The 114,112-nt window shown below is 70.4% G+C and carries 103 protein-coding genes, 3 tRNA genes and 1 riboswitch (1 of these 107 cut by a window edge); of the genes, 65 read left to right on the top strand and 41 right to left on the bottom strand.

Going from position 1 to position 114,112, the window contains the following annotated elements; all coding sequences use genetic code 11:
* Window positions 1-7: 7 nt before the first annotated feature.
* A complete protein-coding gene (locus BN1197_RS10845) occupies window positions 8-730 on the top strand; it encodes a histidine phosphatase family protein (protein ID WP_052466523.1) in 723 nt (240 codons plus the stop codon).
* 381 nt (window positions 731-1,111) lie between these two features.
* The gene (locus tag BN1197_RS10850; RefSeq protein ID WP_141397269.1) at window positions 1,112-1,444 is read left to right on the top strand and encodes a hypothetical protein; all 333 of its coding nucleotides are present in this window, start codon (window positions 1,112-1,114) and stop codon (window positions 1,442-1,444) included.
* A 179-nt stretch (window positions 1,445-1,623) separates the two neighbouring features.
* Here BN1197_RS10850 and BN1197_RS10855 read toward each other — a convergent pair.
* Window positions 1,624-1,699 (bottom strand) — tRNA-Lys (locus BN1197_RS10855).
* Window positions 1,700-1,835: 136 nt separating this feature from the next.
* The gene (locus tag BN1197_RS10860; protein WP_040159398.1) at window positions 1,836-2,312 is read right to left on the bottom strand and encodes a nucleoside deaminase; all 477 of its coding nucleotides are present in this window, start codon (window positions 2,310-2,312) and stop codon (window positions 1,836-1,838) included.
* Window positions 2,313-2,429: 117 nt separating this feature from the next.
* On the opposite strand from BN1197_RS10860, the gene BN1197_RS10865 reads away from it, so the two are divergent.
* The 13 genes from BN1197_RS10865 (at window position 2,430) to pstB (ending at window position 18,538) form a co-directional block, all read left to right on the top strand.
* Window positions 2,430-2,840, top strand: a complete 411-nt coding sequence (locus BN1197_RS10865; protein ID WP_245851892.1) for a GntR family transcriptional regulator — start codon at window positions 2,430-2,432, stop codon at window positions 2,838-2,840.
* Window positions 2,833-3,534, top strand: coding sequence for an ABC transporter ATP-binding protein (locus tag BN1197_RS10870; RefSeq protein WP_040159400.1), 702 nt, complete (start codon window positions 2,833-2,835; stop codon window positions 3,532-3,534). Before BN1197_RS10865 ends, BN1197_RS10870 begins: the two co-directional genes overlap by 8 nt.
* Window positions 3,531-4,349 (top strand): hypothetical protein, encoded by an 819-nt coding sequence (locus tag BN1197_RS10875; protein WP_040159402.1) that lies wholly within the window; start codon window positions 3,531-3,533, stop codon window positions 4,347-4,349. Before BN1197_RS10870 ends, BN1197_RS10875 begins: the two co-directional genes overlap by 4 nt.
* A 148-nt stretch (window positions 4,350-4,497) precedes the next feature.
* Window positions 4,498-5,757, top strand: coding sequence for a threonine ammonia-lyase IlvA (ilvA, locus tag BN1197_RS10880; RefSeq protein ID WP_095999899.1), 1,260 nt, complete (start codon window positions 4,498-4,500; stop codon window positions 5,755-5,757).
* Between the two features lie 225 nt (window positions 5,758-5,982).
* The gene (locus BN1197_RS10885) at window positions 5,983-8,601 is read left to right on the top strand and encodes a DEAD/DEAH box helicase (RefSeq protein WP_040159406.1); all 2,619 of its coding nucleotides are present in this window, start codon (window positions 5,983-5,985) and stop codon (window positions 8,599-8,601) included.
* A gap of 89 nt (window positions 8,602-8,690) precedes the next feature.
* Window positions 8,691-9,410 (top strand): GNAT family N-acetyltransferase, encoded by a 720-nt coding sequence (locus BN1197_RS10890; protein WP_141397270.1) that lies wholly within the window; start codon window positions 8,691-8,693, stop codon window positions 9,408-9,410.
* A complete protein-coding gene (gene treY, locus BN1197_RS10895; protein ID WP_040159410.1) occupies window positions 9,407-11,878 on the top strand; it encodes a malto-oligosyltrehalose synthase in 2,472 nt (823 codons plus the stop codon). Before BN1197_RS10890 ends, treY begins: the two co-directional genes overlap by 4 nt.
* A gap of 94 nt (window positions 11,879-11,972) precedes the next feature.
* Entirely contained in the window at window positions 11,973-13,772 is a 1,800-nt protein-coding gene (treZ, locus tag BN1197_RS10900) for a malto-oligosyltrehalose trehalohydrolase (protein WP_052466526.1), read from the top strand.
* Window positions 13,769-14,398 carry a hypothetical protein gene (locus tag BN1197_RS10905; protein WP_390622712.1) on the top strand — a complete coding sequence of 210 codons (630 nt, stop codon included), beginning with the start codon at window positions 13,769-13,771 and terminating at the stop codon, window positions 14,396-14,398. The genes treZ and BN1197_RS10905 overlap by 4 nt, the downstream gene beginning before the upstream one ends.
* A 177-nt stretch (window positions 14,399-14,575) precedes the next feature.
* On the top strand, window positions 14,576-15,712 hold the full coding sequence (gene pstS / locus BN1197_RS10910) for a phosphate ABC transporter substrate-binding protein PstS (RefSeq protein ID WP_040159414.1): 1,137 nt from the start codon (window positions 14,576-14,578) through the stop codon (window positions 15,710-15,712).
* Window positions 15,713-15,799: 87 nt separating this feature from the next.
* Window positions 15,800-16,810 (top strand): phosphate ABC transporter permease subunit PstC, encoded by a 1,011-nt coding sequence (pstC, locus tag BN1197_RS10915; RefSeq protein WP_040159416.1) that lies wholly within the window; start codon window positions 15,800-15,802, stop codon window positions 16,808-16,810.
* Window positions 16,807-17,727, top strand: coding sequence for a phosphate ABC transporter permease PstA (pstA, locus tag BN1197_RS10920; protein ID WP_040159418.1), 921 nt, complete (start codon window positions 16,807-16,809; stop codon window positions 17,725-17,727). Before pstC ends, pstA begins: the two co-directional genes overlap by 4 nt.
* 34 nt (window positions 17,728-17,761) lie before the next feature.
* The gene (gene pstB / locus BN1197_RS10925; RefSeq protein ID WP_040159420.1) at window positions 17,762-18,538 is read left to right on the top strand and encodes a phosphate ABC transporter ATP-binding protein PstB; all 777 of its coding nucleotides are present in this window, start codon (window positions 17,762-17,764) and stop codon (window positions 18,536-18,538) included.
* 908 nt (window positions 18,539-19,446) lie between these two features.
* Here the strand turns inward: pstB and BN1197_RS10930 are convergent.
* The 4 genes from BN1197_RS10930 to BN1197_RS10945 form a co-directional block, all read right to left on the bottom strand.
* Window positions 19,447-20,394: an NUDIX hydrolase gene (locus tag BN1197_RS10930; RefSeq protein ID WP_082043808.1), complete on the bottom strand. Its 948-nt coding sequence runs from the start codon at window positions 20,392-20,394 to the stop codon at window positions 19,447-19,449.
* A gap of 5 nt (window positions 20,395-20,399) precedes the next feature.
* Window positions 20,400-22,646 carry an RNA degradosome polyphosphate kinase gene (locus BN1197_RS10935; protein WP_040159422.1) on the bottom strand — a complete coding sequence of 749 codons (2,247 nt, stop codon included), beginning with the start codon at window positions 22,644-22,646 and terminating at the stop codon, window positions 20,400-20,402.
* A 205-nt stretch (window positions 22,647-22,851) separates the two neighbouring features.
* Window positions 22,852-23,781 carry a mycothiol synthase gene (mshD, locus tag BN1197_RS10940; RefSeq protein ID WP_040159424.1) on the bottom strand — a complete coding sequence of 310 codons (930 nt, stop codon included), beginning with the start codon at window positions 23,779-23,781 and terminating at the stop codon, window positions 22,852-22,854.
* 8 nt (window positions 23,782-23,789) lie between these two features.
* Complete coding sequence (locus BN1197_RS10945) at window positions 23,790-24,464, bottom strand: winged helix-turn-helix transcriptional regulator (RefSeq protein ID WP_040159426.1); 675 nt, start codon at window positions 24,462-24,464, stop codon at window positions 23,790-23,792.
* A gap of 145 nt (window positions 24,465-24,609) precedes the next feature.
* Between BN1197_RS10945 and BN1197_RS10950 the strand changes: the two genes are divergently transcribed.
* The 10 genes from BN1197_RS10950 (at window position 24,610) to BN1197_RS10995 (ending at window position 31,480) form a co-directional block, all read left to right on the top strand.
* Window positions 24,610-24,846: a MoaD/ThiS family protein gene (locus tag BN1197_RS10950; RefSeq protein ID WP_040159428.1), complete on the top strand. Its 237-nt coding sequence runs from the start codon at window positions 24,610-24,612 to the stop codon at window positions 24,844-24,846.
* A 12-nt stretch (window positions 24,847-24,858) separates the two neighbouring features.
* Entirely contained in the window at window positions 24,859-25,683 is an 825-nt protein-coding gene (locus BN1197_RS10955) for a hypothetical protein (protein WP_040159430.1), read from the top strand.
* Between the two features lie 28 nt (window positions 25,684-25,711).
* The gene (locus BN1197_RS10960; protein WP_040159432.1) at window positions 25,712-26,215 is read left to right on the top strand and encodes a heme-binding beta-barrel domain-containing protein; all 504 of its coding nucleotides are present in this window, start codon (window positions 25,712-25,714) and stop codon (window positions 26,213-26,215) included.
* A gap of 102 nt (window positions 26,216-26,317) precedes the next feature.
* Window positions 26,318-27,361, top strand: a complete 1,044-nt coding sequence (gene ygfZ, locus BN1197_RS10965; protein ID WP_040159434.1) for a CAF17-like 4Fe-4S cluster assembly/insertion protein YgfZ — start codon at window positions 26,318-26,320, stop codon at window positions 27,359-27,361.
* A gap of 199 nt (window positions 27,362-27,560) precedes the next feature.
* On the top strand, window positions 27,561-28,175 hold the full coding sequence (locus BN1197_RS10970) for a helix-turn-helix domain-containing protein (protein ID WP_082043810.1): 615 nt from the start codon (window positions 27,561-27,563) through the stop codon (window positions 28,173-28,175).
* 2 nt (window positions 28,176-28,177) lie between these two features.
* Entirely contained in the window at window positions 28,178-29,266 is a 1,089-nt protein-coding gene (locus BN1197_RS10975) for a hypothetical protein (RefSeq protein WP_052466528.1), read from the top strand.
* On the top strand, window positions 29,266-29,691 hold the full coding sequence (gene dtd / locus BN1197_RS10980) for a D-aminoacyl-tRNA deacylase (RefSeq protein ID WP_040159437.1): 426 nt from the start codon (window positions 29,266-29,268) through the stop codon (window positions 29,689-29,691). Before BN1197_RS10975 ends, dtd begins: the two co-directional genes overlap by 1 nt.
* 147 nt (window positions 29,692-29,838) lie before the next feature.
* A complete protein-coding gene (locus BN1197_RS10985; RefSeq protein ID WP_040159779.1) occupies window positions 29,839-30,174 on the top strand; it encodes a DUF2516 family protein in 336 nt (111 codons plus the stop codon).
* The gene (locus BN1197_RS10990; protein WP_245851894.1) at window positions 30,171-31,016 is read left to right on the top strand and encodes an alpha/beta fold hydrolase; all 846 of its coding nucleotides are present in this window, start codon (window positions 30,171-30,173) and stop codon (window positions 31,014-31,016) included. The genes BN1197_RS10985 and BN1197_RS10990 overlap by 4 nt, the downstream gene beginning before the upstream one ends.
* A 92-nt stretch (window positions 31,017-31,108) precedes the next feature.
* Window positions 31,109-31,480, top strand: a complete 372-nt coding sequence (locus BN1197_RS10995) for a phosphomannose isomerase type II C-terminal cupin domain (RefSeq protein WP_040159439.1) — start codon at window positions 31,109-31,111, stop codon at window positions 31,478-31,480.
* A 565-nt stretch (window positions 31,481-32,045) separates the two neighbouring features.
* Here the strand turns inward: BN1197_RS10995 and BN1197_RS11000 are convergent.
* Window positions 32,046-32,978 (bottom strand): class I SAM-dependent methyltransferase, encoded by a 933-nt coding sequence (locus BN1197_RS11000; protein WP_217991191.1) that lies wholly within the window; start codon window positions 32,976-32,978, stop codon window positions 32,046-32,048.
* Window positions 32,979-33,202: 224 nt separating this feature from the next.
* On the opposite strand from BN1197_RS11000, the gene mshA reads away from it, so the two are divergent.
* Genes mshA through BN1197_RS11015 form a run of 3 tightly spaced genes read left to right on the top strand, consistent with a single transcriptional unit; the run spans window position 33,203 to window position 35,920 of the window.
* Window positions 33,203-34,453 carry a D-inositol-3-phosphate glycosyltransferase gene (gene mshA, locus BN1197_RS11005; protein WP_040159442.1) on the top strand — a complete coding sequence of 417 codons (1,251 nt, stop codon included), beginning with the start codon at window positions 33,203-33,205 and terminating at the stop codon, window positions 34,451-34,453.
* Window positions 34,454-34,500: 47 nt separating this feature from the next.
* On the top strand, window positions 34,501-35,133 hold the full coding sequence (locus BN1197_RS11010; RefSeq protein WP_082043811.1) for a type III secretion system chaperone family protein: 633 nt from the start codon (window positions 34,501-34,503) through the stop codon (window positions 35,131-35,133).
* A gap of 43 nt (window positions 35,134-35,176) precedes the next feature.
* Window positions 35,177-35,920, top strand: coding sequence for a phosphoglyceromutase (locus BN1197_RS11015; protein ID WP_040159444.1), 744 nt, complete (start codon window positions 35,177-35,179; stop codon window positions 35,918-35,920).
* Window positions 35,921-36,016: 96 nt separating this feature from the next.
* Here the strand turns inward: BN1197_RS11015 and phoU are convergent, their stop codons facing one another.
* Entirely contained in the window at window positions 36,017-36,685 is a 669-nt protein-coding gene (gene phoU, locus BN1197_RS11020; protein ID WP_040159445.1) for a phosphate signaling complex protein PhoU, read from the bottom strand.
* A gap of 236 nt (window positions 36,686-36,921) precedes the next feature.
* On the opposite strand from phoU, the gene BN1197_RS11025 reads away from it, so the two are divergent.
* Entirely contained in the window at window positions 36,922-38,112 is a 1,191-nt protein-coding gene (locus tag BN1197_RS11025) for a sensor histidine kinase (protein ID WP_052466530.1), read from the top strand.
* The gene (locus BN1197_RS11030) at window positions 38,109-38,792 is read left to right on the top strand and encodes a response regulator transcription factor (protein ID WP_040159448.1); all 684 of its coding nucleotides are present in this window, start codon (window positions 38,109-38,111) and stop codon (window positions 38,790-38,792) included. The genes BN1197_RS11025 and BN1197_RS11030 overlap by 4 nt, the downstream gene beginning before the upstream one ends.
* A 108-nt stretch (window positions 38,793-38,900) precedes the next feature.
* Here the strand turns inward: BN1197_RS11030 and BN1197_RS11035 are convergent, their stop codons facing one another.
* On the bottom strand, window positions 38,901-39,452 hold the full coding sequence (locus tag BN1197_RS11035; protein ID WP_141397271.1) for a hypothetical protein: 552 nt from the start codon (window positions 39,450-39,452) through the stop codon (window positions 38,901-38,903).
* Between the two features lie 335 nt (window positions 39,453-39,787).
* Between BN1197_RS11035 and BN1197_RS11040 the strand changes: the two genes are divergently transcribed.
* The 5 genes from BN1197_RS11040 to rlmB all read left to right on the top strand — a co-directional run bounded on the left by BN1197_RS11040 (window position 39,788) and on the right by rlmB (window position 44,134).
* Window positions 39,788-40,270, top strand: coding sequence for a CarD family transcriptional regulator (locus BN1197_RS11040; RefSeq protein ID WP_040159452.1), 483 nt, complete (start codon window positions 39,788-39,790; stop codon window positions 40,268-40,270).
* 14 nt (window positions 40,271-40,284) lie between these two features.
* Window positions 40,285-40,992, top strand: coding sequence for a 2-C-methyl-D-erythritol 4-phosphate cytidylyltransferase (gene ispD / locus BN1197_RS17815; RefSeq protein WP_245851925.1), 708 nt, complete (start codon window positions 40,285-40,287; stop codon window positions 40,990-40,992).
* Between the two features lie 35 nt (window positions 40,993-41,027).
* Window positions 41,028-41,555 carry a 2-C-methyl-D-erythritol 2,4-cyclodiphosphate synthase gene (ispF, locus tag BN1197_RS17820; RefSeq protein ID WP_052466623.1) on the top strand — a complete coding sequence of 176 codons (528 nt, stop codon included), beginning with the start codon at window positions 41,028-41,030 and terminating at the stop codon, window positions 41,553-41,555.
* A 118-nt stretch (window positions 41,556-41,673) separates the two neighbouring features.
* The gene (cysS, locus tag BN1197_RS11055; protein ID WP_040159457.1) at window positions 41,674-43,128 is read left to right on the top strand and encodes a cysteine--tRNA ligase; all 1,455 of its coding nucleotides are present in this window, start codon (window positions 41,674-41,676) and stop codon (window positions 43,126-43,128) included.
* Between the two features lies 1 nt (window position 43,129).
* On the top strand, window positions 43,130-44,134 hold the full coding sequence (gene rlmB, locus BN1197_RS11060) for a 23S rRNA (guanosine(2251)-2'-O)-methyltransferase RlmB (RefSeq protein ID WP_040159460.1): 1,005 nt from the start codon (window positions 43,130-43,132) through the stop codon (window positions 44,132-44,134).
* A 31-nt stretch (window positions 44,135-44,165) separates the two neighbouring features.
* Here rlmB and BN1197_RS11065 read toward each other — a convergent pair whose 3' ends face one another.
* From BN1197_RS11065 to BN1197_RS11080, 4 genes are all read right to left on the bottom strand, one after another.
* Entirely contained in the window at window positions 44,166-45,422 is a 1,257-nt protein-coding gene (locus BN1197_RS11065; protein WP_040159462.1) for a DUF4032 domain-containing protein, read from the bottom strand.
* Between the two features lie 427 nt (window positions 45,423-45,849).
* On the bottom strand, window positions 45,850-46,929 hold the full coding sequence (locus tag BN1197_RS11070; RefSeq protein WP_040159463.1) for an ABC transporter ATP-binding protein: 1,080 nt from the start codon (window positions 46,927-46,929) through the stop codon (window positions 45,850-45,852).
* Window positions 46,930-47,201: 272 nt separating this feature from the next.
* Window positions 47,202-47,996 carry a trehalose-phosphatase gene (gene otsB, locus BN1197_RS11075; protein ID WP_040159467.1) on the bottom strand — a complete coding sequence of 265 codons (795 nt, stop codon included), beginning with the start codon at window positions 47,994-47,996 and terminating at the stop codon, window positions 47,202-47,204.
* Window positions 47,993-49,420 (bottom strand): alpha,alpha-trehalose-phosphate synthase (UDP-forming), encoded by a 1,428-nt coding sequence (locus BN1197_RS11080; protein WP_040159469.1) that lies wholly within the window; start codon window positions 49,418-49,420, stop codon window positions 47,993-47,995. The genes otsB and BN1197_RS11080 overlap by 4 nt, the downstream gene beginning before the upstream one ends.
* A gap of 359 nt (window positions 49,421-49,779) precedes the next feature.
* Between BN1197_RS11080 and BN1197_RS11085 the strand changes: the two genes are divergently transcribed.
* Entirely contained in the window at window positions 49,780-51,735 is a 1,956-nt protein-coding gene (locus tag BN1197_RS11085; RefSeq protein ID WP_052466532.1) for a serine/threonine-protein kinase, read from the top strand.
* A 301-nt stretch (window positions 51,736-52,036) separates the two neighbouring features.
* A riboswitch (cyclic di-AMP (ydaO/yuaA leader) is annotated at window positions 52,037-52,195 on the top strand.
* A 10-nt stretch (window positions 52,196-52,205) separates the two neighbouring features.
* Window positions 52,206-52,841: a transglycosylase family protein gene (locus BN1197_RS17970; RefSeq protein WP_040159471.1), complete on the top strand. Its 636-nt coding sequence runs from the start codon at window positions 52,206-52,208 to the stop codon at window positions 52,839-52,841.
* Between the two features lie 123 nt (window positions 52,842-52,964).
* On the opposite strand, the gene BN1197_RS17350 is transcribed toward BN1197_RS17970, so the two are convergent.
* On the bottom strand, window positions 52,965-53,108 hold the full coding sequence (locus tag BN1197_RS17350) for a hypothetical protein (RefSeq protein ID WP_176489743.1): 144 nt from the start codon (window positions 53,106-53,108) through the stop codon (window positions 52,965-52,967).
* Between the two features lie 259 nt (window positions 53,109-53,367).
* On the opposite strand from BN1197_RS17350, the gene BN1197_RS11095 reads away from it, so the two are divergent.
* Window positions 53,368-53,440 (top strand) — tRNA-Thr (locus tag BN1197_RS11095).
* A 71-nt stretch (window positions 53,441-53,511) separates the two neighbouring features.
* On the opposite strand, the gene BN1197_RS11100 is transcribed toward BN1197_RS11095, so the two are convergent.
* Complete coding sequence (locus BN1197_RS11100) at window positions 53,512-54,633, bottom strand: tyrosine-type recombinase/integrase (protein ID WP_040159473.1); 1,122 nt, start codon at window positions 54,631-54,633, stop codon at window positions 53,512-53,514.
* Window positions 54,626-55,099 carry a helix-turn-helix domain-containing protein gene (locus BN1197_RS11105; RefSeq protein WP_052466534.1) on the bottom strand — a complete coding sequence of 158 codons (474 nt, stop codon included), beginning with the start codon at window positions 55,097-55,099 and terminating at the stop codon, window positions 54,626-54,628. Before BN1197_RS11105 ends, BN1197_RS11100 begins: the two co-directional genes overlap by 8 nt.
* Window positions 55,100-55,207: 108 nt before the next feature.
* On the opposite strand from BN1197_RS11105, the gene BN1197_RS11110 reads away from it, so the two are divergent.
* The 7 genes from BN1197_RS11110 to BN1197_RS11140 are packed head-to-tail and all read left to right on the top strand — an operon-like array spanning window position 55,208 to window position 59,547.
* Window positions 55,208-55,402: a helix-turn-helix transcriptional regulator gene (locus tag BN1197_RS11110; RefSeq protein WP_040159475.1), complete on the top strand. Its 195-nt coding sequence runs from the start codon at window positions 55,208-55,210 to the stop codon at window positions 55,400-55,402.
* A gap of 56 nt (window positions 55,403-55,458) precedes the next feature.
* Window positions 55,459-55,794, top strand: a complete 336-nt coding sequence (locus BN1197_RS11115) for a hypothetical protein (RefSeq protein WP_040159477.1) — start codon at window positions 55,459-55,461, stop codon at window positions 55,792-55,794.
* Window positions 55,791-57,275 (top strand): YfjI family protein, encoded by a 1,485-nt coding sequence (locus BN1197_RS11120; protein WP_052466536.1) that lies wholly within the window; start codon window positions 55,791-55,793, stop codon window positions 57,273-57,275. The genes BN1197_RS11115 and BN1197_RS11120 overlap by 4 nt, the downstream gene beginning before the upstream one ends.
* A 50-nt stretch (window positions 57,276-57,325) precedes the next feature.
* Window positions 57,326-57,628: a WhiB family transcriptional regulator gene (locus BN1197_RS11125; RefSeq protein ID WP_040159479.1), complete on the top strand. Its 303-nt coding sequence runs from the start codon at window positions 57,326-57,328 to the stop codon at window positions 57,626-57,628.
* Window positions 57,625-58,053: a hypothetical protein gene (locus tag BN1197_RS11130; RefSeq protein WP_040159481.1), complete on the top strand. Its 429-nt coding sequence runs from the start codon at window positions 57,625-57,627 to the stop codon at window positions 58,051-58,053. Before BN1197_RS11125 ends, BN1197_RS11130 begins: the two co-directional genes overlap by 4 nt.
* The gene (locus BN1197_RS11135; RefSeq protein WP_052466539.1) at window positions 58,046-58,534 is read left to right on the top strand and encodes a hypothetical protein; all 489 of its coding nucleotides are present in this window, start codon (window positions 58,046-58,048) and stop codon (window positions 58,532-58,534) included. Before BN1197_RS11130 ends, BN1197_RS11135 begins: the two co-directional genes overlap by 8 nt.
* A 29-nt stretch (window positions 58,535-58,563) precedes the next feature.
* Window positions 58,564-59,547 (top strand): phage major capsid protein, encoded by a 984-nt coding sequence (locus BN1197_RS11140; protein WP_052466541.1) that lies wholly within the window; start codon window positions 58,564-58,566, stop codon window positions 59,545-59,547.
* Window positions 59,548-59,939: 392 nt separating this feature from the next.
* Here BN1197_RS11140 and BN1197_RS11145 read toward each other — a convergent pair whose 3' ends face one another.
* From BN1197_RS11145 to BN1197_RS11155, 3 genes are all read right to left on the bottom strand, one after another.
* Window positions 59,940-60,251, bottom strand: a complete 312-nt coding sequence (locus BN1197_RS11145; RefSeq protein ID WP_040159483.1) for a hypothetical protein — start codon at window positions 60,249-60,251, stop codon at window positions 59,940-59,942.
* 175 nt (window positions 60,252-60,426) lie between these two features.
* Complete coding sequence (locus BN1197_RS11150) at window positions 60,427-62,448, bottom strand: FtsK/SpoIIIE domain-containing protein (RefSeq protein ID WP_095999901.1); 2,022 nt, start codon at window positions 62,446-62,448, stop codon at window positions 60,427-60,429.
* Window positions 62,445-62,666 carry a hypothetical protein gene (locus BN1197_RS11155; protein WP_141397272.1) on the bottom strand — a complete coding sequence of 74 codons (222 nt, stop codon included), beginning with the start codon at window positions 62,664-62,666 and terminating at the stop codon, window positions 62,445-62,447. Before BN1197_RS11155 ends, BN1197_RS11150 begins: the two co-directional genes overlap by 4 nt.
* Window positions 62,667-63,320: 654 nt before the next feature.
* On the opposite strand from BN1197_RS11155, the gene BN1197_RS11160 reads away from it, so the two are divergent.
* Both BN1197_RS11160 and BN1197_RS11165 read left to right on the top strand, forming a co-directional pair.
* The gene (locus BN1197_RS11160; protein WP_052466544.1) at window positions 63,321-63,905 is read left to right on the top strand and encodes a GIY-YIG nuclease family protein; all 585 of its coding nucleotides are present in this window, start codon (window positions 63,321-63,323) and stop codon (window positions 63,903-63,905) included.
* A gap of 148 nt (window positions 63,906-64,053) precedes the next feature.
* The gene (locus tag BN1197_RS11165; RefSeq protein ID WP_261795948.1) at window positions 64,054-64,569 is read left to right on the top strand and encodes a DUF6308 family protein; all 516 of its coding nucleotides are present in this window, start codon (window positions 64,054-64,056) and stop codon (window positions 64,567-64,569) included.
* A 309-nt stretch (window positions 64,570-64,878) separates the two neighbouring features.
* Here BN1197_RS11165 and BN1197_RS11170 read toward each other — a convergent pair whose 3' ends face one another.
* Window positions 64,879-66,336, bottom strand: coding sequence for an NAD-dependent succinate-semialdehyde dehydrogenase (locus tag BN1197_RS11170; protein WP_040159491.1), 1,458 nt, complete (start codon window positions 66,334-66,336; stop codon window positions 64,879-64,881).
* Window positions 66,337-66,613: 277 nt separating this feature from the next.
* Here BN1197_RS11170 and BN1197_RS11175 point away from each other — a divergent pair, with 277 nt between their 5' ends.
* On the top strand, window positions 66,614-67,543 hold the full coding sequence (locus BN1197_RS11175; RefSeq protein ID WP_040159808.1) for an oxygenase MpaB family protein: 930 nt from the start codon (window positions 66,614-66,616) through the stop codon (window positions 67,541-67,543).
* Between the two features lie 14 nt (window positions 67,544-67,557).
* Here the strand turns inward: BN1197_RS11175 and BN1197_RS11180 are convergent, their stop codons facing one another.
* Window positions 67,558-69,720: a beta-glucosidase family protein gene (locus BN1197_RS11180; protein WP_040159493.1), complete on the bottom strand. Its 2,163-nt coding sequence runs from the start codon at window positions 69,718-69,720 to the stop codon at window positions 67,558-67,560.
* A gap of 133 nt (window positions 69,721-69,853) precedes the next feature.
* Here BN1197_RS11180 and BN1197_RS11185 point away from each other — a divergent pair, with 133 nt between their 5' ends.
* From BN1197_RS11185 to BN1197_RS17355, 4 genes are all read left to right on the top strand, one after another.
* The gene (locus BN1197_RS11185; protein ID WP_040159495.1) at window positions 69,854-70,714 is read left to right on the top strand and encodes a fructosamine kinase family protein; all 861 of its coding nucleotides are present in this window, start codon (window positions 69,854-69,856) and stop codon (window positions 70,712-70,714) included.
* A 176-nt stretch (window positions 70,715-70,890) separates the two neighbouring features.
* On the top strand, window positions 70,891-71,529 hold the full coding sequence (locus tag BN1197_RS11190) for a maleylpyruvate isomerase N-terminal domain-containing protein (RefSeq protein WP_040159497.1): 639 nt from the start codon (window positions 70,891-70,893) through the stop codon (window positions 71,527-71,529).
* Between the two features lie 22 nt (window positions 71,530-71,551).
* On the top strand, window positions 71,552-72,004 hold the full coding sequence (locus BN1197_RS11195; RefSeq protein WP_040159499.1) for a GatB/YqeY domain-containing protein: 453 nt from the start codon (window positions 71,552-71,554) through the stop codon (window positions 72,002-72,004).
* Between the two features lie 172 nt (window positions 72,005-72,176).
* The gene (locus BN1197_RS17355) at window positions 72,177-72,878 is read left to right on the top strand and encodes a hypothetical protein (RefSeq protein ID WP_040159501.1); all 702 of its coding nucleotides are present in this window, start codon (window positions 72,177-72,179) and stop codon (window positions 72,876-72,878) included.
* 93 nt (window positions 72,879-72,971) lie between these two features.
* On the opposite strand, the gene BN1197_RS11205 is transcribed toward BN1197_RS17355, so the two are convergent.
* Window positions 72,972-74,114 (bottom strand): acyl-CoA dehydrogenase family protein, encoded by a 1,143-nt coding sequence (locus BN1197_RS11205; protein WP_040159503.1) that lies wholly within the window; start codon window positions 74,112-74,114, stop codon window positions 72,972-72,974.
* A gap of 210 nt (window positions 74,115-74,324) precedes the next feature.
* On the opposite strand from BN1197_RS11205, the gene BN1197_RS11210 reads away from it, so the two are divergent.
* The 4 genes from BN1197_RS11210 to BN1197_RS11225 are packed head-to-tail and all read left to right on the top strand — an operon-like array spanning window position 74,325 to window position 77,564.
* Window positions 74,325-74,747, top strand: coding sequence for a TOBE domain-containing protein (locus BN1197_RS11210; RefSeq protein WP_052466546.1), 423 nt, complete (start codon window positions 74,325-74,327; stop codon window positions 74,745-74,747).
* Window positions 74,744-75,583: a molybdate ABC transporter substrate-binding protein gene (gene modA / locus BN1197_RS11215; RefSeq protein ID WP_245851895.1), complete on the top strand. Its 840-nt coding sequence runs from the start codon at window positions 74,744-74,746 to the stop codon at window positions 75,581-75,583. Before BN1197_RS11210 ends, modA begins: the two co-directional genes overlap by 4 nt.
* Entirely contained in the window at window positions 75,583-76,416 is an 834-nt protein-coding gene (locus BN1197_RS11220; RefSeq protein ID WP_052466548.1) for an ABC transporter permease, read from the top strand. The genes modA and BN1197_RS11220 overlap by 1 nt, the downstream gene beginning before the upstream one ends.
* The gene (locus BN1197_RS11225) at window positions 76,413-77,564 is read left to right on the top strand and encodes a sulfate/molybdate ABC transporter ATP-binding protein (RefSeq protein ID WP_245851897.1); all 1,152 of its coding nucleotides are present in this window, start codon (window positions 76,413-76,415) and stop codon (window positions 77,562-77,564) included. The genes BN1197_RS11220 and BN1197_RS11225 overlap by 4 nt, the downstream gene beginning before the upstream one ends.
* A gap of 304 nt (window positions 77,565-77,868) precedes the next feature.
* On the opposite strand, the gene selB is transcribed toward BN1197_RS11225, so the two are convergent.
* Window positions 77,869-79,791 carry a selenocysteine-specific translation elongation factor gene (gene selB, locus BN1197_RS11230; protein WP_082043817.1) on the bottom strand — a complete coding sequence of 641 codons (1,923 nt, stop codon included), beginning with the start codon at window positions 79,789-79,791 and terminating at the stop codon, window positions 77,869-77,871.
* Window positions 79,788-81,230 carry an L-seryl-tRNA(Sec) selenium transferase gene (gene selA, locus BN1197_RS11235; RefSeq protein WP_082043818.1) on the bottom strand — a complete coding sequence of 481 codons (1,443 nt, stop codon included), beginning with the start codon at window positions 81,228-81,230 and terminating at the stop codon, window positions 79,788-79,790. The genes selB and selA overlap by 4 nt, the downstream gene beginning before the upstream one ends.
* Window positions 81,231-81,367: 137 nt before the next feature.
* Between selA and BN1197_RS11240 the strand changes: the two genes are divergently transcribed.
* Window positions 81,368-82,888, top strand: coding sequence for a ribonuclease FAU-1 family protein (locus tag BN1197_RS11240; RefSeq protein ID WP_052466550.1), 1,521 nt, complete (start codon window positions 81,368-81,370; stop codon window positions 82,886-82,888).
* 22 nt (window positions 82,889-82,910) lie between these two features.
* On the opposite strand, the gene galK is transcribed toward BN1197_RS11240, so the two are convergent.
* Complete coding sequence (gene galK, locus BN1197_RS11245; protein WP_095999906.1) at window positions 82,911-84,110, bottom strand: galactokinase; 1,200 nt, start codon at window positions 84,108-84,110, stop codon at window positions 82,911-82,913.
* A gap of 181 nt (window positions 84,111-84,291) precedes the next feature.
* Window positions 84,292-84,384 (bottom strand) — tRNA-Sec (locus BN1197_RS11250).
* A gap of 158 nt (window positions 84,385-84,542) precedes the next feature.
* On the opposite strand from BN1197_RS11250, the gene selD reads away from it, so the two are divergent.
* The gene (gene selD, locus BN1197_RS11255; protein ID WP_040159510.1) at window positions 84,543-85,553 is read left to right on the top strand and encodes a selenide, water dikinase SelD; all 1,011 of its coding nucleotides are present in this window, start codon (window positions 84,543-84,545) and stop codon (window positions 85,551-85,553) included.
* A 32-nt stretch (window positions 85,554-85,585) separates the two neighbouring features.
* Here the strand turns inward: selD and BN1197_RS11260 are convergent, their stop codons facing one another.
* From BN1197_RS11260 to fdh, 5 genes are all read right to left on the bottom strand, one after another.
* A complete protein-coding gene (locus BN1197_RS11260) occupies window positions 85,586-86,038 on the bottom strand; it encodes a rhodanese-like domain-containing protein (RefSeq protein ID WP_052466553.1) in 453 nt (150 codons plus the stop codon).
* A 284-nt stretch (window positions 86,039-86,322) separates the two neighbouring features.
* Window positions 86,323-87,603 (bottom strand): L-lactate MFS transporter, encoded by a 1,281-nt coding sequence (locus BN1197_RS11265; protein ID WP_052466555.1) that lies wholly within the window; start codon window positions 87,601-87,603, stop codon window positions 86,323-86,325.
* A 148-nt stretch (window positions 87,604-87,751) separates the two neighbouring features.
* A complete protein-coding gene (gene nrfD, locus BN1197_RS11270; protein WP_082043820.1) occupies window positions 87,752-89,005 on the bottom strand; it encodes an NrfD/PsrC family molybdoenzyme membrane anchor subunit in 1,254 nt (417 codons plus the stop codon).
* A complete protein-coding gene (locus BN1197_RS11275; protein ID WP_040159512.1) occupies window positions 89,002-90,114 on the bottom strand; it encodes a 4Fe-4S dicluster domain-containing protein in 1,113 nt (370 codons plus the stop codon). Before BN1197_RS11275 ends, nrfD begins: the two co-directional genes overlap by 4 nt.
* Window positions 90,115-90,118: 4 nt before the next feature.
* Window positions 90,119-93,496, bottom strand: a complete 3,378-nt coding sequence (fdh, locus tag BN1197_RS11280; RefSeq protein ID WP_176489744.1) for a formate dehydrogenase — start codon at window positions 93,494-93,496, stop codon at window positions 90,119-90,121.
* 333 nt (window positions 93,497-93,829) lie between these two features.
* Here fdh and BN1197_RS11290 point away from each other — a divergent pair, with 333 nt between their 5' ends.
* From BN1197_RS11290 to BN1197_RS11305, 4 genes are all read left to right on the top strand, one after another.
* Window positions 93,830-95,989 (top strand): DUF6421 family protein, encoded by a 2,160-nt coding sequence (locus tag BN1197_RS11290; protein WP_040159518.1) that lies wholly within the window; start codon window positions 93,830-93,832, stop codon window positions 95,987-95,989.
* Window positions 95,986-96,801, top strand: a complete 816-nt coding sequence (locus tag BN1197_RS11295) for an SDR family NAD(P)-dependent oxidoreductase (RefSeq protein ID WP_245851899.1) — start codon at window positions 95,986-95,988, stop codon at window positions 96,799-96,801. The genes BN1197_RS11290 and BN1197_RS11295 overlap by 4 nt, the downstream gene beginning before the upstream one ends.
* Complete coding sequence (locus BN1197_RS11300) at window positions 96,798-97,856, top strand: threonine aldolase family protein (RefSeq protein WP_040159521.1); 1,059 nt, start codon at window positions 96,798-96,800, stop codon at window positions 97,854-97,856. Before BN1197_RS11295 ends, BN1197_RS11300 begins: the two co-directional genes overlap by 4 nt.
* Window positions 97,857-98,735: 879 nt before the next feature.
* Window positions 98,736-100,286: a DUF2339 domain-containing protein gene (locus BN1197_RS11305; RefSeq protein ID WP_176489745.1), complete on the top strand. Its 1,551-nt coding sequence runs from the start codon at window positions 98,736-98,738 to the stop codon at window positions 100,284-100,286.
* Window positions 100,287-100,334: 48 nt separating this feature from the next.
* On the opposite strand, the gene BN1197_RS11310 is transcribed toward BN1197_RS11305, so the two are convergent.
* From BN1197_RS11310 to BN1197_RS11320, 3 genes are all read right to left on the bottom strand, one after another.
* Window positions 100,335-100,787: an SRPBCC family protein gene (locus BN1197_RS11310; protein ID WP_040159524.1), complete on the bottom strand. Its 453-nt coding sequence runs from the start codon at window positions 100,785-100,787 to the stop codon at window positions 100,335-100,337.
* Between the two features lie 375 nt (window positions 100,788-101,162).
* Entirely contained in the window at window positions 101,163-101,966 is an 804-nt protein-coding gene (locus BN1197_RS11315; protein ID WP_040159526.1) for an SGNH/GDSL hydrolase family protein, read from the bottom strand.
* Complete coding sequence (locus tag BN1197_RS11320; RefSeq protein ID WP_040159528.1) at window positions 101,966-102,649, bottom strand: uracil-DNA glycosylase; 684 nt, start codon at window positions 102,647-102,649, stop codon at window positions 101,966-101,968. The genes BN1197_RS11315 and BN1197_RS11320 overlap by 1 nt, the downstream gene beginning before the upstream one ends.
* 282 nt (window positions 102,650-102,931) lie before the next feature.
* Here BN1197_RS11320 and BN1197_RS11325 point away from each other — a divergent pair, with 282 nt between their 5' ends.
* Both BN1197_RS11325 and groL read left to right on the top strand, forming a co-directional pair.
* On the top strand, window positions 102,932-103,234 hold the full coding sequence (locus BN1197_RS11325; RefSeq protein ID WP_040159530.1) for a DUF3263 domain-containing protein: 303 nt from the start codon (window positions 102,932-102,934) through the stop codon (window positions 103,232-103,234).
* A 421-nt stretch (window positions 103,235-103,655) separates the two neighbouring features.
* Window positions 103,656-105,290, top strand: coding sequence for a chaperonin GroEL (gene groL, locus BN1197_RS11330; protein ID WP_040159532.1), 1,635 nt, complete (start codon window positions 103,656-103,658; stop codon window positions 105,288-105,290).
* Between the two features lie 82 nt (window positions 105,291-105,372).
* Here the strand turns inward: groL and BN1197_RS11335 are convergent, their stop codons facing one another.
* Entirely contained in the window at window positions 105,373-108,006 is a 2,634-nt protein-coding gene (locus BN1197_RS11335) for a bifunctional YncE family protein/alkaline phosphatase family protein (RefSeq protein WP_176489746.1), read from the bottom strand.
* Between the two features lie 207 nt (window positions 108,007-108,213).
* Here BN1197_RS11335 and BN1197_RS17360 point away from each other — a divergent pair, with 207 nt between their 5' ends.
* Window positions 108,214-108,981 (top strand): DUF4031 domain-containing protein, encoded by a 768-nt coding sequence (locus tag BN1197_RS17360; RefSeq protein ID WP_176489747.1) that lies wholly within the window; start codon window positions 108,214-108,216, stop codon window positions 108,979-108,981.
* A gap of 96 nt (window positions 108,982-109,077) precedes the next feature.
* Here BN1197_RS17360 and BN1197_RS11345 read toward each other — a convergent pair whose 3' ends face one another.
* The 6 genes from BN1197_RS11345 to BN1197_RS17830 all read right to left on the bottom strand — a co-directional run.
* On the bottom strand, window positions 109,078-109,713 hold the full coding sequence (locus BN1197_RS11345; protein ID WP_052466556.1) for an HD domain-containing protein: 636 nt from the start codon (window positions 109,711-109,713) through the stop codon (window positions 109,078-109,080).
* The gene (locus BN1197_RS11350) at window positions 109,710-110,015 is read right to left on the bottom strand and encodes a DUF3349 domain-containing protein (RefSeq protein ID WP_040159534.1); all 306 of its coding nucleotides are present in this window, start codon (window positions 110,013-110,015) and stop codon (window positions 109,710-109,712) included. Before BN1197_RS11350 ends, BN1197_RS11345 begins: the two co-directional genes overlap by 4 nt.
* A gap of 110 nt (window positions 110,016-110,125) precedes the next feature.
* Window positions 110,126-110,497, bottom strand: coding sequence for a DUF3349 domain-containing protein (locus tag BN1197_RS11355; protein WP_082043821.1), 372 nt, complete (start codon window positions 110,495-110,497; stop codon window positions 110,126-110,128).
* Between the two features lie 8 nt (window positions 110,498-110,505).
* Complete coding sequence (locus tag BN1197_RS11360; RefSeq protein ID WP_040159536.1) at window positions 110,506-110,799, bottom strand: hypothetical protein; 294 nt, start codon at window positions 110,797-110,799, stop codon at window positions 110,506-110,508.
* A 14-nt stretch (window positions 110,800-110,813) separates the two neighbouring features.
* The gene (locus BN1197_RS11365; RefSeq protein ID WP_082043842.1) at window positions 110,814-112,076 is read right to left on the bottom strand and encodes an inorganic phosphate transporter; all 1,263 of its coding nucleotides are present in this window, start codon (window positions 112,074-112,076) and stop codon (window positions 110,814-110,816) included.
* A 202-nt stretch (window positions 112,077-112,278) separates the two neighbouring features.
* Window positions 112,279-114,112, bottom strand: the 3' portion of a protein-coding gene (locus BN1197_RS17830; protein WP_082043822.1) for a trypsin-like peptidase domain-containing protein. 932 nt of this gene lie beyond the right edge of the window; only the last 1,834 of its 2,766 coding nucleotides appear in the window; its start codon lies off the right edge, out of view — the gene reads right to left on this strand; its stop codon occupies window positions 112,279-112,281.

A 114,112-nucleotide genomic window follows, 5' to 3' on the forward strand; every position in this document is an offset into this window, starting at 1 on the left:
TGGAGGCATGCGACTCCTTCTCATCCGCCACGGCCAGACGATGTCCAACATCGGACACCACCTCGACACCGCGGCACCGGGAGCCGACCTGTCGGATCTCGGCCGCGCGCAGGCCGCGGCCGTCCCCGAGGCCCTCGCCGATGAGCAGATCGACCTCATCGTCGTCTCCAACCTCGTGCGCACCCAGCAGACCGCCGCGCCGCTCGCGAAGGAGCGCGGCCTGGAGCCGTGGATGCGGCCGGGGATCCGCGAGATCGCGGCCGGCGACCTCGAGATGCGTAACGACGGGGCCGCCATCGAGGCGTACATCGAGTGCGTCTTCGGGTGGGGATCCGATCTCGACCGGCGGCTTCCGGGTGGGGAGACCGGGCGCGAGGTGCTCGAGCGGTTCGACGAGGTCGTCGCCGAGGTGGAGGAGCACGTCGGTGACGGGACCGCCGTGTTCTTCTCCCACGGCGCCGTGCTGCGCTACTGGGCCGGATCCCGCGCCGACGGCATGGACCTCGACGACGCCGCGGCCCACTGGCTGTCCAACACCGCGATGATCGTCGTCGAGGGCGACGCGTCGGGACGTCGCATCATCAGCTGGCTCGAGGAGCCCCTCGGCGGCGCCGCGCTTGGCACCCGCGAGAGCGGCGGCCCCGGTGGCGAGACCGAGGAGTCGGTCGACACCGACGGTGTCCGCGGTGGCGTCGACGAGGTGCGGGACGTGGCGGCGCGGGGACGGTGACGTCGAGCGCGGGTGTCGGTGTCGCGGCGGGTCGCTGGAGCCGGTGGCGGCGGCCATGCACGGGTTCGGTCGTCCAGACACGCCGTACCGCGCGTGCATCGAGTGCGGGAGACGTGCACGGATGACGTGAGGCGCGCGTGGGCGCCTCTCATCGCGTGGAGTGCGCGGACTGCCCGGGGTGCGTCCACCACACGGTTTGCATCGGGGCGGCCAGTCGTCGCACGGTGAACAGTGCGGGTCGACACGCGCAGGATCCACGGATTCGGTGTCGCGTCGGCCACACTGGACACCGTCCGGCGCACCGCGAGGGCTCCGGACGACGGAGTGCTCGCCAACGGGGTCGTCGCTTCACCTCATCGCACGAGCCGAGGAGATCAGGCCATGTCCGACACCACGACCCCTCGTCCGAACGGCACGATCACCGTCGCCACGTGGGAAGAAGCCACCGACGGACGCCGCGACACCAACCCCTTCGACTTCATCGAGGGCCAACTCATGCCCCACGGCACGCGCGTCGGCGTGTACGACGTCGTGCGTCGCTACTCCGACGAGGTCGCCGACTGCCTGCCCGACCACATCGACTTCGTCGACAACCGATTCGTCCGCCCCGCCGACGCCTCGACCGACCACCACGCCGACCGCCAGGCCGTCGTCGCCGCGATCTCCGAGGCCGACGCCCGCCACCGCCGCCTGGTCGAGGACTGGGTGCGCTGACACCACCGCGCAGAAGCAAGCGAAAGCGCCTGTCTGGGCCGTGAAAGGACGGTCGGACAGGCGCTTTCGTACCGTCCCCGGGTTGAAACCGCCTGTTTGAGCGTCGGGGTCAGGCGGACGACGCTCGGACAGGCACTTTCGTCGCACGAAACCGGGTGAAACCGCCTGTGCGAGCGGTGTGGTGGGCCCCGTCGGGCTCGAACCGACGACCAGCGGATTAAAAGTCCGGTGCTCTACCAACTGAGCTAGAGGCCCGGGATTCGGCCACCGGAGTTCCGGTGCTCACGCGCGCGTGAAGAATCCTCAGGGAAGTATGCCGCACGCGGCTGCCTCGGCAGGGTTCGGGGCCGTTCACGTGCCCGCTGCGCGCGGTGTTCCTCCGGGAGCCCTGTCAGCCGCGGGCGCGTCGATGGAGGGCGATGACCTCGGGGGTGAGTTCGGGGTCGGGGCCGTCGACGACGAGGCCGGGGGCGACGGTCTGGATCGGCAGCGGCGCGACCGGTGAGGCCGGCAGGCCCTCCTCGGCCGCCCACTCGGCCAGTCGAGCTCCCGACATCGCGTAGACGATGCGCCCCAGGCCCACCCACGCGTGGGCGGCCGCGCACATCGGGCAGTGCTCGCCCGAGGTGTAGACGACGCACCGCGCGCGGTCCTCGGGGGAGACGTGCTCGGCGGCCCAGCGCGCGATCGCGAACTCCGGATGCTGCGTCGCGTCCCCGCCGGCGACGTGGTTGTGGTCCTCGAACAACACGTCCCCGCCGCCGGAGACGAGCACGGAGCCGAACGGTTCGTCGCCCGACCGCAGCGCCTGCGCGGCGAGGTCGACGGCGCGGCGGAGAAAGCGGCGGTCGGTGTCGCTGATCGTCATGGACGGACCCTAACCACCTCCGTCGACAGCACGGGTGACTCGACCCTTGACGCACACCACCCGCCGTCTTACTGTATTAAGTACCTAATACAGCAATACGCGAGAGGAGGTGCAGGGATGGCGATGGACTTCGACGAGTCTCGACCGATCTGGCACCAGCTCGTCCACGAGTTCTCGCGCCGCATCGTCACCGGCGAATGGCCGCCGGGGGCCCGCATCGGCGGGGTCCGCGAACTGGCCGGCGACCTCGGCGTGAATCCCAACACCGTCCAGCGCGCACTCTCCGAACTCGATCGAGACGGACTGTGCCGCTCCGAACGCACGGCAGGCCGCTTCGTCACCGACGACGAGGCCCGCATCAACAGCCTTCGACAGTCGCTCGCCGCGGGCGCTGCCGACGACTTCATCACGCAGGCGAAGGGATTCGGCATCCCGCTCGCCGACGCATCCGCACTCCTCGCGAAGAGGTGGAACCACCATGACGACCCTCACCGCCCCGCCGACGAAACCGAGGCCGACGATGACTGACCAGGCCGCGATCGACATACGCGGACTCACCAAGAGCTACGGGCGCAACCGGGCGCTCGACGACCTCCACCTCACGCTGCGGCCCGGCCGGCTCGTCGGCCTGCTCGGTGAGAACGGATGCGGCAAGACCACCCTGCTCAAGATCCTCGCGGGGGTCATGCACGACTACGACGGCGACGTGATCATCGCCGGGCACCGACCCGGGCCGCAGTCCAAGGCGCGGGTCAGCTTCCTGCCCGACACGAGCTTCCTGCCCGACGGTGCGCGCATCGAGCGCTGCCTGCGTCTCTACCGCGACTTCTTCGCCGACTTCGACGAGGCGAAGGCGCGCGAGCTCATCGCCTCGTTCGGGTTCGAGACGTCGATGCGACTCAAGGACGCCTCCAAGGGCATGCGCGAGAAGGTGCAGGTCGCGCTCGCGATGTCGCGGCGCGCGCAGGTCTACCTGCTCGACGAGCCGATCTCGGGCGTCGACCCGGCCGCCCGCGACACCCTCCTTCGGGCCATCCTCTGCGATCCGCCCGAGGACAGCCTCGTGCTCATCTCGACCCACCTCGTGCACGATCTCGAGCCCGTGCTCGACTCCGTCGTCATGATGCGGCACGGCCGCATCATCCTCTCCGGCGACATCGACGACCTCCGCGCCGAACACGGCGTCGGACTGGACCAGCTCTTCAGGGAGACGTACCGATGACCACCACGCTGCTTCGCCACGAGTTCCTTCGCACCAAGGGGATGCTCGGTGTCATCACCGGCATCGTCGCTCTTCTCGTCGTCGTCGGGTCGCTGCTCGCGCTCACGCCGTTCGGGGCGGCCCAGGCCCTGGGCATGGTGATCGCCGTCGTCTCGCTCGGCGCCTACATCCCCGTCCTGCTCATCGCCATGGCGGTGGACTACTGGCGCAGTGCCTACGGCCGAACGGGCTACTTCGTCCACAGCATCCCGCTGACCGGAGGCCGCATCTACGCCGCCCGGTTGTTGTACGGCGCGGGAGTCGTCGTCGCCGGGTACGTCGTCGCGGGTCTCCTCGCCCTGCTGCCCGCGCTGGTCGCGGCGAGCCACCAGCGACCTGCCGGCACGGAAGCGTTCACCTATCTCGCGACGGCCGTCCGAGACGTGTTGCAGACCGTGACGCCGATGACGTGGGTCGCGCTCGCCGTCGCCGTGCTGCTGCTCACCTGGAGCTACCTGGTGCAGTACTACTTCGCCGCCTCGATCGGCAGCGGCCCGCGGTGGTCGTCGCTCGGCGCCTTCGGCCCCGTGGTCGTCTGGATCGCGCTGTACCTGGTCATGCAGGCCGTGATGATCGCCTCGGTCTTCGCCCTGCCGCTGGGGATCTCGGTCGACGGGGGAGCGCTGCACCTCGTCGGCGTCGACTATCTCGCAGCCGCCATGAGTGGCGCCGAGCCGAACGCGCTGCCCGGCGGGATGATCGTCGCGGTGCTGCTCGCGACCGTGATCTTCACCGTCTGGACGGCACGCTCCTGGAACCGCGTCAGCCTGCGGTGACGAACCGCACGCGCCATCGTCACGTCGCGACGCCGGAACCGCTGCGGTTCCGGCGTCGTGGCATGTCCGGGCACGCCGCCCCGGCTCAGGGCGACCGCGATGCGGACCCCGCGTCCCACGCCTCGGGCAGCGGGTGCACGATGGAACGGTGACCGTCACCGACACTCCCATCACTGCCCTCGACGTCGAAGCCGCCTTCGTCAGGCTGCGTTCGGTGATTCGGGAGACGCCGCTGATTCCGAGTGCACGGTTGTCGGAGGCCACCGGGGCGAACGTGTGGGTCAAGCGGGAGGATCTGCAGCCGGTGCGCTCGTACAAGGTGCGTGGCGCGTACAACCTCATCGCGCAGCTCACCTCCGAGCAGCGGGAGAAGGGTGTCGTCACCGCCAGCGCCGGCAACCACGCGCAGGGATTCGCGTTCGCGTGTGCGCAGCTCGGCCTCGACGGTCGTATCTACGTGCCGAGCACGACGCCACGACAGAAGCGAGAACGCATCGCGGTGCTCGGTCGTGGCCGCGTCGACCTCATCGTCGACGGCGAGACCTACGACGACGCAGCGGCCGCCGCGCTCGCCGACTGCGAGCGCACCGGCGCCGTCATGGTTCCCGCGTTCGATCACCCCGACACCGTCGCCGGCCAGGGCACGATGGCGATCGAGATCGCCGAGCAGCTCGGCCACGCCCCCGACGTCATCGTCATCCCCGTCGGTGGTGCGGGCATGCTCGCGGGCTGCGCCACGTGGCTCGCCTCGCGGCACCCCGGCACCCGCATCGTCGGAGCCGAGCCCAGCGGCGCCGCGTGCCTCGCCGCGGCGGTCGAGGCCGGCGAGCCCGTGACCCTGCCGCACATCGAGACCTTCGTCGACGGCGCCGCGGTGCGCCGGGCCGGCACGCTCACCCACCACATCGTCTCTCAGTACGACGTCGAGCTCGTCACCGTCGACGAGGGCCGCATCTGCACCGAGATGCTCGACCTCTACCAGGTCGACGGCATCATCGCCGAGCCCGCCGGCGCGCTGTCGTCTGCTGCGCTGCTCGACAAGGTCGACGTCCGGCCGGGTGAGGACGTCGTCGTCATCCTCTCCGGCGGCAACAACGACGTGTCGCGGTACGCCGAGATCGTCGAGCGCTCGCTCGTCGACCTCGGCCGCAAGCACTACTTCCTCGTCACGTTCCCCCAGGAACCCGGGGCGCTGCGCCGGTTCGTCGAGGAGATCCTCGGCCCTGACGACGACATCGCGCTGTTCGAGTACGTCAAGCGCAGCAACCGCGAATCCGGCCCGGCGCTCGTCGGCATCGAGCTCGCCCGCCCGGAGGATCTCGAGGGGTTGCTGCAGCGCATGGGCGAGAGCCCGATGACGATCGAACGCATCCCCGCCGACAGCCCGTTCTACCGCTTCCTCGTCTGACGTCGAGGAGCCCTCGTCGCGCTCCCGCCGGTGGTGGCGGAACCGTCTGTGCACGCCTCCCGTCGTCCGTGCACGCTTCGGGCCTACCGCGCACGCCGTACGAGAGCTGCTCGGAGAGCCCAACACGTGCACACGTTCCCCGATCGGCGGCGTGAGCATCGAGACGTCCGCGCACTGCGGCGCCGGGCGGGGCGCTCGGGCACGGTCTGGGAGGATGGAGACCTCATGACGACGACCCCCGCCCCCACGCTCACCGACGTGCTCTCCGGCCTCCGCTCAAACGACGCCAAGGCCCCCGTCGCGCCCGGCGACACCTCGGCTCCCGATCCCGACGACCTGTTCGCCGCGTTCGTCGACTGGGTGGTGCAGGCGCGCGGGGTCGAGCCGTATCCGCACCAGGAGGAGGCGCTGCTCGAACTCGTCGTCGGCAGCAACGTCATCCTCGCGACACCGACGGGATCGGGAAAGTCGCTGGTCGCGATGGGGGCACACTTCTTCGCGCTCGCCGACTTCGCGCGCACCGGGCGCCGCACCTACTACACGGCGCCGATCAAGGCCCTCGTCAGCGAGAAGTTCTTCGACCTTTGCGCGACGTTCGGAGCGCAGAACGTCGGGATGCTCACCGGCGACGCCGCGGTGAACTCGCAGGCGCCGATCATCTGCTGCACGGCAGAGGTGTTGGCCAACATCGCGCTGCGTGAAGGAGCGGGCGCGCCCATCGGCCAGGTCGTCATGGACGAGTTCCACTTCTACTCCGAGCCGGATCGTGGGTGGGCGTGGCAGGTGCCGATCCTCGAGCTCCCGCAGGCGCAGTTCCTCCTCATGAGCGCGACCCTGGGGGAGGTGTCGATGTTCGCCGACGACCTCACCCGCCGCACCGGCCGCGAGACCGCCGTGGTCACCGGCGCCGAGCGCCCGGTGCCCCTGACGTTCACGTACGCGATGACGCCGCTGCACGAGACGCTCGAAGAGCTTCTCACGACCCACCAGGCGCCGGTCTACGTCGTCCACTTCACGCAGGCCGCCGCGCTCGAACGCGCCCAGTCGCTCATGAGCATCATCGTGACGACCAAGGAGGAGAAGGCACAGATCCTCGAGGAGCTGCGGGGATTCCGGTTCGCCAAGGGCTTCGGCCAGACCCTCCAACGCCTGGTCAAGCACGGCATCGGGGTCCATCACGCCGGCATGCTGCCCAAGTACCGCCGCCTCGTCGAGACGCTCGCGCAGAAGGGCCTGCTCAAGGTCATCTGCGGCACCGACACGCTCGGGGTCGGGATCAACGTGCCCATCCGCACCGTCGTACTCACGGGGTTGACGAAGTTCGACGGCACCAAGCAGCGGCTGCTCAAGTCGCGTGAGTTCCACCAGATCGCCGGGCGGGCCGGACGAGCGGGGTTCGACACGAGCGGCGCCGTCGTCGTCCAGGCCCCCGACCACGTCATCGAGAACCACAAGGCCCTGCTCAAGGCCGGCGACGACGAGAAGAAGCGCCGCAAGGTGCAGCGCAAGAAGGCGCCCGAGGGGTTCGTCAACTGGAGCGAGGACACCTTCGACCGCATCCGCGACGCGGAGCCCGAGGCGATGGTCAGCCGCATGCGGGTGAGTCACGCGACGATCCTCAACATGATCCAGCGCGAGGGCGACGCGGTCACGGCGGTACGCAAACTGCTCACCGACAACCACGAGCCACCGGCCCGGCAGGCGCGGCTGCAACGCCAGGCCATCGAGATCCTGCGCACCCTGCTCGACACGGGCGTCGTCGAGAAGCTCGACGAGCCCGACGAGACCGGCCGCACCCTGCGCGTCATCGAGGACCTCCAACGCGGCTTCGCCCTCAACCAGCCCCTCAGCCCCTTCGCGCTCGCGGCGCTCGACCTGCTCGACCGCGACGACCCGCTCTACGCGCTCGACGTGCTCAGCCTCATCGAGGCGACGCTCGACGATCCCCGCCCGATCCTGCGCGCCCAGGAGTTCAAGGCGCGCGGCGAGGCCGTCGCCGAGATGAAGGCCGACGGCATCGAGTACGAGGAACGCATGGAGCTGCTCGAGGACGTCACCTGGCCCAAACCCCTCGAGGAGCTGCTCACCGCGGCCTACGAGACCTACCGCCAGACCCACCCGTGGCTCGACCCCGACGCGCTGTCGCCCAAATCCGTCGTCCGGGATCTCTACGAGCGGGCGATGACGTTCGGCGAGTACGTCGCGTTCTACGAGCTCGCGCGCGCCGAGGGCATCGTGTTGCGCTACCTCTCCGACGCGTACAAGGCGCTGAGGCAGACGGTGCCCGACTCGGCCAAGACCGAGGAGCTCGACGACCTCATCGAGTGGCTCGGCGAGGTGGTTCGGCAGACCGACTCCTCGCTGCTGGACGAATGGGAGGTGCTCACCGATCCCGAGCTCGCGACCCGCGGCATCGAGGAGGTGCGCGCCAAGGCCGCCGAGACGCGCCCGCTCACCGGCAACCCGCGCGCCCTGCGGGTGTTGGTGCGCAACGCCCTCTGGCAGCGCGTCGAGCTCGCGGCGCGGCGGCGCGTGGACGAACTCGGGGTACTCGATGCGCCGGCGACCCCCGGCGCGCCGGGCATGGACGCCGACGACTGGGACGCGGCGCTCGAGGAGTACTACGAGGAGCACGACTCGATCGGGACCGACCCCGACGCTCGGGGTCCCTCGATGCTCGTCCTCGACACCGAGAGCGAGCCCGGATACTGGATCGTTCAACAGATCCTCGATGATCCTGCGGGGGACCGGGACTGGCGCATCTGGGCCGAGGTCGATCTCGAAGCCTCGGACGCGGCAGGCGAACTCGTGTTCCGGGTCGTCGACGTGGGTCGTCTGGACTGACGGCGCCCGGCTCGGACTGAACGACATGGTGATGGTTCATTAACTTCGGTCCCCATGTGACTGAATGCAGTCGGACGTATGTTTCCAGCGTGCTTCCTTCTTCCTGCCGGATGGACACCCCGACCCCCAGGGACTGGCCCGTTCTTCGTGACCTGGTCGTCCGCGCCGACGCGACCCGTCAGTGCGCCGACCTGGCGATGGCCGTCGCCGAGGCACCCCGACCCGCCGAGGCCTGGCGGGAACGCATGGCCGGCATGTGCGGCGCCGGTCGCCTCATGCTCATCGCCCGCGATTCCCACGACCGGCCCTACGCGTTCGTCGCCGCCTACTCCGACGGCGAGCACGCGGATCGCGTCGTCATCGTTCGTCACCTGCTCGTGCTGCCGACCCCTGCGGCCGCCGACGCGACGACCCGGCTCCTGCTCGATCGCGTGCAGGAGTGGGCCGAGCAGCAGCGCGCACATGAGGTTCTTCTCGAGGTGGCCGCCGGCGACGCCGAGATGGCCGGCATCCTGCGCGAGCAGGGATACGAGACCACCGGTCGGCCTCTGCCGGCGGTCGACGCGCTGAACGAGGTGGCGGGGGAGGGCTCGTGGGCCAGTCCGCTGCGCAGACGCTCGAATGGCGCCGGGCCGTCGTCTGTCGGCCTGGCCAGGCGTTGTTCGCGGTCGCCTCCTGACGCGCCGAGCGCCAAGGTGGGCCGACTCGGCGCGCTGATCGAACGGCTGGACCAGTACCGTGGGGCGGGCGTGCGCCGCTCGGCGCGCGCTGTCGCGTCCGAGCTCGCCACGAGGAGCCCCCTGCCATGAACGTCACCGGTACCTACCGACTGCAGTTGCACGAGGGTTTCGGATTCGACGACGCACGGCAGCTCGTGCCGTACCTGTCCTCGCTCGGGGTCTCGCACCTGTACCTCTCGCCGATCCTCCAGGCGGCGAAGGGGTCGATGCACGGGTACGACGTCGTCGACCACACGAGGATCTCCGCCGAACTCGGCGGTCGTGAGGGCTTCGAGCTCCTCGCCGAGCGGGCCCGCGAGTTCGGTCTGGGCGTGATCGTCGACATCGTGCCCAACCACATGGCCTTCGTGGCCCCCGAGTACGTGAACCGCCCCCTCTGGGAGCTGCTCAAGGACGGTCGGGACGCCTCGACCGCCGAGTGGTTCGACATCGACTGGAAGGCCGGCGGTGGACGCATCGGCCTGCCGATCCTGGGTGCCGACCTCGACGAGGTGCTCGAGAACGACGAGATCACGCTCGACGAGATGGAGATCGACGGTCTCGTGCAGCCGGTCGTGCGCTACTACGAACACGTGCTGCCCGTTGCCCTGGGCACCGAGGGCGACGCGGACACGCCCGTGCGCGAGGTGCTCGAACGCCAGCACTACCGGCTCACGTCGTGGCGCGACAAGGCGACGGTGCTCAACTACCGTCGCTTCTTCGAGGTCGACCAGCTCATCGCCGTGCGGGTCGAGATCCCCGAGGTCTTCGAGGCCACCCACGCGTTGCTCCTCGAGCTGCACAAGCAGGGGCTCATCGACGGCTTCCGCATCGACCACCCCGACGGCCTCGCCGACCCGGCCGGGTACCTCGACCAGCTCCACCGGGCCACGCGCCGCGGCACGCCGGTGTGGGTGGAGAAGATCCTCGAGGGCACCGAGGAGCTGCCGACGTCGTGGAAGTGCGCCGGTACGACCGGTTACGACGGCATGCGCGCCATCACCGCGGCCCTCGTCGACACCGACCCCTCGGTGGCGGGGGTGATCACGCGCACGTGGGACGAGGCCGGCGGCGCGCACACCGTCGGCGAGGCCGTCGACGCCGCCAAGCGCCAGGTCGTCGCGCAGTCGCTCGGCCCGGAGGTCGAGCGGCTCACCCGCCGCGCCCGTGAGGTGCTCCCGGAGTTCGAACCCGAGCGCCTGCGCGAGGCCGTCGTCGAACTGCTCGTGGCCGGCGAGGTGTACCGCGCGTACGTGCGTCCCGACGAGCGGCTCAGCCCGCAGGCCCGGGAGCGGCTCACCGAGGCGTTCGCCGCGGCCCTCGAGGCTCGCCCCGATCTCGAACCGGAGCTTCGCGAGCTCGCGACCCTCGCCGTCGCGGAGGACGACGCGAACGCCGCGGCCGTCGACTTCGCGATCCGGCTGCAGCAGACGTGGGGTCCGGTCATGGCCAAGGGCATCGAGGACACGACGTTCTACCGCCACCACCGCCTCGTCGCGCTCAACGAGGTCGGCGGCGACCCCGAGCTGCTCGATCACGGCTCGCCCGCCGACCTGCGCGCCTGGGCCGAACGGCAGCAGCGGCACTGGCCCATCGGCATGGTCGCGCTCTCGACGCACGACACCAAGCGCAGCGAGGACGTGCGCGCCCGGCTGCTGGCCGTCGCCGGCGATCCCCAGGCGTGGGAGTCGTGTTCGGCCATCAGTCGTGAGCAGGCGCAGGAGTTCGGCATCGACACCCCCACGGCGCACCTCGTGTGGCAGACCCTGCTCGGCGTGGGGGCGATCAGCGACGAACGCCTCGAGGAGTATCTGCTCAAGGCGTTGCGCGAGGCCAAGGAGCACACCGCCTGGGTCGACGGCGATCCCGACTACGAGGCGCGGGTCGTGGAGTTCGCCAAGAAGCTCATCCGCGACGGGCGCCTGCACGACGTCGTCGACGCGACGCTCGCCACGCAGGCCGAGGCCGTGCGGGCGACCGTTCTCGCGCAGAAGGTGCTTCAGCTCACCTTGCCAGGTGTGCCCGACACCTACCAGGGCTGCGAGATCGTCGACCTCTCGCTCGTCGACCCGGACAACCGTCGGCCGGTCGACTACGAGCTCCGGGCCGCGCTGCTCGCCGCCGTCGACGAGACGGGGGTCGAGACAGAGTTGCCGAAGGTCGACGGCACCACCCCTCTCGACGTGGAGAAGTTGCTCGTCACCACCACGCTGCTGCGCCTGCGGCGGGAGTCGCCCGAACTGTTCGAGAGCGCCACCTACGCCCCCGTCGAGTCGGCACAGCCTCGGGTTCGCGACCACCTCGTCGGGTTCGTGCGCAATCACACCGGCAACTTCCTCGCCGGCGCCCTCGGTCTCGCGAGGACCGGCAAGGTGACGACGTTCGTCACCCGCGCCCCCGCCCGCCTCGCCGCCGACGGCGGCTGGGGGGATGCCACCGTCGTCCTCGAGGAGGGGGAGTGGAACGACGTCCTCACGGGTAAGACGATCGGCGGCGGGGAGCAGCGCCTCGCAGAGGTGCTCGACCGCCGCCCGGTCGCCGTCCTCGTCCAGCGATGACCCGACAGAACCACCGGCACAGCCGCCGGCGCAGCGCCGCCCCGGGACCTCGTACGACCCGCACGCCCGCCACCACCACCCCGCAGGAAGCCCGATGACGCAACTGCCCTCGATCGCCGCAGCCGGAGTCCGTCGCGACCACCAGCGTGAGTTCACGGTGTGGGCGCCGTACGCGAAGGAGCGCGTCGAGCTCGAGCTCGACGGCGCCCGCCACGAGATGGAACCCCTGCCCGACGGGTGGTGGACGCTGCGGCTGCCGGCCGAGGCCGGCGCCCGGTACGGCTACTCCCTCGACGGGGGCCCGGTGCTGCCGGACCCGGCGGCGCGGCGTCTGCCCGACGGCCCCCACGGACGAGCGCAGGTCGTCGACCTCGACACGTTCGAGTGGTCCGACGACGACTGGGCGGGGGTGGAGCTCGCCGGCTCGACGATCTACGAGCTGCACGTGGGGACGTTCACTCCCGGTGGCACGCTGGACTCCGCGATCGAACGGCTCGACCACCTCGTCGAACTCGGGGTCGACATCGTCGAGATCATGCCGGTCGCCTCGTTCCCGGGTGTCCACGGCTGGGGTTACGACGGGGTCGCGCCGTACTCGGTGCACGAGCCCTACGGCGGGCCGGTGGCGCTGCAGCGCTTCGTCGACGCCGCGCACGACCGGGGTCTGGCCGTCGCGCTCGACGTCGTCCACAACCATCTCGGTCCGGACGGCAACTACCTGCTCTCCTACGGCCCGTACTTCACCGAGCGTCACCACACGCCCTGGGGTGCGGCGATCAACCTCGACGGGCCCGACAGCGACACGGTGCGCGCCTATCTCATCGAGAACGTCGTGTCGTGGCTGCGTGACTACCATCTCGACGCGCTGCGCCTCGACGCCGTGCACGAACTGCACGACGACCGGGCCATTCACGTGCTCGAGGAGTTCTCCACGGCGGTCGACGACCTCGCCGAGGAGAGCGGACGGTCGCTGTACCTCATCGCCGAGAGCGACCGCAACGACCCGCGCACCGTCACCTCGCGAGAACGCGGTGGCCTCGGCCTGCACGCCCAGTGGGCCGACGACGTCCACCACGGGCTGCACGTCGCACTCACCGGCGAGATCCAGGGCTACTACGCCGACTTCGCCGCACCGCACGCCCTGGAGTCGGTGCTCACCTCGCCGTTTCTCCACGCCGACTCCTTCTCGACGTTCCGCGGCCGCACCCACGGCCGGTCGGTGGACCCCGAGGTCGTCGACGGCTCGGCGTTCGTCGTGTCGCTGCAGACCCACGACCAGGTGGGCAACCGCCGCAGCGGCGACCGGCTCAGCGAGACCGTGCCGTTCCGGCGGCTCGCGACCGGAGCCGCGCTGCTGCTGACCAGCCCGTACACCCCGATGCTCTTCATGGGGGAGGAGTGGGCCGCCTCGACGCCGTGGCAGTACTTCACCGACCACACCGACGACGCACTCGCCCAGGCGGTGCGCGACGGCCGCCGTCGCGAGTTCGCGACCCACGGCTGGACCGAGGACGACGTGCCCGACCCGCAGTCGATCGAGACCGTCAAGGCCTCGACGCTCGACTGGAGCGAGGTCCACACCGGCGTGCACGAGCGGATGTACGCCTGGTACCGCGCCCTGCTCGCGCTGCGCCGTTCCCGGCCCGACCTCTCCTCGGGTGACCTCGCCTCGGTGCGCGTCGAACCCGGGCCCGTCGACGGCTCGCTCGTCGTCGTTCGAGGCGATCACCGCATCGCGGTCAACCTCGCAGAAGAGCCCGTCGATCTCGACCTCGTCTCCCCGCCCGGCAACTCCGTCGTCCTCCTCGCGCTCGACGCGACGACGACGATCGACGAAGAGGCGGTGCATCTGCCGCCGGACTCCGTGGTCGTCGTGGGACCGGCGTCTCGGTGAGTACCCCGCGGCCGCGGCGTCCGGTCATGCTCGACCCGGCCTCGCTGGACTCCTTCGCCCAGGACCGGCTCGACCCGGCGGTCATCACGCAGATCGCGCACGAGACGGCCGCGGTCGTCGTGCGCACGGGGCGCGCTCGGCAGGATCCCGAGGTGACCCGCCGGCTCGTCGAGCTCGTCGACGACATCGGGCTGTCGACCGTCGCCGAGCTGTGGGCCGCTCGGCCCGCGCGCAGCCTGCCCGGGGCGTTGTGGCGCCTCTACGCCCTGCGTGAGTGGGTGCGCCGCGATGGCGCCGGAGCCAGTACGGATTACCGGGACGGCCTCGCCTTCGCCCAGGTCTCGGGCGCGATCGCCGGGGTCGCGACGCCGCCGGGGCCCGAGGAGATGCGTCGTCTCGCCGACGCCGTGCTCACCGGGGTGTTCACCGGCGACCTCGCCGGCGCGCTCGAACGAGCCGGGGCGTTCTGCCGTGTCGTCGCCGCCGGGCGCGCCTCCCGCGACGACGTGCGACCCATCGAGTCCCTCGCGGTGCGCGGCCTCGCGAGCGGCGCAGCCCAGATCGCCACGATGGCAGAGGATCTGGAGGCATCGGCCAAGTTGTGGCGACGCGAGGCCCTCGACTGAGTGATCCGACGGTCTCGGGCAAGGTGTCGGGCGCCACATGTTGAACGACTGTTCGGAGTGTGCTGTTCGCCCCTCGTTCACCCGCCTCGCCCGAGCATGTCACCGACCCTCCCTACGGTCGGCCTCGGTGGGCAAACCTCGCCTGCCCTCTGACGTGCAGTGGAAGGTACATCGAACGTGAAGAACCAGCGCATGGCGGCCGTGTCCAGCCTCGCCCTCGTGGGCATGCTCGCGCTCGCGGGCTGCGGCGCCCAGAAGCAGGACGGCGGATCGAACGGTGGCGGAGGGGGCGGCGGCTCCACCGCGGGAAGCGGCGCCCAGGGTGACTGCGTCGACGGCACCAACCTGAGCGCGCAGGGCTCCTCCGCTCAGAAGAACGCGATTCAGGAGGCCATCGCCTCCTACCAGGAGAAGTGCCAGGACGCGAAGATCGACTACAACCCGACCGGCTCGGGTGCGGGCATCAAGGCCCTCATCGCCGGCCAGGCCGACTGGGCGGGCTCGGACTCCGCCCTCAAGAAGGAGGCCAAGGACGGCAAGGTCGAGGTCGAGGAGGCCACCAAGGCCTGCGGTTCCGAGGCCTGGAACATCCCCATGGTGACCGGCCCCATCGCCGTCGCCTTCAACGTCCAGGGTGTCGACAAGCTCACCCTCACGCCCGAGGTCATCGCCGACATCTTCAACGGCAAGATCAAGACGTGGAACGACCCGGCCATCGCCAAGATCAACTCCGGCGTCACCCTGCCGGCCACGCCGATCAAGCCGTTCTTCCGGTCCGACGAGTCGGGCACCACCGAGAACTTCACCAAGTACCTCAAGGCCGCCGCGCCCAAGGCGTGGACCGCCGAGCCGGCCAAGTCGTGGACCGGCAAGGGTGAGGGCAAGACCAAGTCCGACGGTGTCGCGCAGGCCGTCAAGGCCACCGCGGGCGGCATCACCTACGTCGAGTGGTCCTACGCCAAGGACAACCAGCTCGGCATGGCGCAGATCGACAACGGCTCGGGCGCCGTCGAGCTCACCGGTGAGGCCGTGGGTAAGGCCGTCGAGGCCGCCAAGCCCGACGGTGAGGGCAACGACCTCCGCCTCAAGCTCGACTACGCCACCAAGGAGGCCGGTGCCTACCCGATCCTCCTCGTGACGTACGAGATCGTCTGCTCCAAGAACAAGGACGCCAACAAGGGCGCGCAGATCAAGAGCTTCCTCAAGCACTTCGCCTCTGCCGACACGCAGCAGGGTCTCGAAGAGCTCGGCTACGCACCGCTCCCGGAGTCGGTGCGCACCAAGGTCGACACCGCGATCGACGCCCTGCAGTGATCAATCGGTACCCGTGACCCCGGCGCCGTGCCGGGGTCACGGGTACCGCTGTCCGCACACCGTTACGACAGGGATGACACACCTCTGATGACCTCGATCACCGGCGTCTCTGCCGCCGACAACCTGCCTGATCCCGAGAGCGGCAAGCCCCTCGAAGGCGACCGCGCCTCGACCGGAGGAATGGGTGACCTGCTCTTCGGTGGCGCGGCCAAGGCGGCCGGCGCCATCGTCGTCGCCCTCGTCATCCTCGTCGGGGTCTTCCTCCTCAGCCAGGCCGTTCCCTCGCTGATGAAGAACGAGGCCAACTTCCTCACCTCGACCGACTGGGTCACCTCCGGGGAACACCCCCGGTTCGGTATCGCGCGCCTGCTGTGGGTCACGGTGGCCTCCTCCGTGATCGCGATGGCCGTGGCCGTGCCGATCGGCGTCGGGGTCGCGCTCTTCATCACCCAGTACAGCCCCAAGTGGCTGGCCCGCCCGGCCGCGCAGCTCATCGACCTCCTCGCCGCGATCCCCTCGATCGTCTACGGCATCTGGGGTGCGTACGTCGCCGGGCCGTACTTCCTGCCGTTCCAGAAATGGTTGGGTGAGACTCTCGGCTGGATCCCCCTGTTCAAGCCCACGAACATCAGCGGCTCCTCGACGATTCTCTTCGTCGGGTTCGTCCTGTCGATCATGGTGCTGCCCATCGTCACGGCTCTGACCCGCGAGGTGTTCGACCAGACGCCCAACGCCCACAAGGAGGGCGCGCTCGCGCTCGGAGCGACCAAGTGGGAGATGATCCGCACCGCGGTCCTGCCCTTCGGCAAGCCCGGCGTCATCTCCGCCTCGATGTTGGGCCTCGGTCGGGCCCTCGGCGAGACCCTCGCCGTCATGATCATCGTGTCGGCCCTCAACGACGACGCGCCGTGGAGTTGGTCGCTCCTCAACGGCGGTGAGACGTTCGCCTCCAAGATCGCGAACAACGCGGGCGAGTTCGACACCCCGCAGAAGACGGGTGCCTACATCGCAGCCGGCCTCGTCCTCTTCGTCCTCACCTTCGTCGTCAACGCCATCGCCCGGATCGTCATCGAGCGTCGGAAGGCCTTCACCGAATGAGTACCTCAGTCAACGCCGAGACCAGCCCTGCCGCGACCGGCACCGCCAAGCCGCACATCGGTGGCAACGAGAAAAGCCGCGCGGTCAAGGACACCGTCGCGCGCCTCGTCATGTACCTGGCCTTCGGCATCGCCCTGGTTCCCCTCGTGTGGATTCTCGGGACAGTGCTCGCCAAGGGCACGACAACGGTTCTCGATCCGCAGTGGTGGTACGACTCGCAGATCGGCATCACGGCCCGCCGCGTCGGTGGCGGCGCGGCGCACGCCATCCTCGGCACCCTGCTGCAGGCCGCCGTCACCGCGCTCATCGCCGTGCCGATCGGCATCTTCACCGCGATCTACCTGGTCGAGTACGGCCGGGGCCATTTCGCTCGCGCGGTGAGCTTCATGGTCGACATCCTCACCGGTATCCCCTCGATCGTCGCCGCCCTCTTCATCTACGCGATCTGGGTCGGCGTGTTCGGGTTCCGCACCGCAGGCATCGCCGTGTGTTTCGCGCTCGTCATCCTCATGATCCCGACGGTCGTTCGCTCGACCGAGGAGATGCTCAAGCTCGTCCCCAACGAGTTGCGTGAGGCGTCCTACGCACTCGGTGTGCCCAAGTGGAAGACGATCTTCAAGATCGTGCTGCCCACGGCCTTCGGTGGCATCGTCACCGGTGTGCTGCTCGGTCTCGCCCGCGTCATGGGTGAGACGGCGCCGCTCATCATCCTGGGCCCCTACACCAAGGGATTCCACTTCAACCTCATGTCCGGCAACATGGCGACGCTGCCGACCATGATCAACGAGGACCGGGTCGAGGCGCTCCAGCCGGCCGTCGACCGCGTGTGGGCGGCCTCGCTCACCCTGATCGGCCTCATCCTCATCCTCAACCTGCTCGGCCGGGTCATCGCCCGGTACAGCAAAGTCCGCAACTGAAGCCCTCGGCTCGAGAAAGCGACGAGTAACCCCAATGGCCAAGAGCATCGACGTCCAGGACCTCAGCATCTTCTACGGCAACTTCAAGGCCGTCGAAGACGTGTCCATGAACATCGAACCCCGCTCCGTCACCGCCTTCATCGGCCCCTCCGGTTGCGGCAAGTCCACCGTGCTCCGCACGCTCAACCGCATGCACGAGGTCATCCCCGGTGCGCACGTGGAGGGCAAGGTCCTCCTCGACGGGCAGGACCTGTACGCCAAGAGCATGGACCCGGTCACCGTGCGGCGGACCATCGGCATGGTGTTCCAGCGGCCCAACCCGTTCCCGACCATGTCGATCTTCGACAACGTCGCGGCCGGCCTCCGTCTCAACGGCGTCAAGAGCAAGAAGACCCTCACCGAGACCGTCGAGAAGTCGCTGCGGGGCGCGAACCTCTGGAACGAGGTGAAGGACCGCCTCGACAAGCCGGGCGCCGGCCTCTCCGGCGGTCAGCAGCAGCGTCTGTGCATCGCCCGCGCGATCGCGGTCTCGCCCGAGGTGCTGCTCATGGACGAGCCGTGCTCCGCGCTCGACCCGATCTCCACGCTCGCGGTCGAGGATCTCATCAACGAGATCAAGGAGAAGTACACGATCGTCATCGTCACCCACAACATGCAGCAGGCCGCCCGCGTCTCCGACCGCACCGCGTTCTTCAACCTCGCGGCCACCGGCAAGCCCGGCAAGCTCATCGAGATCGACGACACGAAGAAGATCTTCAGCAGCCCCAGCGAGAAGGCCACCGAGGACTACATCTCCGGCCGATTCGGCTGAGCCGCACCTCAACCGGCGACATGTCCGGGGTCCCAGACCCTCGTTGTCGCAGCACGACGCCGATTCCGCGCACGCACGGAATCGGCGTCGTTGTATGTGAGAGGCTTGAGATTGGTCGGCCGTCCAGGATGGTCGCCGACTAGCCTGAGGTCGCGTCGAGAGAGAGGCGTTGGTCGTGTTCCGGCTGTTCCGTCGTCACCCTGTTCTGGTACCCGTCGCGGTGCCTGTCGTCCACACCGTCGAGGTGGGGTCGTTCGCTCACGGAGCGTGCGGCGACTGCGAGTGGCGGGGTCCTGCCCGCCGAGCCCGTTCCAGCGCGGAGGGCGATGCTCGCAAGCACGCCTCGACCTGCCAGGCCTCCACCCCCGTCCCCGTCCCGGCCTGACGTCCCGACGAACGGGAGACCCGGACGAACCAGGTACGGAAACGCCGAGACAGCCGGCGTTTCCGGCCTGTCTCATCCCTAGTTCGCTCGCCCCGGCCGTTCGGCCGGAAACGACGGCTGTCTCGGCGGGTGGGGTGGGTGGTCTGCGGAGAGTGGGTGTGCCGGACCGGGAGCGCCTCTCGGCGCGAGGCCGCTCGTAGCGGCGAATGTTGGGGCCTGGTGGTGGCGTTGCCTGCCGCGTCCGTTGGTGCCGGGCCGCCCCTCTTGGGGGTGGTCTGACGAGGAGTGGGTGTGCCGGACCGGGAGCGCCTCTCGGCGCGAGGCCGCTCGTAGCGGCGAATGTTGGAGCCCGGGGCTGCCGCGGCCCGGCACACGATGCACAACGTAGCAGAGGTGCCCGAATGTTCCCGAGCCGGCGGATTCGTTTTCGGGGCTCGTAGAACGCCTGCTTCGTGGCCCCAGCGAGGACCTTTCGGATCGGGTTCTCATCTCGCCCAGAGGACGACTCTGGGGCGGTCGAGAGTCAGGGCAGGTGGCGTTCGACGGCGATGAGGGCGGGTTCGGGGCCGGTGCCGACGTGGAGGACGAGAGCCTCGCCCTTGGCGAGGTTGTCGTCGTTGACGTCGTCGAGGATGCGGGCCACCTCGGGTGCGGATCTGCCGTAGCGACGGACGATCTCGGCGATGAGGGGTCGGAGGACGGGGCCGTGGCTGCAGAGGAGCACGGGTTCGGAGCCGCCGAGAGCGCCGGTGACGGTCGGGGCGACGGCGGCCGGGTCCTCCTCGTATCCCTCCTCGGAGAGTTCGGGGCGCCAGGAGGTCTCGATCTCGTAGCCGGCGGCCTCGGCGAGGGCGAGGTAGGGGGCCACCGTGTCGACGCATCGGGTCGAGGGCGAGCAGACGACGCGCGGGAAGGCGTAGGCGGCGAGGATGTCGACGAGGGCCGAGGCCCGTTGTTCGCCGGCCTCGTCCAGCGGTCGCAAGCGGTCGTCGTCGCCCTTCCACCGCTTGCGGGCGACCGCGTGCGCGTGCCGCACGACGGCGATGGCGCGGGTGGGCAGCGGTCCGTCGACGAGAGCGTCGAGTTGCTCGAGGTCGCGAGGGTAGGTCGCGAGACGCCGGGCCTCCTCGGCCGTGACCCAGCGCACCTCGTCGATCTCGTTCTCGAGGCGTCCGGCGCCCCCGATGACCTGAGCGGCCCAGTACCGCACCTCCTTGTGTCGGCGTCCGTCACCTTCGAGTCGGTAGGTGCTCGTGGGCAGCGGGCGACCGAGCCGCACCCGAAGGCCGGTCTCTTCCTGAGTCTCGCGGACGGCCGCGACCGGCCACTCCTCGTCGGGCTCGAGCTTGCCCTTGGGCCAGGCCCAGTCGTCGTGGCGGGGGCGGTGGACGAGGGCGACCTCGAGTTCTCCGGCGCGTCGACGCCAGGGCAGGGTGCCCGCGGCGAGCACGACCGATCGTTCGTCGGACACGTCGCTCAGCCGCGCCGTCCGCGGCGGCGGGCCGCATGCTCGTCGATGAGGACACTCTGGAGGTCGAGCAGGGGTGTGCCGTCCTCGGCGCGGTGATGCCGAGTCCACCGCCCGTCGCCGGCGAGGTGCCAGCTCGAGTAGTCGTCGCTCATGCCACGCTGCAGGATGCCGACGAGGTCCGCGACGTGGCGGGCGTCGGTGATGCGCACGAGGGCCTCGACCCGGCGGTCGAGGTTGCGGTGCATCATGTCGGCGCTGCCGAGGTACACCGCGTCGCGACCGTCCGGCCCGAACACGAACACCCGGGAGTGCTCGAGGAACCGGCCGAGGATCGACCGGACCCGGATGTTCTCGGAGAGGCCCTCGACGCCCGGCCGCAGCGCGCAGATGCCGCGGACGAGGACGTCGACCTGCACCCCAGCGCGGGAGGCGCGGTAGAGACTGTCGATGATCTGCTCGTCGACGATGGAGTTGACCTTGATGCCGACGTAGGCGTCCTCGCCCTTCTCGGCGTGGGCGATCTGCTCCTCGATGCGGTCGACGAGGCCCGACCGCATCGAGGCCGGCGCGACGAGCAGCCGGGAGAACTTGCTGCGCGGCGCCCAGCCGGAGAGCTGGTTGAAGAGCTTCGTGAGGTCCTCGCCGACACGCGGGTCGCAGGTGAAGAGGCCGAAGTCCTCGTACAGTCGCGCGGTCTTGGGGTGGTAATTGCCGGTGCCGACGTGGCAGTACCGACGCAGGCCAACCGACTCCTGACGGATGACGAGCGACAGCTTGCAGTGGGTCTTGAGTCCGACCACGCCGTAGACCACGTGGACACCGGCCTGCTCGAGCTTTCTCGCCCACTCGATGTTGTTCTGCTCGTCGAAGCGGGCCTTGATCTCGACCACCGCGAGCACCTGCTTGCCGGCCTCGGCCGCCGCGATGAGGGCGTCGATGATCGGGGAGTCGCCGCTCGTGCGGTAGAGCGTCTGCTTGATGGCGACGACGCGTGGGTCGGCGGCGGCCTGGTCGATGAACGCCTGCACCGAGGTGGAGAACGAGTCGTAGGGGTGCTGGACGAGCACGTCCTTGATGCGGATCGCCGAGAACATGTCGGGCGACTTGGCGCTCTCGACCCGTTTGAGGTCGCGGTGGGTCATGGGCACGAACGGCGGGTACTTGAGCTCGGTGCGGTCGAGATCGGCGATGGTGCCGAGGCAACGCAGGTCGAGCGGGGTGGGGCAGCGGAAGACCTCGCGCGGCGTGACTCCCAGCTCGCGGACGAGCAGTTCGAGCACGTGATCGCCCATGCCGTCCTCGATCTCAAGGCGAACGGCAGGGCCGAACCGGCGTCGTGTGAGCTCCTTCTCCAGGGCGGCCAGCAGGTTCTCGGCGTCGTCCTCCTCGACCTCGAGATCCTCGTTGCGGGTGACGCGGAACGTGAAGTGCTCGCGCACGTTCATGCCCGGGAAGAGCGCGTCGAGGTGGGCCGCGATGATCTCCTCCACCGGCACGAACCGTGCCGAGTAGAGGTCCTCGCCCTCGGGCTCGGTGATGCGCACGAGCCGGGGCAGCAGCGGCGGCACCTTGAGGCGGGCGAAGTGCTCGGAGCCGGTCTTGCGGTTGTCGAGGACGACGGCGAGGTTGAGGGAGAGCCCCGAGATGTAGGGAAACGGGTGCGCCGGGTCGACCGCCAGCGGCGTGAGCACGGGAAAGACCTGCTCGTCGAACCACTCGTCGAGGCGGGCGCGCTCGTCGTCGGAGAGGTCGCTCCAGCCGACGATCTGGATGTCCTCCTCGGCCAACGCGGGGCGTACCTGCTCGTCGAAGATGCGGGCGTGCGTGCTCATGAGGTTCTGCGCGGTCGAGAGGATGCGGTCGAGCAGCTCACGCGGTTCGAGGCCGGATGCCGAGCGCACGGCGAGACCGGTGGCGATGCGCCGCTTGAGGCCGGCCACGCGCACCATGACGAACTCGTCGAGGTTGCTCGCGAAGATCGAGAGGAACCGGGCCCGCTCCAACAGGTACATGTCGGGGTCGGCCGCGAGCTGCAGCACCCGCTCGTTGAACTGGAGCCACGAGATCTCGCGGTCGAGGAACCGATCGGGCGGCAGCTCGTCGCCGGACTTGTCGGCGGGGAGGAACCGGCCGTTGGCGGCTCGGGGGCGAACGCCCGTGGCCGAGGAGGTCTCACCGGTGACCGCGGTCACCGATCCCTGCTCGTTACGGGCCGCATCCGAGGCGGGTGCGCTGTCACTCGTGGCCGTCATGGGTCACATGGTGTCACGGGGATCGAGGTGCGTCGTCCCCTTCCCACCCGGGCCCGGGAGGGCGATGAAGGTGCGTGGCTCGTGCTCGAGCCGTGCGCGAAATCGTGCGTGGGATCGCGCGAGGGAGACACCGGCGGAATCGCGCCCGAGCCGCCCGGAAAGGCGGGGCTGCACCCAGGTGCGCGCACGCGCGCATCCGGCACGTTCACGCGTACATGACGTCGAGTGAGATCTGCTCGAACCCGAGGCGGCGGTAGGTGGCGAGGGCGGCCGTGTTGTTGCCGTCGACGTAGAGCGTGACGCGTGCCAGGCCCCGATCGGCGAGGTGGCGAAGACCGAGCAGCGTCGCGGCCTTGCCGAGCCCCAGGCCCTGGCGGTCGGGATCGACGCCGACGACGTAGACCTCGCCCTCGCCGTCCTCCGTCTTGGTCCAGTGGAAGGCCGCGAGGTCGCGGGAGGCCCCGTCGTCGGGGGCCGCCGGTGCCTCGACGAGGAAGAACCCGTCGGCGTCGAACCAGGGCTCGCGCATGCGGGCCCGCAGGTCGTCGGCGCTGACCCGGCCCTGTTCGGGATGGTCGGCAAACGCCCGGGCGTTGAGCGCCACCCAGGCGTCGACGTCGTCGGGGGTGAACGTGCGGGCGGAATAGCCCTCGGGCAGCGTGACCTCGGCGTCGCGCAGCCCGTCGAGGGGGCGCGCCATCCGGATGAGCTCTCGCACGACCTCGAGGCCCAGGTGCCGGGCGAAGGCTCGCGCGGGCGGCAGGTCGCCGTGGGCCCAGACCCGGGCGTCGGGAACGAGCGCCCGCACCTCGCGCCAGCCCCGCGTCCCGACGCCGTGACGGCGATGCCCCGGGGCGACGACGATCTCGGTACCTGCCTCGGCTTCGGTGTGGTCGAGGTGGGCGTAGCCGAGGAGCGGGTCGTCGTTGTCTTCCTCGGCACCCGAGGCGCCGTGATCGCCACGCTCGAGGAGGACGTGGCGGTGTTCGCCGGCGGGGGCGTCGAGGTGAAGGATCGTCTGCTCGGAGAGGGCGTCGACTCCGTCGGCCTCGGCGGCCTGGCGGGCGAGCCGACGCACGCGCGTCGCCTCCGCCGTCGACAGCGTGGTCGTGACGCGTGCGATCACCGGGTCCATGGCTCTCCTCACGAGGTGGCGTAGCGGTAGCCGACACCGCGCACCGTGCCGATGAGCCCTTCGTGCTCCGGGCCGAGCTTGGCGCGCAGACGCCGGATGTGAACGTCCACGGTACGGGTGCCGCCGTAGTAGTCGTACCCCCACACCTCCTCGAGGATGCGGTCGCGCGTGAACACCCGGCCGGGGGAGGAGACGAGGTATTTGAGGAGCTCGAACTCGCGGTACGTCAGGTCCAGCGGTACGCCCCTGAGCCGCGCCGAGTACCCCGACTCGTCGATGACGAGCAGCGAGGTCGCGGGCTCCTCGGACTCCGCTTGCGAGGGGTGGGCGGCGTCGGCCGAGCGCGTGCCGGCGAGACGCACCCGTGCCTCGACCTCGGCGGGGCCCGCGCCGGTGAGGACGACGTCGGCGATTCGCCAGTCGGCGGTGACCGCCGCCAAGGCGCCCTCGGTGACGACCGCGATCAGCGGCAGGTCTGGCATCACCGCCGCCAGACGGCGGCACCACGCGCGTGCCGCCACGAGATCGGTGAGGGCGTCGACGAGGACGACGACGCCGGGATCGACCTCGGCGAACGAGGCGAGGTCGGCGAGTTCGCGAACGTCGTGGGGCAGCAGGGACAGCGCAGGCAGCACCGTCTCGACCGGACGGCCGGTCTCCGACGACAAGACCACCTGAGCCATGTGTTCACGATACGACCAGGCCCGAGTCGCTCCGGCGAAGGCGAAGGCAGCAGGAGCGCCCGGCATCGCGAGGATGCGCACGGCGTGACCGCCGCGTCGCGTTCTCGGTTGGCACGGTGTCGGTGGAAGCTGAGAAGGTGGGCAGGTGACCGTCACCCTGCGCTACTGGGCCGCCGCCGCGGCCGCGACCGGCGTGGATTCCGAGGAACACTCCTGCGGAACCGTCGGTGAGATCCTCGACGCCGCGACCACCCGGCACCCCGACCTTGCCCGCGTGCGGCAGGTCGCCTCCGTCATCGTCGACGGCGTCCCCGCCCGCGACGACGTGGAGGTCCCCGCCGGTGCGACGGTCGAGATCCTGCCCCCGTTCGCCGGTGGCTGACAGGATGACGCGGTGAGCGAGATCCGATCGAGCACTCTCGGGGAGGCGCGGGGCCGGCCACGCCCACCGCGCCGCCCGTGGCGACCGACGGTCTCGGTCATCGCGCTGCTCGTCGCCCTGGTGCTCGGGGTCGTCGCCCACCTCGGTTCCACCGTCTGGATCGTGCCGGCACTCGCGCTCTCCATGGTGCTGCTCGCCATCGGATGGGTGCCGTTGCTGCGCCTCCCCAGCCCTCGGGGCACGACCATCGTGCAGCTCATCGCGGTGGTCGTCCTCCTCGTGCCGGCCACGCTGCAACCCCAGGCGACGCTTCACCACCTGCCGGGCGCGGTCGCGGTCGCGATGATCGCCTCGTTCGTCCACCAACTCGCGCGCCGTGACGCACGTCCGCGGCTCGTCGAGTCCGTCTCGGCGAGCGCCGCCGGCGTTGGTCTGCTGAGCTCGGCGGTCTGTCTCGTGCCGCTCGTCGGAACACCCGAGGGACGCGACGCCGTGGTCGCAGTGATGGCGGCGGCCGCGGCGGCCACTCTCGCCGACGTCGGCCTGGGCCGTGTTCCGCGCGGCGTCATCGCCGTGACCTGCGCGATCGCCTCCGTTGTTCTGGGTGCCGGCGCGGCCGTGCTCGTGCACGGTGCGTTCGGTGACGCCCGACTGCCCCTGCTCGCGCTCGCCGGGGGCATCGCCGGAGGCTCGAGCTACGCGTTGCGTCAGATCCAGTCCGTGCTGCCCTCGCTGTGGGGGCGCCGCGCCCAGCTCGCCTCCGCCACCGGCTCGGTTCTCTGCACCGGCGCCGTCGCCTACGGCCTGGCCTGGGTCGCCCGCGGCGCCGTCGTCTGATCAGTTCTCCACCGAAAGGACTCACGCCATGCCCTTCGAGCTCGACCCCACGATCAACCCCGTCGTCGCACCCCTGGCCTGGATGGTCGGCCGCTGGGAGGGGGTCGGCGTCGTCGGCTACCCCGACATGGAGTCGCGCAACTTCGGCCAGGAACTCGACATCACCCACGACGGGCGCCCGTTCCTCGCCTACGAGAGCCGCAGCTACCTGCTCAACGAGGACGGCTCCAAGGACCGGGAGTCGGGGCGTGAGACCGGCTACCTGCGCGTGCTGAACAGCGGTGAGATCGAGCTCCTGCTCGCCCACCCCACCGGCATCGTCGAGCTGTACGCGGGTGAGCGCGAGGAGGAACGCCCCGTGCTCAACCTGCGCACCGACGGGGTGATGCGCAGCCCCGAGGCTCGCGACTACACCGCCGCCAGCCGCATGTACGGGCTCGTCGACCGCAAGCTCATGTGGGTCATGGACATGGCCGCCGAGGGTCACCCCATGCAGAGCCACCTCTCTGCTCAGCTCAACCGGGTGGGCTGACAACGGGATTCGAGACGCGGTGCGCCGTCACACCGCGTCCTCTCGGGTCCGTCCACCGCACCGCACGGGGCGGCCCGGCCAGTGCCCTCCTACGCTGGGAGCGTGACCGCACAGCTTTCGACGTCCCCCCTGCTCGCCCGCCCCGGCGCGGTACCGGCCTCCGGACCGGACGCTGCCGTCGCCGCCCACTACGGCGATCCGATGCGAGAGCAACGGCTGCTCGCCGAGGGGCTCGCCGTGGTCGACCTGTCGCACCGCGGCGTCGTCACCGTGACCGGGCCTGACCGGCTGAGCTGGCTGCATTCGCTCACGACCCAGCAGCTCACGGACCTCGCGCCGCGCGTGGGCACCGAGACCCTGCTTCTCTCGCCGAAGGGGCACATCGAGAACGCATTGCACGTGGTCGACGACGGCGAGACCACGTGGATCACCGTCGAGCCGGGTGCCGCGCCCGCGCTCGTGGAGTTCCTCGACCGGATGCGGTTCATGCTGCGCGTCGAGGTCGCCGACGTGAGCGGACAGTACGCCGTACTCGGCGAGCCCATCGGCGCGCCGAGCGTGCCCGGGGAGCCGCTGGCCTGGGTCGATCCGTGGCCGGGGCCTGTCGGTGACACCGCCGTCTACGGGCCCGCCGAGGCCCACCCCGCGCAGGGCCGCGCGTGGCGAGAGCTCATCGTGCCGCGCGCCGAGCTCGAGTCGGCGATCGGTGACCGTGCCGTCGCGGGGCTCTGGGCGGCCGAGGCCGAACGGGTCCAGGCCTGGCGTCCCCGGTTCGGTGCGGAGACCGACCACCGCACGATCCCGCACGAGCTCGACTGGTTGCGCACCGCCGTTCACCTGCACAAGGGCTGCTACCGCGGGCAGGAGACCATCGCGCGCGTCCACAATCTCGGCCGCCCGCCGCGACGCCTCCTCTTCGCGCACCTCGACGGGTCTGGGCACGTCCTGCCCGTTCCCGGCTCGGAGATCGTGCACGCAGGCCGCTCGATCGGGCGCCTCACCAGCGTGGCTCGCGATCACGTCGACGGCCCGATCGCGCTCGCGGTGGTCAAGCGCAACACCCCGGTCGACGTCGAACTCACGACTGTGCCCGTCGGCGACGAGGCTCCGGTCACCCTCGCGCAGACGGTCGTCGTCGAGCCCTGAGGCCGACGGCGCCTCGGGTGAGGTCGCAGCGTCGGCCGCGGGAAGCGGGCATACCTCCGGTGCCCCGCGCGCGTTGTCGGTGGTGCTCGGTGAGGCGACGCGTCCCCGGCTGACGCGCGCGTTGCCTCGGCGCACGCGGGCGTGTGCGTGCGCTCACTCGCGCTTGCAGTGCGCTAACTCCTGCAAGCACAATGGGGGTATGCCTCGACTCACGCCTCACGTGCCCGGTATGCGGGAGCTGGGGGAGTACGTGCGCGAGCAGCGGGAGAACGCGCACCTGTCGGTGCGGCAGTTGTCGGCGGTGGCAGGGATCAGCAATCCCTACCTCTCGCAGATCGAGCGAGGCCTGCGTCGGCCGAGCGCCGAGATCCTCAACTCGCTCGCCAAGGGGCTGCAGATCTCCGCCGAATCGCTGTACGTGCGCGCGGGACTGCTCGACGACACCCGCGAGTCGAGCGCCGTCGACGTGCGGCTCGCCCTCTCGCTCGACCGCCACCTCACCGACCGGCAGCGCCGCATCATGCTCGACCTCTACGACTCGTTCGTGCCGTCCGCGCCGACGGCGGGGGCCCGCGACGCTCACGTGGGAGCCTCCGAGGCCGAGGCCGAGGGCATGTCGGCAGGGGGCAGCGTTCGCCGGCGCCGGCCCACGGCGAAGCCGGTGACCGGTATGACCGACGCGGCCGGCATGACGGGTCCGGCCGAGACGGCAGAGAAGACCGAGCAGGGCCCGGAGCCCGCCTCCGGCTCCCACCACGGCACGACGCGCGTCCGCACCCGACGAACGCCCGGAAAGACCGAGACGAAGGAGTGACGATGTCACCGAAGAAGCCCCGCCCCACCCACGACTCCCCGGCCGAGCCGGCCGCACCCGCGCCGTCCACGAAGACGAGCCGTTCGAGCATCCTCGACCCGGTCTACGCCCTCGTCGGCGCCACCAACCTCACCGCCGAGGCCCTGCGCGAGCTCGGCAGCAAGACCGGCCCCCGAACGACGGACGAGGAGCCGGAGGCCAGGACGCTCGCGCGCCTGCGCCACGACGTCGTGGACATCGCTCGGGGTACGACCCGCGTGCCGGCGCTCGCGGCCTCGGAGGTCTTCTCGCGCTACGCCGAACTCGCCCAGCGCGGGCAGCAGGCGGTCGCCGACGCCGTGCCGACGATGCGGCGCGCGAGCAAGGAGGGCGAGGCCCTCGCCCGTGCCGAGGACGCCCGTGCTCGCCGCGAGGCCCGCCGTCTGGCCCGCCAGGCCGGGGCGACGGTCGACCGCGGTCGTGCGATGGCGGCCGATGCGGCCACGGATGCCACTCGGGCTGCCGGCCGCACGTTCGAGACCGTGCGCTCCGAGGGCACCAAGGTCGTCGAGGCGGTGCAGCACGCCGGCCGTACCGGACGCGCGGGTCGTCGTCCGGGTGCGGGACGTCGTGCGGCGGTCGTCGACACCACGGTCACGGCCACGAGCCCGGCGGGCGGCGAGGCGGAGGCCACGACGACCCGCCACGAGCGCACCTCTGCCGCAGGCGTGGAGGCCGCGGCGGCGACGACGACCGCACGTCGCTCCCCGCGTGCCCGCAAGGCCGCCGCGGCCGCTGCCGCGAAGGCGGCCGAGGGTGCCGGCCGACCCACCGGGACGCACACCGCCGAGCCGGCTGGTGCCACGGTCAAGCAGGCATCGGCGAAGAAGGCCTCGGCGAAGAAGACCTCGGCCAAGAAGGCCGCCGCCACGAAGTCTCCGCGCAAGGTGGCGCCGGCCCGCAGCGGTGCGGATGCCCCGGCCGAGAAGACCGCGAAGAAGACCGCGGCGGTCAAGGCCGCCCCGGCTGCCGAACCCCACGCGCACGTCGACATTCCCACTCCCGGTGACGTGGCTGCCGTCGTGGAGTCGAACGACGACGCGAAGAGCTGATGCGAGCGGTTCTCCAACGCATCGACGGGGCACGCGTCGTCGTCGAGGGTGCGGAGGTCGGCCGTATCGACGGGCCCGGTCTTCTCGCCCTCGTCGCGGCGACGCACACCGACGGCGAGGCCGAGGTCGCGACCATGGTCCGCAAGATCGCCGAACTGCGGATCCTGCGCGGTGAGCAATCCGTCGAGGACGCCGGCGCCGGGGTGCTCGTCGTCAGCCAGTTCACCCTCTACGGGCGCACGACCAAGGGGCGGCGCCCGTCGTGGAGCGACGCGGCCCCGGGCCCGGTGGCCGAGCCTCTCGTCGACGCGGTGGTCACGGGCTTGCGCGACCGCGGGATCACGGTGGCGACCGGGCGGTTCGGTGCCGAGATGAAGGTCGAACTCTGCAACGACGGGCCGTTCACGGTCGTCGTCGACGTCTGAGCACGCCGGTCCGCGTCCCACGCAGCCTGGTTCGCTGTCGAAGGTGGGTGGTTGCGCCGCCCGGCCGCGCCCGGTATGCCCGGATCGAGTTCTCCGCCGCGTCGAAGACGGGTGAACACCCCTCGCCTCGCCCCGTACGCTGGGGTCATGGATCTGTTGTTCGGCGCACAGAACGTCGTCATGCTCGCCCTCGGTGTCGGGGCGCTCGCTTTCGGTCTGTTCGCGTTCGTCGATGCGATGCGCCACGACAAGGGCGCCTACGCGAGCGAGGGAAAGCAGAGCAAGGTGTTCTGGCTCATCGCGCTCGGGCTCTCGGTCGCGATCTTCTTCGTGTCGATCCGCAGCATCCTCAACATGTTCTCCCTCATCGCCGTCGTCGCGGTCGGTGTGTACTTCGCCGACGTGCGTCCCGCCCTCAGCCCGTACCTCGCTCGCCGACGCAAGGGGGGAGCGAGCGGCTCGGGACCGTACGGCTCCTGGTGACCTTCACTCGCCCGACGTCGATGCTCGCGGGGCCGACCGGCGGCATCGAGTACCTGACGATCGGCCAGGGGACGCCGAGCAGCGTCTTCGCGCACGGCCTCGGCGGGTCGATCACGACGACGCGCCCGTTCGCGTCCGGCGTGCCGGGAACGCGCACGTTCCTCCACTTCCGCGGCCACGGCGCGTCGGAGGCTCCCGAGACCGCCTGGACGTATCCGACATTGGCGGCGGAGTTGCGTGCCGTGGCCGACCACGTCGCAGCGCGACAGTGCCTGGGCGTGAGCATGGGGGCCGGCGCGATGTGCGCGTTGCTCGAGCAGACCCCCGACCGCTTCGACCGGCTCGTCTTCGTCATTCCCGCCCTGCTCGACCGGCCCCGCACCGACGCGGCGTTGCAGCGCCTGGTCGACCTGGCGGATCTCGTCGACGACCGCGACGTCGAGGGCATCGCCGCGCACTTCGTCAACGAGCAGCCCGAGGAGGTCCGCGACACCGATCTCGTGCGTGGCTGGGCGGCCGAGCAGGCCCGGTTGCTCTCCGGAACACCCGTCTCCCGGGCCCTTCGTGCCCTGCCCCGCGCCGTGCCGCTCACCGACCGAGCCTCGCTGGGCCGGGTTGCCGCGCCCGCCCTCGTCATCGGACAAGAGGACGACGCCGCCCATCCCGCCGGGATCGCGCGCGAGCTCGCCGAAGCCCTCCCCGATGCGCGTCTCGAGATCCTCCCTCCCGGCGGGGTGTTGTGGAGCCACCGGCGACGCGTACGAGAACTGGTGTCGGAGTTCATGACCGGAGGTGATGCCGCTGCATGGAAGGCGTCAGCGAGCGCGGCTCACGGCCGATAGAATCCGGACGACCGACCTGGGGGGCAGGCCACAGCCGAGTCGAGCCCACGTCACCGCGGCAGGGGAGCCGCGCACACGAGAACGGAAGCGACATGAGCGAGATCGACGACAAACGCAACGACGTCTTCACGGTGGAACGCCCGTGGGGACGATTCGAGAACTTCGCCACCAACCAATCCGTCACGGTGAAGGTCATCACCGTCGAGCCCGGCTCGCGCCTGTCGCTGCAGAAGCACGCCCAGCGCGCCGAGATGTGGCAGGTGCTCGACGAGGCGCCGCTCGACATCACGGTCGACGACCGGCAGTGGACGGCCCAGCAGGGTGAGCTCATCTGGATCCCCCTGGGTGCCGTGCACCGCATGGGCAACAGCGGCTCACGGCCGGCGCGCATCCTCGAGGTCGGCTTCGGCCACTTCGACGAGGACGACATCGAGCGCCTCGAGGACGACTACTCCCGCGCCTGAGCGACGCACGACCCCGACGAGACCACGCTCGGACAGGCGGTTTCGGCCCTGGGATGCGCTCGGGCAGGCGGTTCTGGCCCTGGGATGCGCTCGGACAGGCGTTTCCACCCGGCTTCGCTGGGGTGAAAACGCCTGTCCGAGCGGGTTTGCGGCCACGGTTTCGGTGGCCCGGTGGCTTGGGAGCCGCTCGGGCAGGCGGTTTCGGCCCCGGGATGTGCTCGGACAGGCCTTTCCATCCGGCTTCGCTGGGGTGAGAACGCCTGTCCGAGCGGGTTTGCGGCCACGGTGGCCCGGTTGGCCCGGTGGCTCGGGAGTCGCTCGGACAGGCGGTTTCGGCCCCGGAATGCGCTCGAACAGGCAGTTTCGTCCCGCAGAGCCGGGTGGAACCGCCTGTCCGAGCGTTGGATGGGGCCGGGGTCGGGGTCGGAAGCCGGGTGGAACCGCCTGTTCGGGCGTTAGATGGGGCGGGAGTCGGGGTGCGTCCGAGTCGGCCTCACGGCCTCCCAGGCGACGCCATGGGGCCGGGGTCGGGGTCGGAAGCCGGGTGGAACCGCCTGTTCGGGCGTTAGATGGGGCGGGAGTCGGGGTGCGTCCGAGTCGGCCTCACGGCCTCCCAGGCGACGCCGATCTCGCCGAGGCGCCAGCGGCGCGGGCCGTCGAGGACGGGCCAGCCCTGGGCGCGCAGGTCGGCGCATGCGGCGACGAAACGCTGCCGGCGTCCGTAGGAGGCGAGCGGGGCCGCGCGGTCCCAGGCGGCGTCGAGTGCCCGGAGGTAGGTGTGAACACGCTCACCGGGGACGTTGCGGTGGATGAGCGCCTTGGGCAGCCGTTCCGCGACGTCGGAGGGCCGCTCGATCGCGCCGAACGCGACCGAGATCGTCAGCGAGCGGGGTCCGTCGGCGTCGAGGACGATCCACGTGCTCCGGCGACCGATCTCGTCGCAGGTGCCCTCGAGGATCAGACCACCGGGAGCGAGCGCATCCTGCAACAGTCGCCACGCGCCTGCGACCTCGTCCTCGTCGTACTGGCGCAGCACGTTCGCGGCGCGAACGAGCGCGGGGGCGCGATCGACGCACGTCAGGTCGAATCCTCCTCGGACGAACGTCAGCTCGGGAGGTGAGGCGTACGGCTGGGCCGCCGCGACGCGCTCGGGATCGATCTCGACCCCGACGACCTCGACGTCCGGTCGCACGACGGCGAGGCGACGGCGGAGTTCGACCGTGGTCGTGGCCGCCGCGCCGTAGCCGAGGTCGACGACGAGCGGCGGCGCCGGGACCGCCCGTGTTCCCGGCCGTCTCGACTCGAGAGGGCCGCGGTCCTTCCCGGGAGCCGGAAACGCCGGCTGTCTCGGCGGCCTTGCCGCCCCGCGGAGGAGGGACTCACCGACGTGGACGAGACCTCGATCCATCCTGCGCAACCGGTTCGGGCCGGTCGTCCCACGTGTGACGACCCCGACGGGCCGCGTTGCACGCGCGGAGGAACGATCGGCGGCCACCACCCGCCCACGGTAACCCTTTCCACCTGCATCGTCGCCGGTGGCGGTGTGGCCGACACGAGCGCCCCGGCGGCACGAGGAGGCCCAGGTCCGCGACAGCGGAGCGGCCATCTTCGAGGCGATGCGCGCATTCGCCGCGCCTCGCAACGGCCCGTGCAGGCATCACCCACCACGGACCGGCAGGGCCCGGATGTCGGCCACGACGGAACGAGGACGAGGATGGCGACATGACGGGCACGCCTCGCCGGGTCGCGATGATCACGGTGCACACCTCCCCGCTGGAGCGGCCGGGTACCGGAGACGCAGGTGGGCTCAACGTCTACGTCGTCGAGGCGGCGCGGCACCTGGTCGAGCGAGGGGTGGAGGTCGAGATCTTCACCCGCGCGACCGAGGGGCGCCTGCCCCGCACGGTCGAGCTGGCACCCGGTGTCAGCGTGCGTCATGTCGTGGCCGGGCCGTTCGACGGCCTCGCCAAGGAGGATCTGCCGGGTCAACTGTGCGCGTTCGCCGCGGGCGTCATGCGTGAGGTCGCGGCGCATCCGGCGGGCCACTACGACCTCGTCCATTCGCACTACTGGCTCTCCGGCCAGGTCGGGTGGCTCGCCGCCGACCGCTGGCACGTGCCGCTCGTGCACACGATGCACACGATGGCCCGGGTCAAGAACGCCGGGCTCGCGGCGGGAGACCGGCCCGAGCCTCGGGGCCGTGAGATCGGGGAGGCGCAGGTGGTCGAGGCCGCCGACCGGCTCATCGCCAACACCGAGCTCGAGGCCGCGCAACTCGTCGAGCTCTACGACGCCGATCCCGCCCGCGTGCGTGTCGTGCACCCCGGTGTCGATCTGACGACGTTCTCTCCCGGAGATCAGGCCGCGGCGCGGGCCGCGATCGGCGTCTCTGCGGACGACCTGCTCCTGCTCTTCGTCGGTCGCGTGCAGCCGCTCAAGGCCCCCGATCTCCTCGTCGAGGCCGCGGCCGACCTGTCGCGCCGCCGCCCCGATCTCGGGCGGCGCCTGCGGGTGGCGATCCTCGGCGGTCCGAGTGGCTCGGGGCTCGAACGACCGCGCTGGCTGGAAGATCTCGCCGAACGACTGGGCATCGCCGACCGCGTGGTCTTTCGTCCACCGACGACACGCGACGGGCTCGCGACGTGGTTCCGTGCGGCCGACCTCGTCACCGTGCCCTCGCACAACGAGTCGTTCGGGCTCGTCGCCGTCGAGGCCCAGGCGTGTGGCACCCCGGTCGTCGCGGCGAACGTCGGCGGCCTGCCCATCGCCGTCCGCGGTGGGGTGCTCGTCGACTCCCACGACGTCGGCGCGTGGAGTCGTACCGTCGAGCGTCTGCTCGACGACGACGCCGAACGGGCGCGCCTCTCGCGCCTCGCCCGGACGCACGCGGAGTCGTTCGGGTGGGGCCGTACTGCGGACTCCCTCGTCTCGGTCTACGGTGAGGCCATGGAGTCGAGGCACGGCTTGCGATGACCCGGCTCCGCGTCAGCCGATCCCCGATGTCAGCCGGAGGAAGAGTCATGCCGACTTCCCCCGAGTCGCTTCACGCGCTCGATCTCATCCGCACCTTCGCCGCCGAGCAGGAGGTCGCCGTCGAGGAGGGCACGCGCCCGGGAGAGCTCGTGTTGACCCTGCCCGGCGAGAACAAGCTGCGCACGACGTGCTCGCTCATCGCCGGCGGCCGCATGCTGTCGATCTCGGCGTTCGTCATTCGCAACCCCGACGAGAACCACAGCGCCGTCTACCGGTTCCTCCTGCAGCGCAACCTGTCGATGCCGGTGCTCTCCTACGCCCTGGACGACTCCGGCGACGTCTACCTCACCGGTCAGGTGCCGATCTCGACCGTCGACGAGGAGTTCCTCGACCAGCTGCTCGGCATCGTGCTCGCCGGCACCGACGAGGTGTTCAACGAACTGCTCGTGCTCGGATTCCTCGGCTCGATGCGCAAGGAGTGGTCCTGGCGGGTCTCGCGCGAGGAGTCGCTCGCCAACCTCGAGCCGTTCCGCGAGTTGCTCCAGCGTCAGGAGGACGAGGGGCCGAACACGCTCTCGCACGAGTCGGCGGTCGACGAGGAGGATGCGGTCGACAACGGGTCTCCTCGCTCCGAGCCTGCGGGGGAGGACGATGCCGAGGGCCCGACGTCCCGGCCCTGAGCGCCGGGCCCCCTCGCGCGGCGCCGCTGACTAGAGTGACCGTATGACCTACACGCTCGTGCTGCTGCGCCACGGCGAGAGCCAGTGGAACGCCAAGAACTTGTTCACCGGTTGGGTCGATGTCGACCTCTCCGACAAGGGGCGCAAGGAGGCGGCTCGCGGTGGCGAGCTGCTCAAGGAGAAGGGCGTGCTGCCCGATCTCGTCTTCACCTCGGTGCTGCGCCGCGCCATCACCACCGCCAACCTCGCGCTCGATGCCGCCGATCGTCACTGGATCCCGGTCAAGCGCTCCTGGCGGCTCAACGAGCGCCACTACGGCGCGCTGCAGGGCAAGAACAAGAAGCAGACCAAGGACGAGTTCGGTGAGGAGCAGTTCATGCTCTGGCGCCGCTCGTACGACACGCCGCCCCCGCCGATCGACCCGCAGGACGAGTTCAGCCAGGCCGACGACGTGCGGTACGCCGACATCGACGGAGAGAACCCGCCGACCGAATGTCTCAAGGACGTCGTCGAGCGGCTCGTGCCGTACTGGGAGTCCGAGATCGTCCCCGAGCTGAAGTCGGGCAAGACGGTGCTCGTCGCGGCCCACGGCAACAGCCTGCGGGCGCTCGTCAAGCACCTCGACGGCATCAGCGACGACGACATCGCGGCCCTCAACATCCCCACCGGCATCCCGCTCGTCTACGAGCTCGACGAGAACCTCGAGCCCGTCACCAAGGGCGGCGAGTACCTCGACCCCGACGCCGCCAAGGACGCCATTCAGGCGGTCGCCAACCAGGGCAAGTGAGTCTGCAGACACGACGAAGGGTCCGCTTCTCCCAGGGGGGAGGGCGGACCCTTCGCCGTGTGCCGCGGGCGCAGCGACCCGCGCGATCAGGCGCGGTCAGGCCTGGATCTCGTCGTTGTCGAGAGCGCGCCACTCGCCGGTGACGAGGTAGACGACCTGGCGGGCCACGGCCACGGCGTGGTCGGCGAACCGCTCGTAGTAGCGCGAGAGCAGCGTGATGTCGACGGTGACGTCGGCGGGGTGGCTCCACTCCTCCGAGGCGAGGATCGTGAACACACGGCGGTGCAACGCGTCCATCTCGTCGTCCTCGCCGCTGAGGTTCCTGGCCCCCTCGACATCCTTGGAGTCGATGATCGCGCCAGCGCGCAGGACGAGACGGTCGGCGATCTGGCCCATGGCCACGATCGTCTCGCGCATCTCGACGGGAACGGCGCTCTCGGGGAACCGCAGCCGGGCCACCTTCGCCACGTGCTCGGCGAGGTCGCCCATGCGCTCGAGGCTCGTACCCATGTGCAGTGCCGTGACGACGATGCGCAGGTCGGTGGCGACGGGCTGCTGACGGGCCAACAGTTCGACGGCGAGCTCGTCGAGTTCGGCGCGGATGCTGTCGATCTTGTGGTCGGCGCTGATCACGCTCTCGGCGAGCTCGAGGTCGGCGTCGAGGAGGGCCGTCGTCGCACGGCTCATGGCGGAGGCGGCAAGGCGGGTCATCTCGACGAGCTGGTCGGAGATCTTGTCGAGGTCCTCGTGGAAGGCGTCGCGCATGGTGTCCTTCTCGCGTGGGGACGGCAGGCGTCCCGGTCGGGCGGGTTGTCGGGGTCGAGCCTAAGCCCGGCGGGCATGCCGAACCTGCGCAGGCGAACTGCTGCAGGGTCAACGTCGCAGGCCAGAGTTAACGTTGTGCGCCGCCCCGGTGAACTCTGGACCGTGCCCGGTGCGTGAACGGCGCTTCCGTGCCGGGACCGGCCGGTGGTGGAGCCGGGTATGCGTACCCTGGCGACGTGGATCCCTTGTCCGTCGCTCTGCTCGCCGCCGCCGGGGGCGCCGTCGCAGGCGGGGTGACCGGTTGGGCCCTGGGTCAGGGGCGCGCAGCGGCGCATCCGACCTCCCAGACCGTCGAGGAACGGCCTCGTGAGCGTGAGGACGCCGCCGTCGCCGACGTGCTGGCGGTGCTGCGATCCAGCGCCATCGTGCTCGACGACGAGGAGCGAGCGGTCACGGTGAGCCCCACCGCCCGGGCCCTGGGGTTCGTGCGCGACGACAAACTCGTCCAGCCCGACCTGCTCGAGATCGCCCGCGCCGTCCGTCGTCAGCGCACCATCCAGGAGGTGGAGCTCGACCTGCCGCGTGGTGCGCTCGGCACCGGCGAGATCGCGATCGCCGCCCGCGCCGCGCCGCTCGGGCCCCGGCACCTGCTGCTCCTGCTCGACGACCGCACGCAGGCCAAGCGCGTCGAGGCCGTGCGACGCGACTTCGTCGCCAACGTCAGCCACGAGCTCAAGACCCCCGTGGGCGGCATCGCACTGCTCGCCGAGGCCGTGCTCGACGCCGCCGACGACCCAGAGGCCGTCGCACGCTTCGCGCGCCGCATCAAGATCGAGAGCACCCGGCTCACGCGGCTCGTGCAGGAGATCGTCGACCTCTCGCGACTGCAGACGGCCGAGACCCCCGAGGACCCGCAGATCGTCGACATCGACGACGTCGTCCAGGAGGCGGTCGACCTCATGCTCACCCTCGCCGAGGGCAAGCGCATGAGCTTTCGCGTCTCCACGGCCGACGACCTCCACGTCTACGGCGACCCCGGCATGCTCGTCACGGCGCTGTCGAACCTGCTCACCAACGCGATCAGCTACTCGCCGGAGGACAGCCGCATCACGGTCGTCGCCCGTGGCGCGGACGATGTCGTCGAGATCTCGGTCTCCGACCAGGGCAGGGGCATCTCGCCGGAGGATCAGCAGCGGGTGTTCGAGCGGTTCTACCGCGTCGACGCCGCTCGCTCGCGCGCCACCGGCGGCACCGGCCTCGGGCTCGCCATCGTCAAACACATCACGGCCAACCACGGTGGTGAGATCACATTGTGGAGTCAGGAAGGGCGCGGATCCACGTTCACGATCCGGCTACCTCGCGCCCAGGTCGACGGCGACGGGATTCCCCCGACGCCCCTGCCAGACACGAAGGAGCAAGGCACATGACCCGAATCCTGGTGGTGGAGGACGAGGAATCGTTCTCCGACCCCCTCTCGTACCTGCTGCGCAAGGAGGGCTACGACGTCTCGATCGCCGAGACCGGCCCCGCGGCACTCGAGGAGATGGAGCGGGACGGCGCCGACCTGGTGCTCCTCGACCTCATGCTGCCGGGCCTGTCGGGTGTCGACGTGTGCCGCACGCTGCGTCAACGTTCCTCGGTGCCGATCATCATGCTCACGGCCAAGGACAGCGAGATCGACAAGGTCGTGGGGCTCGAGATCGGGGCCGACGACTACATCACCAAGCCGTACAGCAGTCGCGAATTGCTCGCGCGCATCAAGGCCGTGCTTCGCCGTCGGCAAGAGCCGGAGGAGCTGCTGCCCAACACGCTCGAGGCGGGCCCGGTGCGCATGGACGTCGAGCGCCACGTCGTGACGGTGAACGGCGACCACACGCCACTGCCGCTCAAGGAGTTCGAGCTGCTCGAGATGCTGCTGCGCAACTCCGGCCGGGTGCTCACTCGCATGCAGCTCATCGACCGCGTGTGGGGCAGTGACTACGTGGGCGACACCAAGACGCTGGACGTCCACGTCAAGCGTCTGCGCGCCAAGATCGAGCCCGACCCGGCGCGCCCGACGCACATCGTCACGGTGCGCGGCCTGGGCTACAAGTTCGAGAGTCCGTGACCGGCGGCTTCGACGCACGCACGACGAGGCCCGCACTCCCTCGGTGAGGGGGTGCGGGCCTCGTCGTGTGCCGGGCGGCGAGCCGGACTCAGGGCGACCCGGCGCGGCTCAGTGGGCCGCGGCCGTCGTCGGGGAGCCCGTGGGCGGCGCCGTCGGACCGCTCTCGTGGTAATCGCCGTACGGCGGGTAGGGCGCGAGCACCGGGACCTGCAGGGTCTCGCTGCCGGCGCCGGTCGTCATGACCGTGACGTCGACGAGAGCGCCGGGCGGCTGGGGGACGTTCGGGATCTCGGCCATCGAACCGCTCTTCTGCGGGTCGCTCAGGCGCGCGCTGCTCCACGGCTCGATGTCGAGGTTCAGCGTCTTCTGGACGCCGTCCACCTGGAACGACACCTGCACCGGCTGACTGGTCTCGTTGGTGCCTCGGCCCACGAGGGTGCCGGAGCCGCCCTTCTTGTCGGCCACGACGAGCAGGTTGTTGACCGCGACCCCGCCGAGCTGGGCGGAGACGCCGTCGCCCGGCTCGTACTGCTTCGCGGTCTGGATCGGCGAGGTCCACTGGCAGCCGGCGAGAGCGAAGGCCACCACGGGCGCGAGAGCCGCGACGCGCACGATGCGACGTCGGCGAGCGGTGGGAGCGGCGGAGAAGCGTCGAGTCACGCGGTCAGAGTACCTAATCAGCAGCGCGTCGGCGGTTTCGTGACCCCACGACTGCCGAGGTCGTCCGGTCGGCCCGGGCGGAACACGGTCGGGGGAAGCGGGTGCGGGCGGCTTTCGAGCGATGACCGGGGACCGATCATGACGACCCGCGGCGAGCGACGCGATGGCAACGCGGGAACAACACGCGCGTACGAAACGAACGTCTGATTGTCAAGGGCGAATCCATGGCGCATTTTACGAGTGCACGTCGCTGACCAGCACCGATGTCGCCTGCGGACTTCCGATCGAGGCCGCGCCGTGGTATTCTGGAGGTCGCGAAAGGGGAATACGAGCATATGGTCTTCAATGTCGGAGAGACGGTCGTGTACCCGCATCACGGTGCGGCACTCATCGAGCAGATCAAGACTCGAACCATCAAGGGTGAGGAGAAGCTCTACCTCGTCCTGAAAGTCGCCCAAGGAGACCTGACCATCGAGGTCCCCGCTGACAACTGCGATCTCGTCGGTGTCCGCGACGTCGTCGGGCAGGACGGTCTCGACCGGGTGTTCCAGGTGCTACGCGCGCCGCACGCCGAGGAGCCCACCAACTGGTCCCGTCGGTTCAAGGCCAACCTCGAGAAGCTCGCCTCCGGCGACGTCATCAAGGTCGCCGAGGTCGTGCGCGACCTGTGGCGCCGTGAGCGTGACCGTGGCCTCTCGGCCGGCGAGAAGCGCATGCTGGCCAAGGCCCGTCAGATCCTCGTCTCCGAGCTCGCGCTCGCCGAGAAGACCGACGAGGACAAGGCCTCCGACATGCTCGACGAGGTGCTCGCCTCCTGAGCGTCGCGGCCGTCATCGTCGCCGCGGGCAGCGGTCAGCGGCTCGGCGCATCCGTACCCAAGGCGTTCGTCGAGGTGGGTGGCCGCACCCTGCTGCGGTGGTCTCTGGATCAGGCGCTGGCCTGTGACGAGGTGGCCCACGTCGTCGTCGTGGCTCCGGCGGCCTGGCTGCTCGCTGCGCGCGAGACGGCCGAGGACGCGGCCGCCCAGGCTGGTCGCGGTCCGCAATCCGGTGCTCGCGCGATGCGTGTCGATGTCGTCGTCGGAGGTTCGGAACGCCGCGAATCGGTGGCTGCGGGCCTTGCGGTGCTCGGCCCGGACGACGGGCTCGTTCTCGTGCACGACGCGGCTCGCGCCTTCGCCCCTCCGGCGCTGTACGCCCGAGTCGTCGAGGCCCTGCGCCACGGGCACGGTGCGGTGATCCCCGGACTGCCGGTGGTCGACACGATCAAGAGGGTCGACGCCTCCGGGGCCGTCACCGCCACCCTCGACCGGGCGGAGTTGCGCGCGATCCAGACCCCTCAAGGCTTTGTCCGCGACGTCCTCGTGCACGCGCACGCCGAGAACCCGGGCGTCACCGTCACCGACGACGCCGGGCTCGTCGAGCTGACCGGCGCCCCCATCCACGTCGTCGACGGCGAGGAATGGGCGGCCAAGATCACTACCCCCCACGACCTCGAGCTGGCCGAACGCCGCCTCGCCGAGGTGCAGGAGCGAGCATGAACGACGTCTCACCCAGCCCTGACGCAGCCGAGGGCATGCCGACCGAACGCGACGCCGACCCCGGGCGGCAGAGGGCGAGTTCCACGCCCCTGCCTCTCATCGGCGTGGGCACCGACGTGCACGCGTTCGCGAGCTCACCACGACCGATGTGGGTCGCGGGCCTCGAATGGCCCGGTGAGCAGGGACTCGAGGGGCATTCCGACGCCGACGTCGCCGCCCACGCGGCCTGCGACGCATTGTTCACCGCAGCCGGCATCGGCGATCTCGGCGCCCACTTCGGCACGTCTCGCCCCGAATGGTCCGGCGCGTCGGGCTGCGCGCTTCTCGCCGAGGCGGCGCGGCTCGTGCGAGACGCAGGTTTCGAGATCGGCAACGTGTCGGTGCAGGTCATCGGCAACCGGCCCAAGATCGGCACCCGCCGGGCCGAGGCCCAGCAGGTGCTCGGCGAGGCCTGCGGAGCGCCGGTCTCGGTGAGCGGCACCACCACCGACGGGCTCGGTCTCACCGGCCGTGACGAGGGTGTCGCTGCGGTCGCGGTCGCGCTCGTCGTGCGCCGCGACTGAGTGCGGCCGGCACGTCCTCGTGCCACCCGTTCGACCCACCTGCCACGGCGGTGCCCGAACGGCCCGAGGAGGCCGGCGACGGTCGATCGGCTCACGGCCCGCCTAGTAGGCTGACCGGGTGAGTCTCTACCTGTACGACACCGCCGCCCGCGAGCTCCGCGAGTTCGTCCCCCTCGAGCAGGGCAAGGTCGGCATGTACATCTGTGGCCTCACCACCCAGGGCACTCCCCACATCGGGCACCTGCGCTTCGCGGTGGCCTTCGACATCCTGCGGCGCTGGCTCGAATACGGCCACGGCTACGACGTGACCCTCGTGCGCAACGTCACCGACATCGACGACAAGATCCTCCGCAAGTCGGCCGAGAACGACGCGCCGTGGTGGGCGTGGAGTTACGCCCACGAGCGGGAGACCACTCAGGCGATGGAGACCCTCGGCATCCGTCCTCCGACGTACGAGCCCCGGGCCACCGGCCACATCCCCGAGATGGTCGAGCTCATCGATGCCCTCATCGCACGCGGCCACGCCTACCCGGCGCCCGACGGCAGCGGTGACGTGTACTTCGACGTGCGGTCTTTTCCCGAGTACGGGGCGCTGACGCACCAGTCGATCGACGACATGGAGGCCGCGGCCGACGCCGATCCCCGCGGCAAGCGCGACCCGCGCGACTTCGCACTGTGGAAGGGGCACAAGGCCGACGAGCCCGAGACCGCGAGCTGGCCGACCCCGTACGGACGCGGCCGGCCGGGTTGGCACCTGGAGTGCTCGGCGATGGCCCGCAAGTACCTCGGTGACACCTTCGACATCCACGGCGGCGGCGTCGACCTGCGCTTTCCGCACCACGAGAACGAGCAGGCCCAATCGCGGGCGGCCGGGCTGGGGTTCGCGCGGTACTGGATGCACAACGCGTGGCTCACGGCGGCCGGCGAGAAGATGAGCAAGTCGCTCGGCAACGGCATGACGGTCGAGGAGATCACCAAGGTCGCCCGTCCGCTCGCCGTGCGCTACTACATCGGCAGCGCTCACTACCGTTCGACGCTGGAGTACCAGCCCTCCTCGCTCAGTGAGGCCGAGACCGCCATCGCCCGTATCGAGAGTTTCCTCGAACGCGCCGGCGGCCGCGACCTGCTCGACGAGCCGCTGCTGCCCGTCGCAGACCTGCCGCGAGGATTCACGCAGTCGATGGACGACGACCTCGGCGTCGCCGGAGCGCTCGCGGTCGTCCACGACACGGTGCGCGCGGGCAACTCCGCGCTCGATGCCGACGACGCTGCGACCGCCCGTAACGCGGCCCGGCAGGTGCTCGCGATGACATCGGTCCTCGGCGTCAACCCCTACGACGACGTGTGGAGCGGGGGCACGAGCAGCGACTCCGGTCTCGAGGCGGCGCTCGACGCCCTCGTGCGCGAGCGCATCGAGGCCCGCGCCGCGGCCCGCAAGGACCGAGACTTCGCGACCGCGGACGCCATCCGCGACTCACTCACCGCGGCGGGCGTCGCCGTCGAGGACACCCCGCAGGGCGCGCGCTGGTCGCTCGCTCGGCAGTCCACACCCACGACATCCACGAGGGACTGACATGGCCGGCAACTCACAGCGCCGAGGCGCGACGCGCAAGAGCTCCTCCCGCAAGGGCGCCGTCGTCGGCAGCGGCGGGCAGCGCCGTCGCGGGCTCGAGGGGCGCGGCCCCACGCCCAAGGCCGAGGACCGGGTCTACCACAAGGCGCACAAGGCCAAGCGCGCCGCGCAGGCCAAGGCGGCCAAACAGGGTGGTACGCACGGAGCCGGTCGTGGTGGTGCGGCGGCCAGGGCGGGAGCAAGACGGAGTGGCGCCCGCACGAGCGAGATGGTCGCGGGCCGCAACTCGGTCGTCGAGGCGTTGCGGGCCGAGGTCCCGGCCACGACCCTCTACGTCGCGAGCCGCATCGACTCCGACGACCGGGTGCGCGAGGCCATCCGCGTGGCGGGGGAGCGCGGCATTCCCATGCTCGAGACCCCCCGCGGGGAGCTCGACCGGCTCACCGACGGCGCGGTCCACCAGGGCCTCGCCCTGCAGATGCCGGCCTACGAGTACGCCGATCCGGCCGAGCTCGTCGACCCCCAGACTCCCGGGGTGCCGCTCGTCGTCGCACTCGACGGCATCACCGACCCGCGCAACCTCGGGGCGATCGTGCGCTCGGTCGCGGCCTTCGGCGGTCATGGCGTCGTCGTGCCCGAGCGTCGCTCGGTCGGGATGACGGCGTCGGCGTGGAAGACCAGTGCCGGCGCGGCGGCCCGCGTGCCCGTCGCTCAGGCCTCGAACCTCGTGCGGGCGCTCGAGAGCTACCGCAAGCAGGGATACTTCGTCGTCGGCCTCGACATGGACGGCGACGTCGAGCTCCCGGGTCTCGACCTCGCGACCGAACCTCTCGTCATCGTCGTCGGCTCCGAGGGCAAGGGCCTGTCACGGCTCGTGCGCGAGACCTGCGACCAGATCGCCTCGATTCCCATGGCCGCCGCGGTCGAGTCGCTCAACGCCGGGGTCGCCACGGGCGTCGCGCTCTACGAGGTCGCCCGGCGCCGCGCGGAGCAGCAGCGGGGCTGACGCCCGACGCGTCGAGTCTGCGTGCCGGGAGTCAGCTCTCGTTCGGCGGGAACATCGCGATCACCGGCATCTCCACGGTGTCGACACCGACGACCGACCTCTCGTCGGGTTTCTCAGGCAGCACGTGCGCGAGGTAGTCGGCGAAGGCCCACTGGGTGGTCACGTCACGGCCGCTGCGTTCGGAGAGATACCAGCGGTGCTCGAGCACCTCGTGAAAGATCTGCGCGTCCTCGAGCTTGGCCGAGAGTTCCCCGGGGATGTTGCGCACGACCGGCTCGTAGACCCGCAGCATCCACTCGTGGGCGGCGAGTTCCTCGGCGTCGTCGTCGAGTCCCTCGCCGGCGCGGAAGGCATCGAGGTCGTTGAGGAGCCGCCGGGCCTGGTTCTCGTGCACGTCGAGCCCCGTCAGCCGCAGCAGGCGGCGGCGGTGGTGGCCGGCGTCGACGACCTTGGGCTTGATCTGGATCGATGCGCCGTCGAGGTCCGTCGAGATCTCGAACTCGTCGACGTCGAAACCCAACTGGTTGAGCCGCCGCACCCGCTCCTCGACGCGCCACCGGTCTCCGCGTTCGAAGTGCTCGAGGGCCGTGAGCTCGTTCCAGAGCTGGGTGTAGCGCTGGACGATGCGGTCGGAGATGTCGATGGGGTCGGCGTCCTCGGGAATGACGCCGCCCGCGGCGAGATCCATGAGTTCGCCCGCGATGTTCACCCGCGCGATGTCGAGGTCGTGGGCGCGCTGACCGTCGGAGAGGGCGGGGAAGAGCTGACCGGTCTCGGCGTCGACGAGATACGCGGCGAACGAGCCAGCGTCTCGGCGGAACAGGGTGTTCGACAGGCTCACGTCGCCCCACCAGAACCCGGCGAGGTGCAGGCGGGCGAGGAGCACCGCGAGCGCGTCGAGCAGTCGGATGACCGTGTCGGGCTGCAGGCGCTGACTGAACAGCGCGCGGTAGGGCAGGGAGAACTGCAGGTGCTCGGTGAGCAGGATCGCGTCGAGCGGCTCACCGCGCAGCGTCGCGCGGCCACTCACGACGCCGAAGGGGACGACGGTCGGCAGCCCCAGTCGCTGCAGGTTGCGCAGCATCTCGTACTCCCGGGCTGCGATGTCGTCGCGGATCTCCTTGGCGGCGATGATGCGTCGCCCCACGCGCACGAATCGCACGATGTGCCGGGAGATGCCTCGGGGCAGCGCCGCGAGGTGGGAGGTGTCCCACTCCTCCAAGGGCGTCGACCACGGCAGATCGAACAACGCCGGGTCGGCCCGCGAGGTCATGAACTGAAGGGCCATCACCTCATCGTCGCAGACGCGGCCGGGATCCTCTCCGAGGAGTGCTCACGTGGAGCACGGCGTGGTCTCCAGATCGCCTGGCGAGCTGATGCCTGGCCGAGTGACGCAACCGTGTGAACCCGCGTCGTGCGCTCGAACAGGCGTTTTCACCCGGTCTCGCCCGCGTGGATCGCGGGTCCTGGGGGTGAAACCGCCTGTTCGAGCGGTGGGTGGGTGCGCCGGCGTGAGCTCAGGTGGTCGGTGGTTTCGCTCGAACAGGCGCTTTCACCCACGCTCGCCCGTGTGGATCGCGGGTTCTGGAGGTGAAACCGCCTGTTCGAGCGGGCGGTAGGCGGCGTGCGGGGTGGAGGCACCTGTGTGAGCGGGTGAGGGGGAGCGGTGGGGCGGGTGTGCGGGGGTGGAGGCGCCTGTTCGAGCGGGCGGTGCGTCAGTCGCCGAGCCGGCCGCCGGTCTCGAGGCTGAAGAGGTGCACGTGGTCGCCCTTGGGGACGAAGGTCACGACCTCGCCCTTCTGCGGCGGGGTGCGGCCGTCGACGCGCGCGATGATCGGCTTCTCCGTCGGCTGGGTGCCCTGCACGTGGCCGTAGACGTAGGCGTCGGCGCCGAGTTCCTCGACGACGTCGATCTCGACGGGCAGACCTTGGCCCGACGAGATCTCCATGTCCTCGGGACGCACGCCGAGGGTGACGACCTCGCCCGCGCCCTCGAGCACGGACCGGTCCACCGGGTACACGGCCGAGCCGAACTGCACACCGCCGTCGACGACCTTGGCGTCGAAGAGGTTCATGGCCGGGGAGCCGATGAACCCGGCGACGAAGACGTTGTCGGGGTGGTCGTACATGCGCCGCGGGGTGTCGCACTGCTGCAGGATGCCGTCCTTGAGCACGGCGACCCGGTCGCCCATCGTCATGGCCTCGACCTGGTCGTGGGTGACGTAGACGGTGGTGATGCCGAGACGGCGCTGCAGGGACGCGATCTGCGTGCGGGTCTGCACGCGCAGCTTGGCGTCGAGGTTCGACAGCGGCTCGTCCATGAGGAAGACCTTGGGCTCGCGGACGATCGCGCGTCCCATCGCGACACGCTGCCGCTGGCCACCCGAGAGAGCCTTGGGTTTGCGCTCGAGGTACTCGGTGAGGTCGAGGATCTTGGCGGCCTCCTCGACGCGCCGGCGGATCTCGGCCTTGTCGACGCCCGCGATCTTGAGGGCGAAGCCCATGTTGTCGGCGACCGTCATGTGTGGGTAGAGCGCGTAGTTCTGGAAGACCATGGCCACGTCACGGTCCTTGGGCGACAGGTCGGTGACATCGGTGTCGTCGATGAAGATGCGCCCGCTGTTGACCTCTTCGAGGCCGGCGAGCATGCGCAGGCTCGTGGACTTGCCACAGCCGGAGGGTCCGACGAGAACGAGGAACTCCCCGTCGGCGATGTCGAGATCGAGCTGGTCGACCGAGGGCTTGTCGTTACCCGGGTACTGGCGGGTGGCTTTGTCGAACCTGACCGTGGCCATGACGTCGTTGTCCTTTCCTTCACCGGCAGGAACGTGCCGGACGATCCGTTGTGAAGTCGGCGCGGCGGTGCACCGTCGGCGCGCGGAGGGGCGCGCCCAGCACATCATCGCATCCGGTCGAGGCATGTGGACGCGCAGGTGAAGGACCGGTTCTCGCATGTGAGACGTACGGGCCCACCGCGGGCGTCGCTATGCCCGGGTGACGCGAGGCCGCACCGTCCCGACGGGGGCGCCGGGGTGGAAACGCCTGTCTCGGCGGAGGGATGGCGTGTTCAGTGGGAACGACGGTGACCGACGAACGCGTCGAGCACCGCGACGACGTCGGGGATCGATTCGACGCGGTACGTGGCCCCGGTCTCCCCGGCGCCGACCTTGATCGTCACGTGTCCTTCGTCAGCCGGCAGCAGAGCGAAGGCCTTCTCGTCGGTGACGTCGTCACCGAGGTAGACGACGGCGTCGGCGTCCACGACGGCCTGCAGGGCCCGCAGGGCAAGCCCCTTGCTCGTGTCGACGACGCCGAGTTCGAGGACGCTCTTGCCGGCGAGCGCGTGGACCCCTTGGCGTTCCCCGAGTGGGGCGGCGTCGGCCAGGGCCGCCCGGGCCGCGTCCTCGGGCAGCCCACGGGTGTGCAGCACGACGGCGGCGGGTTTGCGCTCGATGCGGGCCTGCGGATGGCGCGTCAAGAGCTGTGTGAGCGCCTCGTCGAGGTCGGCAAGACGTGTTCGCGCCGCGTCGTCGAGCATCGCGCCGACCCCGAGATCGTCGCGGGAGCTCTGGGCGCCGTGGGAGCCGATGAGGCCGATGACGTCGTCGGATGCCCCCGAGAGGGTGCGCAGGGTGTCCACGTCACGCCCCGAGACGAGGGCCACCGTGACTCCGTCGAGAGCGGCCGCGGCGCGCAGCACGTCCATCGCGCCGTCGACGGGGGCGGCGTCGAGGGGGTTCTCGACGAACGGCGCGAGGGTGCCGTCGAAGTCGGTGGCCAGCACGACCCTCGGCAGGGTCGCGACCTCGGCGAGCCGCGCGGCGAGATCCGCCGGGAGCCTCGAGGCCGCCGGCTCGCTCACGCCCCCGCCTCGATCTGGGCCTCGTCGCGCGGCACAGACTTCAGGGCGTCGAGGAACTCCCCGGCCCACTTCTGCACGTCGTGGTTGCGCACCGCCTGGCGCAGCGCCTTCATGCGGCGGGTGCGCTCCTCGGGGGAGTCCTTGATGGCCTGCACGATGCGGTTCTTCAGACCGCGGATGTCGTGGGGGTTGTGGATGTAGGCGGCGTCGAGCTCCTTGGCCGCGCCCGTGAACTCCGAGAGCACGAGCGCGCCGTCGTCGTTGTGCCGGCAGGTGACGTACTCCTTGGCGACGAGGTTCATGCCGTCGCGCAGCGGGGTGACGAGCATGATGTCGGCGGCCTGGAACATCGCCGCCATCTCGGCCCGGTCGAACGACTGGTGCAGGTACTGCACGGCGGTGGCCTCGACGGTGGAGAAGTCGCCGTTGATGCCGCCGACCGTGAGCTCGATCTCGTCCTTGAGGTTCTGGTAGGCGGCGACGCGCTCGCGGCTCGGCACGGCGACCTGGATGAGGGCGACGTCGGGCGGAGTGAGCTCCCCGTCGAGCAGGAGCTCGTGGTACGCCTTGAGGCGGTGGCGGATGCCCTTGGTGTAGTCGAGGCGGTCGACGCCGAGCAGGAGCACCTCGGGGTTGCCGAACGACTCGCGGATCTCCCGTGCTCGCTGCTGCACGTCCTCGCGGCGGGCGAGCTCGTCGAGGCCGTCGAAGTCGATGGAGATCGGCAGCCCCGCCGCGCGCACGGTGCGGCCGTCCACGCGAATCGTGTCACCGTCGGTCTCGTACCCCTCGAGCTGGCGGCAGGCGCGCTGGAAGTTCCAGGCGTCGTCCTCGCGCTGGAAGCCAAGGAAGTCGGCGCCGAGCAGGCCGTCGATGATGTGGCCGCGCCACGGGAGCTGCGCGAAGAGCTCGACCGGCGGGAACGGGATGTGGTTGAACCAGCCGATCCGCACGTCGGGGCGCAGCTTGCGCAGCATCGCCGGGACGAGTTGCAACTGGTAGTCGTGGACCCACACGGTGGCGCCCTCGGCGGCGACCTTGGCGAGTTCGTCGGCGAACCGCTGGTTGACCGTGCGATACGCGGCCCACCAGCGGCGATGGAACGTCGCCGGCACGATGACGTCGTGGTAGATCGGCCACAGGGTGTCGTTGGAGAAGCCCTCGTAGTAGTCGCGCACCTCTTGCGCCGACAGCGGTACCGGGTGCAGGTGCATGCCCGAGTCGTCGAAGGGCTCGGGAGCCTCGCCCGGCTCGCCCGACCAGCCCACCCAGGCGCCGTCGCGGCCACGCATGACGGAGTCCATCGCGGTCACGAGTCCGCCCGGGCTGCGCTTCCACTCGGTGCCGTTCTCGCCCTCGGCGCGGTCGACCGGAAGCCGGTTCGCCGCGATGACGAAGTCGTAGGTGGGGCGATCGTCGCTCATCGTTGGTCAACTCCTACGCGGTCGCGAAGTGGTCCGTCGTCATCCTATTCGGGCAGATCGGGCCGGCACGTCGGACGGGTCCGTTCGGCCTGCTCGGAGCCGCCGACGCTCGGCGGTTCGCGAACCACGCGGGTCCTCCGCGCCGGCGCACCGCAGCCGCGCATCCGCTACGACGCCGCTGCCCGGGAATCCGGTGTCCGGGCTGCTCACAGGCTGTTGCCAGGTCGACACCAGGGCGTTCACCCGGCCCGTCCGTAGAGTGGGAGGGCCGATGTCGGGTCCGTTCGGACCCCGGTGAGCAGGCCCGCCACGCGGGCGAGGACGAGGTGCGTCGCCGAGAGACGCATTCGGGAGGTGTCGTGTCCACACAGCCGGTCGATCAGTCGGACGCGCCCCGACGCCTCGGGAGCTACCGACTCCACGGCCTGCTCGGCGAGGGCGGCATGGGGATCGTCCACCTCGGTGTCGATCCCTCGGGGCGCGCCGTGGCCGTCAAGGTGCTGCGCGATCACGTCGCTCACGACCGGGTGGCCCGCGCACGGCTCGCGCGGGAGGTCGCCACGCTGCGGCGGGTCGATCATCCGTCGGTCGCCCCGTTCCTCGGTGCCGACGTCGAAGGCCCGCGTCCGTACATCGTCACCCGGTACGTGCCCGGTGAGGCGCTCGACGTGTGGGTGCACGAGCACGGGCCGTTGACGGGCTCCGCGCTGCGCGAGTTCGGCATCACGCTCGTCGACGCGCTCACCGCCATCCACGAGGCGGGTGTCATCCACCGCGACCTCAAGCCCGGCAACGTCCTCATGCCCGACGGCTCGCCCGTGGTCATCGACTTCGGCATCGCGCACGTCACCGACGAGTCGCGGCTGACCTCGACCGGGCTCGTCATGGGCACCCCGGGCTATCTCGCGCCCGAGTTGCTCGACGGCCAGGACGTCTCGGTCGCCACTGACCTGTGGGGGTACGCGGCCACACTCGCGTTCGCCGCGACCGGGCGACCTCCCTACGGAACGGGACGCACCGAGGCCGTGCTCGACCGGGTGCGCCGCGGCGCCGCTGACCTGCAGGGAGTGGAGCCGGGCCTCGCCCACATGCTGCGGGCTGCGCTCGACCCCGACCCCGCCCGCCGGCCGCGGCTGGACGAGATGCGCCGGTTCCTCACCGACCCGCCCGCCTCGCCTCCCCCCGCTGCGCCGACGGAGGCGATCGCGGAGGAATCCGGCCGTGCATCCGATGCCGCGTCGCTCGCGCCGCCCACGCAGGCGGTCACCGCGCCCGTCGGTGACCGGAGTTCGGACGCGCGGCCCGCACCGACGGCCTGGTGGCAGCGGCCGGCTCGAGGTGCGTCGCCGGGTCTCGATGAGCGGCACGCGCCTCGACCCGACGATGCGGCCACGGCCGTGCATCCGGTGGTCTCGACACGGGTCATGCCGGCCGTCCCGGCACCGGCGACTCCGCCGGTGCAGCAGCCGTACGCCGGGTTCAGCGCCGCACCACCGGCACCCACCGCGCCTGCGGATCGCGAGTGGTCGGGGGGTGGTCGGCCGCCGTCGAGCGGGTGGTTCGCGCCGCGGGGAGGAACGCCGCCGCAGCGAGCGGACGGCTGGTCCGGCCCCGGCGGTGCTCCTCGCTCGCCCGGAAACTGGCCCGCGCCCGCCCCCGGAGGCCCGGGCGCGATGGCGCAACCGGGACACGGGGCCGTCGCGGTTCCGCGCCCCCGGCCGGCCCGCACCGGCACGCTCATCGCCCTCGGATCGGTGCTCGTCGCGCTCACGGCGTATCTGCCGGGTCTCGGGCTGATCGTCGCGCTCGGGTGGTCGTGGCTCGCGCGCTTCGTCGATCGCCTCATCACGTCGGTCGCCCTCCGGCGTGCCGAGCGCGGGCGGCGCGACACCGACCTGCCGCTCGCCGCTCTCGGTAGCCCCTGGCATCTGCTCGGGTCGGCGGTATCGGCGCTGGTGGCGGGCATCCTGCCGCTGCTCGTGGGCGCGGGGATCATCGTGGGTCTGCGTGCTGTCGCCGGTGACGTCGGGGGGCTTCCGGTGGGGTTGCCGACGACGATCATGCTCGGGGCCGCCGCGGCGTTGGTCGTCGCGTGGTGGGGGCCGGGGAGCACGACCATGCGGCGGGGTTCGCGGACCCTCGTGCGTGGAGTCGCTCCGGGTCGCCCGGGGGCGATGATCGCCGTCGCCGGCCTTCTCGCGACCGCCGTGATCCTCGGCCTGCTCACGCAGTCGAGCGGCTGGGAGTTGTCGTGGTGGCCCCTGGACGGCCTGCGGCGGCTCATCCCGGCCGCGGTGCGCGGCCTGGGCCTGTGATCCGGTGCGGCGGAGGACCGTCCCGATCATGCGTCCATGTTGCCTTGGTCACGTATTGATCACGGTTCAGGATGGTTCTCGGTGTTCGTGACGTGCGACGACGCGCGGAGGCGGCGATGATGCCGTGATCGATTCGTTGCCCAACCGTGACTCAGGCATTGCTCAGGTGTCATCTCTGGCCTAGAGTCGCCAACGTTTGGCCGACAGGTTCATGGTCCTGTCCTCGGGGGCCCGACACCAACTGCACATTTCATCCATACATCTGCGCGCCCTCGCGCCGAGCTTCGTCAGAGGGCGTCACCGCCGGTTCACGCCGGGCAGACGAAGGTGGGGGACCCAGTGGCCGTGATCCGGCCCGGCCGTCGAGAGACGGCCTTGGGGTGAAGCCGAGAACTTCGGCCGGGCAACCTGACGCCCGAACCCGACAGCTAACCCCACAGGCGCCGTCAGGAGAGGATTCGACCATCCACATGCATTACAACGCCAAGCACCGCGCTGCCCGTCCTGCCTCGAAGGCCCGCCGCACGTTCGCGACGGCTCTTCTGGGTGGCGCCACCATCGTCGGCGGCATGTTCGCCGGCGCGCCCTCCGCTCAGGCCGCTGGCGGCAACGTCTGGGACCGCGTCGCCGCGTGCGAGAGCGGTGGCAACTGGAAGATCGCCACCGGCAACGGCTACTACGGCGGTCTGCAGTTCTCGAAGGGCAGCTGGCGCGCCGCCGGCGGCCACCGTCACGCGGCCCTGCCGCACCACGCCAGCAAGGCCGAGCAGATCGCGACCGCCAAGAACCTGCTGCGCATGCAGGGTCCGGGCGCGTGGCCGGTCTGCAGCAAGCGCGCGGGCCTGAACCGCTCCAACGGCCTCGCGGCCGGCGGCGGTGTCGCGACCAAGGCGGCCTCGCGCAGCGTGCAGCGTGCGTCCAACGCGCCGATGCCCACGCGCAACCAGGTGCGCAAGCTCCAGCGCGCGGTCGGTGCCCGCGTCGACGGCATCGTCGGCCCGGAGACCGTGCGCAAGACCCAGCGTCACCTCGGCCAGCGCCAGACCGGCGCGAGCTACCTCTCGGGCGCCACTCTCAAGGGTGCCTGGAAGATCGTGCGCGGCTGAGTCGTACCGCATTCGACGAAGGCCCGGTTCCTCCACAGAGGAACCGGGCCTTCGTCGTGTCCCGCCCGGGATCGGCGTGGGCGCCGATCACCGGGCGAGCGCTGCGATATCGCTGCCCGAGGTCTACCAGACCCTGCGGCGGGCGCCGCCGATCGGGACGAAGTTGAGGATCAAGCCGACGATGATCAGCAGCACCCCGATGGAGGTGAGGATGTTCATCTTCACCAACCAGCCCACGATCACCAGAACAATTCCGAGGCCAACCATGATGGTCTCCTTTCAGGGGGTGCGCTCCCAAGGGAGCGGCCGGGTCGACGGTTGCCGACTCGTCTACAGCATGCCTCGCAATACCCGCTCGGATGCATCCTGAAACGCAACGATTCGGACTCTGCGCGCCAAAGCCGCTGGTCGCGGGCCCGTCGGCTGCTGAATCCCCTTGAGGGCGTGTGGGATCGGACGTGTGAACGGACGTCGAGAAACCGGTAGAATGATCAAGCGCTGCCCGCGCCGAGGTTCGGGCTCGCACGCTGGAGTGGCGCAATCGGTAGCGCACCTGTCTTGTAAACAGGTGGTTGTGGGTTCGAGTCCCATCTCCAGCTCTCTGACCTGGTCAGACACCCCCACCCGGGCCAGGTGTTTAAGGGTGTCGCTACACGTTTACTGCCCGGAATCACTCTAGCGGCATCGCAAGGGCTTTTGCAGCCTTTCGACTCGCCACACCACGACCCAGGTACACGTCCATCGTCATCGACGGCATCGAGTGACCCAAGTGGTCCGCGATGTCCCGCGCGGTCATCCCGGCCGCGTCCATCCTGGTCGCCGCGGTCTTCCGCAGGGTGTGACTGTGGACCCACGGAAACCCGGCCCGGTCGAACGCGCGACGCAGGTGAGACGACGTGTTGCTCGGGTCGCGTGGCCGACCCAGCGGCGACGGGAACAGTGCGACGTCGGTTCGGATGCGGGGGTCCGCGATTCGATCCCTGAGCATCAGCACCACGGCATCGGGCAGCGCGATGGTCCGCGTGCCGGCCCTCGACTTCGTCCGCTCCTGCCGACCCTTGTGCGTCTGGGTCGCGCGGATCGTCGCCGTGCCGTCGTCGAGGTCGACGTCCTCCTCGAGCAGCGCGCACGCCTCCCCGAGGCGCACTCCTGAGCCCAGCATGAAGACGACGAGGTCGACGAGGTCGTGCTCGCGGGTGATCGTGTCCTTGCGTAGCCCTGCCAGCAGCGCTGCTGCCTCGACGTCGGTCAGGGCACGCGCCGGGTCCGTCTTCTTGGGGAGCGACGACAGCTCGCGCACGGGATTCGTGTCCAGGGCGCCGTGCCGCACGGCCAGGCCCAGCATCATCGACAGACACGCCCGCGTCGTCCGGGCCGTCGCCACACCATGCCCGTCCCGTACGGCGTCAACAAAGTCGTCCAGGCGTGCCGGCGTGCATTCCCCGACGCGCACCTCACCGACCCGCGGCGTGATGATGCGTTCCACGATCCACTCGTACCGTGCGACGGTCGACGGCGCCCGCTGACCGTCCAGCCGCACCCGCGCAAGCCACTGCGAGGCGAGCTCGCTCACGCGCGTGTTGTCGCGGATCGTGCCCGTGGGCGGCCGGCGCGTCTTGAGTGCGGCGTCCAGTTCCTTACGTGCTTCCTTCTCCGTCGCCCCGAACTTCGCGACCTGCCGGACCTTGCCGTCCTGGTCGCGTACGCGGCACCGGGCACGGAACCGGCCCGGCGACGTCTCCTGAACGTTGACGGCGCCGGCCTCACCGATCGGCAACGGGGGTCTAGCCACTGGCCTTGTCGCTCTCTCGTTGCTCTTGGACCAGGCCGTCGAGCAGTTCCGCTGCGCGTCTCACTTGGATGTTCGCCTGGACGAGTCGTACCGACGCCGGAGAGCTGCGGCCGTGGAAGTTCTTCCATGCGGCCGACGCCGGCATGGTGACGCCTGGCATGTACTCGATCTGAGCCTCGCCGTCTTCGGGGTCCGTTCGATCTTGCGGTCCGTCCTTCGCCCCGGGGAACAGCAGTTCCGCAGGGGATACCGAGAGCGCGCGTGCGATGACGACCAGCTCGTGAACCGTGATCCCCTCTCTGCGGCCCGTCTCCAGTCCGACGACCGTGTTCCGGACGATCGGGAATCCAAAGCCAGCACACCTCTCGCAGAGGTCGGTTTGGCTCAGCCCCTCCTCCTTCCTGAGGCGGGCGATCTCTGCGCCGATCCGTCGTGTCCAGGATCGGGGCCATTCTGATTGCTGCATGAGTGAACGATAGCGCACGGTTTGCACATTCGAGTTGGAGCGTCTACAGTCTGCATCAGGCAACAAGAGTCACCACAATGTTGACTCAAATAGGGACGGAGTGGACGCATGGCCGAGCAGCAGCCCGCACTTCTGACGATCGAAGGCGTAGAGGCGCGCACCGGGATTCCGGTGCGGCAGATCCGCGTCCTCACGACGAATGGGACCGGCCCGCCGTCGGTCCGCCTCGGAAAGCGGCGCTGGTGGCGCGCCGCAGACGTCGACGCATGGATCGACGAGACGTTCGCGCAGGACTCCCACTGACCCCGGACGCAACGCGGCCCGGGTCCCCTCGACCCGGGCCGCGCGAGGAGACCAACATGCCCCATACGCACCACATCTCGCGTCACCAGTTTACCGGTGACTTGGTGCAGCGTGTCCCCGCCGACCGCGGCCCCGGATACCAGGCCGACCTCGACGAGGTGCTCGCCCGAACGGCCGACGCATGGTCGGCCGGCTACGCGACCGGGTACCACGACGGCCGCGCCGACCGGGCCGCTGACGCCGCGCACCGCGCCCTCGCCACCGACCTGCGAAGCATCGCGGACGGTCCCGAGATCACGAGCATGAACGGCTCGGACGCCGAGCTCAGGGCCCGAGCTGCCGAGCGCGAGCGAGCCGGGATCGCCCGGGCCCGCGTGGGGAGGGCATCGTGACCACGCTCATGCTCGACGACCCGACACCGCTCATGCACGCCAAGCCCACCGCGACGTTCCCGACGTCAGCTCTGCCCACGTTCCTGGCCGAGATGGTCGACGCCGTCGCCGAGGCTACCCAGACCGACGTCGCGATGACCGGAACGTCGGCGCTGTCTGTCCTCGCCGCCATGGCCGGCGGGCAGGCCGAGATCGAACCCCGCACCGGGTGGCGTGAACCTCTGTGCTTGTTCACCGCCACCATTGCCGAGCCCGGCGAGCGGAAATCCGCCGTGCAGGCCATGATGACCGCGCCCTTGCTGGACGCCGAGGAGGTTCTTGTCTCGGACGGGGAGATCGCCCGGCAGGAGGCGACCACGACCCGCGACATCGCCATCAGGGCCGCCGAGAACGCTCGGAGCACGGCAGGCAAGGCCAGCGGTGCCGAACGCGACAAGGCACTGGCCGAGGCCATCTCGGCGACGATGGCGGCGGAATCCATCGACGTGCCACCCCTGCCACGCCTCCTCGCCGACGACGTCACCCCCGAGGCCGTCGCCGGCCTCCTCGCCGAGCAGCGTGGCCGACTGGCCATCGTGTCCGCCGAGGGCGGCGTGTTCGACACCATCGCCGGCCGCTACTCCAACGTGCCCAACCTTGACGTTTTTCTCAAAGGTCACGCGGGTGACACGCTCAAGGTGGACCGACGCGGACGCGCCCCCGAGTTCATCCGCCGACCCGCGCTGAGCATGGGGTTGATGGTGCAACCGGACGTCATCCGGGCCATCGGACAGAACCGCACCTTCCGCGGTCGAGGCCTCACGGCACGGTTCTTGTACGCCCGGCCGGTCTCCCGGGTCGGCCACCGCCGTGCAGATGCCGCGCCTGTCCCCGCGACCGTCCTCGAGGCCTACAACGACAGGATCCGCGAGATGGCAATGGACCTGCACCAGTGGGCGGGAGACCCGGCCGTCCTGACCATGTCGACCGAGGCGCGTGAGGCCCTGGTGCGCCTCATGGAGGAGATCGAGCCCCAGCTCGACCCCCGCACCGGCTCGCTCGGACACATGACGGATTGGGGCTCCAAGTTCGTCGGTGCGGTGACCCGGATCGCCGGCCTCCTCCACCTCGCGACCCACGACGCCGAGGACGCCATCCGAGTGCCTGTCTCGGGTGACACGTTCGACCGCGCCACCGCCATCGGCCGCTACTACCTCGACCAGGCGCGGGCCGTGTTCCGTGAGATGGGTGCCGACGAGGACACCCTGAACGCGGTCTACCTCCTGGACCGGACCCGTGGTCTTGGCGCAGAGGAGGTCACTGAACGAGACCTAATGCGGGTCGCGCAGAAGTTCCGCACGAAAGCCGACATGGCGCCGGCCCTTAACCGCTTGGTCGATGCCGGGTGGTTGATCCCCGTGGAGATCACCAGGGAGCCGGGCACCCGAGGTCGCCCACCATCGCCCTCGTACCGCGTCCACCCGGCCACATGGGAGGCCTGACGGAAATGACAGAACCGACAAAATCGCGCCTTTCGTCAGTCCCGTCATTTGTGTCAGCCACCCAACTACTCGCCAGCGACCTCGACCGCCTCGCCGCCGCCGGCCGGAAGACCCCCTGCCAGTACGTCCTCCGTCAAGGCGACGAACGCTTCATCTCGGAGGACCGCGACGAACGGGAGTCCGCCCGCGGACTATGCGCCGGATGCCCCGTCCTCGACCTGTGCCGGGCCGCGGCCATCGAGGAGCAGTGCTCATGGGGAGTACGGGGCGGCGTCGACTTCAGCGACTCCCGAACCCGCCGCGCCGCGCGGCGTCAGCACCACCGCAAGATCAACCGATCGGAGACAGCATGACCACGAATCCCACGGCCGTGGCGACCCTCGCCCGCGACCTCATCCGCGCGACCCGCGCCAACGGTGACACAGCAACCGACCTGTTCCTCGACGTCATCCGCCCCGAGTGCCTGCCCGACCTCATCAAGGCGATGACGGGCTCGTTCGTCCGGCTCACCGGCCCCGACACCATCACCGAGGAGGACGTCCGGTCCGCGACGCTCTGCCTCCTGGGCGCGGTCGAGGCCGCCCTCGATGGTGACGCGTCCGCCGTCGAAACCCTCCGACCCGAAACCCTCGCCGAGGGCCTCGCCCAGGCCAACGCGGCAGTCGTCATCTTGGCGAATTTGCTGGGCCAGGACGGTGGCCGCGACTGGATCGCCGGGTTCCGCGCCGACATGCTCCGCTGCCCCACCGACCCCGAGGAGACCGAGACCGATGACTGACCAGGCAGCCACGACCGAACCAGAGGACGACCTCGCCCACGACGAGGTCACCGACGCTACCGACAACGACGAGACCGACGACAACGCCCGGCGCCACCGCCGCCGCGACCCTGACAGCGAGGCCGCCACACGTCGCCGACAGCTCCGGGCGGCCGAGGAACAGAACGCCGCGGTCACCGCCGAACGCGACCGCCTCGCCGCCCGCCTCGAGCACATGCAGCGCGCTGAGGCCGAGCGGATCGCAAGCAGCCGGCTCGCCATCGGCAAGGACTTGTGGGACGTCGGCGACGTCGACCTCGACGACGTCCTCGACGACAACGGCGACGTCGACCCGGCCCTCGTCGAGACCGCTGTCGCCGCCCTCATCGAAACCCGACCCGGCCTCGCCACCCCGCCACCGAGATATCCCGACATGGGCGCCGGACGCCGCGGCGCCACGACCAGCGCACCAACGTGGGCCGACGTCATGCGACGCGGGTAGGAGATAGCCAGACACGCGTACAATCGGAAATGCGTTCGCCCGCCTATCGCGGAGGGCAGGCGGGCGAACGCGCGGCCGGCCCCGAGGGCCACTCCCGCGTCGAGCAGCAGCTCCGCGGTGAGGAGAGCAGCACCCGCCACACACACCTCGGAGGCACAGCCATGACCAACACCCGCGCCAACACCACGAGCATCCTCACCCCCGAACAGGTACACCAGCTCGTCGTCCTGCCCGCCCTCGCATCCGCGGCACTCGACGTCGCAACCACCGTCGTGCCGATCGGCTCCTCGACGTGGCGCGCGCCCCGCGTCACCAAGGACCCCTCCGCCGCGTGGGTGAACGAGGGCCAGGAGATCCCCGTCAGCGACTTGGAAGTCGACGAGGTCACCGTCACCCCACCCAAGATCGCCGGCCTGACCGTGGTCACCTCCGAGCTCGCAGCCGACAGCAGCCCCGCCGCAGTCGAGGCCATCGGCGCCGGCCTCGTCCGCGACATCGCACGCAAGCTCGACGCCGCGTTCTTCGGGAACCTGCCCGCGCCGGCACCCGCCGGACTCGGCAGCTTCAACGCATCCGAGATCACCGCCGTGGCAGTCTCCTCGACCCTCAACAGCTTCGACGTATTCACCGACGCGATCTCCCTCGTCGAGACCCGCGGTGCCCGCATCGACACCTGGGCAGCCAACCCCCAGGACATCGCCACCCTGTCCACGATCAAGACCGCGACCGGCTCCAACATGCCCATCCTCGGCGTCGGCGACGCCCGCCCCGACACCCGAACCCTGTTCGGAATCCGCCTCGTCGCATCCCCCAGCATCCCCGTCGGAACCGTCTTCGGCCTCCCGAAGGACCGCGTCTACACCATCGTCCGGCAGGACGCCACCGTCACCACCGACACCTCGGCGTTCTTCACCAGCGACCGCGTCGCCGTCCGCGCCGTCGCGCGAGTCGGATTCGGATTCGTCCACCCCGAAGCCATCGCCCGCATCAGCATCAACACCGCCACGCCCTGACACCCCCCGGGCACCCCCTCCCCCCCGAGCCGCCTAGACCGTGGGGTCTGCGAATTTCTCCGGCTACGGGTTCCGGTGCTTCGCCGTGGTGATACTTTCTCGCGCTTCGAGACGGGTCGCGGTGGCAGGATTGCGGCATGTCGAACCCTGATCGAGTGGCCTATTCGCGGTCGCCGCTGAGTGATCCAGACCCGTGGCGGCCCTACTTCCACACGGTGGTGCATCGCGATGGGTATGAGTGCATCACGTGCTCGGCGCTGGTTCCGTACCAGCCGGATTCTCTGCAACGGCACATCGACTGGCATGCCGGGGTGACGAGATAGGGCGTCCGTCCCCGAGGACATAGGAGGCGGCCCCGGCACGATGCCGGGGCCGCCTCTTCGTCGCAGCGGTCAGGCGCGACCGGCAGTGATCCGGTCGACGAGGTCGGCGGCGTCGAGCAGGTCGGCGGCGTACCTCCGCGCTTCCGCGGGCGTCATGTCGTCCATGCGGCAGGCGTCGATCAGCACCGCGCCGTCATCGCCCGGGATCGGGGTCACGGTGCCGGCGGCGTCGACGTTCACGGCCTGGTGGATATCGAGGCGCACCTCGTGCGTGGTGACGGCCAGGTACTCGCCGGGGCCGGCCGGCCAGTCCGCGGCCTCGCGGTCGTCGCACCGGGTCATCGTCTGGGCCCAGGTCACGGGCATCGTCGTTGTGTTCATGTCAGTTCTCCTTGTTGTTGTTGCCGAACATGGGCTTACCGAGGGCGGCTCGCCACAGGCATCGGATGCCGATGCAGACAGCGGCGATCTGGATGGCGTGGCCGATGAGGATTTCGAGCATGATGGGGCCTTTCTGTGGGGGTCGGGTCTAGCGCTTGCCGTGCTTTCGTGCAGGTCACGTGCCTGTCGGTGTGCAAGCGGCGGTGCTTGCCGCTTGCCGTGCTGCTTGTGCGGTGACGACGTCCTCACGGGCCACTCCGCGACGGTTCACGGTGACGCCGTCGACCTTGCGGGAGACCTGTTTGGACGGGATGTCGTGGGCCCGGAGCGAGGCCGACAGTGACTCGGCGGTGACGGTCTGCCCGGTCAGCGTCAACCGGTCCGCGAGCTCGTCGAACCACAGTCGTCGCCGGTCCCCGGCCGGCCAGACGGCCAGGATGTCGGCGAGGAGGTCCGGCGCCGGTTCCTCGTCCTGCCGCGGGAGCAGGCCGCGCTTCTCCCGGTCGGCCCGGGCCCGGGCGATGACCGTTGCGGCGTCGTCGCCGTCGACGTACGCCCACCGGCACAGGGATGGGTCGTCGCCGTCGGCGAGCACCCAGGAGAGTCCGACGTCGCCGCGGGCGAAGGTGTTGCTTCTGTAGCCGGCGGTCCCCACACCCGTGCCGAGGATGATGTCGGATGAGGTGTGGTCCATCGTGCGGAACGCGAGCCGGAGCGAGGCGTTCGCCGACGCCCCGGTGGGAATCGACTCCTTCGCGGGCCGTTGGGTGGCGAGGACCAGGGTGATCCCGGCTGCGGGCCCGCGCCGGATCAAATCCTCGACGATGCCCGCGGCTTCCTTCCCGGCCGGGCCGGTGAGGATGACCTGCGACTCGTCGATGACGTACAGGACAGGGTGGAGCCGGAGCTTGCGCTGCGCGGCGAGGTCAGCGGTCACCTTGCCGCCCGGGCACTGTTCCCGCGGGAGGGTCCGCAGGGTCCGGTAGCGGCGGCGCATGTCCGCCTGGACCGCCCGAAGATCGGTCATGACTCGTTCGAGGCCCTCGTCGTCGTCCTCGACGCACAAGAACGTGGCGATGGGTTCGAACGGGAGCCAGTCCGCGCCACCCTTGCCGTCCACGATGTGCAGCTCGACGAGGGGGTCGAGGGCCGCGGCGAGGGCCAGGACACGCACCCCCACGGTCTTGCCCGACCTGGGCACGCCACCGGCGATGCAGGAGGCTCCCGCGAGGGTGAGGGACACCGGGCGACCGCGCTCGTCCGCGCCGACGACGAGCGGCTCGAAGTAGGAGGTCCGTCCCCGCTCGAGGAGGGGCCACCGGACCGGTTTCCGGGCGTCCATCGGCCTGTCGGACACGTAGATGGTGAGGCGGCCGGCGTGCTGGTCGCCAGGGGCCGGCCACACCGCGGATTCGGCGCGGCGCAGACCGGAGGCCAGGCGGGAGCGTCGTTCGATGACGTCCCCAGCAGTCACGCCCGGGGGAAGGTCGAGGTCCACCCGCCACCCGGAGCCGTCCCGGCACACCGGCGAGGTGAACCTCACCGCGTTCTGGTCCTCGCGCAGTGCCTTGTTCAGCTCGCCGATGCCGAGGGTGCCCAGGGCGGTGACGACCAGGTCGGCCGTGAGGCGCGGGGGGCCGGCCTCATGCACGGCGGGCCCGACCCGCAGGGTCTCCTCCCCGCGGCCGATGACGCCCAGGACGAGGACCGCGGCGACGCCGGCCACGATCATGGCCGTGGTGCCCCACGCGAGGAGCGCAGCCACGAGGAGCACCGCGGCGACCGCGGCGACGACGGCCGCGGCGACGGCCCGCAGCTTCATGGCTTCCCGGTGCTCCTGCTGCACCCGCAAGTAGGCGCTTGCCTCTGTGGTGCCGGTGTTCTCCGCCCCCGACATGGACGCCCGCACCCGACGCCCCTCGGCGTCGAGCACCCAGCGCAGGAACCACACCAGGGACCGCCACGCCCCGACCGGGGAGCGGGCCACGATGCGGGCGAGGTACACCGGCACGCGGGCCCCGTGGAACGCCGCAGCGTGGCCGGCGCGGACGCTGGACTCCCGCGCGCCCACGACCGTGGCGTGCACGACCGGGCGCACCAGCTTGGGCGTGATCGGCTTGCGGACGACCTCGACCGGTTCGGCGAACACGATCTCGTCGACCTCACGGCCGGTGCTGTCCCAACGGTCCATCGTCATCGGGCACCCCCGAGGGTGTCGAACATGGGCGAGCGGTAGGACCGGCCGGTGAGGCCGGCGCGGTGCACGGTGAGGCCAGCGCGCTGCGCGGCCCGGTCAGAGTCGCGGTGGACGCGGTCAGCGAACGCGACGACGTGCTCGCGCAGCACGTCACGCACGCTCGTGGTGGAAGGGACGACGACCGTGGTCGTCATCGGGATGGTTGACAATGTGGTCACGGCGAGACCGCCTCTCGTCGAGGCCCTGGTCGGCGTGCGTTGCCGGCCGGGGCCGCTTACCTGCGGACTGCCCACTTACTGCCCGTTTACTAGCGGGTCATGGCCGTGAGTAACCGGGTCTTACAGTGAACGTGGAACAGTGAGTGTGCAGGCCAGAGGGCTGTTCCGTGCGCATTCGTCTACGTCCGACATCGACGTGAGGAAACAGGTGGTTGTGGGTTCGAGTCCCATCTCCAGCTCTGTAGGTAGGCTCGTCATCCGCCGCCCCTGTGAAGGGGCCTTCGAATCCGGCGCAGCACTGGTTCGACCACCTCGAGGCAGAGTGGTCCTCGCAGTCCAAGCACTCCAGATCGTTGCACGTCAGGGAGTCGTCCGTTCGCAACTGCATCTTACGGCGGCAAACTGATCTCAAAGCGATGTCCAGAAGCCGATCAGGTAAGAGGTGCGTCTGTTTCGGGCTGAGGCCAATGGAGTCGCTGCTGACGCGGGCGCCCGCGCGTCGCTACTGTGCCCGGCGAGTGGGCGAGTCGCAGCCGCGTGTGCGTGCGCCGATTGCGGGTGGGGCGACTTCCACCGCCTACCCAGATAGGTGGACCGCTACATGCGTTCCGATCGACCAGCCGACCGCGGCAGCGGCGGAACAGCGAGGGGGTCGTGGTGTCCGAGACGGGGTCCAAGTCGCTCGTGGAGTATGCCGGGCTGGCGCGTGAAGCGCTGGCGCGGGGTAAGCCGTTGGAATGCCACGATTCGGTCGCGGTCGAGCGACCAGGGCTGTACGCCGTGCACGCTGGGCCGGGCGCCCGTCGTCAGCTCAAGGTCAAGAGCGCCGACTCGTTGCTGTACCTCGGCAAAGCCGAGTCGAGCCTGCGGTCGCGGGACGTGAAGTCGCACTTCGCCACGGGCCGGACGGGTCAATCGACGCTGCGCCGCAGCCTGGCGGCGCTGCTGGCTCGCGAACTCGGGTTGGTGCCCGTGAGTCGCGGAACGGGCAGGAACGCGTTGACCCACTACGCGCTGGAGTCGAAGGGAGATAATGCCTTGACCGAGTGGATGAGCGAGAACCTCACTCTCGCAATTTGGCCCAAGCCCGCCGGTTGTGTGCCGCTCAGTCGCGTCGAGCGGCACCTGCTGATCGAGCTGGATCCCCCATTGAACCTCACTCACGTGCCGACTCCTCGGCGGGAGCTCAAAGCTGCCCGAGCCGACCTGGCGCGTTATGCCCGGAGAGGCTCGCAATGAGTGTCGAGAGTATGGCCTGGTTCGTGGACGACACCGCGCTGCGCGCCATCGAGATCGCTGCGGGGACGTTGCAGGGGCAGGCTCCCATCGAGGCATTGACCCGCTACTACTCTCCAAGTGGTGATATGCGGGGGCGCTGTTCACAGGTCTGCTCCCTAACGACCCGCTGCGTGTCACACCGACCGACCTGTTGGCCGTTACCACCCTGTCCATCAAGATCATGCCTCGGTCGATCCGACGGATCACATCGCCTGCGGGAACCGAGCAGCTGCGTGAACTGCTATCAGCGCTGCCTACAGACGCGCGGATCGAGGACGATGATGCAGCCAGACATATGCCGGCGATGGCGGCGCTGCAGGAGACGACGAAATCGTTGCTGGGCAGGAATCCGTGGGTCACGGCATCGAAGCTGTGTGCCCGCAAGAGGCCGCACCTGTTCCCGGTGCGGGACCGTCTCGTTCTGAAGCTTCTCGAGCTCACGCCGGACTATGCACGCAATTGGGCCGTGTTCGCCGGCATCCTGCGCGACAGCAACATCGCAGCGCGTCTCGACGAAGTCATCGCTGAGGCAATCGATCGAGGCGCACACCTCGACGACCCGGGCCTTCGCCTCCGGCATCTCGACGTCATCCTGTGGATGCACGCGGCGAAAGCAGTCCGTTGAATCACGCGGTCTTTCTCGGTCTGCGGTGACTAGAACACGCGGTCATCGGGGTCCTGACCGATGGCGCTAGTCAAACGCCCCCGCGAGGTCCCCCTGGTCGTAGTGGTACAAGCGCGGCGCTGTTGGTCGGTTACGGGGAGACGATGCGGCTACGCGGGCGGCCGGGCCATTCTCACGACCACAGCCTGGGCCGGCCCACAAAGACCGCGCCGCACGCCGACCCGATCCGAGTCGACGTGCGGCGAGTCTCACGACCCTCTCGCCGAGACAGCCGCCGTTTCCGGGCGGCAGGGGTGCTCGGCCTTCGCCTCACAAGGCCATGCCGACGTACTTCACCTCGAGGTACTCGTCGATGCCCTCGAACCCGCCTTCGCGTCCGAAGCCGGAGGCCTTGATGCCGCCGAACGGGGCGGCGGCGTTGGAGATGACGCCGGCGTTGACGCCGACCAGCCCGTAGGCGAGGCACTCGGCGACGCGCATCGCCCGGGCGTGGTCGCGCGTGTAGAAGTACGACGCGAGTCCGTACTCCGTGTCGTTGGCGCGGGCGACGACGTCGTCCTCGTCGGTGAACGTCTGCAGCGCCGCGACGGGGCCGAAGATCTCCTGGCGCGCGATATCGGCGGAGGCCGGGACGTCGAGGAGCACGGTCGGGGGGAAGAAATGCCCCTCGCTGGGTACGGACTCGTCTCCGCACACCTTTCTCGCGCCCGCCGAGACCGCGTCGTCGACGAGTTCCTGCACGCCCTTGACCGCCTTCTCGGTGATGAGCGGGCCGACCGTGACACCCTCTGTCAGGCCGTCGCCGACCTTCAACGCCCGCATCTTCTCGGCGAACTTCTCACTGAACTGCGCCGCCACCGACTCGTGCACGTAGAAGCGGTTGGCCGCCGTGCACGCCTCGCCGATGTTGCGCATCTTGGCCGCCATCGCGCCCTCGACCGCGGCGTCGAGATCGGCGTCCTCGAACACGATGAACGGTGCGTTGCCGCCGAGCTCCATCGACAGCCGCAACAACTGCTCGGCCGACTGCTCGACGAGCTTGCGACCGACCCCCGTGGAGCCCGTGAACGTGAGCTTGCGGGCCCGCGGGTCCCGGATCAGCGGCTCCATGACCTCGTTCGACGAGCTCGTCGTGATGACGTTGACGACCCCCTTCGGCACCCCGACCTCCTCGAGGAGGGCGACGAGCGCGAGCATCGTCAGCGGCGTCTCCGAGGCCGGCTTGACGACCATCGTGCACCCCGCCGCGAGCGCCGGCCCGATCTTGCGGGTGCCCATGGCCAGCGGAAAGTTCCACGGCGTGATCATCAGACACGGGCCGACCGGCTGCTTCATCGTCATCAGGCGCGAGGCACCGTTGGGTGCGGGCATGTACGAGCCGTGGATGCGCACGGCCTCCTCGGCGAACCAGCGGAAGAACTCCGCGCCGTACGTCACCTCACCCCGCGCCTCGGCCAGTGGCTTGCCCATCTCGAGCGTCATGAGCGTCGCGAAATCCTCGCTGCGCTCGACGAGCAGGTCGAATGCGGCACGCAGGAGCTCCGAACGGTCCCGCGGTGGGGTCGCCGCCCACTCGGCCTGAGCGTCCGCGGCGGCGGCGAGCGCGGCCTTGCCGTCGTCCGGAGTGGCGTCGGCGACCGAGGTGATGACCTCGCCGTTCGCCGGGTTGCGCACCTCGAACGTGGCGCCCCCGGTGGCCTCGCGCCACTCGCCGCCGATGAAGAGGCCGGTGGGCAGCTTCTCGATGAGGTTCTGGATGTCGGTCATGTCTCTCCTCGTCGGGGTGGTGGACAGCGGTACTGCCCAGCATCGCCGGTATGGCGCAGACGCGCCTGGCGGGGGTGCGCTCGATCGCTCGCGTGGGCGAACCATGGGGTCACGGGCCGTCTGCCCCGGGGTGGCGATCATCGTCCCGAGCGACCGGGCCCGTCACGACGCCCTCCCTGCGGCGCTGCCGGACGCCCGCCCTCTCGAACTCACGCCTGAACGGGGACCGGCCGCGGGTGCGGCGGCTTCAGGAGGTCCGTACGCTCGACGGGTGACCATGCCACCCGCTCGACGCGCTGTCGAGCTCGTCGTCGGCGCTGCGGCCACCGCGATGCGTCGCGCACAGAATCGCCTGGGGAAGGCGCTGCGCGACCGCGTCGCGGGTCAGGACGCGCCCGAGGCCGCCAAGCGCATCTGGCAGACACCCGGCCCGCGGTGGTTCGCCGAGGACGACCCGATCTGGATCGTCAACCAGGACGCCGCCATGTTCCCCGGCGGCATCGCCTCGTTGCTGCTCCAGTCGTTGCACCCGCAGGCCATGGCGGGCGTGGCCGGTCACTCCGGTTACAAGGGCGACCCGTGGGGGCGCCTCCAACGGACCAGCCACTACCTCGCGACCGTGACGTTCGGGACCATCGAGCACGCGACCGAGGCCATCGACCACGTCCGCGGCATCCACGAACGCGTCCGCGGCAAGGACCACCTCGGGCGGCCCTACCGCGCGAGCGACCCCCATCTGCTGCGCTGGGTCCACGTCGCCGAGACATGGTGCTTCCTCGCCGCCCACCAGGCGTACTCCGACCGGCCCCTGACCCCGGACCAGGCGGATCTGTTCGTCGACCAGGCTCGCAAGAGCGGTGAGATGCTCGGTGGAACCGGTCTACCGCGCACCGTCGCCGAGCTGGACGCCCAGCTCGAGGCGTTCCGCCCCGAGCTCGTCGCGTCACCCGCCGCCAAGGAGGCGGCCGAGTTCCTGCTGAAGGAACCCCCTCTGCCGCTCGCCGCGAAGCCCGGGTACGCGCTGCTCGCCGCGGGTGGTATCGCGCTCCTGCCCGATTGGGCCCGAGGCGAACTCGACATCCGGATGCCCGCGTTCGCGCGGCCGGTGGCGCGTGGGGCCGGGCGCTTCGGTGTCGCCGCCGTCCGCTGGGGCATGGCAGGTCTCGACGACGACGAACGCCTGCGCCACGGCGACACTCCCCACTGACGCGCGAACGGGGATCAGGCGACGGTGAAGGTGCTCACGTGGGAGTCGTCCTCGCTGGAGGTGCCCACGTAGACCGTGAACTCCCCGGAGGGCACGACGAATCCGTGCTCCGCGCAACTCCACACCGACAGCGGGTGGTGGGTGGCCTGCGGATCGACGACGATCTCGACGCTCTGGGAGGCACCCGCGGCGACCCGAACCTTCTCGAAGGCCACGAGACGCTTGGGCGGCTGACCCGTGCCGCCGGGCACGCCGAGGTACACCTGGACGACCTCGGCGCCGTCGACATCGCCGGTGTTGGTCACCGTCGCCCGCACGATGACGGGCACCGATCCCGGCGTCGCGCCGGCGTCCACCGAGACCCCCGACACCTCGAACGACGTGTACGACAGGCCGTGCCCGAACGCGAACAGCGGGCGCACGTCGTTCGCCTGATGCCAGCGGTACCCCATCTGCAGGCCCTCGCTGTACGTGATCGTGTCGTAGCCCTCGCCCAGGTTCACGCCGGGGTAACGCTCCTCGTGGCCGTGGACCAGGGTGTCCTCGCCCCAGCGGGGGTACGTGGTTGGCACCTTGCCGCTCGGGTTCACCTTGCCGAGCAGCAGGTCGGCGACGACGTGACCGTCCTCCGCGCCCTGGTTCCACACCTCGATGACGGCCCTGGCGGCGTCGATCCACGGCAGCAGCACGGGGGCCGAGTTCTTGAGGACGACGACCGTGCGCTCGTTGGCACCCAGGAGGCGCGTGATCATGTCGGACTGGCGGCGCGGCATGTCCATGCTCGGCATGTCGGCCCCCTCGGTGGCGATCAACCCGGCCATGACGACCACGACGTCGGCGCCCTTCGCCGCCTTGACCGCGGCGTCGAGGTTGGACAGGTCCTCCTCGACGATGAAGCTGCTCACCGTGGCCGACCCGCCGAGCTCCGCGACGACGTCGATGAATCCCGGCTCCGGGTCCACGGTGTACAGCGGGTCCACCTTGGACGAACCGCCGCCACCCTGCGTCGCGGTGGCCGCGTATCGGGCCTGGCCGACGATGAGGATCGAACCCGCGTCCTTGTCGAGGGGCAGGAGGCGCTCGCCGTGGGCGTCGTCGTTCTTGAGGAGCACGGCCATGTCGGCGCCGATGCGACGCGCGATCGCGCCGTTCCGCTGCGCGTCGATCTCGACGGGGGCGTACGGCCGGCCGAACTGGCCGAACCGGAACATCTGCGTGTACCGGCGTACGAGCGCCCGGTCGACGAGTTCGATCTCGAGGCTCGTGTCATCGAGCGCGTTCTTGATGTTCTCCTGGTTCAGCCACTTGGCGTCGGGCATCTCGTGGTCGAGCCCGGCGTTGAGTGACGCCGCGGCCGAGCGGGTCGACCAGAAGTCGGACTGGACGTAACCCTCGAAACCCCAGTCCCGGCGCAGGACGTCGTTGAGCAGGTAGCGGTGCTCGGTGGCGTAGGTGCCGCGGACCCGGTTGTAGGCGCTCATGATGGCCGCGACCTGCCCGTCCTTGACGCACATCTCGAACGGCAGGAGGTACATCTCTCGCAGCACGTACTCGTCGACCTCGACGTTGGTGCGAAACCGTTCGTGTTCCTGGTCGTTGACCACGTAGTGCTTGGCCATGGCGATGATTCCGTGGCTCTGGATGGCCTTGGTGACCTCTACGCCCATGACGCCGGTCAGGTACGGGTCCTCGGAGAAGTACTCGAAGTTGCGGCCGGCGGTGGCGGTGCGGTGCAGGCAGACTCCGGGACCTTCGAGGACGTGCTGTCCGAGGGCGGCTGCCTCGTCACCGATGATGTCGCCGTACTCGTGGGCGAGCCGGGGGTCGAAGGAGGCCGCGACGCCGATGGTCATGGGCAACGCCGTCGCGGGCGGGGACGGGGTGCCGTCGCCCATGCCGACGCCGACCGGGCCGTTCGTGATGCGAAAGCGCGGGATGCCGAGTTCGTCGATGGCGGCGACGTGACGTTCGATGCGGATCTGCGCGGTGAGTTGGGCCATGCCCTCCTCGTCCTCGGGGTCGATGGCGTTCGACATGCCGTAGATGTCGATGGTCTCCATCGCGCCGTGCAGTTGGGAGATCTTCTGCTCGAGCGTCATGGCCTGCACGAGGGCGAGGGCCCGCTCACGGGGCGTGAGGTCCTCGTTCATCCAGGGGTGCGCGTCGTGGTCACTCATGGCTCTCCTTCGTCTCTCGCTTGTCGTCATCCTTGGCCACGCAGGCGGACCTCGTCCCGTTGTTGCACAGGGTTTCCCTGTGGGGATCGCCGCCGGAGGAGTCGACGCGGCCCCGATGCGATAGGGATGGGGGATGCGACCGCGCCTGCCCGACGAGCTCGTCGACGGACTCGAGATCCGCGACGCCACACCGGTGTCCGGTGGAGACATCGCCGATGCCTACCGGATCGAGACCCCGGACGGCCCTCTGTTCTGCAAGACGTCCCGGCACCCCACCCCGGCGATGTTCGCCCGTGAGGCCGACGGGCTGCGCGAACTACGGGAGCACGCGCCCGACTGGATCGGGGTCCCGGAGGTCGTGCGCGAGAGCGACTCGGGCCTGGTCCTCGAGTGGATCGAGCTGGGAGGTCGACGCAGCTCCGAGACCGAGGCCACGCTCGGCCGCGGCCTGGCGCACCTGCACCGCACGACGAACGCGACCTTCGGTGGCCTCGGCACGGAGAAGGCCGGGTACATCGGTTCGATGCCCGTCGACCTCACCCCGACGACGGACTGGCCGGAGTTCTACCTGACCCGGCGCTTGCGGCCCCTGGTCGAGGCGGCGGTGCAGGCGGGCAGTCTCGACCCCGACGCGCGCCAGGTGCTCGACCGGCTCGAACCCCGGGTCGCCGACCTGTGCGGCCCGACCGAGCCTCCCGCTCTCGTCCACGGCGATCTGTGGGCCGGCAACAGAGTGGTCGATGCCGCGGGTCGCAACTGGCTCATCGACCCGGCCTGTCACTACGCCCACCGCGAGATCGACCTCGCGATGATGCACCTGTTCGGCGGATTCGGCCCCGAGGCCTTCGCGGCGTACGACGAACACCATCCCCTCGGAGAGGGTTGGCGCGAGCGGATCGAGTGGTACCAACTCGTGCCGCTGCTCGTGCACGCCGTCCTCTTCGGCGGCGGATACGGCGTATCGGCTCTGTCGACGATGCGTCGATACGCCTGACGCCGGACCTGAGACCCCTCTGGCGAACGGTCCGTGGCGCCCCCGCGCATCCTCACGGCCCGCGGGTAGCGCTACTCCACGCACTGATTCGACGCCCAGTCGACCTGGCGGTCTTCGATGTTCGTCAGGTGGGCAGGGGTCTTGTCGTCCGCGTCCGTCGCGACCATCCTTCGTTCATGGAGCCCCGTCGCAGTTTTCTCGACACCACCGACGCCGTCGCTGAGCTCGTCTCGCGGGTACGGCCCGACGTTCTCGCCGGCCCGGGGCTCGGTGCCTGGGACATGCGCGGCCTCATCGGCCACACGAGCCGTGCGATGTCGACGGTGATCACCTATCTCAAGATGCCGGCGACCACCGTGACCTGCCCCGACCCGCGCGCTTACTACGTGTGGATCGCCGACTCCGAGAACCAGGACGACAAGATCGCCCAACGCGGCGTGGAGGCGGGCACGGCCCTCGGTGACGACATCCCGGGCGCGTTCGCCGGGCTCGCGCGTCAGGTGCGGGGAGTGCTCGACAAGATCCCCATGAACGTCGACCCCGTCGTCTCCACGCTCGCCGGCGGCATGCTGCTCTCCCACTACCTGCCCACGCGCACGTTCGAACTCATCGTCCACGGCTACGACATCGCCCGCGCCGCCGACATCGAGTTCGCCCCGCACCCCGAGGTCGTCGCCGAGACGGTGGCCTTGGCCGCTCGCATCGGTGTCGCGCTGGGGCACGGCCCCGCCCTCGTGCCGGTCCTCACCGGGCGTGGGAGTTGGAACGAGTCCTCGGTGTTCTCGCGGGCGGTCATCCCCGGCGACACCGCGTAGCGACGTCGGCGAGAATGGGCGCATGAGCCTCAAGGAATCGATCCAGGGCGACCTGCACACCGCGATTCGCGAACGCGACCAGGTCCGCTCCGCCACCCTTCGGCTGGCCCTCACCGCCATCACGAACGCGGAGGTCGGCGGCAAGGAACACCGCGAGCTCACCGACGACGACGTCCTCGCCGTGCTCGGCAAGGAGGCCAAGAAGCGCAAGGAGTCCGCGACCGCCTACGACGACGCCGGTCGTCCCGAACTCGCCGAGCGGGAGCGTGCCGAGCTCGCCGTGCTCGAGACCTACCTGCCCGCCCAACTCGACGACGCCGAACTCGACCGCATCGCCGCCGACGCCGTCGCCTCGACGGGTGCGACCGGCATGGCGCAGATGGGGCAGGTCATGAAGGCCGCCCAGGCCCAGGTCGCCGGGCGCGCCGAAGGTGGGCGGGTTGCCGCAGCGGTCAAGAAGGCGCTCGCCGGCTGAGCGTCGTGTGGCGCCGGTCGTGTCCTCTCGGCCGGCGCCCGCGGCGTTGCCCCGGTCGGCACCTCACGGGCGCAGAACGACGCGGCGCTCCTGAAGCGTCGCCGTGAGGTATGCGTGGCGGGTCACCCCCGGCGTTGCTCAGGTCGACCTCGCAACTGCCGTAGGTGAAATCATGAGCTCGCCACGCCGTGACATCGCCGAGGCCGAGGCCCGTATGCGCGTGACGTTCGGGACGCGCACCGCCATCAAGAACCTGCACGAGATCATCGATCCCGAGGAGACGGTGCAGGAGTTGGCCGCGTGCCTCTACGCCGGTGGTGACGGGCTGCTCATCCTCACCGACAAGCGCGTCATGGGCCTGCGGGACGACTACTCCAAGTACCACTACCGCGACCACGACCTGGCCGGCGTGCAGAAGCTCGACTACGACCCCGTCGTGCACGACGGCTTCGCCCTCACCACTGCCTCGGGCCGACTGGTCGTGCGCAAGATGCACGTCGAGGACTCCGGTCGGCTCGTCGCGCGACTGCGCGAACTCGTGCCCGGTCTCGTGCTCGAGGTCACCCGGCCCGGCACCCGCGGCCGGGTGCCCATCCGCAGGGAGGCGCTGCGTGCGCCACGACCGGCCGCCGCGCCGGCCGAAGCCCCCGCGACCCCCGGTGTCGACGTCCCCGCGGCCGCCGCCGCTCAGGCCGACGCGGCCGACGCCGCCACGATCGCCGCAGCTCCCGGACCCGTTCCCGCACCCGTGGCGGCTCAGGCCGACGCCGACAAGGGCGTGCTCATGGGTGTACTCGCCGACCTGCACGCCAAGGGGCTGCTCACCGACGCCGAGCTCGCCGCCAAGCTGGCCCAGGTCGCGGCCAAGCCCTGACCCGGCGAGAACACGCCCCGCGCAGGCCCGTGAAAGCGCCCGGACAGGCGTGTCCACCCGGCTTCATGGGGTGAAGACGCCTGTCCGAGCAGGTCACTTGAGCAGGTGGCGGGAGATGACGAGGCGCTGGATCTGGTTGGTGCCCTCGAAGATCTGGGTGACCTTGGCCTCGCGCATGTAGCGCTCGACCGGGTAGTCCTTCGTGTAGCCGTAACCGCCGAAGACCTGCACGGCGTCGGTCGTCACCCGCATCGCGGCGTCGGTGCAGATCATCTTGGCGACCGAGGCCTCCTTGCTCATCGCCTTGCCGGCGTCCTTGAGCCGGGCGGCGTGCAGGTAGCTCGCGCGAGCGCTGGTGACGGCGGCCTCCATCTCGGCGAGGAGGAACGCGAGACCCTGGAACTCCGCGATCGGCCGGCCGAACGCCTTGCGCTCCTTCGCGTAGGCCACGGCCTGGTCGAGGGCGGCCTGGGCGAGTCCCGTCGCAGCGGCCGCGATGCCGAGGCGACCCGCGTCGAGCGCCGACAGCGCGATCGTCATCCCTTGGCCCTCCGCGCCGACGAGGTGGTCGGCCGGGAGGCGCACGTCGTTGAAGATGACCTGCCCGACGGTGTCGCAGTCGAGGCCCATCTTGCGCTCCGGTGGCGCGAACTCCAGGCCAGCGGTGCCGGAGGGGACGTGGAAGCACGACAGGCCACGGGGCCCGTCGTCGCTCGTGCGCGCGAAGGTCGTGTAGAAGTCGGCGTGGCCGGCGTGCGAGATCCACGCCTTGACGCCGTTGAGCACGTACTCGTCGCCCTCGCGGCGGGCACGCGTCGAGATGGCCGCGACGTCGGATCCGGCGTCCGGCTCCGAGAGGCAGTACGCGCCGAGTTGGCTGCCGTCGAGCATGGATTCGAGGAACCGGGACTTCTGTTCGTCACTGCCGAACGCGAAGATCGGATTGCACGTCAGCGAGTGCACCGACACCCCGACCGCCACGCTCATCCATGCCGAGGCGATCTCTTCGAGCGCCTGCAGGTAGACCTCGTACGGCTGCCCGCCGCCGCCGACCTCTTCCGGGTAGGGGAGGGTCAGCAGCCCCTGGTCGCCGAGGAACCGGAAGATCTCGCGCGGGAACTCCGCCCGGGCCTCCATCTCGTCGACGATCGGACGAAGGCGGTCGTCGCAGACCTCTCGGGTCATGGCGATGAGGTCCTCGGCCTCCGAACTGGGCAGGAGTCGCGTAGCAGTCATGGCGCCAGCGTAGGTGACCCCCCCCGGCGGGGAGGGCGGTCGAGGTGGATCGACTCGGCAGGCAGAAGAGGCGGGCGGGAGCGAGGCTCGCGCGGGGCATGGTGCCGGCCCCTCCCGGCTCGTCGACCCGCTGCGGGCGAGCGGCCGTAGGAGGGTGAGGATGCGTCTCGCGAGGGCTGAAACGCGCGCGAATGCGGGTACAGTCTCAGTATGAGGGACGCATCTGCACCCAAGGACGTCTTCGACGTGCGCTCGGCCGCGATCCTGCTCGGCGTCAGCGACGACACGCTGCGTCGTGCCGTCGCTCGCGGCGAGCTCGCCGCCGGCAAGGACGAGAACGGCCGCACGCGCATCGCCGGGCTCGACCTCGTCACCTACGCGGCGGGACGCTCGGCCGAAGCTCCCGGAGGAGGCGCGCCGACCTCGGCCCGCAACCGGCTCGTCGGCATCGTCACCGACGTGCGCACCGACGCGGTCATGGCGCAGGTGCAACTCCGGTGCGGCCCGTTCGTCATCACCTCGCTCATGAGCAGCGACGCCGTGCACGACCTCGGTCTGCGTCCTGGATGCCTCGCGGCCGCCGTCGTCAAGGCGACCACGGTCGTCGTCGAGTCGCTGGGGGAACTCGCGTGAGCCGTTCGTACCCCCGCACGAACGCCGCCGCCATCGCACTCGCGGCCTGCGGTGCCTTGCTCATCTCCGGTTGTACCGGCAGCGATTCCGCGCCGTCCCCCGGTGCGGCCGTCGGTGGCGCCTCGGGCAGCGCCTACGCGCCGATCACCGTGTACGCGGCCGCCTCACTCACCAAGGTGTTCGACGAGATCGGGGCCGAGGTCGAGCGGCAGACCGGTGCCGACATCCAGTTCCAGTACGCGGGCTCCTCCGACCTCGCGACCCAGCTCGGTGCCGGTGCGCCCGGAGACGTCTTCGCCTCGGCCGACGAGAAGCAGATGACGGCGGCCGTCGACAACGGGTCGGTCAGCGGCGGCACGCAGAAGCCGTTCGCCACGAACACGCTCACGGTGATCGTTCCGCCCACGAACCCCGGCGGTGTCACCACACTCTCCGATCTGTCGAAGCCCGGCGTCTCGACCGTCGTGTGCGCCCCTCAGGTGCCGTGCGGAAGAGCGACCAAGGAGCTGTTCGACAAGACGGGGATCATGGTCAGGCCGGTGAGCGAGGAATCCAAGGTGACCGACGTGTTGGGCAAGGTCAGCTCCGGCCAGGCCGACGCAGGGCTGGTCTACGTCACCGACGCCACCGGGGCCGGTGACGCGGTCAAGGCCATCGGCACGCCCGAGGCCCGGTCGATCCTCAACCGCTATCCCATCGCGGTGACCACGCACGGCAGCGAGGACCCGGGGCGCAAGGCCACCGCCGACGCCTTCGTCCACGCCGTCCTCGGCGAGAAGGGCCGGAACACCCTCCGGAAGGCCGGTTTCGGTGCGCCGGCCGCCGCTCAGAGCTGATGCCCACCCTTCCCCGGTGGGTCTGGCTGCCCGCCGCGCTCGCGATGATCGTGGTCGTGGGGCCTCTCGTCGGCCTGCTCTCGCGCGTCGAGTGGGTCGAGCTGCCGGCGCTGCTGACGAGTGAATCGGCGCGGGCGGCGCTGTGGCTCAGCCTCGAGACGTCGGTGGCGAGCACGCTCGTGTGTGCGGTGCTCGGGGTGCCGCTGGCGCTGGTGCTCGCCCGTCACCGGTGGGCGAGGCGGCTGCGTTGGGTGCGCGGCATCGTGTTGCTGCCGCTCGTCCTGCCGCCCGTGGTCGGTGGTCTCGCACTGCTCGCCACCTTCGGGCGCATGGGCCTTCTCGGCCAGTACCTCGAAGCAGCCGGCATCCGCATCGCGTTCACGACGCTCGCGGTCGTGCTCGCGCAGGTGTTCGTCGCGATGCCGTTCCTCGTCGTCGGGTTGGAGGGCGCCTTGCGCACCGCCGGCACGCGCTACGACCGAGCGGCGGCGAGTCTCGGTGCGTCCCCGACCCGCACGTTGACCCGGGTGACACTGCCGCTCGTCTGGCCGGGGCTGCGGTCGGCGGCGACGCTGACGTTCGCCCGATCACTGGGCGAGTTCGGAGCGACCCTCACGTTCGCCGGATCGCTGCAAGGTGTGACCCGCACGTTGCCGCTCGAGATCTACCTGCAGCGGGAGGTCGACCCCGACGCCGCGATGGCGCTCTCGCTGTTGCTCGTCGTCGTGGCGATGGCCATCGTCGCCGTGTCCTACGACCATGGTCGGCAGGGACGCCGTCGCACCGGCCGCGGCCGGATCGAACACGACGAGACGGCTGCGGTGACGGCGTGAGCGCCGAGGTCGGAACCAGGGGCGCGACGCCGGCCGACGGCGGTGTGAACGTGCCGGGCACCCTCGTATGGTCGGGGCGTCTTCCCGAGCGGGGTTACGACGCCGCCCTGCGAGTCGAGGCCGGGCGCACGCTCGCGCTCGTCGGTCCAAACGGTGCGGGCAAGAGCACGACTCTGGATCTCGTCGCGGGAGTGCTGCGTGCACCGACGGCACGACTGGCGATCGGGGACGACACTCTCGTCGACACCGAGCGTGGCCTCCATGTACCGACACATCGTCGACGGATCGCCGCGCTCGGGCAGGACCCGCTGTTGTTTCCGCATCTGCGGGTCCAGGCGAACGTCGAGTTCGGCCTCCGGGCGCAGGGTGTCGCGCGTGTCGAGGCCCGGGAACGCGCGCGCTCACTCCTGCGAGACGTCGACGCGGCCCGGTTCGCTCGGCGCTACCCGGATGAGCTGTCCGGCGGCCAGGCGGCACGGGTCGCGCTCGCGCGGGCGCTCGCGATCACGCCACGCGCCGTGCTGCTCGACGAACCCTTCGCCGCGCTCGACGTCGACGTCGCCCCGCAGATGCGCCGGGTGCTCGGCACCGAACTTCGGCGTCATCACGTGCCGACCATCCTCGTCACCCACGACCTGCTCGACGTGCTCGCCCTCGCCGACGACCTCGCGGTGATCGAGAACGGGCACATCGTCGAATGTGGCCCCACCTCCGACGTGCTTCGTGCTCCCACCAGCGCGTTCGCGGCCAGCCTCGCCGGTGTCAACCACCTGATCGGCCGGGTCGCGCAGCCGGGTGTCGTCGCTCGGGTCGACGGCGGCCTCGGCGTTCACGGCGTCTTCGACGGTGACCTCCCGGTCGGTGCGAGGGCCGTGGCGGTGTGGCCACCGTCGTCCGTCGCTCTCTACCCCGTCGCTCCGGAGGGCAGTCCCCGCAACGTGTGGCCGTGCGACGTCGTCGACCTCGTGGATCGTGGCGGGATCGTGCGGGTGTCGCTGGCCGTGAGGTCGGCGCATCCCGACGGCGCGCTCATGCGCATGTCGGCCGACCTCAGCCCCGCCGCCGTCCACGACCTCGCGCTCGCACCCGGCACACCCGTCGTCGCCTCGGTGAAGGCCCAGGCGGTGACGCTCTACCCGACGGGCTGAGACCGCGTGCCGGGCCGCGGGCGGTACCCGCTCGGACAGGCGTTTTCGTCCACGCCGGGTGACGCCCTCTCGCGCGGAATCCGTACGGCGTGGACGAAAACGCCTGTTCGAGCGGCGGGTGGGTGGTGTGGTCCTGCGCGGAGTCCGTACGGCGCGGACGAAAACGCCTGTCCGAGCGGGCTTGGTGGGTGAAAGTGCCTGTTCGAGCGGGGGCCGTGGGTGGAAGTGCCTGTCCGAGCGGGGGTCGTGGACGGAAGTGCCTGTTCGAGCGGGGTTTGGGGGTGGAAGTGCCTGTTCGAGCAGGTCAGCGGACGATCTCGCGGTGACCGGCGTCGATGCGGCGGGTCCAGCCCTTGGCGTCGAGGTGTTCGAGCAGGGGAATCGCGACGCGACGCGTCGTGTCGAGGGCCTGGCGTGCCTGGCTCGTCGTGAAGGGCTGGGGGAGGCCGGTGAGGACGCGCATCGCCTTGGCCGGGGCGATCGGTTGTAGCAGTACATCGTCGTCGAGACGGATGAGGCGGCCGGCCTCGATGGCGGCGGCGATCTGGCGCGGTCCGAGCCCGGCGGCGTCGAGCTCGGGACGCTCGGGCGCGGCGAACGGTGAGCCGGCGAGCCGGGCCTCGATGGCCGCGAGGCCTGCCTCCGCAGCTCCGAGGCTCGCGCGCAGGCCAGGCTCGTGCACCCGACCGCGGGCGTGCGTGAGTCCGGCGGCCTCGGCGAGGGGTGCGATGAGGTCGAGCCGGGGAATCCTGGCCGCCGTGCGCGCGGCCTCGGCCGGCATCCACGGCTCGAGCGGATGCGTGCGGGCGTACTCGCCGGTGACCACGCGTAGCGTCTCGACCCATCCGAGCCACACCTCGTGGTCGACGAGCAGGTCACCGTGGCGGGTGATCTCCGGCGGCGGGTCGGCGAGGACGTCGTCGGTCACACCGAGCCGTCGTGCGTCGTCGACCGTGAGGAACCCGCGGGCCGCGACCTCGGTCTGCAGGTCGATCCCCGACGCACGGCCGGCGAGTGCCTCGGCGCGGCGCGCGCCCGCGCCCCGACGACGCAGTTCGGGAGGGTCGACGTCGAGGATGTCGATGCCGACGACACGCCCCGTGCCCGGATCCCGCAGGATGGCGCGATCGCCCGCGGCGAGAGGCAACGGTTCGGCGAGCGTGAGGCGCACGGCCGAGGCCGCCGACGGGGAGTGGTCGTCGGCGGATGCTCGAACGCCCTCGCGCCCGCTCGTCACGTGGCCGTCGCGCCTCGGCTCGCTCGTCGTCCCCGAACCGAGCGGCCGCACCCGCACCTCGCGCGCGGTCGTGCCGAGGTGAAGCATGAGGTGTTCGGGCAGATCCGTCTCGAAGCCGTAGGGCGTCCCGGTGGCGGCCCGCGGCGGGGTGACGAGGCGGGCGTCGACGACGCGGGTCGAGGGCCACGCGCCGGGGGTGAGCAGGGCATCGCCGCGGTGGATCTCGTCGGCCGAGACGCCGCGCAGGTTGACCGCCACTCGGGCCGGTGCCTCGACGGTCTCTCGCGACTGTTCGAGGGAGTGCAGCCCGCGTACGGTGACACGCGCCGACCGGTGTTCGCCGCTGCTGCCGGCGAGGTCGAGCGAGTCGCCCACGCGGATGCGCCCACCGCCGAGGGTCCCGGTGACGACCGTGCCCGCGCCGGTGATCGTGAACGCCCGGTCGACCCAGAGACGTACTCGCGCCTCGGGGTCGGGCACGGGCATCGTCTCGACGAGGGCGGCGAGCGCGGCCCGGAGTTCGTCCATCCCCGCGCCCGTGCGAGCAGAGACGGCGACCGCGCCGCGGGGGGTGAGGCCTGCGGCAGCGAGTTCTGCCGTGGCTCGCTCGAGTGCGGGAGCGGGGTCGGCGAGGTCGGCCCGGGTGACGACGAGCAGCACGTGCTCGACGCCGAGCGCCGCTGCCGCCGCGAGGTGCTCGGCGCTCTGCGGCATCCACGACTCGTCGGCGGCGACGACGAACATCACGGCGGGCACCGGGCCCAGCCCGGCGAGCATGTTGCCGATGAACCGGCGGTGCCCGGGAACGTCGACGAAGGCGACGGTCTGACCGGAATCCAGTGTCGTCCAGGCGTATCCGAGGTCGATCGTCAGCGCGCGACGGCGCTCCTCCTCCCACCGGTCGGGTTCGATGCCGGTGAGCGCCCGCACGAGCGTCGACTTGCCGTGGTCGACGTGGCCGGCGGTGGCGATGACGGTCATCGTGCTCATACGCCGGTGGCCTTCTGTGGGGAATCGTCCGTGGTCGGGGCAGGTGTCGAGGCAGGTGCCGCTGCCCGGTGCGGCGGCGTGGGTTCTCCCGGCCGTGCGTGGGTCTCGCCCGGCCGCGTCACCTCGAGAGCGGCCGCCACCAACCGCTCTTCGTCGGCGGCCGGGACGGCGCGCAGGTCGAGCAGGCATCGCCCGCCGCGGGTGCGGGTCACGACACCGGCGCGCCGCAACGGCACGGCGAGTGCGTCGTCGATCGCGACGGCGACTCCGGGCAGGACGACGCCGGGGGCACCGCCGCCTCCGACGGCGCCGTCGCTGTCGACGACCTCGACCGCGATTCCGTTCTCCTGCAACCGTTCGGCGAGACGTTCGCTGCGGCGCCGCAGCGTGGCGAGATCGGCGTGCAGCGCCGCGTGGGTGGGTGTGACGCCGCCGGTGAGGGTGGCCTCGAGCGCGGCGAGGGTGAGCTTGTCGACCCGCACGGCCCGCGCGAGGGGAGAACGACGCATCCGTTCGACGAGCTCGGCCCGTCCGAGGACGATGCCCGCCTGCGGGCCGCCGAGCAGCTTGTCGCCGCTGGAGGTCACGAGATCGGCGCCCGCGGCGAGGGTGCTCGTCGCGTCGGGCTCGTCGGGCAACAGTGGGTCGGGAGTCAACAGGCCGCTGCCGATGTCGACGACGAGCGGGACGTCGAGACCGCGCTCGTGATGCGCCTGCGTGAGCAGTGCGGCGAGCTCGCCGACGTCGACGCCGTGGGTGAAGCCCTCGACGACGAAGTTGCTCGGATGCACCTTGAGCACGAGACCTGTGCGCTCCGTGATCGCCGCTGAATAGTCCTGCGCCCACGTGCGATTCGTCGTTCCGACCTCGACGATGGTCGCGCCGGTGGACTCGATGAGCTCGTGCAGCCGAAAGTTGTCGCCGATCTCGACGATCTCGCCGCGACTCATGACGATCTCCGGACGGCCCTGTGCGACCGCCAGCGCCGTCGTCGCAAGAACGAGGGCGGCAGCGCCGTTGTTCACCGCGAGCACCCCACCCGCGTCTGGCACGGCGGCGGCCAGCGCAGCGAGCGCGCCACGACCCCGGCGGGCGCGCACTCCGGTCTCGGTGTCGAACTCGACGTCGACCGGGCCCGCCGCCACGGCGAGGGCCGCGATCGCGTCATCCGACAACGCAGCACGACCGATGTTCGTGTGCAGCACGACACCGGTGGCGTTGACCAGCGGACGCATCGACGTCACGGGGCGCTCCGAGAGGACCTGCCGCGCGGCCGTCTCGACCTCCTCGGGTGCGATCTCCCCACTGCGCGCCCGCCCTTGGGCGTCGAGCACGGCGGCCTTGACCCGTTCGGAGCCGAGACGGTCGACGAGGTCGTCGAGTGCCGCGAGCACGGCGTCGGTACGGGGAATCCGACGGCGTGGATCGTGCTGCGTCATCGGCAGGCTCCTCGTCGAAGGTGCGGGCGAGACCCGATCGGGCGGCGGCTCCCGCGAGACTATCGGGTGAAGCCGCGCGTCTCGGGAGCGGCGGGACGTTCGTGCCGGTCATGATGGGGGAGACGAGAGGAGAGCCCATGGACGCGGTGCCCCCGACACCCGCCGAGCTGCCCTTCGGAGCCCGGGTGCGAGCCGTCTTCACCAAGTACGACGGCCGCCCGCACTGGGAGTACGACCTCGTCGTCCTCGGCGTCGACGACCACGGCGTGTGGGTGGGTGGAGCGCCCGGAGCCCATATCGCGCGCCCCGGGCTCGAGTTCACCTCCGACGCGTACTGGGTGACGCTCTATCCGCACGACGGCATGTGGGTCGCCACCATCAACGACGACGCGGGCACGTTCTCCTCGCGCGTCTACGTCGACGTGACCACGCAGGCCACGTGGTGGCACCGGCCGGACGGCGTGCTCAGCGTGACCGCCATCGACCTCGATCTCGACGTCATCCGGCGGTTCTCCGGCGAGCTGCTCGTCGACGACGAGGACGAGTTCGAGGAGCACCGTGTCGAGTTCGGCTACCCGCCCGAGCTGGTCGAGGGGGCACGCGCGGCGGCGGCGTGGCTCTACGAACGACTGGCCGGCCACGACGAACCGTTCGAGCAGGTGGCCGAACACTGGCTCGCGGTGTGCCGCGACCGGGTGACGAGCGACGATCGTGGCCGGGCGGTCGTCGATCGAGACCCGACGTCCGAGACGCCCGGAGCGTCCGGGGCATCCGACGGGCCACAGTCCTCGGTCGACCCGATCACCGAGCCGCTGACCGTGGTGACAGCCCCGGCGAGCGACGCACCCGCCGGCCCGGCCCCACGGCCCGCGCCCGCGGACGAGGAGGAGGATCTGCTCGCGGTCTGGGCCGACGAGCGTCGCGAGGATCCGCTCATCGCGGTCGTCGAGGAGGACGACGAGCCCGCGGTCGAGGTGGACTACGAGGTCGACGTCGCCTCCGGTTCGCCGATGTACGCCGAGGCCGACTACCCGGCGTCGCACTCGTCTCGGCTCGCCGGGCACGACGTGGCGGCCGACTTCGTCGACGCCGACGACATCGACACCACTCCGGTCGACCCGGCCGAGATCACCGGGCTGCTGCTCACCACGGCCACCGGGTGGGAGTCGCCGCTGTGGTTCGACGGGCGCCCCGTCGAGCCCGAAGAGGTCGACCTGCCGGGCGAACTCGCCGACCACCTGCGCGACTGGGCCGATCGGTGGAACCGCGACTTCGATCCCGACCGCGGTTGGCTGCCGCGCGCCGGCATCGGCGACTACGAGGCGCTCGGTCGATGGCTGGGCCGCCGGGTCAAGGACGAGGTCGGCGGACTCGCGGTCACGCTGCAACTCGCCCACCTCGGCCGGTCGAGCCTCACCGAGATCCCCGCCGCCGAACACCGCGAGCCCGCCGTCGTCGAACTCGACCTCGACGCGCCCGGAGACCTGCCGATCCGCGGTGACGTCGTGACGATGAACGGCACCGTCGGCTGCTTCACCTCCGAGGTCAACGCGCGGTTGCTCGAGTGGTCCGATGCCGGTGGCGTGGACGACGTCGAGGCCGAGGAGCTGCGGTGGCTCATGTCCTCCGAACTCGGCGACGACTATCGCGTGGTCTGAGGCGATCGCGCCGGGTGCCGACTCAGGCGAAGCGCTGCCCCGGGCCGGCCGGTGCGACGACGTGGACTTCGGGTTCGACGAGATCGTGTGACGTGGCCGCAGAGAGAACCGCGTCGGCCACCCGGTCGACGTCGTCGGTTCGCACGAGCGCGATGGCGCTGCCGCCGAACCCGCCTCCGGTCATTCGTGCCCCGAGGGCGCCCGCACCGACGGCCGCCTCGACCGCGACGTCGAGCTCGATGCAACTCACCTCGTAGTCGTCGCGGAGGGAGACGTGGGAGGCGTTCATCAACCCGCCCACGGTGGGCCAGTCGTCGGCCTCCGCCCCGGCGACGACGTCGAGCACGCGCTGGATCTCGGTGACGACGTGTCGCACTCGCCGCCGGGCGACCTCGTCGTCGAGCCGGGCGAGCGCCGAATCGAGATCGTTCACCTCGCGCAGGGTCACGACCCCGAGCTGGGCCGCCGCCGCCTCGCACGCCGACCGCCGCTCGCCGTACTGACCGTCGGTGAGGGAGTGTGACGCGCGGGTGTCGATGACGAGAAGACGCAGGCCGGCGTGCTCGAGATCGAGCGGCACCTGCCGGATCGAGCCGTCGAGACAGTCGAGCAGCAGCGCGTGGCCGGCGCGAGTGCGCAGCGATGCCGCCTGGTCCATGCCTCCGGTCGGCGCACCGGCCACCTCGTTCTCGGCCTCGACGCACAGCTCGGCGAGCTGGGCGCGCTGAGCGTCGTCACCGTCGAGCGGAGTGCCGGCGAGCGAGGAGAACGCGAGGCCGGTCGCGCATTCGAGCGCAGCAGAGGACGACAGGCCCGCGCCGAGCGGCACGCACGAGGCGATCGCGAGGTCGGTGCCGGGCACCGCGATGCCCGCGTTGCGAAGCGACCACGCGGGGCCCGCGGCGTAGGCGGCCCAGCCCTCGACCCCACCGGGGCGGATGTCGGAGAGCGTGCCGGTCCACTGCTCCGGCCGGCTGTCTGCGTCGGCGAGGGTCGTCGTCATGCGCACCTGGTCGTCGTCGCGTCGCGACGCGGCCACGTAGGTGCGGTGGGGGAGGGCGATCGGCAGACAGAGCCCGCCGTTGTAGTCGGTGTGTTCACCGATGAGGTTGACGCGCCCCGGCGACGCCCACACCTCATCGGGCTCGGTGGAGAAGGCCGCACGGAACGCGGCACGCGCCGCGTCGAGCCCTTCCTCGGGTGTCCAAGCCGCCTCGGCCATGCCCATCGCGTCGCCCTCCGCCCGTCTCGTTCTCGATCACTCGATCCTGCCAAGGGCCGCGGGTACGCGCGCCTCGGGTCCGCGACGTGGGCGAGACGCAGACCGATCGCATGCTGCGCATGACCAGAGAAGGGTGCAGCCGGGGCCGTCGACTCGCGTCGGACGACCCCGGCCGCCGTAGCGGAGGCGGACGGGAATCGAACCCGCCAGACCGAGATACTCGACCTCGCCGGTTTTGAAGACCGGGGGGCCCACCAGGAACCCAGACGCCTCCGCGACCCACTGTAGGGGCATCGGATCGCTCGGGCGCCTGGCCGGTCGAGCTCGCGGACTTGCCCGAGGGAGGGTCGTCGGCGGTGGGGGTTAGAGTCGTGGCGACACCGTGGTCGACACGTTCGCCGCTCGTCTCGCTCGCCGCCGAAGGAGCCTCCCGTGGCCGAGATCCGACTCACCCAGTTCGCCGCCGGTGGCGGCTGCGCGTGCAAGCTGCCCGCCGGCCAGCTCGAGGAGGTCGTCGCCGGGCTCGTCGGCCAGAGCCACCCCGACCTGCTCGTCGGTCTCGACGCCGGGGACGACGCGTGCGCCGTGCGGATCGAGGGTGGGGCGAACGGGCACGGCACGGCCGTCATTTCGACCGCCGACTTCTTCACCCCGATGATCGACTCCGCCTACGACTGGGGCCGCATCGCCGCCGCCAACGCACTCTCCGACGTCTACGCGATGGGCGGACGCCCGGTGCTCGCGATCAACCTCGTCGGCTGGCCGGTAGACAAGCTGCCGAACGAGGTGCTCACCGAGGTGCTGCGTGGAGGGCTCGACATCGGCCGCGAGGCGGGCTGCCCGGTCGCCGGCGGCCACTCGATCACCTCACCCGAACCGATCTACGGCATGGCGGTCACCGGCGTCGCCGATCCGGGCCGGTTGCTGCGCAACGACGCCGCCGAACCGGGGCTGCCCATCAGCCTCACCAAGCCCATCGGCGTCGGCATCCTCAACAACCGGCACAAGGCCACTGGTGAGCGCTTCGAGGAGGCCGTGGCGGCGATGACGACGCTCAACGCGGCCGCGAGTGAAGCGGCCCTCGCGGCCGGAGTGCGAGCGGCGACCGACGTCACGGGCTTCGGTCTGCTCGGCCACCTGCACAAGATGGCCCGTGCCTCGGCAATCACCGCGGTGCTCGACCACGACGCGGTGCCGATCGTCGCCGGAGCCCGCGAAGGCCTGCGCGACGGCTTCGTTCCCGGTGGGAGCAGGCGCAACCTCGACTGGGTTCGTCCGCACCTCCGCGTCGACGGGCCGAACGTCGACGAGGACGACCTCGTGCTGCTCGCAGACGCGCAGACCTCCGGTGGTCTGCTCGTGATCGGCGAGATTCCCGGGGCGCCGGTCATCGGCGAGACCGTCGCGGCTCGGGAGGACGGCGCCACCATCGTCGCGCGATGAGGTGAGCCCTGCGATGAGGTGAGCGGTGACGCTCAGGCCGCGGGAGCTGCCGAGGCCGCCACCACAGGCAGGCCGGCGTGCTGCCAGGCGACGAATCCGCCGTCGACGGCGTCGACCCACGCGAGTCCGAGACTGCGCAGGTGAGCCGCGATGCGGGCAGCGAGCGTGCCGTCGGTGGAGACGAGGACCACCGGCGAGGTCTCCGCGAGTCGCTGAACCCGGATCAGGGCGTCGCCGTGATCGGAGTCGAGCGCGACGGCGCCGAGGCCGAGACCCCCACCCGCGCGTCGAGCGGCGCACGGGCGCAGGTCGACGAGAACGGCTCGGCCGTACAACGCGTCCTGGTACGCGGCGCGCGGGCTCGTCACGTCCGCAGGCGTGGTGCGCGGGCCGGCGAAGAGCGAGGTGAGGAGCGCGGTGACGGTGGCGTCGTGTGCGCTGCGGCGGGAGGTCACACGGGTGGGCTCGGTAGTGCCGATGGTCATGCCGGTGTCTTTCGGAGTCGGGTGAATGGGGCGGGGTCGTCAGCGACGACAGAGGTGCCGACACATTCGGCAGCCCGCCTACACCTCGGCTCGACTTATGAAAGACATAACAAGATGAAACGACGGAGACGTCTCTCGCGTCCACCCTCTCGACCGGACGTCCCGCAGTGTGGACGCATCACGGAAACAGCCGGCGATCCCGACCCGCGGCAGTGACGTGGTCGAACCACGTCATGCTGTGGGGCGGAATCGCCGGCTGTGTCGGCGCGTGGGCGGGCGGGCGGTCAGGCCGTGACGGCACCCGTCGGACGGGCCGGCTTCTTGGTGATGAGCGGGATGACCGCGCTGACGAGCGCGATGACACCGATCGTCGTGAACGCCAGCGTGTAGTTCTTGTCGGCGCCGAGGAGCCACGTCGTGAGCAGCGGGCCGGCGACGCCGCCGATGCTCCAGGCGATGAGCATGAGGCCGTAGATGCCGCCCGCGTTCGTCACTCCGAAGAACTGGCCCGCGGTGGAGGGCATCGTGCCGAACCCGCCGCCGTAGCAGGTGTAGATGAGCGCGGCGAGCAGGGTGAAGAGCCACACGCTGTGGGCGTGGGGCATGGCGATGAGGCAGATGCCCTGGATGGCGAGGATCCCCACGAACGACGGCATCTTGCCGATGCGGTCCGAGACCGCCGCCCACAGGATGCGGCCGCCGCCGTTGAAGAGGCCGAGGATGCCGACGAGGCTGGCGGCCGCCGCGCCGGAGAACCCGGCGACGTCGACGGCGGTCGCCTTGGCGACCGAGATCAGGGAGATTCCCGCGGTGACGGCCAGCGCGAGGATCATCATGAGCAGGAACCACTGCGGGGTGCGCAGCGCTTCGGCCTGCGTGAAGTCCCGCCCGGCGCCGACCGTGGCGTCGGCGGCGCGCGTCTGCTCGACGGGCTTGCTCGGGTCGACACGCTTGGGCGGGTTGGCGAAGGTCATGGCGCCAATGAGGCCGAAGACGAGGTAGGCGATGCCGAGCGGGAGGAACGCCGCGGCGGGCTCGGCGGGGTTGGCGGCGAGCAGCCGGTTGGCCACGGGGGCGGTGATGACCGCGCCGAAGCCGAAGCCGCCGACGGCCAGCCCGGTGACGAGCCCGGCCTTGTCGGGGAACCACTTCTGCAGCATGGCGATCGGCACGATGTACGCCAGGCCGAGGCCGAAGCCGGAGAGCACGCCGTAGCCGAGCACGAGGATCCAGAAGTCGCCGGCGCCGCGCGCGAACGAACTGACGATGATGCCGATGGCGTAGATGACGACGCCGACGAGGGCCACGGTGCGGGGGCCCTGACGGTCCTGGATGCGGCCTCCGATGAAGGTGCCGACGAAGATCATGCCGATGGCGACCTCGAACGGCACCGCGGCCTGCACCTTCGAGAGGTGCAGAACGGATTCGGGTGCCTGGAACGCCGCGCCGAACACGCTCCACGCGTAGACCGCGCCGATGGCGAGCTGGACCAGGACGCCTCCGGCGAGGATCAGCCAACGATTGGGGGTGCGGCCGCGCGTGGCCGCGGTGGTGTCGCTCGTCATGGAGCCCTCCGCGTGTGGGGTCGAGGATGATTGTTCGACAAAGGTGTTCAGAACGGCGCGGATGCCCCGGCGTCTCCACCGGGGCATCCGACGATGTCATTCAGGATGGATCGGCAACGCTGCCTGAGGATGGGTCGAGCGGCGCGCCTCAGTATGGGTTGACGGCGGTGCCGGTGTGATGAGCGACGCGCTGATCCTGCGCGGCGTCTGCACGTTGCTGCGGGGTCTGTGCGAGCTTGCGCTCGAGGCGTTCCCGCTGCGGGACGACCGTGTACTTGGGGTCACGGGCCGAGGTGAGACCGGCCTCGAAGACCCCGAACCGGGTGCAGGCCGACCCGGCGTTGAGGGCCACGCCGGCGGCGACGGCGGCCAGTCGGCTGCGGCCACCGAACAGCGAGAGGGCGGCGCCCGTCAGGGTCAGCACCTTGGCCGCAGTGAGGAGCTTGCCGGCCTTGCCCTCGCGCATCGGCTCGGCGAGCATGCCGAGCTTGTCCTCCATGACCTGGAAGACGGCGACGTCGAGCAGGGCCCCACCGACGGCCATGCGGCGCGCAGGGCCGCACTCGGCGGGGTCGGTGACCGTCATCGCCGCACCACCGGCAGCGGCGAGGGCGGAGCCGACGAAGACGAACGGCAACTGCTTGTACGAGGCGTGCCAGGTGGGTGTGGCGGTGTCGGAGAGCAGCACCGCCGTGTAGGCGGCCAGCGGAGCCGAGAACGCGCCCGCACCGAGGCTCGCGAGCCGGTCCCCGATCGGCCAGAACTGCTGGCCCGGAACGCTCTTGGGCACGATGAACCGCATGACCTCCGAGACGGCCGCGACGCCGGTGAACGCGCCGAAGCCGGCGAGGATCCACGAGCCGACCGACATCGGGGAGGTGAGCTTGATCGTGCGCATCATGTTGTAGAAGCGGCTCGGCTTGCCGAGGTCGGCGATGAGCGCACCCGTCGAGCCCATCAGCGCCGCGAGCGCGATGAGCCGGCTGTTGCGCTGCAACTCGTGGCGACCCGTCATCTCACCGCCGGCGGCGACGAGAGCCGAGCCGGCCGCGAGCCCGCCCATGTACAGGTACGCCGGGATCTCGCTCTTCCACGGCGCGGGCTTGACGATGTTGTGGCCGTAGTACGAGGTGAACTCCATCGGCGGCACCATGACGTCGTCACGCTGCCTGCGTCGGCCGCCGCGCCCGCCACCGCGCCGACCACCGCGTCCGTCGTCACGCCGGCTCGCGCGGTCATCATGCCGATTCGCGAGTCCGTGCGCGGCGCTGCCTTCGACCGTGCCGAGTTCGGGGGTGATGACCCCCGGCTGCGGCGGCGCCTCGTCGTTCGGGGTCGTGGGCGCGACCCGGGCGGGCTCGTCGAAGTGGGGTCCGCTGCTGGGGCCGAAGGGGGTGCTCATGGTCTCCGTCCGATGAAACAGGCGGCCGCACCCGCGAGCATGGTGAGCCCTGCGAAGCCGGCCTTGCGGAAGATGTCGGGCAGGTCGGCCGTGGTGACCACCGGGTCCGGCGGGAGACCGTACACCTCGGGCTCGTCGAGCAGCAGGAACACCGATCCGGTGCCACCGACGCCGTCGTTCTGGTCGGCGCCGTAGACCCGCGCCTCGGTGTACCCCTTGGCGTGCAGCGTCTTGGCGCGCTCGGAGGCCCGCCGGCGCATCTCGTCGAGGTCGCCGAACTGGATCGAGGTCGTCGGGCAGGCCTGCGCGCACGCCGGCTTCTGGTCGACGCCGAGGCGGTCGTAACACAGGGTGCACTTCTGCGCGATGCCCTCGTTCTTGACCGCCTTCTTCTCGCCCTCGGGCCGATCACGCCGTTCGATGACGCCGAACGGGCAGGCCGCCACGCAGTAACCGCAGCCGTTGCAGACCTCGTCCTGGACGACGACCGTGCCGAACTCCGTACGGAACAGCGACCCCGTGGGGCACACGTCGAGGCACGCCGCGTGGGTGCAGTGCTTGCAGACGTCCGAGGCGATGAGCCAGCGGAAGTTGGGCAGCGTGCCCGTGGCCAGGGCCTCCTCGGCCGCCCGCTGCGCCGCGTCGACGTCGCTGAGGTCGGTCTCGGGCCCGGCCTCGAGCGAGGCAGCCGTCCCCGGACCGCCCAGCGGAAGCCCCGCCGGCACGGCGTCCTGCGTCCGCATCGCGGTCGCTCCCACGAGGGGCTCGGTGCCGAGGCGCTCCGAGGGCCGGATCGAGGGCATGCCGAGGTCGACGAGCCGCTTGCCGGATTCTCGTGCCTTCTCGACGCCCTCGGTCGTCTGCTCGATGAACGCGACGTGCCGCCACGTGCTCGCCCCGAGCGAGACCGTGTTGTCGTAGGAGTCGCCCGTCATCCCCAACCGGTCCATGGGGATGCCGTTCCACTCCTTGCACGCGACCTCACAGGCCTTGCAGCCGATGCAGATCGAGGTGTCGGTGAAGAAGCCCTTGCGGGGCGGCGGATCCTCCCACCCCGCGTCACGGGCGGGATCGGTCGGGCCGGAGAGCTGGGTGCGCCAGAATCCCATCGCCTCAGTCCTCCTTGCTGATCGGGTACGAACCCGCTGACGAATCGTTGTCGTTGAAGTCGTCGCGCGGCTCCGTCGGCGAGCCCTGCGGCACGGCATCGGGAGCACGACGGGTGTTACCGGTCGCGGTCGTCACACCGGCGAGCGAGCGGTACTCCTCGACGAGACGCACGAGGGCCTCGCCGGTGGGGCGTCGCCCGGGCCGGATGTCGCAACTCGCGACCTTGGACTCCTGGATCGCGACGTTCGGGTCGAGCGTCACGCCGAGGAGGTCGTTGGCGCCGTCACCGGTGACCACCGCACCGTCGCCGCCCTGGCCCCAGTGATAGGGCAGGCCGATCTGGTGCACGGTGTGACCGTTGATGCGCAACGGACGTACGCGCTCGGTGACGAGCACGCGCGCCTCGATGGCCGAGCGCGGCGAGATGATCGTCGCCCAGCCGCCGTTCTCCAGGCCGCGCTCCGCTGCGAGCTCGGGCGAGACCTCGCAGAAGAACTCCGGCTGGAGCTCGGCGAGGTAGGGCAGCCACCGGCTCATGCCGCCGGCCGTGTGGTGCTCGGTGAGCCGGTAGGTGGTGAACACGAACGGGTAGACCCGCCAGCCGTGTTCGCCTGCCGAGGGCGCGGTAAGGTTGTCCTTGCGCGGGAAGATCATGCGCGAAGGACTGCGCTGCTGGTCGTACAACGGGTTCTCGACCGGCGACTCCTGCGCCTCGTAGTGGCTCGGCATCGGGCCGTCGACCATGCCCTTGGGTGCGTACAGCCAACCCTTGCCGTCGGCCTGCATGATGAAGGGATCGTCGCCGGCGAGACCCTCCGGCCCACCGACGCCCTGACCGGGCCGGTAGTCGGGCCGAGTCTTGAGCGGGAAGTCCGGCACGTCGTGGCCGGTCCACTGCCCCTTCTCCTCGTCCCACCACACGTAGGCCTTGCGCTCGCTCCACGGCTTGCCGTCACGGTCGGCCGAGGCGCGGTTGTACAGGATGCGCCGGTTGGCCGGCCAGGCCCAGCCCCACTCGGGGGCGACCCAGTTCTGCTCCGCGTCGGGCTTGCGACGGTGCGCCTGGTTGATGCCGTCCTTGAAGACGCCGGTGTAGATCCAGCACCCACCGTCGGTGGAGCCGTCGTCCTTCATCTCGGTGTACGACGGCAGCAGCTGACCGGCCTTCTCGCCCGTGAGGTAACGGCCGTTGATCTCTGCGAGAACGGCCTCGGCGTCGATCTCACCGTTCTCGTCGCGGCGGTAGTCCCACGTGAGGTCGAGGATCGCCCGGTCGCGAGGCTCGGTGCTGCCCGCCAGCTTGCGGCGGATGACGTTGCCGAGCTCGTAGAAGAACTCGAGGTCGGAGTTGGCCTCGCCCGGAGGCGCGACCGCGGCCTCACGCCACTGCAGCAGTCGCTGGGTCTGGGTGAACGTGCCCGACTTCTCCGCGTAGGCCGCGGCGGGCAGGAAGAAGACCTCGGTACCGATCTCCTCGGTCTTCATCTCACCCGTGGCGATCTCGGGGCCGGACTTCCAGAACGTCGCCGACTCGATGAGGTTCATGTCGCGCACGACGAGCCACTTGAGGTTGCTCATCGCGTGCCGTTGGAGCCGGCCGTGCGACGAGCCCACCGCCGGGTTCTGGCCGAGGAGGAAGTACCCCTCGACCGTGCCCTCGATCATGCCCATCGCGCTCGCGTACGTGTTGTGGTTGCCGGTGAGGCGCGGCAACACGTCGAAGCACCAGCCGTTCTCGGCCGTGGCCGCATCGCCGTACCAGGCCTTGAGCAGGCTCGTCGCGTACGACCTGGCCTCGCTCCAGTACCCCTTCTGATCCGGCGAGGCGATGGCGGTGACGTACTCGTCGAAGGAGTCGTGGACACCGACCATCGGCATGGGCAGGTAACCCGGCAGCAGGTTGAACAGCGTCGGGATGTCGGTACTGCCCTGGATGCTCGCGTGCCCGCGCAGCGCCATGATGCCGCCGCCGGGCCGGCCGACGTTGCCGAGCAGGAGTTGCAGGATGCCCGCGGTACGGATGAACTGCGCGCCCATCGTGTGCTGCGTCCAGCCCACGGCGTACGCGAAACACGTGGTGCGCTCGCGGCCACTGTTGCTCGTGACCGCCTCGGCGACCTCGAGGAAGTCGGCCTGGCTCACGCCGCACAACTGCTCGACGAGTTCGGGGGTGTAACGGGCGAAGTGCCGCTTGAGCACCTGGAACACCGTGCGGGGGTGCTGCAGCGTCTCGTCACGGATCACGTGCGCGTTCTCGAGCGGCGGGCCACCGGAGCCGTGCTCGTCACCGGCGGAGCGCTCACGCTTGAGGTGGCCGTGCTCGTGCTCCGGACCGCCCGGCGTGCCGACCTCCCCGTCGCCGTCGTAGGAGGCGTAGCTCCACGAGGCCATGTCGTAGGTGCCGAGCTCGGGGTCGTAACCCGAGAAGATGCCGTCGAGCTCGTCGACGTCCTGGAACTCCTCGCTGACGAGGGTCGCCGCGTTGGTGTACGCCTTGACGTACTCGTCGAAGTAGAGCTCGTTGGTGATGACGTGGTTGATGAGCGCGCCGAGGAACACGATGTCGCTGCCGGCCCGGATGGGCACGTGCTTGTCGGCCACGGCGGAGGTGCGGGTGAACCGCGGGTCGACGTGGATGACCTTGGCTCCGCGCATCTTGGCCTCGGTGACCCACTGATAGGCCACCGGGTGGTTCTCGGCCATGTTGGAACCCTGGATGACGATGCAATCGGCATTCGCCATGTCCTGCACGAACTGCGTGGCGCCGCCGCGCCCGAACGAGGCCCCCAGACTGGGGACGGTGGCGGAGTGTCAAATACGCGCCTGGTTCTCGATCTGGATCGCGCCGAGGCCCGTGAAGAGCTTCTTGATGAGGTAGTTCTCTTCGTTGTCGAGCGTCGCGCCACCCAGAGAGGCGATGCCCATCGTGCGGTTGAGCCGGCGGCCCTCGTCATCGGTGCCCTGCCAGGTGCGGGCCCGAGTCTCGATGATGCGATCGGCGATCATCTCGGTGGCCTCGGCCATGGACAGGCGGGTCCACTCGGTGGCGTGCGGCGCCCGGTAGAGCACCTTGGTCTGCCGCGTGGGGTTGTTGACGAGCTGCTCGCTGGCGCTGCCCTTGGGGCACAGCCGCCCACGAGAGATCGGTGAGTCGGGGTCGCCCTCGATCTGCACGATCTTCTCGTCCTTGACGAAGATCTTCTGGCCGCACCCGACCGCGCAGTAGGGGCAGACGCTCTTCGCGACACGGTCGGCCTCGACCGTGCGCGGTGTCAGGGACTTCGTGCGTTCGGAAGCGACCGCTGGGCCGCGACCGAGGAAGTCGCCTTCTCGAAGCTGCCGGAGGACCGGCCACTCGAGGAAGGTCTTGGCGATCGACATGCCGCTCACCTCGTCTCATGGAGTGATTCACACTCTAGCGGCGGGGGCCGACAACGGCCCACCGGAAGGCACCGGCATCGGGTTCGAGGGGCCTTCGTGCGCAGGATCGCCCGCCGGAGCGGAGCGCGCAGCGGGCGCGGCCCGGGCTCCTGCGGCGGCGCAGGCTCGCCGACTGCGGATTCTCGGCGGGGTGTGGACATCGTGGGTGCCCGTGTCACAGTCTGTACTAGACCGTCCGGACGGTTCACCTTGGTGGATCCTCCGTCGACACGCGCACCTGACGCGCACCGAGTCCCAGCCGCAGAACGAAGAACGAAGAGAAGGAGTCGACCGATGAGCGTGTTCCCCCGTGTCGTCGTCGATGAGGCGCACAACGAGGCATGGTCGCTGGACCCGCAGACCGCTGCCCGCATCAACCCCGCCCAGCCGGCCGACGCGAGCTACGCGGAGGCCGCGGAGGCGCTTCGTCACCGCGGTTTCGAGGTCACCGCCCACACGGCAGGCGAGCTCGACGGGGCGGTGCTCGACGAGGCCGACGTCCTCGTCGTCGCCCACCCCGCCGACGCGGCGTCGGAGCGCACGAGCGGCTCCGGTTCCCCGACGTTCTCGCCCGACGAACTCGACGCGATCGAGGCGTACGTCCGCGGCGGTGGCGGTCTCGTCGTCCTCGGGGAGTGCCAGCAGGGGTCGTACGGATCCAACCTGCTCGAGCTGCTCGCCCGCTTCGGCCTCACGATCCGCAACAACACGGCGCACGACGGCACGCACCGCTTCAACGGTGTCTCCGCCTGGGTGCGGGGCGAGCTCGAGACCGAGCAGGAGGGGCGTCGCCGCGGGGGCGTGCTCGCGGGCATCGACGAGGTGTGCTTCTACCGCGCGGGCACGCTCGCGGTCGAGGACCCCGCCAAGGCGGGCGACGTGCGCATCCTCGCGCGCACCAGCGAGGTCGCCGATCCGGCCGGTGAGCCCCTCGCCCTCACCGCACGTCCGGGTGCCGGCCGCCTCGTGCTGCTCGGTGACTCCGATCTCTTCGGTGACGACTCCATCGACGACCTCGACCACCGCGCCTGGTGGGTCAACCTCGTGACGTGGGCGGCCGGGGCCGGTCGTGGGCACAGCGAGGCCGACCTCGCCGCCGCGTGGCTCGCCGTCGACCCCCGCTGGCTCGAGCTCAAGGCCGCGGTCGAGGAGATTCGTCCGATGCAGAGCAAGGACGGCTCGATCGACGGCGAGACGCACGACCTGGCGGCGGCGGGCGCGCTCGTCGACCGCATCTGCGCCGGCATCGAGGCCCTGGCTCCGGAGTTCCCGCACGACGCGGACTACCTCACGCAGTGCGTCGCCGACTTCCGGCGCTGGCAGAGCGAGGGCTTCGGGGTTCCGGACTTCTTCGACTCCCTCGAGCTGTTCCACCCCGACCGCGACCGCGAGGACGGCCTGGCACACCTCGTCGTCTTCCCGATGTACACGCAGAACGGCAACCTCGACCGCAACGTCGAGGCGGTGCTCATCAGGGTCTACTGGCCCGAGTGGCTGGCCGAGGTCGAGCAGACCTACACCAACCCGGCGTTCCTCTCGATCGACTTCATCGACTTCACGCCGGGCTACGACACCGACTCCGCGGTGCTCTTTCCCGAGACCGTCGCCACCCGCGAGGTCGCGAAGTTCACGTGGGGCGCGATCTTCTCCGACCGCGAGGCCGCGCGCTTCCGCCGCGTGACGAGCGCCGCCGCCGACCTGCTCTCGCTGGACCTGCCGCCGGACGCCGAGCGCCTGCTCGTCAGCCAGGAGTACTGCCAGGGCATGTTCGCGATGTGGGACATGATCCACGACCGCACCCACATGCGCGGTGACCTGCCGTTCGACCCGTTCATGATCAAGCAGCGCATGCCGTACTGGATGTACTCCCTCGAGGAGCTGCGCTGCGACCTCAACACGTTCGTGCAGGCCGTCAAGCTCGAGAAGGAGGGACAGCCGTTCGCCAAGGGCGTGCAGTACGGCGTGATCTTCGACCGCATCTTCCGGTTCTCGATCACCGGCGGCCGGGTGCGCAACTACGACGGGCTCGGAGGTCAGCTGCTCTTCGCGTGGCTGCACAAGCACGACGCGCTGCGCTGGACCGACAACCGGTTGAGCTTCGACTGGCAGCAGGTGCCCGAGCAGGTGTGCGCACTCGCCGACGCCGTCAACGCGCTCTACCGGGACGGCATCGACCGCAGCAAGGTCGCGCAGTGGATCGCCTCGTACGACTTCGTGTCGCAGTACGTCGTTCCCCACCCGCGCTCGACGTGGGCCAAGGGCGCCGAGGCGCTGCCGCTGGAGGGCAAGCCCAAGGAGCTCGTCGACCTCGTCCTGCCCGACGAGTTCCCGCTCAACATGTTCTTCGAGGCGCTCGACCGCAAGCTCGGCCCGGTCATCGCCTCGACGAAGGGCATCACGGCCGCCGACGTGCAGGTCGCGCCGGCCGAGACGACGAACGAGGTGACGGTGTGAGCCAGGTGTCGACGGACTCCCGGGCGGAGGTGAACCCGCTCGCGGGCAAGGTCGTCCTCGTCGCCGGCGCGGCGGGGGCCGCCGGGCCGCCCACGGTGGCCGCGCTCGCCTCACGCGGCGCGACGGTCGTCGCGATCGACAACGCAGCGGACCGCCTCGAGCCCGTCGTCGAGGCGGCCCGCGCTCAGGCCGCCGGGGGCGGATCGGTCGAGCCCCTCGTCGTCGACCTGCTCGACGAGAGCGCGACGCGGGAGGCGATCGGTCGCGTGCCGGCCGAGCACGGCCGCATCGACGGTCTCTTTCACCTCGTCGGCGGTTGGCGTGGCGGCAAGGGCATCGTCGAGTCCGACCTCGCCGACTGGGCCCTGTTGCACGACCTGCTGATTCGCACCCTGCAGCACACGTCGCGGGCGGCGCACGACGCGCTCGTCGACTCCGGCGGGCGGCTCGCCATCGTCTCCACCACCCAGGCACAGACCCCGAACGCGAACAACGCCTCGTACGCGGCCGCGAAGGCCGCGGCCGAGGCCTGGACGCTCGCGGTCGCCGACTCCTTCGCCAAGGCGGCGAAGGCCGGGGCAGAGAAGGCAGAGGAGGCAGAGGAGGCCGGGAACGACGGAAGCGACGCGAGTGGTGCGGCGGCGACCGTCGTGCAGATCAAGGCGCTGCTCACCGATCGCATGCGTGAGGAACGGCCCGATCGCAAGTTCCCGGGCTACACCCACGTCGACGACCTCGCGCGCGAACTCGTCACGCTCTTCGACGTGCCCGCGACCGAGCTCAACGGCACCCGCCGTAGCCTGACGGCATGATCGAGCGACTCCACGACCCGAACTTTCGGGGCTTCGCCAGCGACAACTACTCCGGAGTGCTGCCCGAGGTGCTCGAGGCGATCGCGACGGCCAACGGCGGGCACCAGAAGGCGTACGGCGAGGACGTCTACACAGTGGCCCTCGGCGAGCGGGTCCGCCAGGTCTTCGGCGAGGGGGCGCGCATCTATCCGGTGTTCAACGGCACCGGCGCGAACGTCGTCTCCCTCGACCTGCTGACTCCGCGATGGGGTGCCGTCGTCTGTGCCCGCTCGGCGCACATCAACGTCGACGAGTGCGGCGCGCCGGAGAAGATCTCCGGGGTCAAACTCCTGCCCGTCGACACCCCCGACGGCAAGCTCACCCCCGAGCTCGTCGACACGGTGGCGTGGGGATTCGGCGACGAGCACCACGCCCAACCTGCGGTGCTCTCGATCACCCAGAGCACCGAGCTCGGCACGGTGTACACCCTCGACGAGCTCGCCGCGCTCTCCGAGCACGCCCACAAGCTCGGGATGCGGGTGCACCTCGACGGCGCCCGCCTGTTCAACGGCGCGGCGGCGCTCGGGTGCTCGCTGGCCGAGGTGACGACCGCGGTCGGCGTCGACGTGCTCTCGCTCGGCGGGACCAAGCACGGGCTCATGGGCGCCGAGGCGGTCGTCGTGCTCGACCCCGATGTTCTCGCCGGCCCGAAGCACGGAGAGTTCGTGCGCAAGCTCGACGCCCAGCTCTCCAGCAAGATGAGGTTCGTCTCGGCGCAACTGCTCGCCATCCTCGGCGACGACCTGTGGAAGCGTGGAGCCACCCACGCCAACGCCATGGCGCGCCGGCTCGTCGACGCCGTGCGCGACACGGTCGAGGTCACCCAGGAGCCCCAGGCCAACGCGGTCTTCGCGGTCGTGCCCCCGACGGTCACCGAGCGGTTGCAGCGTCAATACCCGTTCTACGTGTGGGACGAGGCCACCGGTGAGGTCCGCTGGATGTGCGGCTTCGACACCACCGAGGCCGACATCGAGGGCTTCGCCGCCGCGCTGCGCGAGGAGATGGGCCGCGGCTGAACTCGCGGCCACCCACCGACCACACCACGACCGCCGAGACCGGAACCGAGCCGGGCTCGGCGGTCGTCGCGTGTGACGGCGGGCGGATGCGGTCGGACGTTCCGGCGTTCGGGGGGCGGAGGAAGGGGCAGGAAGAGTCGGGGAGGGGCGCGAAGGGCGAGCCAGGCGTCGGCACGACCCCGGGTATTGCGTCGCTCCGGCACGGGATGGTTCCAGCGCGGTGCCGCTCGGGTACTGCGTCGCCTAGGTACCGCGTCGCTCGCGGGTGGGTATCGGGGCTCAGGTGCCGAGGGCGACGCGCTGGTCCGATGGGGACGACCGACCCGTCCGACCCCGGAAGGCACCGCCATGTCAGGCCGCACCGCCAGTCCCGATTCCGTCGTCGAGGCCCTGCTCGAGGAGGTCGTGGGCATCCGGCGCGAGCTCGAATCCATCGGGCGTCGCCTCGGTGAGCCGGCCGGGTTGCCGGCGGCCTCGGCCCCACCGCGCCCCACGGCGCAGACCGGCGATGCCGGCGCGGAGGCCGCTCCCAGGTCGGCGGGAGAGGACATGCGCGCATGGCCGGCGGCGAGGACGACGTCCGGTGTGCCGATCGACCGAGAGTCCGCGGCCGAGCCCTCTGCTGTGGAAACGCCGCAACCGGTCGCCGGCGGGAGTCTGTGGGCTCCGCCGGGAGGCACGGCAGGTGCCGGCTCCGGATCTCGACCGGAGCGAGCGTCGTCACGGGCAGGGTCGCAGGCGCGTGCTCATGCCGACGACCGGAGCCACGCCGAGGGCGCGGTTCACCCCGCCGTGCCGTCGTCGCCGGCCGCGCCGCCGTCGCCGGCCGGGGCGCCCGCCGCGCCACGTGTGCGCCGGCGGCGTCTCACACCAGAACGCATGCTCGCCATCGGAGGCGCCGTCGTCACGATCCTCGGCGTGGGATTCCTGCTCGCCGTGGCGATCGCCGCAGGTCTTTTCGGACCCGTGCCCCGGGTCGTCGCGCTCGCGGTGCTCAGCGTGATCCTCGGCCTCGTCGCCGGCCGGATGCACGCCCGCCGTAGCAGCGACGCGGCTGTCGCACTGGCCGCGACGAGTTCCGCCGCCGCCTTCGCCGCCGTCGTCGCCACGACCGCGATCTACGCGTGGCTTCCGGCGTTCGCCGGCCTCGTTCTCGCTCTGCTGCTCGCCGGAGCGGGGGTGTTCGTCGCCCACCGGTGGCGCAGCCAGGTGCTCGCCGGGCTCGAGTACGTCCAGATGATCCTCGTCCTGCCCATGATCCTGCAGCCGGCGACCGACATCGCCTTCGTGGAGTTCAGCGTCTTCGCGGCCATCGCCTACGTGCCCGTCGTCGTCGCCGTCGTCGAACACCGCTGGCTGCCGCTGTTCCGCGTGGCGTCCCTCGGCCTGGGCGCGGTCGCCTTCATCGGTCTGATCGGCGGCACCGCGGGGTCGGCCGGTGGCACGGTTCGTGTGCTCACCTCGATCGTCGTGTTCCTTCTCATCGCCGCCTGCGCGACCGCTCTCACCGAGGTGGCCGTCCTCGGAACCGCTCTCGGGCTGAGCGCGATCGCCATCCTGTGGCTGCGGGACGAGACCGCGCTCCTCGGCCTCGAGCTCACCGCTCCCGTGGCCGGGGCGGTCGCGCTGGCGACGGCGATCGCGGCGGTTCGCTACCGGGGCGCGATCAGGACGATGCTGACGATCGGCGCTGTCACGCACCTGCTGGTCGCCACGCTCGCCCTCCCCGTCTCCGACCACGTCGTGGCCGTGCTCCTCGCCTTCGAGGCCCTCGTCCTCGTCGTCGCGGCCCGGCAGCGGGCCTCGCTGCCGATGTGGGGCGCGTCGATCGCCTTCACCCTCGCGGCGATCGCGGGACTGATCGTCCTCGTGCCGGTGCCGGCCGTCTTCTCGACCTCGGCCGTCGCCCATGCCACCCGCTGGGAGGCGGTGGTGGTGGGGCTGTTGCTCGCCGGTGTCGGTGCTGCGCACGTGCTGAGCGTGCGCGACATCCGAGTTCCGAGAATCGACCCCGCTGCGCGCGTTCTCGCCGGCCTCGCGGTCGGGCTGTACGGCGCGAGTTCCGCGATCGTGGCCGTCGGCCTGTTGCCCGGAGCCTCCGAGGTGCAGGCGATGGCGGCGAACGTCGTGACGACGATCGTGTGGGTCGCGGTCGCGGTCGGCATGATCCTGCGCCCCGCGTCCCCGGTGACGCGGGCCGGTTACGCCCTGCTCATCGCCGCGATCGCCAAGTTGTTCCTCGCCGATCTGCACACCGTCGACGGCGTGCTGCGGGCCGTGCTCTTCGTGCTCACCGGGCTGGCGCTCATCGGCGCGTCCTCGCAGATCCGCAAACACACCGATGCGGGGACCGGCGACGGCCGCGGCGACGACGGTCCCGCCGTAGACGGCATCGAGGAGGCATCGACCGACGCCCTCCGCGAAGACTGATTGCAGGCGTCGACGGCCCGGATCGCGCCCCGGGCCGTCGACGTGGACTCACCCCACGACGTCCTGGGGGGAGCGTGCCTCGCAGTAGTCGCGAAGCTCTTCGGCCTCCTTGACGAGCCGGCGTTCCATCGCACCGCCCGAGAGGGCGGCGGTGAGCTTGGCGTAGCCACCGACCGAACGCATCGTGAAGTCCACCGCGAACCGGCGATCGGCCAGCTCGCGCATCGCGTACTCGAACGCGATCTCACCCGAGCTCGTCGACGCCGCGTACGCCAGGCGCCGCTCCGGCTCGAAGTCGCGGATCTGGATCTGTTGCGTGTCGAGCTTCCACCACGGTTGTTTGACCGTGTACTCGGCGCCGTAACCCGGGGTCGTGCCCGGCTTCGTCGGCTCGACGTCCTTGACCTCGGGCATCCAGTTCGCCCAGTTCTGCGGGTTGCTCACCGCCTCCCAGATCGTGCGTGCGTCCGAAGCGATCTCGATCGTCGTCGTGAAATCCATGTGGCTCCCCCGAGGGTGTCGATGGTGAACGGGCAGCGTGACACGGTCGGCCGCGCCGGTGGCGCGTGAACGATCGAGGCATCCGAACGTTCATCGAAAGTTCGCGGTCGGGGGCGAGGAGGTCGGACTGTCGGCGCAGCCGACGTCGGGCCGCAGCGGAGATGACGAGGGGGTGCTCGAGGGCGCCTACCCGGACGGCTCACGAGATCTCGCGCAACAAAGACCGGTCAGTCCAGGGCTTCACCGAGCAGGAATCGGCATCGTCGCTGCTCAGAGGCTGGGTGGTGGATCGAGGTCTCGAGCGTGACCGGTCTTTGTTGCGCGAGGTCATCCGCGCCGCCCGGAGATGCCCGGCCGCGTGCGAGGCCAGAGTCGCTAGGGCAGCGGCAACAGCCCTGGTCGCTTGGCGGAGCGGCCGTCTCCGGAGGAACGTCCCGTGAGGCGGCGCCCGACCCAGGGCACGACGAACGTCTTGGCCCAGGCGCGGTCGCCACGCAGGCGTTCGGCGCGGGCGAGCGGCGGAGCCGGAGGCAGCGGGTCGTCCCACGCGGCGTCCTCGGGGGAGTACCCCAGCGCGGTGAACGCGGCGAGGGCGACGCGGCGGTGCCCCTCGGAGTTCATGTGGATCCGGTCCTCGCTCCACACCCGCCAGTCGCCGAGGACGCGCATCCCCCACTGATCGACCAGAGCGCAGCCGTGCCTGCGGGCGATCGACCACAGGCACGCGGTGTACGTGGCGTGCCGGCCGCGGACGGCCCGCAGGAGCGGAGCATCGCGGGGGTCGGTCGGGGTGGCGAGCAGCACGTCGGCGCCGGTCGCTCGAATACGGATCACCGCCTTCTCGAGCCGCTCGGCGAGCGCCTCGATGTCGGCTCGTGGGCGGAGGATGTCGTTGCCGCCGCCGACCATGCTCACGAGATCCGGCTGCAACGAGAGCGCGTCGGGGAGCTGCCGCTCGACGACATCGGCGAGCTTGCGCCCGCGAATCGCGAGGTTGGCGTACTCGAGCCCGTTGCCGCTCTGCCGGGACTCCTGGTGGAGCATCGCCGCCAGACGGTCGGCCCAGCCGACGAACTCGCCCGGTCGCTGCGGGTCCTCGTCGTTCATGCCCTCGGTGAACGAGTCCCCGATCGCGACGTACCGGCGCCAGCCCTGCTCGGGCGGGGTGAGGAACTGCATCAGGGGAGTCTCCAGTCGATCGGTTCGGCGCCCTGCTGCTGCAGGAGGTCGTTGCTGCGGCTGAACGGGCGGGATCCGAAGAACCCGCTGCTCGCCGACAGGGGTGACGGATGGGCGCTCTCGACGCGCGGCATCGCGCCCAGCGCGGAGCCGAGTGAGCGGGCGTCGCGCCCCCAGAGGATGGCGACCAGCGGCTGACCGTCGGCGTGGGCGCGGGCGAGCGCATCGATCGCGCAGGAGGTCACGGCCTCCCACCCCTTGCCGCGGTGGCTGGCCGAGGCACCGGGACGCACGGTGAGAACGCGGTTGAGCAGCATGACGCCCCGCTCGGCCCACGGCGAGAGGTCACCGTTGCTCGGCGTCGGCACCCCGAGGTCGGTCTGCATCTCCTTGTAGATGTTCACGAGGCTGCGAGGGACGGGACTGACCTCGGGCGCCACCGAGAACGACAGGCCGACGGCGTGACCGGGTGTCGGATACGGGTCCTGCCCGACGATGAGCACACGCACCGCGTCGAGCGGCCGTTCGAACGCACGCAACACGTGCTTGCCGGCCGGCAGATACGGCCGCCCCGCCGCGAGTTCTTCTCGCAGGAACGCCCCGAGTCTCGCGATGTCGTCCTCGACCGGCGCGAGGGCCGTCGCCCACGTCGGATGCACGAGTTCAGAGAGCGGCGCAGGCATGGGTTCAACCTATCGCCACGGGGGCGCGGGGGCGCCGGGCGAGGGGGCGACGAGGCTCCGATGCGCCGTCCTCGCGCGATCTACGCACGTCCTGGGTGCGGATGACAGGTCGTCCGCCGCGTGCACGGAGCGCGGAGAACGGGCATGGGTGCCGGTCGGCGTGTTCCGACTCACCCTTCCCCCGGTGAATGACACGGGTGTCGTTTGCTGGCACCATGGCGCGTGGCGCGATGAGCGCAGGCACGGGGGGAATCGCCCGCTGGGAGACGAAGGAGGCCGACCATGCAGGAACACGCGACCGCAGCGTCGATGCAGCCCGGCCAGGGCGCGCACGGCGAGCTCAGCGAGCTGGAACGCGAGATCCTCGCCTTCGAGCGGCAGTGGTGGAAGTACCCCGGGGCCAAGGAGCAGAGCATCAAGGAGCTCTTCGACATGACGTCGACGCGCTACTACCAGGTGCTCAACGGCCTCATCGACGAGCCGGCCGCCCTCGCGCACGACCCGATGCTCGTCAAGCGCCTTCGCCGCATGCGCAGTTCCCGTCAGAAGGCCCGCTCCGCGCGCCGTCTCGGCATGGACGCCTGAGGCCCGACGCGCCACTGCATCCGAATCCGAACGCTCGAACAGGCGGTTCGCCCCCGTCAAACCGGGGCGAACCGCCTGTTCGAGCGAAACCGCGCGCCTGCGGAGCTCCGAGCGACGGCACCGGTCACCGGGTGTCGCCGCGCCGCAGAGTCTCGACCGTCCGCCGGCCCCGACCCGTGCGTCTTGAGTCAGTTGCACTCACCATGGTCGAGTGCTAATCATGGAGTTAGCACTCTCGACTGTCGAGTGACAACCGCGCGCACGTGCGCGGGGCCACCCGGCGCCGAGAGGTGAACGCAACCGACCGGATCCGATGAGGGTCCTCCCACAGCCGCGAAACGGCGCGTCTGGGGGTGGGGCTCGTCCGTCGCGGGCATCGCCCGGTCTTCGCAATCCGCAAGTGTGGGAGGAACCACCGCACATGGCCAAGATCATCGCTTTCGACGAAGAGGCCCGTCGCGGCCTCGAGCGTGGCATGAACACGCTCGCCGACGCCGTCAAGGTCACGCTGGGCCCCAAGGGCCGCAACGTCGTCCTGGAGAAGAAGTGGGGCGCCCCCACGATCACCAACGACGGTGTCTCGATCGCCAAGGAGATCGAGCTCGAGGAGCCGTACGAGAAGATCGGCGCCGAGCTCGTCAAGGAGGTCGCGAAGAAGACCGACGACGTCGCCGGTGACGGCACGACGACGGCCACCGTCCTCGCCCAGGCGCTCGTCAAGGAGGGCTTGCGCAACGTCGCCGCGGGTGCCAACCCGATGGGTCTCAAGCGCGGCATCGAGAAGGCCACCAAGGCCGTCTCCGACGAGCTGCTCTCGATGGCCAAGGACGTCGAGACCAAGGAGCAGATCGCCGCGACAGCGTCGATCTCCGCCGCCGACCCGCAGATCGGCGACATGATCGCCGAGGCCATGGACAAGGTCGGCAAGGAAGGCGTCATCACCGTCGAGGAGTCCAACACCTTCGGGCTGGACCTCGAGCTCACCGAGGGCATGCGGTTCGACAAGGGCTACATCTCGGCCTACTTCGTCACCGACCCCGAGCGCATGGAGGCCGTGCTCGAGGACCCGTACATCCTCATCGCGAACAGCAAGATCGGCTCCATCAAGGACCTGATCCCGGTTCTCGACAAGACCAAGCAGGCCGGCAAGCCGCTGCTCATCATCGCCGAGGACGTCGAGGGCGAGGCCCTCGCGACCCTGGTGCTCAACCAGATCCGCCGCATCATCAACGTGTGCGCGGTCAAGGCCCCCGGCTTCGGCGACCGCCGCAAGGCCATGCTCGGTGACATCGCCATCCTCACCGGTGGCCAGGTCATCTCCGAGGAGGTCGGCCTCAAGCTCGAGAACACCGACATCGACATGCTCGGCACCGCCCGCAAGGTCGTCGTGACCAAGGACGAGACGACGATCGTCGAGGGCGGCGGCGACGCCGACCAGATCCAGGGTCGCGTCAACCAGATCCGCGCCGAGATCGACAAGAGCGACTCCGACTACGACCGCGAGAAGCTGCAGGAGCGTCTCGCCAAGCTCGCCGGCGGTGTCGCCGTCATCAAGGCGGGCGCGGCCACCGAGGTCGAGCTCAAGGAGCGCAAGCACCGCATCGAGGACGCCGTTCGCAACGCGAAGGCGGCCGTCGAGGAGGGCATCGTCGCCGGTGGTGGCGTCGCGCTCATCCAGGCCGGCAAGAAGGCGTTCGACGGGCTCCAGCTCGACGGCGACGAGGCGACCGGTGCGAACATCGTCAAGGTCGCCATCGAGGCCCCGCTCAAGCAGATCGCGGTCAACGCCGGTCTCGAGGGTGGCGTCGTCGCGGAGAAGGTGCGCGGTCTTCCCGACGGCGAGGGCCTCAACGCGGCCACCGGGCAGTACGTCGACCTCATCAAGGCCGGCATCATCGACCCGGCCAAGGTGACGCGTTCGGCGCTGCAGAACGCGGCCTCCATCGCGGCCCTGTTCCTCACCACCGAGGCGGTCATCGCGGACAAGCCCGAGAAGGCTGCTCCCGCGATGCCGGGTGGCGACGACATGGGTGGCATGGGCGGCATGGGCTTCTGATCCCACCTGCCTGAATCCACGCACGAAGGGCCGGGACGCAGCACGCGTCCCGGCCCTTCGTCGTTCGTCTGTCAGCGAGAGATCAGTCGTCCTTGTCGGCGGTCTTCTTGCCGCCGATCTTCGCGTTCTCCTCCGCGGCCTGCTCGGCACGCTTCTCCGCCGCGGCGCTGTCACCGAGGAGGTCGTGCTTCGGGGCCGGCATCGTGGAGTTGGCGCCCTTGATCGACTTCCAGATCGCCTCGTTGAACGTCTTCTCGTCGATCTGGTCCTCCTTGGCGAGGCTCTGCTTCGCCGAGATCGCCGCCATCGGGGCGTCCTTGCCGTTGATGGCCTTCATGTCGTACGTCGGCTTGATGGCCTTGTACGGCGTCATCGTCGGCTTGGGCGAGAACGCGTTGCCCATCGGCGTCGAGTAGTCGTCGAACTGGGTGAGCGGCCCGATGCCGGCGAACAGTCCGACCGTGCGCACCATCGAGGCCGTGCTGTAGAAGGTCGAGTCGACCTTGCCGGTCTGGGTGTAGGGGCTGATCGCCCACGCCAGCGTGCGGTGCGCATCGACGTGGTCGGGGCCGTTCTGGGCGTCGTCCTCGGTCGCGAGGATGACGGTGTCCTTCCAGAACTTCGAGTGCGACACGGCCTCGACGAGGCGGCCGAACGCGTAGTCGTTGTCGGCGACCATGGCCCGCGGCGTGGGCGTGCCGGGCTTGGTGCCGGAGGTGTGGTCGTTGCCGAAGCGCACGAACTGCACGGTGGGCATGGAGCCCGCCTTCTCGTACTTGCGGAAGGTCTCCAACCACCGGTCGACGCGCGGCGCGAGGCAGTCCTTGCTCAGCGGGGTGAACGTGCCGGCCGAGTCGGGGCAGGCGAGGTTGTAGCCCATGAAGCGGTGGTCGGTCTTGGCGTTGAGCACCGGGTCCTCGGCGTGGAAGCGCAGGCCGTCGGGGGTCTTGCGGCCCTCGACGTAGAAGCCGAAGTTCTTGAAGCTCACGCCGGCCTTGTCGAAACGCTGCCACAGGTAGGAGTTGTTCGGGTCCTGGGCGGCGAGCTCGGGCTTGGCGTTCTCGGAGGTGTAGTAGCCGCCGCGGCCGGAGTAGTTCGCGGGCCACAGCTGCTCGGCGAAGGGGTTGGAGTTGGCCTGGGCGACCCAGTTCCACCCGTTGGCCGAGACCTCGGCGTCGGCGTAGAAGTTGTCCAGCGTCACGAACTGGCGGGCGAGCTGCCGCATGTTCGGAGCGGACTCGTCACCGAAGAGGTTGATGCTCGGCTCGCCGTTGCCCTTGCCGAGCGATCCCATCACCTGGTCGTAGGTGCGGTTCTCCTTGACGATGTAGATGACGTGCTTGATCGGCGACTTCTGCCCCGCGCGGGAGGGGACGACGGCGGCCTTGTCGGCCTCGACCGGCGCGTTGTTCTTCGCGACCCGCTTGGTGTATCGGGCGAGCTCCGCCTCACCCGGGCGACGGAAGGACGACAGGGTCCCCTCCTGCATCGAACCCGTGTACTTCTGCGGGTCGGCCTTGGTGCCCTGCGGTGCGGTCGGGTCGGGCTGGCCGGGGCCGAAGTTCGGGCCGGCGCCCAGGCCCTTCGCGTTGGTGACGTGGACGCTCCCGTCGGCGGTGACGACGGCCTGCGTCGGGTACCAGGCCGTGGGGACGCGTCCGAGCACCTTGCGCGTGCGCAGGTCGAGCACCGCGACGGCGTTGTTGCCAGAGAGGGTGACGTAGGCGCGGCCGGCCTTCTCGTCGAGGGCGATACCGGTCGGGTTGGAGCCGACGAGGCCCTTGCCCGAGGCCGGGGCGACGCGCACGGTGCGGATCGTCCGGTCGGCCTTGGTGTTGACGATACTCACCGAGTCGCCGTCACCGTTGGAGACGTAGAGGCGGGAACCGTCGGCCGACAGCGCGGCCTTGTTGGGGTGCAGGCCGACCTTGATCGTGCCCGTGACGACGGGCTCGGCCGCCTTGAGGTCGAGAACGTCGACGGTGTCCGCGCCCTGGTCGGTGACGTAGGCCTTGGAACCGTCCTTGGCCATGACGACGAACATCGGGCGGTGGCCGGATCGCGTGGTCTGGATCTTGCCGCTCGCGAGGTCGACGACGGAGATCGCGTTGGCGAGCTGACCGGCGACGACGAGCTTCTTGCCGTCAGGGGTGAGGGCCAGACCGGCCGGGTAGAGGTTGACGTTCTTGCCCTCGGGGTCCTTGGAGGGCATCTCGATGGCCTTGCCCTCGGTGAGCTTGCCGTCCTTGTAGTCGAGCACGCGCACCTTGTTGTTCGCGGCCGCGCTCGCGTACGCCTTCGTGCCGTCGGCGTTCCACGTGACGCCGATGTAGAGCGACTCGGGGGAGGCGTACTCGAGCGTCTGACGGATGGTGCCGGTCACGAGGTCGACGAGCTGCAGGGACTGGACGCCCTGACCGTCGTTCGTGATGAGGAGGGTGCGACCGTCGGGGTGCAGGGCCGAGTTGAGCGGCAGGTTGCCCAGCGTGGTCTGACGACCGGCGGGGGTCAGGTGCTGACCGATCGAGTTGACCTTGCTGTCCGGGCCCGCGGTCTTCGGGGGCTTCGGCTTGGGGGAAGGCGACTTGACGGCGGCGGGACTGCTGTCGGCTTCGGTGGCGGTACGGGCAGGTTCGGAGGCCGCGGCGGCGAGCGCGGTCGTGCCGGACAGGGCGATGGCGAGAGAGCCCACGAGAAGGGCGTTGCTGGTGCGCATGACCCGGACATTCCTCTCATCGCGTGAAGTTCATCCCGGTTCGAGGCAAAACCTGGGTGTCTGTCAGCTGCTTTTCAGGTGGCGGACGGCGCCGCGCGACTCGTCCACCAGTTCGGTTGAGTGCCACGATGGTTGGCGGAGGTGTGGCAGGCGATGGCGGTTCCGCGTCGCTGCGTGCGGCGTGTGAGGACCTAGGCTGACCCGGTCATGCCGATCCTCATCGACCCTCCCGTGTGGCCCTTTCGTGGCCGACTGTTCAGCCACCTGGCGAGCGACTCCTCCATCGACGAGCTGCACGAGTTCGCCGCCCGGGTGGGGTTGCATCCGCGCTCGTACGACGGGGATCACTACGACGTGCCGGACACCCGTTACGCCGAGGTCGTCGCCGCCGGGGCCCGGGAGGTGACGAACCGCGAGCTGCTCGCCGCGGTCTCGGCGGCGGGGCTGCGGTTCCGCAAACGCCGGGGGGAGCGGCCCCTCGCGAGCCTGCCCGACGCCCTGCCGTTCCTCGGCCCCGATCCGCACCGGTTCGAGCTCCTCGCCTCGCCGTGGCTCCCGCCCGAGACGACGACGTTCGCCGCGGTGGCGTTCGTCACCGACGTGCGCGGGCACATCCTGCTCGTGCACAGCCCGTCCCGGAGCGGGTGGGAGGCGCCCGGCGGGTGGCGCGAGCGCGCAGAGACCGCGGCGGACACGGCGGTTCGCGAGCTTCGTGAGGAGACCGGGGTCGTGCTCGACGCGGACGCCATGACCCCGGTGGGATACGAACGCATCCGCTTCCAGGTTCCACCGGCAGACCCCCGGCTGCACCCGACGTGTCACGTCGCCGTCCTCGCCGGCAGGGTCGACGCCCCCGGCGCCGACGGGATGGGACCCGAGGGCCGGCCGGTCGTCTGGGCCGATACCGCCGAGGCGCGACGACGATGCGACGCCGCGCCCTGGTGGCCGCTGCTCGAACGCGTTCTCGACGGGTGACTCGAGCCTCGTGCGTCGAGTGCCGCCCTCACCACGACCACGAGGCCGGCACGCCGAGCGCCCGCAGTCGTCACGCTCTCGTCGCCTCGCCTCGCCTCAGGACGCCATGTGCTCCAGTTCCGCCTCGATGTTCCGCCGGGCGCGCGGCTCCCACTCGGCGTGGGCGAGCGGGGTGCGATAGAGCCGTTCACGGCCGGCGAGATCGGTGAGGACGGTTCTTCGGCCGACAGCGAAGTCCCCGTCGCCCACGTGGGCGTACTCCCGCCGGACCTGACGCACGTACTCCGCGTACCGAATCGGGGGAGCGGCGAGGATCCACAGATCTGCGTCCATGAGCGCCATGCCCGCGAGATCGGCCTCGTCGACGCGGTGAGCGGCGGTGGCTCGCACGAGATCTGCGACGCGGTCGACGAGCGCGGCCGGTTCTCCGAGGGCGCCGAGAGTGGATCGCGCGAGGTCGGCGCTGCGGTCCTCGTTGTCGGGGCGACGGGGGTCGTACACCGCGTCGTGGAACCACAACGCCAGGCGGGCGGTGCGCGATTCGTCGGTGCCGAGCCCGAGTTCGAGCCGGAATTCGGCGAGGAGCGCGTCGAGGGCCACCAGCATCTCTCGCAGGTGTTCACGGGTGTGGTAGGCGCGCCACGGTTCGTCGTAGCGGACGAGCAGCCCCTCGGCGGCGCCGCCCAGGTCCGCGGCCGCGCGTGCCTCGAGCGTCTCGCCGTCGGAGGTCATCCTTCGCCCGAGATGTCCTCGTCGACGACGGTCCAGCCGGCAGCGCGGAGTTTCTCGGTGACGCGGACGAGCTCTGCCTCCGACGGCAGCTCGTCGGTGAGCTTGAGGTAGCCGACCGCGATGTCGATCCGGTCGGGCGGGATCAGGCCCTTCTCGACGAGCTCGTCGGCGAGTTGCCGGGCCTCCTCGTCGGAGAGTCGGCGACGCAGTAGGGCGAAGAGCGGGATGTAGTCCTGGTCGGGGATCCCCTGGGGGTATCCGGCTCGCAACCAGGCGATGACGCGTTGGAGGTGGCTGAGCATGATTCTCCTCGTCGGGGAGCCGCGCCGTTGCGACGCGCCGCCGAATGCCCGGAGGAATCGGGGCATTCGGCGGCTTCAGGATACGGCGGGTGTCGCGGTGACGCCTGTGCTCACCCGGCCTGCTGCGTCGTGTCGCCCCGGCGCGTGCCGGCGACGGCCGACGCGACTCCCGAGTCCTCGTCGGGAACGTCGGCGAAGGAGGCGAGCGGCCACCCGCCGGCGGCCAGCCGACCGGCGACGCGCCGCACGTCGCCGGTCGAGGCGTTCTGGTGCACGGTCTCGCGGATGAGGTCCGCGATGTCGTCGTGGGTGATCTCGTCGAGGTCGCTCGCCGCGAGCCGGTCGGCGATGACGCGCACCTCGGTGTCGGTCAGAGCACGGTGCAGCACACCGAAGAGGGCGACGTAGTCGCCGTGCGGCACGCCCTGCGGGTAGCCGGCGCGCAGCCAACCGATGACGCGTTCGATGATGTTCTCGGTCATGAGCTACCTCACTTCTCGACGAACGTCGGGATGATGTGCTCGAACGTGACCGTGTACCCGAAGCCCGCCGAGACGATGATCGCGATGCCGAGCGCGATCGCGGAGAGCACCACGGCCATGCAGAGGATTCCGAGCGCCCTTGCGGCCGGGTTGGGTTTGGCGGTCGTGTCGACCTCCGCACTGCCACCCGCACCCAGGGCGAGGAACTTGATGCCGAAGGCGAAGATCGCGGGCAGTCCCGCGCCGACGAGCAGGCCGATGACGAGGACCTGCCAGATCGCGTCGAAGAAGAGCTTTGCCATGTCGTGCCCCTTCCTCAGCGGGTGGTCGTGGTCGAGGCGGTCGAGTCGGCGACGGTCGCGCCGGTGGAACCGGTGGAACCGGTCGGCATGCCGTCCCAGTCCTCGTTGACGTTGTCGGCGTGGATGGGCTTGCGCCGCGAGTGCATGATCATGTAGCCCGACAGCGCCAGCAGCAGCCCGAAGATGACGAGGGTGCCGGGCAGTTCGCCGAGCGCGTGGCCGAGGAGGAACATCAGTCCTCCGACGATCGCCGCGGCCGGCAGCGTGATGCACCAGGCGAGCGCCATGCGTCCCGCGACACCCCAGCGCACCTCGGCACCCCGGCGCCCGACCCCGGTGCCGAGGATGGAACCGGTGGCGACATGGGTCGTCGACAGCGGGAACCCGAGGTGGCTCGAGGTGAGGATGACTGCCGCCGAGGAGGATTCGGCCGCCATGCCCTGCGGCGAGGAGATCTCGACCAGGCCCTTGCCCAGGGTGCGGATGATGCGCCAACCGCCGCTGTAGGTGCCGAGCGCGATAGCGAGCGCGCAGGCGATCTTCACCCAGATCGGGATGGCGTGAGTGTCGTGCCACATGTTCGCGGCGAGCAGCGCGAGCGTGATGACGCCCATCGTCTTCTGGGCGTCGTTCGTGCCGTGGGCGAGCGAGACGAGCGAGGCAGAACCGATCTGGCCCCAGCGGAAGCCCGCCTCCTTGTAGCGGTCGGCCACCTTCTCGGTGATGCGGTAGACGATCCAGGTGCCCGCCGCGGCGATCACGCCGGCGATGACCGGGGACACGAGGGCGGGAAGGATCACCTTGCCCACGACGCCGTCGAGCTTGCTGCCGTCGCCCATCCAGTTGACGCCGCCGAAACCCTGGGCGGCGATGGCCGAGCCGATGAGCCCGCCGAAGAGGGCGTGCGACGAGCTCGACGGGAGTCCGAGCAGCCACGTGAGGAGGTTCCACACGATGCCGCCGATGAGCCCGGCGAAGACGATGAGCAACAGCAGGTGCCCGTCGTTGGAAAGGAACTCGGGTCTGGGTGCCCCGCTCTTGTCCTGGATCTTGATGACGGCGTTCGTGACGGTGAGCGCGACCTCCACGGAGAGGAACGCGCCGATGAGGTTGAGGATTGCGGAGAGCAGAACCGCGGTCTTGGGCTTGAGCGCGCCCGTGGCGATGGAGGTCGCCATCGCGTTCGCGGTGTCATGGAAACCGTTGGTGAAGTCGAAGGCGAGGGCTGTGCCGACGACCAGACACAGAAGCAGGATTTGAACGTCCACGGAGAACATCATGGTCCCCGTAGGACGCTCGTCCCGACCCAGTGGTGGGCCATCACCCGGAGTTCACCTGCCACCTGCGCCGATGGTAGCCCGTTCATCTACGGGAGGTGCAAACTTCATCTCCTGCTTGCTGTCTCGTACGGTGCGCGCCACCGCGCAACCGGCCCCGGTCGCCGTGTTCGCGACCGAGGCCGGACATCGACGCGAGGCGTCAGTTGCGTCGGGCGAGGGTGACCTTGACGTCCTGTCGGGACCCGTCGCGCACGATCGTCAGCGTGGTGGCCTCGCCGACCGCGCGGGCTCGCACCTGTGCGGTGAGGGAGAGCGCGGAGTCGACCGGCTCACCGTCGATGGCGATGACCGCGTCGCCCGGCTTGAGGCCGGCCTCGGCGGCCGGGGTGCCGGCGTCGACGGAGGCGATGCCCGCCGCGCGGCGCTTGGTCGAGCCCTCGGTGGCGATGGCGTCGCGCAGCCGCACGCCGAGGAAGGAGTGGGCGACCTTGCCGGTGGAGATGAGCTGGTCGGCGACCGCCCGCGCCTCGGTCGCCGGGATGGCGAAGCCGATGCCGATGTTGCCGGACTGCTGGCCGGGTCCGTTGCCCATCGATGCGATCGCGGAGTTGATGCCCACGAGCTTGCCGGAGGCATCGACGAGCGCACCACCGGAGTTGCCGGGGTTGATGGCCGCACTCGTCTGGATGGCGTTGGTCACCACGTCGTCGGAGGGGCTGACCTGGCCGCCCCCGAAGGGGCTGTTCTGGTCGCCCCGGGACTCCTGGGTGGTCACGACCGGGCGGTTGAGCGCGCTGACGATGCCGGTGGTCACCGTGCCCGAGAGGCCGAGCGGGTTGCCGATGGCCATGACGGGCTGGCCGACCTTGAGCTGGCGGTCGTCACCGGGGGTGATGGGCCGCAGGTCGTCCGGGGCGCCCTGGAGCGCGAGCACGGCGAGGTCGGTGGTGGGGTCGCTGCCGACGATCTTGGCCTGGAACACCCGGTCGTCGGCGAGGGTGACCATGATCGACGCGTTCTGGCCGCCCGCCGAGACGACGTGGGCGTTGGTGAGGATATGGCCCTTGGCGTCGTAGACGACCCCGGAGCCCTCGCCGCCGGAGTTGCCGGACTCGACGGTGATCGAGACGACGCTCGGGGAGACGGCGGCAGCGGTGGCCGACCAGTCGGGGGCGGAGGCGTTGGCCTGGACGACCGGTGCCTGGGGTGCCTGGTTGCCCGGCGGGAGTCCGCTGTTGCGCGAGAAGGAGGCCGAGGTCCGGTTGTCGTTCTGCAGGGCGGTCATGGCGATCGCGCCGAGGGCGACGAGGAGCAGGGCGACCGCGGCGAGGACGACCCAGGCTCCGGGTCCTCGTCGGCGGGGCCGCGCCTCCCGCGGCGGGGCCCACGGGCCGTCGCCGGGGCGGGAAGGCGCTCCCGGGCCGTCGTCGTGCCAGGTGGGCTCGGGCGTGGGCCCGTGGGGCGAGCCGGGCGGGGTGGTGCTCATGGCGGCGGGGAGGTCGACGAGGAACGTCGCGCCTCCTCCGGGGGTCGCGGCGACGCCCGTGCGGCCGCCGTGGGCCTGCACGATCGCCGCGACGATGGCGAGACCGAGCCCGTGGCCGCCGGAGGGGCGACGACCGCGGGCGGGGTCGGTGCGGTAGAAGCGTTCGAAGAGGTGGGGCATGGCCTCGGGGGAGACGCCGGGGCCGTCGTCGGCGATCTCGACACGGCAGCGACCGTCCTCGGCGCCGACACCGACCGTGATGTTCGTGCCCGGTGGCGTGTGCTGGAGGGCGTTGCCGACGAGGTTGGTGACGACCTGCCGCAGGCGGGCGTCGTCGCCGTCGACGACGGCGGGGCCGAGGGGCCTGCCGCTCAGGCCGGTGAGACGCAGGCTGTGCGAGACCCCGCGGGCACGGGCGTCCTGCACCACGTCGCTCGCGACGACGGTGAGGTCGACGGGTTCGATCTGCATCGGACGCCGGTTGTCGAGCCGAGCGAGGGTGAGCAGATCCTCGACGAGCCCGCTCATGCGGGTCGCCTCTCCCTCG

Origin of the sequence: Mobilicoccus massiliensis, assembly GCF_000826525.2 — a bacterium.
Lineage (GTDB): Bacteria > Actinomycetota > Actinomycetes > Actinomycetales > Dermatophilaceae > Mobilicoccus > Mobilicoccus massiliensis.

Bases quoted from the DNA above. Each gene is read 5' to 3' on its own strand.
- BN1197_RS10845 (WP_052466523.1), top strand. From the start codon at position 8: ATGCGACTCCTTCTCATCCGCCACGGCCAGACGATGTCCAACATCGGA.
- BN1197_RS10850 (WP_141397269.1), top strand. From the start codon at position 1,112: ATGTCCGACACCACGACCCCTCGTCCGAACGGCACGATCACCGTCGCC.
- BN1197_RS10860 (WP_040159398.1), bottom strand. From the start codon at position 2,312: ATGACGATCAGCGACACCGACCGCCGCTTTCTCCGCCGCGCCGTCGAC.
- BN1197_RS10865 (WP_245851892.1), top strand. From the start codon at position 2,430: ATGGCGATGGACTTCGACGAGTCTCGACCGATCTGGCACCAGCTCGTC.
- BN1197_RS10870 (WP_040159400.1), top strand. From the start codon at position 2,833: ATGACTGACCAGGCCGCGATCGACATACGCGGACTCACCAAGAGCTAC.
- BN1197_RS10875 (WP_040159402.1), top strand. From the start codon at position 3,531: ATGACCACCACGCTGCTTCGCCACGAGTTCCTTCGCACCAAGGGGATG.
- BN1197_RS10885 (WP_040159406.1), top strand. From the start codon at position 5,983: ATGACGACGACCCCCGCCCCCACGCTCACCGACGTGCTCTCCGGCCTC.
- treY (WP_040159410.1), top strand. From the start codon at position 9,407: ATGAACGTCACCGGTACCTACCGACTGCAGTTGCACGAGGGTTTCGGA.
- treZ (WP_052466526.1), top strand. From the start codon at position 11,973: ATGACGCAACTGCCCTCGATCGCCGCAGCCGGAGTCCGTCGCGACCAC.
- pstC (WP_040159416.1), top strand. From the start codon at position 15,800: ATGACCTCGATCACCGGCGTCTCTGCCGCCGACAACCTGCCTGATCCC.
- pstA (WP_040159418.1), top strand. From the start codon at position 16,807: ATGAGTACCTCAGTCAACGCCGAGACCAGCCCTGCCGCGACCGGCACC.
- pstB (WP_040159420.1), top strand. From the start codon at position 17,762: ATGGCCAAGAGCATCGACGTCCAGGACCTCAGCATCTTCTACGGCAAC.
- BN1197_RS10935 (WP_040159422.1), bottom strand. From the start codon at position 22,646: ATGACGGCCACGAGTGACAGCGCACCCGCCTCGGATGCGGCCCGTAAC.
- mshD (WP_040159424.1), bottom strand. From the start codon at position 23,781: ATGGACCCGGTGATCGCACGCGTCACGACCACGCTGTCGACGGCGGAG.
- BN1197_RS10945 (WP_040159426.1), bottom strand. From the start codon at position 24,464: ATGGCTCAGGTGGTCTTGTCGTCGGAGACCGGCCGTCCGGTCGAGACG.
- BN1197_RS10960 (WP_040159432.1), top strand. From the start codon at position 25,712: ATGCCCTTCGAGCTCGACCCCACGATCAACCCCGTCGTCGCACCCCTG.
- BN1197_RS10970 (WP_082043810.1), top strand. From the start codon at position 27,561: ATGCCTCGACTCACGCCTCACGTGCCCGGTATGCGGGAGCTGGGGGAG.
- BN1197_RS10975 (WP_052466528.1), top strand. From the start codon at position 28,178: ATGTCACCGAAGAAGCCCCGCCCCACCCACGACTCCCCGGCCGAGCCG.
- dtd (WP_040159437.1), top strand. From the start codon at position 29,266: ATGCGAGCGGTTCTCCAACGCATCGACGGGGCACGCGTCGTCGTCGAG.
- BN1197_RS10985 (WP_040159779.1), top strand. From the start codon at position 29,839: ATGGATCTGTTGTTCGGCGCACAGAACGTCGTCATGCTCGCCCTCGGT.
- BN1197_RS10995 (WP_040159439.1), top strand. From the start codon at position 31,109: ATGAGCGAGATCGACGACAAACGCAACGACGTCTTCACGGTGGAACGC.
- mshA (WP_040159442.1), top strand. From the start codon at position 33,203: ATGACGGGCACGCCTCGCCGGGTCGCGATGATCACGGTGCACACCTCC.
- BN1197_RS11010 (WP_082043811.1), top strand. From the start codon at position 34,501: ATGCCGACTTCCCCCGAGTCGCTTCACGCGCTCGATCTCATCCGCACC.
- BN1197_RS11015 (WP_040159444.1), top strand. From the start codon at position 35,177: ATGACCTACACGCTCGTGCTGCTGCGCCACGGCGAGAGCCAGTGGAAC.
- phoU (WP_040159445.1), bottom strand. From the start codon at position 36,685: ATGCGCGACGCCTTCCACGAGGACCTCGACAAGATCTCCGACCAGCTC.
- BN1197_RS11030 (WP_040159448.1), top strand. From the start codon at position 38,109: ATGACCCGAATCCTGGTGGTGGAGGACGAGGAATCGTTCTCCGACCCC.
- BN1197_RS11040 (WP_040159452.1), top strand. From the start codon at position 39,788: ATGGTCTTCAATGTCGGAGAGACGGTCGTGTACCCGCATCACGGTGCG.
- ispF (WP_052466623.1), top strand. From the start codon at position 41,028: ATGCCGACCGAACGCGACGCCGACCCCGGGCGGCAGAGGGCGAGTTCC.
- rlmB (WP_040159460.1), top strand. From the start codon at position 43,130: ATGGCCGGCAACTCACAGCGCCGAGGCGCGACGCGCAAGAGCTCCTCC.
- BN1197_RS11065 (WP_040159462.1), bottom strand. From the start codon at position 45,422: ATGGCCCTTCAGTTCATGACCTCGCGGGCCGACCCGGCGTTGTTCGAT.
- BN1197_RS11070 (WP_040159463.1), bottom strand. From the start codon at position 46,929: ATGGCCACGGTCAGGTTCGACAAAGCCACCCGCCAGTACCCGGGTAAC.
- BN1197_RS11080 (WP_040159469.1), bottom strand. From the start codon at position 49,420: ATGAGCGACGATCGCCCCACCTACGACTTCGTCATCGCGGCGAACCGG.
- BN1197_RS17970 (WP_040159471.1), top strand. From the start codon at position 52,206: ATGCATTACAACGCCAAGCACCGCGCTGCCCGTCCTGCCTCGAAGGCC.
- BN1197_RS17350 (WP_176489743.1), bottom strand. From the start codon at position 53,108: ATGGTTGGCCTCGGAATTGTTCTGGTGATCGTGGGCTGGTTGGTGAAG.
- BN1197_RS11105 (WP_052466534.1), bottom strand. From the start codon at position 55,099: ATGCAGCAATCAGAATGGCCCCGATCCTGGACACGACGGATCGGCGCA.
- BN1197_RS11110 (WP_040159475.1), top strand. From the start codon at position 55,208: ATGGCCGAGCAGCAGCCCGCACTTCTGACGATCGAAGGCGTAGAGGCG.
- BN1197_RS11115 (WP_040159477.1), top strand. From the start codon at position 55,459: ATGCCCCATACGCACCACATCTCGCGTCACCAGTTTACCGGTGACTTG.
- BN1197_RS11130 (WP_040159481.1), top strand. From the start codon at position 57,625: ATGACCACGAATCCCACGGCCGTGGCGACCCTCGCCCGCGACCTCATC.
- BN1197_RS11135 (WP_052466539.1), top strand. From the start codon at position 58,046: ATGACTGACCAGGCAGCCACGACCGAACCAGAGGACGACCTCGCCCAC.
- BN1197_RS11140 (WP_052466541.1), top strand. From the start codon at position 58,564: ATGCGTTCGCCCGCCTATCGCGGAGGGCAGGCGGGCGAACGCGCGGCC.
- BN1197_RS11145 (WP_040159483.1), bottom strand. From the start codon at position 60,251: ATGAACACAACGACGATGCCCGTGACCTGGGCCCAGACGATGACCCGG.
- BN1197_RS11150 (WP_095999901.1), bottom strand. From the start codon at position 62,448: ATGACGATGGACCGTTGGGACAGCACCGGCCGTGAGGTCGACGAGATC.
- BN1197_RS11170 (WP_040159491.1), bottom strand. From the start codon at position 66,336: ATGACCGACATCCAGAACCTCATCGAGAAGCTGCCCACCGGCCTCTTC.
- BN1197_RS11175 (WP_040159808.1), top strand. From the start codon at position 66,614: ATGCCACCCGCTCGACGCGCTGTCGAGCTCGTCGTCGGCGCTGCGGCC.
- BN1197_RS11180 (WP_040159493.1), bottom strand. From the start codon at position 69,720: ATGAGTGACCACGACGCGCACCCCTGGATGAACGAGGACCTCACGCCC.
- BN1197_RS11185 (WP_040159495.1), top strand. From the start codon at position 69,854: ATGCGACCGCGCCTGCCCGACGAGCTCGTCGACGGACTCGAGATCCGC.
- BN1197_RS11190 (WP_040159497.1), top strand. From the start codon at position 70,891: ATGGAGCCCCGTCGCAGTTTTCTCGACACCACCGACGCCGTCGCTGAG.
- BN1197_RS11195 (WP_040159499.1), top strand. From the start codon at position 71,552: ATGAGCCTCAAGGAATCGATCCAGGGCGACCTGCACACCGCGATTCGC.
- BN1197_RS17355 (WP_040159501.1), top strand. From the start codon at position 72,177: ATGAGCTCGCCACGCCGTGACATCGCCGAGGCCGAGGCCCGTATGCGC.
- BN1197_RS11205 (WP_040159503.1), bottom strand. From the start codon at position 74,114: ATGACTGCTACGCGACTCCTGCCCAGTTCGGAGGCCGAGGACCTCATC.
- BN1197_RS11210 (WP_052466546.1), top strand. From the start codon at position 74,325: ATGAGGGACGCATCTGCACCCAAGGACGTCTTCGACGTGCGCTCGGCC.
- BN1197_RS11220 (WP_052466548.1), top strand. From the start codon at position 75,583: ATGCCCACCCTTCCCCGGTGGGTCTGGCTGCCCGCCGCGCTCGCGATG.
- selB (WP_082043817.1), bottom strand. From the start codon at position 79,791: ATGAGCACGATGACCGTCATCGCCACCGCCGGCCACGTCGACCACGGC.
- selA (WP_082043818.1), bottom strand. From the start codon at position 81,230: ATGACGCAGCACGATCCACGCCGTCGGATTCCCCGTACCGACGCCGTG.
- BN1197_RS11240 (WP_052466550.1), top strand. From the start codon at position 81,368: ATGGACGCGGTGCCCCCGACACCCGCCGAGCTGCCCTTCGGAGCCCGG.
- galK (WP_095999906.1), bottom strand. From the start codon at position 84,110: ATGGCCGAGGCGGCTTGGACACCCGAGGAAGGGCTCGACGCGGCGCGT.
- BN1197_RS11260 (WP_052466553.1), bottom strand. From the start codon at position 86,038: ATGACCATCGGCACTACCGAGCCCACCCGTGTGACCTCCCGCCGCAGC.
- BN1197_RS11265 (WP_052466555.1), bottom strand. From the start codon at position 87,603: ATGACGAGCGACACCACCGCGGCCACGCGCGGCCGCACCCCCAATCGT.
- nrfD (WP_082043820.1), bottom strand. From the start codon at position 89,005: ATGAGCACCCCCTTCGGCCCCAGCAGCGGACCCCACTTCGACGAGCCC.
- BN1197_RS11275 (WP_040159512.1), bottom strand. From the start codon at position 90,114: ATGGGATTCTGGCGCACCCAGCTCTCCGGCCCGACCGATCCCGCCCGT.
- BN1197_RS11290 (WP_040159518.1), top strand. From the start codon at position 93,830: ATGAGCGTGTTCCCCCGTGTCGTCGTCGATGAGGCGCACAACGAGGCA.
- BN1197_RS11300 (WP_040159521.1), top strand. From the start codon at position 96,798: ATGATCGAGCGACTCCACGACCCGAACTTTCGGGGCTTCGCCAGCGAC.
- BN1197_RS11305 (WP_176489745.1), top strand. From the start codon at position 98,736: ATGCTCGCCATCGGAGGCGCCGTCGTCACGATCCTCGGCGTGGGATTC.
- BN1197_RS11310 (WP_040159524.1), bottom strand. From the start codon at position 100,787: ATGGATTTCACGACGACGATCGAGATCGCTTCGGACGCACGCACGATC.
- BN1197_RS11315 (WP_040159526.1), bottom strand. From the start codon at position 101,966: ATGCAGTTCCTCACCCCGCCCGAGCAGGGCTGGCGCCGGTACGTCGCG.
- BN1197_RS11320 (WP_040159528.1), bottom strand. From the start codon at position 102,649: ATGCCTGCGCCGCTCTCTGAACTCGTGCATCCGACGTGGGCGACGGCC.
- BN1197_RS11325 (WP_040159530.1), top strand. From the start codon at position 102,932: ATGCAGGAACACGCGACCGCAGCGTCGATGCAGCCCGGCCAGGGCGCG.
- groL (WP_040159532.1), top strand. From the start codon at position 103,656: ATGGCCAAGATCATCGCTTTCGACGAAGAGGCCCGTCGCGGCCTCGAG.
- BN1197_RS11335 (WP_176489746.1), bottom strand. From the start codon at position 108,006: ATGCGCACCAGCAACGCCCTTCTCGTGGGCTCTCTCGCCATCGCCCTG.
- BN1197_RS17360 (WP_176489747.1), top strand. From the start codon at position 108,214: ATGCCGATCCTCATCGACCCTCCCGTGTGGCCCTTTCGTGGCCGACTG.
- BN1197_RS11345 (WP_052466556.1), bottom strand. From the start codon at position 109,713: ATGACCTCCGACGGCGAGACGCTCGAGGCACGCGCGGCCGCGGACCTG.
- BN1197_RS11350 (WP_040159534.1), bottom strand. From the start codon at position 110,015: ATGCTCAGCCACCTCCAACGCGTCATCGCCTGGTTGCGAGCCGGATAC.
- BN1197_RS11355 (WP_082043821.1), bottom strand. From the start codon at position 110,497: ATGACCGAGAACATCATCGAACGCGTCATCGGTTGGCTGCGCGCCGGC.
- BN1197_RS11360 (WP_040159536.1), bottom strand. From the start codon at position 110,799: ATGGCAAAGCTCTTCTTCGACGCGATCTGGCAGGTCCTCGTCATCGGC.
- BN1197_RS11365 (WP_082043842.1), bottom strand. From the start codon at position 112,076: ATGTTCTCCGTGGACGTTCAAATCCTGCTTCTGTGTCTGGTCGTCGGC.